Here is a 115,343-nt window from a genome sequence, read left to right as displayed (position 1 = left end):
AGATTGCAATTGCTGGAACTCCATAAAAGCTTTTTCCCGGCTTTCTTTCGGGATCCCGATGCCCGTGTCCCATACCTGAATCAACACCGAGGACTGTCGTTTTCTGGCAGAAATCAGAACGCCCCCATGCTGGGTGTAGCGCAGGCTGTTGCTGATGAGGTTTCTGAGAATTCGCTGCAACAGAGCCCGGTCAGATTCGATGGGGCAGGAAACGGCGCGCACGCGCAGACGGAGCTGTCTTTTTTCGGCTTCTTTCCGATATTCCTCCTGAAGGTCTTCAAGGCATTGGCGAATATCAAAATGACTCAGTTCGGGATGGACCACATTGGCATCCAGCCGGGACATATCAAACAGGGCGTCAAACAGCTTTCGCAGGGCCTCGATGGAGACGTCGATGCGTTTGAATATTCGCGATTGCTCGGCTGCCGGTTGTGGCTCTTTCAGGGCATCAAAGAACAGGGACAACGCGTGCAGAGGTTGTCGAAGGTCGTGGCTGGCGGCCGCCAGAACGCGGGATTTCGCGTAAACGGATTCCTCAGCCTCTTCGGTTTTAATTTTCAACTGATCTGCGAGTTCGGCGCTTTCGTGCCGCAGGATCATTTCGGAATGCACAACCGAGTTCAGTTTTTTGACAAACACCACGCAGGCCAGCAGGGCCAGAAACATCATTCCCGAAAGTGCCAGGTAGGGTAACGTCCCCACCATTGCCAGGCGCACCGTCAACGCCAACAGGATTGGAAGGCCGTAAACGTAGTACAAAGGTAGCCAATGGGTGCCTGCCGATATGGATCCTATGCCAAGGGTAACCGCGATAGTAATGGTAAACACCTGATGAGGTGGCGACGATTCGGCGAAGAAGTTCAGGATTGCAAAGGCCCAAAGCAGCCCCAGTGATAGCGAAATCATCAGCATACGCCGGCACCAGCGACCGGATTCCCGAAAGTCAGACTGCTTCTTCTCATAGGCCGTTGATGCCAGGTAACGAATCCCGATCACGGTCAGCACCAGCAGCAACCAAACCAATAAAGAAGTGCGGCCGACCTCTGGCCACAAAATCCCTGCAAACGTAATTGGAACAACGGTGGTGAGCAGTGCCGTTCGGCCCATACTCTCGATGTAAGGCTCAAGCGCGGCCTGAGCGGTTCGTTGTTCGATTTCGCTGGCGTTCATGCGAAATGCCTGTGCTCGTGTGGTCTCAAATAAGGCCCCGGGATTCGGCCATTTGCACGCACTCGGTGCGGTTCGCAACGTTGAGCTCAATAAACAATGCGCTGACGTGCGCTTTAATCGTGTGTTCGGTCAGGCACAGCGTGGCTGCAATCTGTCGGTTGGTGTAGCCCTGCGCCAGCAGCTCAAGGACCTGTAATTGGCGCCGGGTAATGTTTCCGTTCTGTGTGAAGCGTCTTGGCTTCAGTTCATTCAACTGTTGGCTGATTGCCTGGGGCACAAAAAGCTCACCCTCGAGAATCGATCTGAGTGCTGAAAGCATCGCTTCACTGCTGAACGATTTTGGAATGAATCCCAGAGCCCCAAGCTCCAGTGCCGCTTTGATGGTTCGAACGTTTTCATCACCCGACAGGATCACCAGGGGGTACCAGATGCCCTGTGCATGCAGGCGCTTGAGGATGGAAAGCCCATCCATGCCCGGAATCACGAGGTCGATAAATACCAGATCAAAGGACTCGCCGGATTCGAGAATGTCGATGGCGGAGAAGGATGTGTTTGCCTCCGTAATGACTGCATCCGGCGCCAGTCGGTTCAAAACATGGCGGATGCCATCAATAAACAGCTGGTGATCATCCACTATCAGCATTCTCATAGGGCAAGTCCGGAGGCTGCGAAAAATGCGTGAAGTTCATACTTATGACTAATGACCAGACACAAGTAATTTCGAATACTACTGATTCGAATGAATTAATAACAACTTATTAACATTAAAGCGGCATGCCCGACTCATTTCCAGGCGAAGGGATATTCCGGGCTGGCTATGTTCAGAACGAAGGAACGGGGGAACAGAGGCTATGTCAGTTCATGGAGGGATCAATTGGGTAAGTTGGCGGCACTGGACAAGTGGCGCTTCGGGAATGGTTGCAAGCATCCCACGGTTGCTGTTGTTGGCATTGTTGGCGTTGGTGCTGACGGCTTGTGGCGGTGGCGGGAGCGACAGTGTCGATGAGTCAACAGATGCCAGTGGCGCCAGTGTTAACTCCGCCGAACTCCCTGCTATCCGTAAAGTCACGGCCCTGAGCCGAAATTACATAGAGGTCCGCTTTGCGACGGACGTTGCCCCCGACATTTCAGGCAATATCTTCAACTACACCATAACACTCTCTAACGGCCATTCTGCACCAGTTGTCGCGTCGTACCCCGGCAAAGACGGTACCACCGTGTTACTGGAGATCGCTCCAGCTGAAGAAGATCTTCAACTGGTCCCCAATGGAACGCTCACTCTGGATCTGGTGAACATTGACGATCAGCCGATACTCTTCACAGGCGATGGTAGCGAAGAACCCGTCATAAAGAACGCCGTTTCCTTGAGCGACACGCAGGTTTTTCTGGAGTTCAATGAACCGGTTTCCGATTCGGCAGGAAAGATAAAAAGCTATCAACTTTCATCGGAAAGTGGACAGCCACTCAAGATTGTTGCGGCAGCCATGGGCCCCCAGGCTAATACCGTCATGCTGACCACCGAGCCGCAGTCGGATGAATACTACAATCTTGAGGTAACGGGCGTTACCGGTCTGGTGAGCGGATTGCCCCTGCTGATGTCTGCGTCTGCAAGCACCTTTCTGGGAGCATCCCTAGAATCGGCCAAGGCAGAGGCGCCATCCGTGGTCAGTGCCGCCTCCCTGGACAATACCCGCGTTCTGGTGGTGTTCAATAAGGCAATGAGCGATCAAACGGTCGCGCCATCGAACTTTTCGATTGTCCAGGAAAATGTGAATCCTGAAGCCGGTGCCTTGCTGGTGGTTTCTGCGCGTTTTGCCAGCGCCGACCGCCAGGCGGTCGAGCTCACCACACGGTCGCAGAACGAGTTGACGTACGAGGTTACGGTAACCAACGCCACCGATATGTACGGCCAGCAGTTGAAAGTCTCATCGGGCACCACGGTAACGCTGACCGCCAACACGGCAACGTTTGCTGGAACGCCTCCACGGGCGGAGGAACTGGTGGATACTGACGGTGACGGCCTTTATGACAATGAGGAACAGGCCGGTTACACGGTAATCATCGAGTTGGCGAACGGTGACATTGTCAGCCGTCAGGTTACCAGTGATCCCGATCGTGCAGATACCGACGGTGACGGCTTGAGCGATTCCGTGGAACTGCAATACGGAATGAACCCGAGGGTGACCGACACCGATGGCGATGGCCTGGGAGATAACCTGGAACTGAATACCATCTTCAGTAATCCCTTTGCCCAGGACAGCGATAGTGACGGCTTACAGGACGGCTTCGAACATTTTGATCTGAAGACTTCTCCGATTCTGGCAGACACTGATGGTGATCAGCTCAGTGATTATCAGGAACTGTTTGAACTGAATCGGGATCCGCGCGTTGCCGATTTGCCGGAGGTCAGTATCAATGTGGGGGATGTCCGGCTCCAGATCGACGAGCGTTACAGCTATACCGATGAATCGGGTCAGTTGGTCACCCAGGAGTCCAGCACCAGTTCAACACTCTCCCAGAGCGAGAATAAATCGTTCTCCCGCTCGGATAACGGAACCAGCGAATGGGCAGTCGGGCTTTCGGTGCGCACTGGGGGCGGTGGCGGCTCGTTCTTTGGAGGAGAGGATAGTTATACAGGCGGTTTTGAGGCGACAGCCTCCGGGTCGTATGCCAGCTCCAGCGGCTGGCAGACGGATCGGAGCTCGGCAAGGGAATCGCAACAGGCGTATGAGCAGTCGCTGGCCAAGGGGCAGGAGCTCAGCACCACCCAGTCGGTCACTCGCGAAGTGGTCGGTGCCAGCATCGAAGTTCCCGTTACCATCACCAATGACGGCAGCGTGCCCCTGACCCTGAGCAACCTGGAAATTACGGTACTTCAGCAAGTAGGCTCGCAGGACAAGTTTCTGCCAGTGGCAACGCTTGTGTCGAATTCGGAGCTGACGACAGGTACGCCACTGACGATCAATCTTGGGGGCAGTTTTACCGAACGCGGTCCCTTCGTGTTCAGCAGCCGCGAAGTGTTTCCCAATCTGGTTGAAGCCCTGCTTCGCAACCCGTCAGCCCTGGTCTTCCGTGTTGCCAACTACGATGTTGCGGATGAGTTGGGCCGAAACTTCAGCTTTATCAGCCAGGCGGCCCGCGACAGAACTGCCAGTATCACTCTCGACTTTGGTGACGCCGCCGCAGCGAAAAACTACCTCGTGGCGACCAATGGCATTCTGACCGAAGACAGCCAGTATCTGGGCGGTTTCAGTTCCTCTGGAAGGGCGCTGGGAGTGCCTCTGGCCTATCTGCTGGAAGCCGATCTGGGCCTGCCTCGTCATCAGACCGCTCAAGACACCGTCGCTGCCGGATACAACGGTGCATTGGAAAGTGTTGCCGCCGGTGACGACGTGCTGGATGTTGAAGCCAACGTGATTCGTGCCGGTGCCAATGGCTGGCTGGAGACAGTGCCTGCAGGCGATGACTATGTTGCAAACCCCACGGGCGTCAGTGGCATCATCGCAGGTCTGAACAAGACCGCCGACAGCATCGCCCAGGGCGATGATATTCAGTTGGTGCCATTGAACAGCAATGGCCTGAGCCTGGGTACCGTGATCATTGGCCCGGGAGAGAACGGTGTGTTGGATACCCCGGCTCAAGGGGACGACACGGTGGATTTTATCGGTGGCTACGAAACCAGTCGCACCTGTTCGGCGTTTTCCGCGAACGCCGGTGATGTTTGCCGGGTAGATGGCGACTGTCAGACCGGAACCTGCACCGGACCGCAAAAGCTGGTTCGGGTGAAATCGCTGCGCAATGGCGATTTCAATCGGGCCTGGGTCATTCTCACTACCGGCCAGGTCCCGGATGCTGCGGATTTTGATCAGGTTAACGTGGAACCTGGCAATAACTTGAGCCTGGCCTTCCTGCAGGATCTGGATGGAGATGGCCTGTTCGCACGCAATGAATTCCTGTACGGATCCACCGACAGTGATCGGGATCAGCTCGACAATGGGACGTTTGGCCCTGGCTTCGCCAGTGCCTCACAGAACTGCAATTCCGCTAAGAATTGTGATGGAAAACCGGATTCAATGGATTCCGACCAGGATGGTCTGAGTGATTTCGCCGAGGTTTTCGTTGGTTGGAAGGTCGCCGTCGATGGTGGGGCCTTGCGCCAGACGTTTTCATCACCACGTTTCCGCGACACCGACGGTGATGGTCTGGATGACATCGCCGAACAGGATTTGCGGGAGTTTTGTGCGAGCGGTGATGCTCGCTCGCAGGGCCTTTGCGCCTTTCAGAACGAAGCGCCGGTCGAGCAGGCCGACGCGATCGGGATCATCGCCGGGAAGGACAAGACGGCCAGTACCACGGCTATGGGGGATGATGAGCAACTGACACCGGTGGCAACGTCAGGTCTTGCCTTCGGAACACCGGTGGTGGGGCCTGGTCCGAATGGAATAATGGATTCAGCGCTTGCTGGCGACGATGTCTATGAAGGTGCCTCCAATATTCCGCCCGCGACCGATCCGACGGAGCCGGATACCGATCGGGACAACATTTCGGACTATGCGGAACTGAACGGTTTTGACGCTAAACTCGCCATCGTCGATGGCGGCAATGGCCTTGCTGAAAGTGCCCGGAACGGGGACGATGTCCAGCGGGTTTTCATCAACAACCCGGTCTCCGGTGCCGGTGTGATCATTCTTCCTGGAGACAATCGGATCATCGACAGCCCGGCCGGGGGGGATGATTATCTGAGACCTGCCGTGACCGTTGAAACCGACCCACTGCGCCGTGACACCGATGACGATTCGGTGGCCGATGGTAATGAGAGAATTCGCGGATCTGATCCGACAGTCGACGACGTGGCCGATTTTTCCGACATGGATCAGGATGGCCTGACGGATGCAGAAGAAAGTCTGGGGTGGCTGGTACCCGTCGTTGGCGGAACTGCGTATCCGGTCAATTCCAGTCCGTCTTTACCGGATACCGATTTCGATGGCCTGCCAGACTTCGTTGAGCGCGATCTCCGAACGGATCCGAACAAAGCGGATACCGATGGTGATGGTATCGGCGATTATGAGGAAGTTGCGGACTTGTCGAAATATCTAACCATTGCCGCGCTGTATCCGAACATGAACATCACCTCGGCCAACACGGGTGGCTATGGCACAGATCCGACCAAAGCAGACACTGACAAGGACAACCTGACAGACTATCAGGAGCTCATCGAAGGCTTTCGTCTGAGCTTGCCGGGCGACACCCTGCCGACGACGGTCTTCACCAACCCGTTGTTTGCCGACACCGATCTGGACGGGCTGGAGGATGGCGATGAACGGTCCAGAAATACCGATCCCAATAATGCCGATACGGACGGTGATGGCCGTAAAGATGGCGCAGAAATCCAGGTTGGCACGAACCCGTTGATACCTGATGTGGCCTTCCAGATCGTGCTACGCGATGTAATCACCAACGATCAGTGTACCGATGGCGGCACGAACGGGGGTGATTCGTATGCTGGGGAAGTTCTTTGGTGGGTGGTTGTCGACGATCCGCAAACGGGTGGGCGAACCTTGCTTTCTGATGCTTTGGACGCGGAGTTCTTCCAGGGAGCAGATGAAGATCTGGGAGCAATTTTCGCGCTGGACTCCGCGTTTGATTTTGATGGTGATGGTACAAAAGAAACGACGTTCAGTTTTCGTGATCGGGTGCCGGGAAGCTTCCCTCTTGGTTCGTCACCTCGGGCGTGCTATTACACCCGCCATTGGAGCCAATCTTCCTGGTTGCCGCTGAACAAACGTTCAAAGGTATACACCATGGTGCCAGGAGACTCGTTTGGCCTGCAGGCGCAGTTTGTCGAGCAGGATGGCTTTATCTCAGCCGATTGCGGCGTGGCGCCAAGTTACATCCCGACGGTCATCGACGGAAAAGAGTTGAACAAAATCGTTCGCAAGCGTTACAGCTACAGCGACCTGGTCAATTCCTCCGGGGTGATTTCCCTGGTGAGCTCGGATGCAATGGATGTCGTTAATTCTGGTACATGTACCATTGATTTTCAGATCGACATTGATGTTATCGGCGAGGCTGGACCAAAGCCGGTGGGGCTCCGGTCGCCGTGAGCGCACGGTGAGAATTGGAGTCAGTAATCCGGATGCCCGCCGTAAGGCGGGCATTTTTTGTTGAGAGTTACGCACGCAACGCATTTGAGGATAGCTCGGTGTCAGATGATCGTGCTGACAAGCATCAAGGTAATTTTCTGCGCTCCTTTGTAGGGTGATCGCAGTCCCGTAGCGGAAAAGTCACAGGCGCCTACCATCGCAAGTGGAAATAAGGTTTTGCCCATTATGATGAAACTCTCTCTTGGCCCCATCCTCTGGTTCTGGTCACGACAGTCGGTATTCGACTTCTATGCCGAGGCCGCAGAGTGGCCCGTCGATACGATCTATCTGGGTGAAGTGGTGTGCTCCCGCCGCCGTGAATTGAAACCCGACGACTGGCTGGATCTGGCCCGCGACCTGAGAGCCTGTGGCAAGCAGGTAGTTCTGTCGACACTCACCCTGATCGAATCAGAGGCCGATCTTCGGCGATTGCGCCGGTTCTGCGAACAGGATGAGTTTCTGGTAGAAGCGAATGATCAGAGCGCCCTGCAGGTGGCGATTCGCAACCGGCTGCCCTTTGTCACCGGGCCGTCCATGAACATCTACAACCTGGCCACCCTGAAGGTGCTTGCACGGCAGGGTCTGCAGGGTTGGAATCTTCCGGTGGAGCTGGGCAAGGACACATTAGGCACCCTGATCCGGGAGCTTGAGCAGGCCGGCCTGGATTTGCCTGCCGAAGTCTTCTCCTGGGGCTTCCTGCCTCTGGCCTGGTCGTCCCGATGCTTCACCGCGCGCCACTACAATCTGCCCAAGGACAACTGCGAGTTTCGCTGCCTCCAGCATCCGGATGGCCTGGCGTTGCGTTCCCGGGAATCCCAGGAGCTGTTCCGGATGAATGGGATCTCCACACTCTCGGGGTCCCGCTATGACCTGATGCGGGAGTTGCCCGATATGGATCGGATGGGCGTTGGTACCGTCCGCCTGAGTCCGGAATACCAGGGCATGGAAGCCGTGGTAAAACGGTTTGATCAGGTACGTCGTGGCGAACAACCTGAAACGGATCCCCTGCAACTGGTTGAAGTGCCACCCTGCAACGGGTACTGGTATGGTAAGCCGGGAATGGATCTCGTAGAGGTGAGCTGACCGATGGATATTCGTCTCAAACGGGCCTATGACTTACCGGCCCGTTCGGACGGGCCCCGTGTACTCGTGGATCGTATCTGGCCGCGGGGGGTGGCGAAAGCGGATGCCGACATCGCCCATTGGCTGAAAGGCCTGGCACCCTCCACCGAACTGCGCAAGTGGTTCGGTCACGATCCGGACAAATGGTCGGAGTTCCGGGAGCGGTACCTCAGGGAGCTGTCGTCCGATGCGGCCGGTCCTGATCTGCAAACAGTCAAAGGCCTGCTTGACGAGCACGTTCGCATAACCCTGGTGTTTGCGGCGAAAGACAAGCCGCACAACAACGCCGTTGCGCTCCGTGACTTTCTTCTGAACGATCGCCTCTGACGTGGGTTTGGTGGGCCTCTCTGCAGTACATCAGGTAATGAACTCTGGCTGGCGATCAGGCTCTGCCGGAATATAAAAAGATGATTCAGATCATGGAACCCGAAGCTGTTCAGGTTGATGGTAATGCGATATACCTGAGTCGAGGTGTTCTATGACAGTCAACGAAGGTCTTCGCCTGATAGCAGGCGTGTTCACGCTGATTTCCATACTGCTTGCCCACTATGTCAGTCCCTATTGGCTTTTCTTCACAGCGTTCATCGCGCTGAACCTGATCCAGTCGGCGTTTACCAGATGGTGCCCGGCCATGGCGGTTCTCCGGAAACTGGGGTTCAAGGAAGAAAAGCCGGTGACTTGAGCACAGGGAGATCCCCCGGCGTTCTCCGGGGGGATCCATAAGCGGACACTCCTACCTCTGCAGCCTTGTTCAGAACTGGAATCGCGGAAACAACACCTCCCGTTCGAGATAAATCTGTTCAGACAAGCTGACATCCAGAGTTTTCAGCTCCCGATAAAACCGCTGCCATGAACGGCATGCAGAGTCTGGAACCCGGTAGTTTCGCGTCATCCGACGGAGCTTCCGGAGTTGCTGCCTGAGATAGGAATGCTCCTCATTCATCTGCGCGATCGGGGTGTGCGGGTTGGGCGGCTGATCATGTTCCATGCGCCTGAGCACATAGGCATTCTCCCGCTCGATATGATCCGTAAGCATGTACTCCAGCTTTTTAATGGCCAATGTAATGCCTTTGGGGACGTCCGGGTTGGCCCGGTGAACAGCCTCGATTTTACGGGCGAGCCGGTGCAGCTTGGGTAGTTGCTGCAGGTGCCCGACATCGTAGCCACGCTGGATCAACTCGAGAAGTACATCGGTATCCAGGTCCTCGATGGTGGTGTCCTGACTGCTGATGACAATGTCCTGATAGTTCATTGCTGATTCTCCTTTCTTGCATTAAGATACATATTAAATACATTTTAATAGGTGTCAAGAACTGTTCTCATTTTCTGTCGGCGTCAATGGCGGAGGGTGCAGTTATCCGAAGGAGGCATAACGATGAGCAGCAACACGTCAAATCATGGTAACGATAAGATCTGGGAGCAGCATCTCCGATGGCTGGACCTGATCAGCCACGAGTGCAAGTCCAACCGGGAAAAGCGCGAGCGTGAAAGGCGCAGGATCGAGCAGCAGCGTTCGCGGTTGGGTTCCTGACATTTCGCAAAAACCGCGACATCGATTTGCTCTAAGCTGTCAGCGATTGTCCTATCATTGAAACCGGGGACGGATATTGGCGTGAGGATGTCGCGGAACGGGGCTTCCCAGGGCTTCGAGATCTTTCCATGGAGCCGTCACTTCGAAACGGGCCTTGAGGATATTGATGATCAGCATCGAGTGCTGGTCAACATTCTTAACCGTTTAGCATGGCACTTTGCCTCGGGTAGCCCGGAGGCGGACAGCACACACCTGCTCGATGAACTTCTCGGTTACGCGTCGTATCACTTCCAGTACGAGGAGGGCGTGTGGAGCAGAGCGCTGGGACAGTCAGCAATGTGCCGGAACCACCACGAGGCTCACGAGTTATTTTTTGCGCGCATTCAGGTTTTGCGTCAGAGCGAAGCGCCGGAAGAGGAGGTACTGGCCGACCTGTTTGATTATCTGACTCGATGGCTGGCGTTCAATATTCTGGAGTCAGATCGACGTATGGCTCTTACGGTGAAGGCGGTAGAGGCCGGTGCTCCGTTACCACAAGCGCTGGATCAGGTTGATACAGAACTCAGTGGGCCAATGTCCATCATGGTCACGGCCTTACTGGAAATCTATGGCAAGCTATCTGCCAGTGCAATCCAGTTGATGCATGAAAAGCTGGCCAGGCAGAGAGCCGAGAGCGAAGTGGCGCACCTGCAGAGGGAGCGATTGCACCACGCACTCGAAACCCAGGCGCAGGATCACCAGAATCAGATGGCATTTCTGGCCTATTCTGATCCTCTTACCGGACTGCTGAACCGCAACGGCATCATCCGGGCGGTTCGTGAATTTCTCGAGAATGGATCCCTCGAGGACAATTCGGCAGCCCTGGTATCGATAGACCTGGATAATTTTCATGAGATCAATGCCCGATTCGGTGAAGAAACCGCGGATCGTGTGTTGGGGCTGCTTGCCCGCCGGTGGCAGGACGCTTTGCCACCAAATGCGGCTCTTGCCCGCATTGGCGGCGATGAGTTTGCCCTGCTCATGACGGATGCCAGGCAGGTGGAATCCAGGCTGAGGGCGTTGCAGTTGACCTGCCTCCAGCCCTTCGAACTGGGTGATGCCTCGGCAGCCACCTCGTTTACCGCTGGCATCGTTTGCTTCCCCAGCAGGGAGGCGGGCATTGCATCGAAGGACGCGGATATCCTTCTTCGGCAGGCCGACCACACGCTTTTCAGGGCCAAGCAGGAGATGAAAGGCAGCTGGCTTTTCCTGGATGTGGAAGAACGGGAACGCCGCATGTCCCGCCAGCGCCTGTTGTCGGATATCAGGGCCGGATTGGATCAAAAGCAGTTCCGACTGTTTTATCAGCCGAAGGTCAACCTGAGAAGCGGCACGGTGCAATACGTTGAGGCCCTGATCCGGTGGCAGCATCCTGACAGAGGCCTGCTGTCTCCAGCGAATTTTCTGCCGGCGATCGAGCATCATCCCCTTATCGTTGAACTCGGCGAATGGGCGCTTGAAGAGGCACTGTTTCAGATGAACGCATGGGATGGCGAAGGCGTGACATTAGGAATCAGTGTCAACATTGCCCCGATCCATTTATTGTCTCCGACCTTCGTCGCCCGGTTGCAGAGCATCCTGGACCGTTTTCCCGGACAGGCGCCGGGGCGTCTCGATCTGGAAATCGTGGAGACGGCGGCTCTGGGCGAACTTGAAAAGGCCGTTCGAGTCATTCACGACTGCCAGCGCCTTGGAGTCACCTTTTCGCTCGATGATTTTGGCACGGGTTATTCGTCTCTCTCCTACCTGAAACAGTTGCCGGTCCAGACACTCAAGATCGATCGGGAATTTGTCAGCGGGGCGGATAATAAGGGGGAGAACCATCTTATCCTCAAGGGCATTGTCGGGCTCGCCCGGGTTTTTGGTCGGGAACTGGTGGCTGAAGGGGTCGAGACGGTTGAACAGGGCGAGCTTTTGCTGGAGCTGGGCTGCGAGTGGGCCCAGGGATATCTGATCTCGCCCCCGGTAGCGCCCGACAAGCTGATTCAGTGGCTGGCCCACTGGAAGCCTTTTCCCGAGTGGACCCGTTCAGACGGGACCTGACCAGTCCAGGCTGTCCAGCAGGTTCTTCAGGCCCAGCCCAAGCTCGGTGTCGCCCTCGATGACCAGCTTGCGCTGAAAGAACAACTGGTCCGGATCCTGTTCGCGCCGGGCCAGTTTTCGGAAGGCGGACAGTGAGCCCCGTATGGTGGCCTCTCCCGGGCCGTCAACCACCCGGAGCCGGCCGGCCCAGAATCCCAGGGTGATGCCGGGCTGGCCGCCAGACATTTCAAGCCGGATTCGTCGCCCCTCAAACTCGTCAAATTCTCCGTCGGCAATCGCCTCTTCGAACATCCGGTTCAAAGGGGCTTCGGCCAGGAGTTGCTTTATCGGGACGGGAACGCTGCGATCAACGGCGGCAAACAGGGGGCTGGGGGATGGCAGGTAAGCCTGTGCGACTGCGTTGGCCTGCCGGAGCAGCGGGTTGCTCAGGATGTTGTTATGGAACCTCTGAATCCTGTGAAGGCCCGGTAGGCCTGGCAAAGTTGGGATGGACGGCACGGTCAAGGTCATGGAGGGACTCCGGGCGTTGGTTGAAACGCCCAGAGTAATCGGGAATCCGCCCGATTGGTTTGATATAACTCAGGCCTTGTGCAGCCCTTCCTCCACGGCCCATACCGCCACCTCAACCCGGGAGCGCAGGTTGAGTTTCTTGAGCAGGTGCTTCACGTGAACCTTCACGGTGCCATCGCTGATGTCCAGCTTGCGGCCGATCATCTTGTTGGAGAGGCCCTCGGCAATGAGCCGGAGAATGTCTTTTTCCCGCGGTGTCAGGCTGTCGAAATCCGGACGCGTGCTGGCCTGTGGCTTGTTGGAGCGCAGTGCTTCCGCCAGAAGGGTAGTCAGGCGATCACTGATGACCATCTTGCCGACAGCCGCCTGATGCAGCTGAGCGATCATGTCCTCCGGCTCCATGTCTTTGAGCAGGTAGCCATCGGCACCGGCCCTCAGTGCGGCGACCACGTCTTCTTCCTGATCGGAAACGGTGAACATGACGATGCGGGATCCGACGTTCTGTTCCCGCAGTTTTCGCAGTGCCTCGATGCCATCCATCTCCGGCATGTTCAGGTCCATCAGGATCAGGTCGGGTTCCAGTTCGGTCGCCAGGCGAATGCCGTCGGCGGCATTGCTGGCCTCGCCGATCACTTCAATATCTTCTTCCATGTCCACCAGTTGTTTGATGCCCTGGCGCAGCAGCGGGTGGTCGTCGATCAGCAGAATACTCGCAGGTGAATCAGACATGTTTGCTCTCTTGTTGTCAGGCACTGGATGCTTCCGTGGAAATGAGATTCCGGCTCTTGGGCACAAATATTAGCGTGACTTCCACTCCGCCTTCATCCCGGTTGCGTACTTTGACCTGTCCGCCCAGCGTTCGGGCCCGGTCTTCCATGATGATCAGGCCGTAATGGTTGACCGGCTGATCGCCCCCGGGGAGGCCTTTGCCGTTGTCGAGGATCCGTACCCGGACCCGCGGTGATTCGAATAACACTTCCACCGAAATATCCGTTGCTTCCGCGTGCTTTACTGCGTTGGCCAGACCCTCGCGAACAATCTGCAGGGTATGGATTTCTTCGTTGGGGGACAACGTCTGCTGGGGCAGGTTGTAGTGAAGTTCTATCGGTTTGCCGAGGCGCTCGGAGAACTCGTCGATGGTCTTGTTAAGCGCGGTGGACAGGTCGGGAGTGTCCAGCTTGAGCCGGAAGGTTGCCAGCAATTCGCGCAGTTGACGGTAGGCGCTGTTCAGCCCGGTGCTCAGCTCATCCAGGATGGCGTCGTGGGCTTCCTTCTGCTCGCCGTCAATCTCCAGACGGCGAAGCCGCGCCACCTGCATTTTGAGATAGGACAGGGATTGCGCCAGCGAGTCGTGGAGCTCCCGGGCGATGACGGTTCGCTCTTCCGCCAGGGTCATCTGTTGTTCTTCGGTGATCTGCCGCTCCAGGAAAATCGCCGTCGCCAACTGGTCGCTCAGGGTTTCGAGCAGGCGCCGGGCGGTGTCCGAAAGCCCCTTGTCGGCGGGATACCAGATTTCCAGGGTGCCCAGCAGCATGCCCGGCGTGCGTATCGGCAAAAGCAGCCGACGCCCGTCGTTTTCTTCCACTGGCATCGTGTCGTATTGCTCGGGTGTGACCAGACACGCGTTGCAGTGGTGATCCCGGCAGTAGAAGGGACGTTCCCGGGTGGCTGTGGTAACAGCTCTGACCGGCTCGGACGATTCCCGATCATGCAGGTACAGGTGAATCGGGCCGATACCCAGGAGCTGTTCCAGCTCCTGCAGCATCGGAACGGCGCCGTTGCACAGATCGTGGTTGGCAAACAGATTGCGGCTGGACGAGTGCAGCAACTCCAGTGCGGCGTGACTTCTCTCCAGTTCCTCGGTTTTTACCATTACCCGCTGTTCCAGCTCCTGATAGGTCAATGCGAGATCGCTGGTCATCTGGTCGAATGCCTGGCCAAGGTGGGCCAGTTCGTCCGATCCCCGGAGGTCGGCTTTCTGGGAGAAGTCCTTTTCGCCCACTGCGACGGCAATCCCGACCAGCTTCCTCAGTGGTCGCAATACCCGGTTTTTCAGGTCGATGAACAGGGCGAACACGATCAGGATGGAGAACGTCAGACTGATCACCTGAATCAGGTGCAGCAAATCGATCCGGGCCTCTGTGCGCTGTTCCAGCATTTTCACCAGGGCATCCACCTGCTGAACATAATGGCTGGCCGCATCCAGCATAGCCGGGTCAATGGCGGTGCCGATCTCATGTCCGGTCAGGGCGGGTTTCAGGTTCTGCTGCCACGCGGCCAGGATGTCCTGGTATTGCTGGCTCAGGGGATGGTCGTTCTGCTTCGGTATCGCCCGGGTGAGGGCCGGATCGGATAACTGCCCGGCGTACTGGTCCAGGAGTTTACTGAATGAGGGTTCTGAGCCGTTACCGGAAGGCGTAGTGGCAGCGCGGGACAGCATATGAAATGCCCCCATCCTGAGTGCGCCGGCCAGATTGATGGCGGTGGCATTACCCTCGATGCTTTTTGAAACCGCCAGGGTCACGCCCATGCTCACCACGGCAGTCAGCACGATGGCGCCCACCACAATAGCAATTCGGTTGACCAGAGATTTTCTGGAATTCATATGCACGCTGGCCTGCAGACGTTGATTTCGGGGGATGACAGAACCCTCCCCATTATGCCGCGAGAGTGTCGCTCCTAATACCTCCTTGAGGATAGTCATTTACCCCGATAGTCGGTAACCCATAATAGTCTTTGACCATTTTTCAGGCAAAAGATGAAATTAGAAAACAAGTTTTCAGGAAAAGGCTATGAGCACCGAAGCGGATCTGGATGACGAGAGAATGACATCGCTGGCCGTCGTTCTGCCGCTGGCGCTGTTCGGTTTTGTCATAGCGGCTGGCTGCTGGACACTGTTCGCGGTGGCCGGCGTGCATTTGCGTCAGGAATTGCAGCTCAGCAGCGTCCAGTTCGGCGTGTTGCTGGCGGTGCCCATGGCGGTCAGTGCCCTGTTGGCCGTGCCGGCTGGCCTGGCTGCCAGACGCCTGGGGGCCCGGAAAGTCATGTTGTTCTGCCTTGGCGGGCTGGCACTGTGCATGCTGCTGCTCCTGACCGCCGATTCCTTCGCGGGGTATCTCCTGGTCGCCAGCGGCCTGGGCCTGGCCGGTGGTTTCTACAGTGCCGGATTGCAGTTTGTCACCCGTTACTGTGACGTCAAACGTCTGGGGCTGGTGCTTGGGGTGTTTGGCTCGGGCGTTACCGGCGCCGGATTCAATTATTATCTCGTCCCTCTTTTCCACGAGGCGTTTTCCTGGCAGGGGGTGCCGCTTGCCTATCTGATTGTGCTGCTGCTCGTTCTGATCCTGCTGATCATGTTGACCTCGCCCGAGGACTCCATCGGCGAGGAAGGGGCGGATGAGCCCCTGAGGGTGCTGTTCGGCAAGCTGAGGGAACGGCACACCTGGAGCCACTGCGTCTATTTCGGCATTGTTGCCGGCAGTTTTTTTTCCCTGGCACTGTGGATGCCGGATTATCTCTCCTCGCAGTTTCGCCTGTCGGTGGGGTCCGGCGCCCATCTTGCCCAATGGTTCGTGATCCCGGGTGCCCTGGCTCAAATCCTTGGTGGTGGTCTGTCGGACCGGTTCGGCAGCCTGACAGTCATCAGCCGGTCACTCATGATCTGTCTGCTGGCGCTGTTTGTGCTGTCGTACCCGCCCATGACGCTCTCCATCCATGGAATCGAGGCCATTATCAATGTGGAGTATGCGCTGCCCATGGTGATCGAGCGTCTGTTTGTCCTCATTCTCGGGCTTGCCCTGGGGTGTGCGATGGGCGGCCTCCAGCGTCTCGTGATCCTGGACAACCGACACGCGGCTTCCTTCATCGCCGGGTTGCTTCTGGTGGCTGCCTGCTTTGTGGCCTTTGCGCTGCCACTCATTTTCGGGGCGGTGAACCACTGGCTGGGGATTCGCAGCGCCGTGTTCATGATCCTGTTCCTGCTGCTCAGTCTATGCCTGCTCCTGTTTTCCCGGGACCGTCGTAACCGGGAGCGCATGAACCTTCTCCACCCGGGGATATAGTCAAACTACCCACTGGGTGGTAGTGCCCGGTTATGTGGTAGTAACCACGCAGATTTCGGGGTTTCTCTCTTTCACAATGGCGGTACATCGGAAACCGATCCGGAGAGAGACCATGAGTCATTTGATCGATAAACTGAACTACTTCAGGAAAACGCGCGAGCCGTTCGCCAACGGCCACGGCGAAACCCACGAAGTCAATCGCGACTGGGAAAACAGCTATCGCCAGCGTTGGCAGCACGACAAGATCGTGCGTTCCACCCACGGCGTGAATTGCACCGGCTCCTGCAGCTGGAAAATCTACGTCAAGAACGGCCTTGTCACCTGGGAAACCCAGCAGACAGACTACCCGCGCACCCGGCCGGACCTGCCCAACCATGAGCCCCGTGGCTGCCCCCGCGGTGCCAGTTACTCCTGGTACATGTACAGCGCCAACCGCCTGAAGTACCCATTGATGCGCAAGCACCTGATGAGGCTCTGGCGGGCGGCCAAGGCCCAGCACGATGACCCGGTGGAAGCCTGGGCCTCCATTGTCGAAGACTCCGGTAAGACGGCTGAATACAAGCCGCGTCGCGGCATGGGCGGTTTCGTGCGCTCCAGCTGGGACGAAGTCAACGAGCTGATTGGTGCCGCCAACGTCTACACCGCCAAGAAATACGGCCCGGACCGGGTGCTTGGTTTCTCTCCGATTCCTGCCATGTCCATGGTCTCCTACGCCGCCGGCAGCCGCTACCTGTCCATGATCGGTGGCGTCTGTATGAGTTTCTACGACTGGTACTGCGACCTGCCGCCGGCCTCCCCGCAAACCTGGGGCGAGCAGACCGACGTGCCCGAATCCGCCGACTGGTACAACTCCGGCTACATCATTGCCTGGGGCTCCAACGTGCCCCAGACCCGGACCCCGGACGCCCACTTCTTCACCGAAGTCCGTTACAAGGGCACCAAGACCGTTGCCATTACCCCGGACTACGCAGAAGTCTCCAAACTTTCCGATGAGTGGATGAATCCCAAGCAGGGCACCGATGCCGCCCTTGGTATGGCCATGGGCCACGTGATCCTGAAGGAATTCCACGTCGACAAGCCCAGCGAGTATTTCACCGACTACGTCCGACGCTACACCGACATGCCCTACCTGGTCATGCTGGAGAAACGGGATGACGGTCGTTATGTACCCGGCCGGTTCCTGCGTGCCAGTGACCTGGTGGATGGTTTGGGCGAGGAAAACAACCCCGAGTGGAAAACCATCGCCATTGATGAGACTTCCGGTGAACTGACCGCACCGAATGGCTCCATCGGCTACCGTTGGGGTGAGAAGGGCAACTGGAACCTGAAACAGACCGCGAAGGGCGCGGACGTCAGTCTGCAGTTGTCCCTGGTGGAGAAGCACGACGAAGTGGTGGATGTCGCCTTCCCGTACTTTGGTGGCATCGAACACGACCACTTCCAGCACGTTGAAATCAGCGACACCCTGACCCACAAGCTCGGCAGCCGAAAGGTCAAGCTTGCCGATGGCTCCGAAGGTCACGTGGTCACCGTTTACGACCTGATGGTCGCCAACTACGGCATCAGCCGCGGCCTGGGCGACGATGACGGCGCCACTTCCTACGACGAGATCAAACCCTACACTCCTGCCTGGCAGGAAAAGATCACCGGTGTACCTGCCGAGAAAGTGATCCGCATTGCCCGTGAGTTTGCCGACAACGCGGACAAGACCAAGGGACGTTCCATGGTCATCGTGGGTGCCGGCATGAACCACTGGTACCACATGGACATGAACTACCGTGGCCTGATCAACATGCTGATCATGTGTGGTTGTATCGGACAGAGCGGCGGTGGCTGGGCCCACTACGTCGGCCAGGAAAAACTGCGTCCGCAGACCGGCTGGCAGCCACTGGCCTTTGGCCTGGACTGGCAGCGCCCGCCCCGGCACATGAACTCCACCTCCTTCTTTTACGCCCACGCCGGTCAGTGGCGTTACGAGAAACTGGGTGTCGACGAAATCCTGTCGCCGCTGGCGGACAAGTCGAAATTCGGTGGCAGCCTGATCGACTACAACGTGCGCGCCGAGCGCATGGGCTGGCTTCCGTCCGCACCGCAGCTCAACCGGAACCCGCTCGGCATCGCAGCCGAAGCGGAAGCGGCCGGCCTGGACGTGGCGGACTATGTGGCCCAGTCCCTGAAGGACGGCTCACTGGCGTTTGCCAGCGAAGACCCGGAAGCTCCGGAAAACCATCCGCGCAACATGTTCATCTGGCGCTCGAACCTGCTGGGTTCTTCCGGTAAGGGTCACGAGTACATGCTCAAGTACCTGTTGGGCACCAAGAGCGGCCTGCAGGGCAAGGATCTGGGTCAGGAAGGTGGCGCCAAGCCGAATGAGGTCAAATGGCACGACGAAGCGCCGGAAGGCAAGCTCGACCTGTTGGTGACCCTGGACTTCCGCATGTCCACCACCTGCCTGTATTCAGACATCGTTCTGCCGACCGCCACCTGGTACGAGAAGAACGATCTCAACACCTCGGACATGCACCCGTTCATTCATCCGCTGACCGCGGCGACCGATCCCGCCTGGGAAGCCCGCAGTGACTGGGAAATCTACAAGGGCATCGCCAAATCCTTCTCCAAAGCCGCCGAGGGCCACCTGGGTGTCGAGAAAGACGTGGTGACCCTGCCATTGCTGCATGATGCGCCGGCCGAACTGGGCCAGCCGTTCGACGTGAAGGACTGGAAGAAAGGCGAATGTGACCTGATTCCGGGCAAGACTGCGCCGAACTTCATCACCGTTGAGCGGGATTATCCGAACACCTATGCCCGCTTCACCTCCCTCGGTCCGCTGATGGACAAATTGGGTAACGGTGGCAAGGGCATCAACTGGAACACCGAGAAAGAAGTGAAGTTCCTGGGTGACCTGAACTTCAAGCACATCGACGGCGCCAACGCGGGCCGGCCGAAAATTGAAAGTGCTATTGATGCTGCGGAAGTGATCCTGACGCTGGCCCCCGAGACCAATGGCCAGGTTGCTGTAAAGGCCTGGGCGGCGCTGTCCGAATTTACCGGCCTCGATCACACCCATCTGGCCACCAACAAGGAAGAGGAGAAAATCCGCTTCCGGGACATCGTGGCACAGCCCCGCAAGATCATCTCCAGCCCGACCTGGTCTGGCCTGGAAGACGAGCATGTGTCCTACAACGCCGGTTATACCAACGTGCATGAGTTGATCCCCTGGCGGACCCTGACCGGGCGTCAGCAGTTCTACCAGGATCACGAGTGGATGCGCGCGTTTGGCGAGAGCCTGCTGGTGTACCGCCCACCCATCAACACCAAAACTGTCTCGCACATGCTGAATCAGCGTAGCAACGGCAATCCGGAGAAAGCGCTGAACTGGATCACGCCGCACCAGAAATGGGGTATTCACAGCACCTACAGCGACAACCTGCTGATGCTGACCCTGTCTCGCGGCGGGCCGATTGTCTGGCTGAGTGAAGACGACGCCAGGGAACTGAGTATCGAGGACAACGACTGGATCGAGCTGTTCAACGCCAACGGTGCCATTGCGGCCCGGGCGGTGGTGAGCCAGCGGGTCATGCCGGGCATGGTGATGATGTACCACGCCCAGGAGCGGATCGTGAATATCCCGGGCTCCGAGATCACCGGTACCCGGGGCGGCATCCACAACTCGGTCACCCGGGTATGCCCCAAGCCGACCCACATGATCGGTGGTTATGCCCAATATTCCTATGGCTTCAACTACTACGGCACCGTCGGCTCGAACCGCGACGAATTCGTGGTGGTTCGCAGGATGCACAACGTTAACTGGCTTGATGGCGAAGGCAATGACACCGTTCAGGAGGCTGTAAAATGAAAATCCGTTCCCAAGTCGGCATGGTACTGAACCTGGACAAGTGCATTGGTTGCCATACCTGTTCAGTGACCTGCAAGAACGTCTGGACCAGCCGGGAAGGCATGGAATACGCCTGGTTCAACAACGTCGAAACCAAACCCGGTATCGGTTACCCGAAGGAATGGGAGAACCAGGACAAATGGAAAGGCGGCTGGATGCGCGACAGCTCGGGCAAAATCCGCCCGAAGATCGGCGGCCGCTTCCGGGTGTTGGCGAACATCTTCGCCAACCCCGACCTGCCGGAAATCGACGACTACTACGAGCCGTTTGATTTCGACTACCAGCATCTGCACACCGCTGGCGACAGCAAGCACCAGCCGATTGCCCGGCCGCGCTCGCTGATCTCCGGTCAGCGCATGCAGAAAATCGAATGGGGCCCGAACTGGGAAGAAATTCTCGGTACCGAGTTCGCCAAACGCCGCAAGGACAAGAACTTTGACCAGGTGCAGGCGGATATCTACGGCCAGTTTGAAAACACCTTCATGATGTACCTGCCGCGGTTGTGCGAGCACTGCCTGAACCCGGCCTGTGTCGCCAGCTGCCCGAGCGGTGCCATCTATAAACGGGAGGAGGACGGCATCGTCCTGATCGATCAGGACAAGTGCCGCGGATGGCGCATGTGTGTCTCCGGCTGCCCGTACAAGAAGATCTACTTCAACTGGAAAACCGGCAAGTCCGAGAAGTGCATCTTCTGCTACCCGCGCATCGAAGCGGGCATGCCGACCGTGTGCTCCGAGACCTGTGTCGGCCGGATCCGTTACCTCGGCGTCCTGCTGTACGACGCCGATCGCATCGAGGAAGTGGCCAGCGCCCCGGGTGAGCAGGAGCTCTACGAGAAGCAGCTGGAAATCTTTCTGGACCCGTTCGACCCGAAAGTGATCGAGCAGGCGAAAAAGGACGGCATCCCGATGAATGTCATCGAAGCCGCCCAGAGAAGCCCGGTCTACAAGATGGCGGTGGACTGGAAACTGGCCCTGCCGCTGCACCCGGAATACCGCACCCTGCCGATGGTCTGGTACGTGCCGCCGCTCAGCCCGATCCAGTCGGCGGCCGAAGCCGGCAAGGTGGAGTTCGACGGCGTGCTGCCGAAGATCGAAAGCCTGCGGATTCCGGTGAAGTACCTGGCCAACCTGCTGACCGCCGGTGACGAGAAACCCATCGTGCGTGCTCTCAAGCGGATCATGGCCATGCGTCTGTACAAGCGTGCTGAAACCGTGGAAGGCCGGGAAGACCTGCGGGCCCTCGAGGAAGCCGGCCTGAGCAAGGCCCAGGCGGACGAAATGTACCGCTACCTGGCGATCGCCAACTACGAGGATCGCTTTGTGATCCCCACCAGCCACCGCGAACTGGCCAAGGAAGCCTTCCCGGATGCAACTGCCTACGGCGAGCGTAACGGCTGCGGCTTCAGCTTTGGTGATGGTTGCAACGGTGACAGCAAATTCAACATGTTCGGTGGCCGCAAGCAGACCACCAGCATGGTGCAGAAGCTGTCCACCGTGAAGCAGGTTGATCCGAAACAGCTACAGGAATAAGGAGGCCACGATGCAACTCTTGAAAGTATTGGCACGGGTACTCGAGTACCCCACCGAGGAGCTACAGGCCTCCAAGGACGCCCTGGTCGCCGCCGTCCTGGAGGACGGCCGGCTGCCGCGGCAGAACAAGGAACAACTGCTGCGCGGCATCGACATGCTGTGCAGGGGTGACCTGATGGACCTGCAGGAGAACTATGTGGGCACGTTCGACAAGGGCAGGGCGACGTCCCTGCTGCTGTTCGAACACGTGCACGGTGAATCCAGGGATCGCGGCCAGGCCATGGTGGACCTGATGGAAGAATACCGCGCCAACGGTCTGGAGATCGACGCCCGGGAACTGCCGGACTACCTGCCGCTGTTCCTGGAATACCTCTCGACCCGTCCATGGGACGAGATCAAAAACTGGCTGGAGGACATTCACCACATCCTTGGCCTGCTGGGTGAGCGGTTGTATCAGCGCGAGAGCTTCTATCACGTGGTCATGGACTCGCTCCTGGAACTGTCAGGCCGCAAGGCCAACCGCCAGGAGCTGGCCCAGCTGGTGGCTTCGGAAGAGCGGGACGATACCCCGGAAGCGCTGGATAAAGTCTGGGAAGAGGAGATGGTGAAGTTTGTCGACGATCAGGGTAGCTCCTGCAGTACCGGCAGCGTGGTTGGACAACGACGCCGTGAACTGGAACAGACCCAGACCATTCACCTGAGTGATCAACTGATGACGGACGCCACACCCCGTCAGGCCGGTCGCGCCTGAGAGCGCAGGAGGAAAGAACCATGTCCTATCTCAATACACTGTTGTTCGGAATCTATCCGTACATCGCGCTGATTGTCCTGATTCTGGGCACCTGGGCGCGGTACGACCAGGGGCAGTTTACCTGGCGGGCCCAGTCCAGCCAGATGCTGCGCAAGAAAAACATGGTAATCGCCAGTGTGCTGTTCCATGTGGGCATCCTGGTGATCCTGTTCGGTCACCTGGTGGGGCTGCTGACGCCTCACTGGGCCTATGAATGGCTGATCACTGCCGGCCAGAAACAGGTGATGGCCATCGTTGTCGGTGGCATTGCCGGCGTGATGACCCTGATCGGTGGCGGCATGCTGGCGTATCGCCGCCTGACCGACCCGAGGGTTAAGGCGAGCAGCACCTTTGCCGACAACATGATCATCGTGGTGCTGGTCATCCAGGTAGCACTGGGTCTGCTGACCATCCCGCCGACACTCGGCCACCTCGACGGCGGCAACATGCTGCGCCTGGCCAGCTGGGCCCAGGGCATCTTCACCTTCCAGGGCGATGCGGCGGACAACCTCCTGGGCATGGGCTGGATCTACAAGATCCACATCCTGCTCGGGCTGACCATCTTTGTGCTGTTCCCGTTCACCCGGTTGGTGCACATGCTGAGTGTGCCGCTGGAGTACTTCGGTCGCCGTTACCAGGTCGTGCGCAAGCGCGCCTGAGTTTGGGAAAACGGGGTCAGATGAACGTTTCATCTGACCCCATGATCAGCCCCCCAACGTTACCAAGGTGAATACCATGCAACTGATCCCAACCGGCGAAGCCGACAAGCCCAGAAACCAGTTTCCACCGGTTTACGTGGGAGAAACATTGATATCGGAAGACGACATCGCCCGGGAGATGCAGCATCACCCGGCGGAAGAGCTGGCCGAAGCCTGGCACGCGGCGGCAAAAAGCCTCGCGATCCGGGAACTGCTGCTGCAACAGGCGAGCCGCCTGAACCTCGACAGCCTCGAGGATGAGGAAGACCGCATTGCCAGGGTGCTGGAACTCGAACTCGCCGTTCCGGAACTCAGCGAAGACGCCTGCGAACGCTTCTATGCTGCGAATCCGTCACGCTTTCGCAGCCCGACGCTGATGGCCGTCAGCCACATCCTGCTGGCAGCCGCGCCGGACGACGTACAGGAGCGGATCCGACAGGAAGAAGTCGGCCAGCAACTCCTGTCTGCCCTGATCGACGGCCGTTCCCGGTTCGCTGACCTGGCCAAACAGTACTCCGCCTGCGAGTCGCGGCACCAGAACGGCAGCCTGGGCCAGATCAGCAAGGGACAAACCGTGGATGAGTTTGAACGACCGGTGTTGGCGCTGAACGAGGGCCTGCATCCGGCACTGATCGAAAGTCGCTACGGCTGGCACATTGTCCGCGTCGACCAGCGCATCGACGGCGAGACACTGCCCTACGAACACGTCAAACCCCAGATCCGCCAGTACCTGAGCGAGAGCGTTACCCGTCGGGCCTTCCGCCAGTACCTTCAGGTGCTCGCGGCGGAAACCGGTGTTGAAGGCGTGGACCTGGAGATTCCGGATTCGCCGCTGATGCAGTAGCGTTCCTACACCTGAATCGGGAGGGTGGTGCCCGCTTCTTTCCAAAACTGTGCGGAGCCATGGATGGCGGAGCCCAAGCGTCACATGGATGTGCTTGAGCGTGTTTTGGAAAGAAGTGGGTGCCAGCCTGTGCACCGCAGCGCCGATGCCCCGTAAAGGTTGCAATACCACCCATTGATCCAGATCACCTACCCAGCAATAACCCCCAAACTACCCCCATCGGGGGAGCGCTTTCGCGACCGTTCCCATCTACTATTTAAATCAAGATTTTTGATGAATGTATATGCGGGAGGGAAACTCCATGGTAGCGATGCAAACCGCTGAAACCCGATACAGCAAGCCGGTACTGGTGGCCATCAACAAACCCCTGGCAGAGGAAGACGGCCTGGATGCGTTGCGCAGCCATCCGCTATTCCGACACCTCCGGTCCCGGGACCTGGAAAACCTCATCCACCAGTCCCGTCGACTGCGGCTCGGCCACCATCAGCTGCTGTACCGCCAGGACATGCCGGCGCATCATTTCTTCTTCGTGATTTCCGGTCGCCTGCGGCTTTATCGCCTGGATTCCTCGGGCATCGACCGCACCCTGGACAGTATTGCCCCCGGCGACTGCTTTGCCGAGGTCATGATCTACGCCGATCCCGCCCGCTACGCCTGCTATGCCGAAGCGCTCAAATCCAGCGAGGTCCTGATGATTCCGGTCAAGGCTTACCGTGACCTTCTGGACAAGCACCCCGAGTACGCCCAGGCGGCCCTCAGCCACTATGCCATGCGCGCCGTGTCCCGCTTCCACGACCTGGAAATCATGACGGTCCAGAGCGCCCGGGATCGACTGATTCGCTACCTGATCGACCTGCTACCAAACGGCACCGAGCAGGGTGGGGAAGTCGAATTACCACTGCCCAAATGCCTGGTGGCGTCCCGGTTGGCGATGCAGCCGGAAACCTTCTCCCGGATTCTGGCGGATCTCAAATCCAACGGCCTGGTGCGGGTCAACCGGAGCAAGCTTTTCATTTCCGATCCCCAGCGGCTGATCGCGATCAGCCAGTAATTACCCGGTGGTTATCTCCAGGTTTATTTGGAGGAGGTTGTATGACACCCCGAAAACAGCGCCCGCTGATCTACTCCTGTTCCGGCTGTTCCGATGTCGCGCAGCTGGCCAATGATGCCGCTGTGCGTCTGGATCATGCCGGGGTATTCGAGATGTCCTGTATTTCCGGTGTCGGTGGGAAAGTCCCGGCACTGGTCAAGACCGCCCGCTCGGGTCGCCCGATAACCGTTATCGATGGCTGCCCCCTGCATTGCGCCCGTGCCTGCCTCGAGAACATTGGCGTTGTCCCTGATGAGCACGTCCGGCTCTATGAGTCGGGGTTCAAGAAGCACTACGGACAAAGCTATGACGACGATGCCGTCTCCGTCGTGTGCGACGACGTCATTGAGCGCTGGAACCAGTATCTGATCGTTGCCTGCCGGGCCTGAGCCTGGCGCCCCTCTTCAAGGAATTACCCCATGATTACCAGTTACAACGACCTTATCCAGGCCTCCCGTCAGCAGGAAGAGCCCCAGCGCCTGCTGTTCGTTTTCTGCCGTGCCGAGTTGCCAGACGAAGCGTCGGCGGAGGAAAAGGCCGCCTTCGAGCGCGGCGAAGGCGGCGCGCTGACGCCGGTCATCTGCGTGGACAAGGCGCCGGAGGAAGCCCCGGATTTCCGGAGCCTCGTGGAGGAATCGCGGGAAACCGGTCAGGCCTGGGACATGGTATTTGTGGCCGCCATGTCCGGGCGTGGGGGTGTGCCGCCGTCGAGTGACGACGTCCAGCAGCCACTGACCATGATGGTTGAAAGCATCCGGCTCGGCCACGTCGGCAACTACCTGCCACTCAATTCCGAAGGCGCCGCCATCGACCTCGGCTGATACCTCATAACCTACCCCGCATGCCCGCGGGGACTATGTAATAAGAGGTATTTGATGTTCATCAAATATCGACGAAGCTTGATCCTGTTGTTGATGTCGGGGGTTCTGTGAACACACGTTTTCTTACCGTTTTGGCCATCCTTCTGGTCTTTGTCAGCGCCGTTGCCCGGGCGATGCCCGTGGACCAGTACGAGCCGGTCGCCGCGCGCCAGGTGATCCAGAAGGCTCTGCCCTCCGTGACCCGCATTGAGCCCCGGGAAGACAACCGCGCGATCCAGGAACTCTACGCCGGAGACAAACTCCTGGGCTACGCCTACCAGAGCCTGGACTTTCTCCAGACACCGGCCTATTCCGGCAAACCCCTCAACATCGTGGTGGTGCTTGATACCGAAGGGCGCATCGTCCAGTCCCACGTAATTGAGCACCACGAACCCATTCTTCTGGTGGGTATTCCCGAGAGCAAGCTGCACGACTTTACCGACCAGTACACCGGGCTGAAGGCCGACCAGCGGGTGACTGTGGGCGGAACCTCCACCGAGCACAAGGTCGCCGTGGACGGCCTGTCCGGGGCCACGGTCACCGTGATGGTGGTGAACGAGATCACCATGAAATCCGCCCACCGGGTGGCCGCGGAGCTGGGGCTTGTGCCTGCCGTGGGTAAAAACAACCGCCCGCCAATGGCGCAGGTCCAGACAGACGCCTTCCAGGAAAAGAGCTGGAAGGACCTGACCGGTGAAGGATCGGTCCGGCGGCTCAAGCTGACCCGGGGGCAGGTCGACGATGCCTTCCGGGGTACTCCCGCTGAAGGCGTGGATGCGGCGCCGGCAGACCAGCGTAGCGATCCGTTGATCGATCTCTACACCGCGTATCTGAACGTACCGACCATTGGCCGGAATCTGCTGGGCGAGAGCCAGTACCAGTGGCTGATGTCGGAACTGAAGGACGGTGAGCATGCCATCGCCGTGATGGCCAATGGCGAATACTCCTTCAAGGGGTCCGGGTATGTGCGGGGCGGCATTTTCGACCGCATTCAGATCCGCCAGTTCGGAGACACCTTCAACTTCCGGGACCTGGACTACTATCGCCTCAGCGATGTCTACGCTGCGGGCATGCCGGAGTTCAACGAGCTCGCCATTTTCATCGTGCGCCAGCAGTACAACTTTGACCCCGGCACGGAGTGGACCCTTGAGCTGACCGTCAAACGTCAGACCGGCCCGCTCGACAGTGAATTTCAGGTGTTTCCGCTGACCTACCAGCTGCCGGATCAGTACTACACTCGTCCGGAGCCCGTTTTGTCTGCCGAGGATCAGCTGGCGGACCAGCCCATGTGGGTTCAGGTCTGGTACCAGCGACAGTTCCAGATTGTGGTGCTGGCGGCGGGCATCGGTGTGCTTCTGTTCATCCTGTTCTTCCAGGACTGGCTGGTGAAGAAGCCGAAGATGATGCGCTGGATCCGCCACGCGTTCCTGGTCTACACCCTGGTATTCATCGGCTGGTACGCGCTGGGCCAGCTCTCCATCGTGAACGTGCTGACGTTCGTGGGCAGCCTGATCCACGGCTTCAGCTGGGATACCTTCCTGATCGACCCGATGCTCTTCGTGCTCTGGTCGGTGGTGGCAGCCATCGTCATTCTCTGGGGGCGGGCTGTGTACTGCGGCTGGCTGTGTCCGTTCGGGGCATTGCAGGAGCTGCTGAATGAAATTGCCCGGAAGCTCAAGGTACCCCAGTACACCGTGCCGTTTGCCTGGCATGAGCGGCTCTGGGCCATGAAGTACATCGTGTTGCTGGTGTTGTTCGGTGTGTCCCTCGACTCCATGGCAACCGCCGAACGACTGGCCGAAATTGAACCGTTCAAAACCTCCATCACCCTGCATTTCGTCCGCGACTGGCCTTTTGTGGTCTACGCGGTGGCTCTTCTGGTGGTGAATCTGTTCACCCGGAAGGTCTATTGCCGTTACCTCTGCCCGCTGGGCGCCGGTCTGGCGCTGCCATCCCGACTGCGGGTATTCGACTGGCTGAAGCGGCGCAAGGAGTGCGGCAACCCATGCCGGCTCTGTGATCACGAGTGTGAAGTCCAGGCCATTCATCCGGATGGGCACATCAACCACATGGAATGCCATTACTGCCTGGACTGCCAGATGACCTATTTCGACGACCACAAATGTCCGCCGCTGATCGTCAAGCGTCGCGGCAAACGGCGCGGTCATAACGCGCCGGGCCACCCCGAGGAGATCCCGGTGGTCCAGGTGAGCTGAGTTGTAAAACAGAAAAAAACAGAGAAGTAAAAAACGCCATAACCCTAACGGAGTTGGATGCTATGAAGAAAAAAGATGAACTGACCAAGGCTGTGCCGGAAATGCCTGAAGGGGGCCTGAGTCGCCGCCGGTTCATGGGCGCTGCCGCTATGGCCGGTGTTGCCGGCGCTGCCGGGCTGGGAACTGCCGTGATGTCGCGGGAAGCGTTTGCCGCTGCATCGGAGGAGGCCCGCAACAAATTCGTGATTCATCCGGGTGAGCTGGACGAGTACTACGGATTCTGGAGTGGTGGTCACTCCGGTGAAGTCCGGGTACTGGGTGTTCCCTCAATGCGCGAGCTGATGCGCATCCCGGTCTTCAACGTGGATTCGGCCACCGGCTGGGGCCTGACCAACGAGAGCAAGGACATTCTGGGTCGCGATAACACCTATCTGAACGGTGACTGTCACCACCCCCACATTTCCATGACCGACGGTCGTTACGATGGCAAATACCTGTTCATCAATGACAAGGCCAACAGCCGGGTGGCCCGGATCCGGCTCGACATCATGAAGACCGACAAGATCACCCACGTGCCCAACGTACAGGCGATCCACGGTCTCCGGCTGCAGAAAGTGCCCCATACCAAGTACGTGTTCTGCAACGCTGAATTCACCATCCCGCATCCCAACGATGGCAGCGATTTCAGCATGGAGCAGAGCTACACCATGTTCAACGCCATTGATGCGGAAACCATGGAAGTGGCCTGGCAGGTCATCGTCGACGGCAACCTCGACAACACCGATGCGGACTACACCGGCAAGTATGTGGCCTCAACCTGCTACAACTCGGAGAAGGCGCTGGATCTGGCCGGCACCATGCGCAACGACCGTGACTGGGCAGTAGTGTTCAACGTGCCGCGCATCGAGCAGGCGGTCAAGAACGGCAACTTCAAGACCCTCGGCGACTCGAAAGTGCCCGTGGTCGATGGCCGTCACGGCTCCGAACTGACCCGTTATATTCCGGTGCCGAAGAACCCGCACGGTCTGAACACCTCTCCGGACGGCAAGTACTTCATCGCCAACGGCAAGCTGTCGCCCACCTGTACCGTGATCGCCATCGACAAGCTGGACGACCTGTTTGCCGGCAAGCTGAATGAGGAGCGTGATGTGGTGGTCGCGGAACCCGAACTGGGACTCGGGCCCCTGCACACCACCTACGACGGTCGTGGCAACGCCTACACCACGCTGTTCATCGACAGCCAGGTGTGCAAGTGGAACGTGGCCGATGCCATCCGCCACTACAACGGAGAGAAGGTGAACTACATCCGCCAGAAGCTGGATGTTCATTACCAGCCTGGCCACAACCATGCGTCGCTGACCGAATCCCGGGATGCCGACGGCAAGTGGCTGGTGGTGCTGTCCAAGTTCTCCAAGGACCGCTTCCTGCCGGTCGGCCCGCTGCATCCGGAAAACGATCAGCTGATCGACATTTCCGGGGAAGAAATGAAGCTGGTGCACGATGGCCCGACGTTCGCAGAGCCGCATGACTGCATCCTGGTGCGTCGCGACCAGATCAAGACCCGGAAAATCTGGGATCGGGAGGACGCGTTCTTCGCGGGAGCCCGTGAGCAGGCGAAGAAGGATGGTGTCACCCTGGAGATGGACAACAAGATCATCCGGGATGGCAACAAGGTGCGGGTCTATATGACGTCGGTCGCTCCGGCCTATGGCACCACGGAGTTCAAGGTGAAGCAGGGCGACGAGGTGACGGTCTATATCACCAACCTGGATATGGTTGAGGATGTCACCCACGGCTTCTGCATGGTGAACCATGGTGTGAGCATGGAGATCAGTCCGCAGCAGACGTCATCCGTGACCTTTGTGGCGGATCAGCCGGGTGTTCACTGGTACTACTGCAACTGGTTCTGTCACGCGCTGCATATGGAGATGCGTGGCCGGATGCTGGTAGAGCCGGCCTGATTGGTGCTGCGGGCCTGGTCTCCTGCTGATGGGAGGTCAGGCCCGCATACCTGGTGCGCAATCCATCAGGAGGCCGCTTTCCAAAACCTGCTCAAGCACGTCCCTGTGGCGCTTGAGCTCCGCCATCCATGGCTCCGCACAGTTTTGGAAAGCGGCCTCCTGATGAATTGCCCGTGTTTGGGGCAGGCCGCAGACAGTTGCACATTATTGAGATAGATGGATGTATCAGTTCCTGCGTTTTGGGTTGATTTTGACGGTCCTGCTTTTCCCGCTGGCCGCCAGGGCGGATCTGCAGCAGCGCCTGGATGCGCTCGCGCCGGGGACCGCGTTTGAGCTGCCCCCAGAACAGCTTGCGCCTCTGGTCGTCCGGGTGCCGGGCGTTCGGATTGCCTGTGTCCCGGACACGGTCATTGACGCTGGCGGAAAGGGGAGCGCGGTGGAGATTCTCGCGCCGGAGGTGACATTTTCCGGCTGTTCCATCCGCCACTGGGGGCGTGACCTGAATGAGCTGGATTCCGGTATTTTTGTGGCGCGCGAGGCGAAGGGGGCGGTGATCGAACAGAATCGCCTGCAGGGCTCAGCGTTCGGGATCTGGCTGGATGGCACACCGGATGTGACCGTGCGGGGCAATCGCATTCGGGGAAACGTCGGTCTGCGCTCCCAGGATCGGGGCAACGGTATTCATCTTCATAACACGACCGGGGCGCTGATCGTCGGAAACGACATCCGGCAGACCCGCGATGCTATCTACATCGAGACCTCCAACCACAATACGATCCGTGGCAACCGGATGGCGGATCTACGCTATGGCGTCCACTACATGTATTCCATGGATAACCGGCTGGAAGATAACGTGACCCATGGCACCCGGACCGGTTATGCCCTGATGCAGAGCAAGTGTCTGACGGTGCTGAACAACCGCTCCGAGAACGACGAGAACTACGGCATTCTTATGAACTTCATTACCCAGTCCGAGTTCCGGGGCAATGTGGTGACCGGAGTGTCCCAGGGGCAGACCTCCGGGGTGGCCATTGATGGTGCCGAAGGCAAGGCGGTGTTCATCTACAACTCTCTGTACAACACGTTTGAGGGCAACCTGTTTGCCGACAGCAATATTGGCATCCACCTGACGGCCGGGTCGGAAGACAACCGGCTGTTCGGGAATGCGTTCGTCAATAACCGGCGCCAGGTGAAGTATGTGGCCACGCGGGAGCAGGAGTGGTCGCTGGATGGGCGCGGCAACTATTGGAGCGATTACCTCGGTTGGGACCGGAACCAGGACGGCGTGGGGGATGTGCCCTACGAACCCAATGATAACGTGGACCGACTGCTCTGGACCTATCCGGAGGCGCGGGTACTCATGTTCAGTCCCGCCGTGGACACCCTGCGGTGGGTGCAGAAAGCCTTTCCGGTGGTGAGATCCGCCGGTGTGACCGATTCCCACCCCTTGATGCGCATTCCTTCAGCATTGAAACCGGAGACGCCATGAGCTGTTTTCACCTTGAAAATGTGAGTTACCGATATGAGAAACGGCCGGTGTTGCAGGGTATCGATCTGCGTCTGGAACCGGGCGAAATCCTTGGTCTCTTCGGCCATAACGGTGCCGGAAAGACCACCACGATCAAGCTGATTCTCGGGTTGATGCAGCCGGATGGGGGCGCCCTGTCGGTTCTTGGCGGGCAGGCGGGAGATCCGCAGATCACCCGTCACCTCGGTTATCTGCCGGAGAACGTGATGTTCTATCCGCAGCTGACCGGCCGGGAAATCCTCAGCCATTTCGCACGCCTGAAGGGGGCGTCCGTCAGGCAGGTGCCCGCGCTGCTCGAGCGGGTGGGCCTCGGTGATGCCATGGAAGCCCGCACCAAAACCTATTCCAAAGGCATGCGGCAGCGTCTGGGGCTGGCTCAGGCGTTGCTGGGGCAGCCAAAGCTTTTGATGCTCGATGAACCGACGGTGGGGCTGGACCCGGTGGCCACCGCCGATCTCTATCGCCTGTTGCGGGATTTGCGGGATATGGGTACGGGGATTGTGCTGTGCTCCCACGTTCTGCCGGGCGTTGAGCCCTACATCGACCGTGCTGCGATTCTTACCGATGGTGCCTTGCAGGCGGTGGGCGATCTGGCGGCCTTGCGGCGTCAGGCCAACATGCCGGTGACGCTGTTTCTGGATCCGGTGCGCTCAACGGCCGCGCTGGAGGCGGTTATTGATCAAGGCGCCCGTGGCCAGGGATTGCTGACCAGAGCCGACAACGGTCGGCTGCGGGTGGAGATCAAGGCGGGGGATAAAATGGCGATGCTGGAGGCCGTGCTGGGCTCCGGCGAAGTGGCCGATATCAGCATTCACCAGCCGAGTCTGGAGGATATTTACGTGCACTTTATCGGAACGGGCGGGCTGGCGCACCGGGGAGGTTCCCAATGAACAGTGTCTGGACCATTGCCCGCAAGGAGCTCAACGACAGCCTGCGTAACCGGTGGTTGGTGGCCATCGCACTGGTGTTTGCCACCCTGGCCCTGGGCATTGCCTGGTTCGGTGCTGCGGCGTCCGGCCAGGTCGGTTATGCCTCGACACCGGCAACGATTGCCAGTCTGGCCAGCCTCGGCATTTTCCTGATTCCGTTGATTGCCCTGTTACTGGCCTATGACGCCATCGTCGGTGAGGACGAGGGCGGAACGTTGCTGCTGCTGATGACCTACCCCATCAGTCGGAGCCAACTGCTGCTTGGCAAGTTCCTCGGCCATGGACTGACCCTGGCCCTGGCCACACTGATCGGATTTGGTGTGGCCGGTTTGGCGATCGCCGCGTTGGTGGAGGATGTCGAGATTGGCAACCTGGCCATCGCCATGCTTCGTTTCATCGGTTCCACGGTTCTGCTCGGTTGGGGCTTTATCGCACTGGCTTACCTGGTCAGTGTCAGAGTGGGAGAGAAGCCGGTGGCGGCTGGTCTGGCTCTGGCGATCTGGTTTTTCTTTGTGCTGATTTTTGACCTCCTGCTGCTGGGCAGTCTCGTGGCCAGCGAGGGCAAGCTGAACGCAGACCTGCTGCCCTGGCTGCTGATGCTCAATCCCACCGACATATACCGCCTGCTCAATATCGTGGCATTCGGCAACGGGCCCCAGCTCACCGGTGTTCTCAGCCTTGGGGCAGATCTGCCGATTGGCATGGCCGGACTGTGGGCGGCGTTGGTGTTATGGGTGGCGCTGCCCCTGGCGGGCGCCCTGGTGCTGTTCCGGAATCGTCGTATCTGATGGAGAGTGTTATGACTTTGAACATACCCAGGTTTCACTGGCTTCTGATTGTCCTGAGCGCGTTCACGATCAGTGGGTGTTCCGGTGGCGAGGACACTGTCGCTGAAAAGCCTGCGCCGGTGCACATCGAGTCCGGCGACGAATGCCACGTGTGCGGCATGATCATCAGTGGTTTCCCCGGTCCCAAGGGTGAGGCGATTACCGGGGACCGTCAGCGGGTCAGGAAATTCTGTTCCACCCGGGAACTGTTCGCCTGGAAACTCCAGCCGGAAAACATTCATCAGACAGACACCCTGTACGTCCACGACATGGCACAGACCGATTGGCAAAACCCGGACGACACAGCGCTGGTGGATGCCCGTGACGCCTTCTACGTGGCCGGCTCGGACCGCAAAGGTGCAATGGGGCCGACGCTGGCATCCTTCGCCCTGGAATCCGATGCCCGGGACTTCGCGAAAACCCACGGCGGTGAGGTTCTGAAATATGCCCAGATCACCCTGGAGCATGTAAGCGGCGGCATGGCGATGGGCAATATGGCCGGCGCGGCTTCAATGGAGGATATGGCCCGCTCATCGGAGTGAGCGGGCCGCCGGGCCTGTCAGTTCACGGGCGCACTTTCCGCCACAGGGCCCGTCCGACAACCCGAACCTTATCCCGGGCCGCCATCCGGCCCAGGTTGGTTTTTACCACTCCGCGGGTGAAACGGGTGGGTTTGCTGTAATCAATCCGAACGTTCACCAGGACGGGGTTTCCGGCAGCGGCTCTTTCCAGCGCAATGTTCACCGTCTCCACAATGGCTTCATTGCCGTCGAGAGCCAGGTATTCCACCCCGAATGCCCCGGCAAACGCCTGATAGTCGATTGAGCCCAGTACCGAGCAGGTTTTCTGGTTGTAGGGAATCTGCTGGGCCTGTGAAATCTGGGACAGTTCACCGTCGTTGAAAACAAAGAGGACGACGCCGGTATTTTCACGAACCGCAGTGACCAGTTCCATGCCGGTCATCAGAAGGGCTCCGTCTCCCACGATGCCGATAACCTGACGCTTCGGGTTCGCCAGTTTGGCGCCGATGGTTCCGGGCACACAGTACCCCATGGCGTTGAAATCGCTGGGCGACAGGTAGCATCGTGGTCCCAGGATCGGCATCAGTTCAGCGGTCAGAAACGTGTGGTTGCCGTCATCCGCTACCACAATGGCATCGTCATCGAGAATCTGGCGCAACTGGCTGAAAAAACGTTCCGGATTGACCCGCTCCTGACTGTCGTGATCGCGCCACTCCTGACGATAAGCCGCCTTGTCCCTGGCGATCTGTTCGCGAATACCGGTGTTGGCCGCCTCGGCCCGGAGGGCTTTTACGGCCCGTAACAGGGCGGGCAGTATCGATTTTGCATCACCCTCCAGTGTGTGGCTGGCCGGATAGTTGGCGTTGAACACCGCCGGATTGATGTCGGTATGGATGAGGGATTGGGGCGGGTTGATGCCATAACTGCCCGTGGGTATCTCGGAGAAACGGGTGCCGATGGCCAGAAGGCAATCCACCTTGGCAAACGCATTGGTGGCTGCTGGTACGGCGTAATCGCCCATTCCCATCCCTGTATGCAGGGGATGATTCCCGGGGAATGCGCTCAGCCCCTGGAGCGTGACGGCCACCGGCGCATCCAGATGCTCCGCCAGTTCCACCAGCGATGCCTGGGCATCCACCGCACCCCAACCGGCAAAAATGCCGGGTTGACCTGCCGCCAACAGGGTCCGTGCTGCATCGTCTATCAACGCCTGATCGGGTAGTGGTGGTGCCTCCGGCGGTTGCCACTTGGGCAAGTCCTCCACATATCCCAGAAAATTACTGATGTTGTAGGGCACCTCGACAAAGACGGGCCCCGGCTCTCCGGTAATGGCGGTTGTGTAGGCCCGGTAGAGCGTGGGGATGATGTCCCGGTGTCGGGTTATCCGCCATGTTCCCTTGGTAATCGGCTTGAGCAGGGTATGCTGGTCCATCTCGTGGAGTTGGTATTTGTGTCCGCTTTCGGAATGAATGCCTCCCGAAATGATCAGCATGGGAATCCCGTCGATACCGGCCTCGCCGATGCCGCTGGCAGCATGGGTGACTCCTGCTGCCGGCACAATCAGAAGGGTGCCGACGTCTTTGCTGGTGCGGCTGACGGCGTCAGCCATGAAGGCACCGCCACATTCGTGAGCGACGAGGGTAGGGGTAATGCTATCCGAGCGGTTCAGTTCGTCGTAAATTTCGGTGGTGTGTACGCCGGGAATCCCGAACGTTCGACGAACGCCCAGTTGTTCGAGGGCAAAACGGACCAGGGCCGCGCCGGTTCTTTTCATGAGGGTGCCTTTTTCATTGTTATTGCGGTGATCTTATACCGCAGTCGGCACATTTTCTAACGGGGTGGTCCGGGTCGGAAAAGGACGAGCGGTCGTCAGCCGCCGGTCATGTTCATGAATCGAAGGATCTGCACATCGCCATCGCTGGAAAAGTGGTGACGTTCGGGCTTTAGGTCCATGGCGTTGATGATGGTTTGCCGGAGCTTTTCATCATTGACGGGGTTGCCCCTGAGGACCCGGCGCAGGTCCACCGAGTGCTCGTTCCCAAGGCACAGCAGTAACCGGCCTTCGACGGTGACCCGCACCCGGTTGCAGGTCGAGCAGAAGTTATGGGAGTGGGGTGAGATGAACCCGACACGTATCGGGCTGTCCGGCATGCGGTAATAGCGTGCCGGTCCACCGGAATCCTCGGTAGCCGGTACAAGGTCGTGGCGTTTGCGGATGATGTCCCGTACTTCGTCACTGGTGCACAGGGCCAGTCCACGGTCGTGTTCGGAGATCTCGCCCAGCGGCATTTCTTCGATAAAGCTGATGTCCACCTGCTTGCGACGGGCAAACTCGATCAGCTCCGGGATTTCCTCATCATTGCGTCCCTTCATCACAACCGTGTTCAGTTTGATGCCCCGGAAACCCGCTTCGCGGGCGGCATCAATGCCGTCGAGCACGTGGCTCAGTCGGCCGGTCCGGGTGATGGTCCGGAACTTGTCCTCGTCCAGGGAATCCAGACTGATGTTCAGGCGGTGGAGTCCGGCCTTGCGCAAGGGTTCGGCCATGTGGGACAGCTGGCTGCCGTTGGTGGTCATGGCAAAATCGCGAAGCCCGTAGGTGCCGATTTCACGGACCAGTTCCAGGATATCCTTGCGGACCATGGGCTCGCCGCCGGTGAGGCGAATCTTTTCGGTGCCAAGATCGACAAAATTGCGCGCGACCCGGGCAATTTCCTCCAGCGTCAGAACCTGCTGCCGTGGCAGGAAGGTCATGTCTTCGGCCATGCAATACACACAGCGGAAGTCACAGCGGTCCGTGACGGAAAGACGAACATAATTGACGGTGCGACCAAAACGGTCGGTCAGCTTGCTCTTCGGCATGGATCGGATCCCGGGACTCCGTGGATTGATAATGAGTATAGTCGCAGTATTGCAGATTGGATCAATGAATCCGATACCTCCCGAGGGGTAATCCCGACACCGGAAGGTGTCGGGATAGTCCGCTTTACGCCTCGGAGACCGCCTCGGCCGGCGTTGCGCCGACGGGAACCCGGTTCGGGAAGAACAGGGCCGAGACAACCTGCCAGCCGACGGCCAGCGCGCCTACAATGAAGACCACGTCTCCGAAGGTGCGGACCCAGCGCAGCGTTTGCAACAGGTCGCCCTGAAGGAAGGCTTCGCTCCGGGCGTACCAGAGACCTTCGCCCGCGCTGGCAACGAACTGGATGATGCCGATGGGCAGCAGGCTGGTGAACAGCATCAGTACCAGGCCCCCGTTCAGCCACCAGAAACCGGTTTTCATCAGCCGCTCGTTGAACACCAGGTTCGGACGCAGATACCGCAGTATCAACAGTGTGAAACCGAGGGCGAGGAAGCCGTAGACTCCGAACAGTGCCGCGTGGGCGTGGGTCGGCGTGGTGTTCAGCCCCTGGATGTAGTAAAGCGCAATCGGCGGATTGATCATGAACCCGAAGACGCCGGCACCCAGCATGTTCCAGAAGGCCACCGCCACGAAGAACATCAGCGGCCAGCGGACCTTTTCCATCCAGGGCGCGCTGGATTTCAGGCGCCAGTTCTCCCAGGCTTCGTAGCCCAGCACAACCAGCGGTACCACTTCCAGGGCGCTGAAGGTGGCGCCGACGGCCATCACCGGTGTGGTTGTGCCGGCAAAGTAGAGATGGTGGAAGGTGCCGGGAACGCCTCCGAGCATGAACAGGCTGGCGGAGGCCAGGCTCGAGCTGGTGGCAATGGTTCTTGAGACCAGGCCCATGCTGCAGAAGATGAAGGCCAGCGCGGTGGTGGCAAACACCTCAAAGAAGCCCTCGACCCAGAGATGGACAATCCACCAGCGCCAGTATTCCATGATGGAAATTGGTGTCCGCTCCCCGTAGAAGAACCCGGCGCCATAGAACAGTCCGATGGCCACCACGGAGGCGGTCAGTAGCGCCAGCAGGTTCTTGTCGCCCGGCTGTTTCAGGGCGGGAACGATGCCCCTGAGCATGAGTACCAGCCAGAAGGCGATGCCGGTGAATTTGCCGATTTGCCAGAGACGCCCCAGGTCCACGAACTCATAGCCCTGGTGTCCGAGCCAGAAGTTCAGCTCCGGTGGCATGATCTGGGCGATGGCCAGGAAATTGCCGATGAACGAACCGACGACCACCAACACCAGGGCCCAGAAGAGGATGTCGACGCCGAGTTTCTGGAATTTCGGATCCTTGCCGCCGTTGATGATGGGGGCGAGGAACAGGCCGGCCGCCAGGAATCCGGTGGCAATCCAGAACAGCGCTGCCTGGATATGCCAGGTCCGGACGAGTGAGTAGGGGAACCATTTCGACAGATCAAAGCCATAGAAGCTCTGCCCCTCGACGGTGTAGTGCGCGGTTACCCCACCCATCATCACCTGGAAGGCGAGCAGGGCCACCACCAGGAACAGGTATTTGCCCAGCGCTTTCTGGGACGCTGTCAGTTTGACCAGGGACAGGGGATCGGACGCCGGGGCTGACGGTTCTGCTTCGTCATGCTTGCGCAGGAACGACCAGGCCCAGACCAGTCCGCCGACGCCAGCAATGAGCAGCACGATGCTGACAATGGACCAGACAATGTTCTCCGCGGTGGGTTGATTGTCGATCAGCGGCTCATGGGGCCAGTTGTTGGTGTAGGTCGCTTCGCTGCCCGGGCGGTCGGTGGACGCTGCCCATGCCGTCCAGAAAAAGAACTCGGTCAGACGCTCCCGGCGTTTCACATTCGGCAGAGTGTCTTCCTTCATGGCGTAGTGTTCGCGAGTGGACCGCAGCTCCGGGGCATCGCTGAACAGGCGGCTGTAATAGTCGGCGGTTTCCCTGATCGCTTGAATGCGCCGATCCGACAGGGTCAATGTCCCGGTTTCCGGATCATAGGTGTTGGTCCGGTAGGCGGTTTTCAGTCGGTATTGCAGGTCGTTCTGTTCCGGGCCGCTGAGGTTGCTGTATCGCGTGCCATAGGTTTCCATGGCAGCGATGTTCAACCACGCAAGCAGTTCCCGGTGCAGCCAGTCGGCCGTCCAGTCCGGCGCCTGATAGGCTCCGTGCCCCCAGATGGAACCCAGCTGCATGCCACCCACGGACTGCCAGGCGGTCTGTCCGTCGAGGATGCTGTCCTCGGTCATGAGTGTCTGGCCGTCGGCATTCACTACCCGATCGGGTATCGGTGGTGCGGCGCGGTAGACCTCCGTGCCGAAGTAGCCCAACAGGGCAAAGGTGACAGCCAGTGTGGCGATCAGAATCAGCCACAGTCTTCGGTAATTAGCCATGAGATGCTCCTCCCAAACCCCCGTCTACCCGGGTGAACAGAACGTTGTTTTCCAGTTGGATGTGCGCCAGAAGATCGTCCCTGAAGGTTCCGATGCCCTCGTAGAGCGCCTGCCATGTCTTGCAGGCGCCTTCGGGGATCGAAAGGTGGCCGGTGGTCGCCAGGATATTCTCAAGGGCCTGGCCGTGGTCGTCATGTTCGTGCCGCATGACGGAGACCGGCCCGGTGGCCATGCCCTGGATTCCCCTCGCGATCATGGGGAACAGGATCTGCTCTTCCTTTGCCATGTGGGACTCCAGTTCGGTCTGCATGTCCTTCAATTGTCCGGTGAGACCCGAGGGGCAGAGGGGATGACCACCGTGTACCCGCTCCACCCGTTCTGAAAGGCGGATCAGTTCCGGGAGCTGTTCACGGTGAACGTCATGAAAGCGGTTGAGGATATGCTCGATCAGACTCTCTGTCGGCAAATCCTCGGTCGCGGCCAGGGACGATGAATGCAATGCCATATTCATAGTGTTCTCCTCCTTTAAAAGATTTACATAGAATACATCTTTAAATTTTAAAAAGTAAAGGTGGTAAATCTTTTGGGGTAGGGGTTTGTATTTAGAGCCCCTGACTGGAGTGGCTATTGCAATTAAGGAACCCTGCGCCTAGCATAAGAAATATACAAAATATATCTTTAAGAGGTGTGTTATGGAGCGTTTTCTCGCGTTGGCTAATTCCTCCCTGATTCTTTGTGTTGCCGGGCTCTGCGCAACGATTCTGATCGCCTATCCGTTGGCTGAGGCCTTTTCGATGGCCGTGCAAATTCTGGCTCACATCGGGACCTTGCTGTTTGCCGTTGGCGTCAAGGTATCGTATGTCGCCCGGCTTGCCTTCCTGAGTCGGCTCGGCAGACCTCTGCATTGATTCCGGGTATAATAGATGCAGCAAATGGCGCCGGTCGGTACGTTGAAAATTGCGCTTTATCGGAAAACCGGATGTTGGTTTTCAGCGTAAAAGAGAGTTGGCCGGCGTAGGGAACAGAGTCTGAAAGCTCCTTCCTGGCTGCAAGAATGACCATCGAATACCGGAGTACAGAATGCATATCACCCGTTATACGGATTACTCACTTCGCGTACTGATCTATCTGGCGGTACAGGGTGATGAGCTTGCGACCATCCAGGAAATTGCCGACAGCTACGACATTTCCAAGAATCATCTTATGAAAGTCGTGCATCAGCTGAACAAGAAAGGGTACATCGAGACCATTCGGGGCAAGAAAGGCGGCATGCGCCTGCATATGGCGCCCGAAGAGATCAATATTGGTATTCTGGTCCGTGAAACGGAGCAGGATCTGAGCATCGTTGAATGCTTCTCCTCGAAGAACGCCTGTCGGATAACCCCTGTGTGTGGCCTGAAATCGATGCTCGGAGAAGCATTGACCGCTTTTCTTGCGGTGCTCGACAAATACAATCTGGCCGATGTTATCCAGGATAAACACCGGCCACAGCTATTGCGCCTGCTTCAGATCGCCTGAGGCGCGTTGGCTCGCTCCAGCCGAAGCCGCATCCGGTCCGGCAGGGAGTACTGACCGATTCGCTTGAGTACCGTGCCGTACTGTTTGAAGAAGGAACCGGTGTTGTAGTGGATTCCATGCTTCCTGCAGACGGCCTGGACCCGCTCTGAAATTTCCGGATACCGGTGTGCCGGCAGGTCCGGGAATACATGGTGCTCGATCTGGTAGCTCAGGTGCCCGCTCAGGATGTGCAGCCAGCGCCCGCCGGTAAAGTTGGACGAACCGGAGAGCTGGCGGAGGTACCAGTGGCCCTTGCTTTCCCCCTCACACTCTTCCTCGGTAAAGGTTTCCGCATCCTGGGTGAAGTGCCCGCAGAAAATCACGGTGGATGACCACAGGTTGCGAATCAGGTTGGCGCTGATGTTGCCCGCCAGGACAATGGGGGCCACAGGCAGCGTCAACAGCGGGAAGAAGACATAGTCCTTGAACGCCTGGCGGCCACCTTTCCGTGCGAACTCTTTCAGGAACGGCAGTTTGTCGCGCCAGCGGATTTCACGCCGATGCAGTTTTTCGGTTTCCAGTTCGTGCAGGCCGACGCCCCACTGGAACAGCACCGTCAGCAACACATAATTGATGAACTGCAAAGCGTGCCAGGGCTTCCATTTTTCGTCATCGCTGAGGCGAAGTACGGCGTAGCCGTAGTCCCGGTCCTTGCCAATAATGTTGGTGTAGGTGTGGTGCTCATAGTTATGCGTACGGCGCCACGAATCGCCACTGCAGACAGTGTCCCATTCGTAGGTCTGGGAGTGCAGGTTCGGATCGTTCATCCAGTCGTACTGGCCATGCATCACGTTATGGCCGATTTCCATGTTCTCCAGGATTTTCGCCACGCCCAGCGAGGCAGTGGCCGCCACAAAGACCGGCGGAATGAAGCCAAAGGGCATCAGGACCCGGCCGCCGATCTCCAGTGTCCGGTGCAGTCGGACCATGCGACGGATGTATTGCGCGTCGCGCTCGCCGAGGTCTGCCAGCACGTCATCGCGGATGGCATCGAGATCCTGTTCCAGTTCCTGCAGTTGGGTTTCGTTCAGTTTTTTCATGATTAGCTCCTTGCAGCGTCGTTAAACGAAAAGGCTGCGATTACTCAATTCAATCGGGTTAAACGTCGACGGAAACCGGCCCCTGGGGTACCGAGATACACAGCTGGACGTTTTCTTCGCCCGGCCCGGATACCTCGCCGGTCAGTCGGTTGATTACGGTGCCGCTGGTCTTGCGGCAGCTGCACTGGTGGCAGATACCCATGCGGCAGCCGTATTGAGGCGTCAGGCCTGCGGCTTCGGCAATCTCCAGCAGGTTGGCATCGCCCTCGGAACTCACCTGCACGTCACTGTTGGTGAAGGTCACGTTGCCACCGGTGTCGCCTTCCAGGCGAGCCGGGGCCGGGGGCGCGAAAAAGGTACTGTGGATCTGGTCTTCGCGGATACCGCGCTCGGACAGCAGATTGTTGGCCAGGTCCATCAGCCCCTTGGGGCCGCATAAATAGACCTGTCGACCCTTGAGGCCCGGGATGCCGTCAAGATCACTGCCGGTCAGGAACCGGGGATCGGGCGTTTCGTGGGTGGCAATAATCGTCAGCGTCAGAGCCGGGTAGCGGGCTGCCAGTGCCCGGAGCTTTTCTCCGGCAATGACATCGTTTTCCGTACGCACGAAGTACAGCAAAGTGACCGGTGCGTTGTAGTCCCGGGCCGCCATGGTTTCCAGCTGGCTCAGCACCGGCGTGATGCCGCTACCACCGGCAATGTAGAGCACCGGCCGGGCAGGTTCCGGAATCAGGAAGTCGCCAAAAGCCTCGCCCAGGCCGATGACATCGCCCGTTTCGAGATGGTCGTGCATCCAGTTGGTGACCAGTCCGCCGGGCAGGCGTTTGATGGTCAGAGTGATCTCTCCCTGGGCTTTCCAGAGTCGGGGAGAGCTGGACAGGCTGAAAGTGCGGGTACGGCGGACGCCCTCCACATCGGTACAGATGTTCACATGCTGCCCCGCCTCAAAGCCCTGCCACCGTCCAGCCGGCTTCAGGACAAAGGTTTTGGTGTCTTCCGTTTCCCGGATCACCTGTTGTACGCGAGCCGGTGTGTACGCCTGTACCAACATCGGGTTGATTTCTGATAACAGTGGGTCCAGCCAGGAGGCCGGATTGTTCTGGTTGGACAGTTGTTTTCCAAGCCAGTGAAGCGCTTTGGTGCGTGTGTTGCTCGATAACATGGTCATTGTCTCCATGGGATCCGTGGTACTCATCGTGAAGCGATGTGTACACTTGTTCACTAATGTGTACGACTGTACACACGAGTTGATCCGGCAACAATCCATGTCGATGAGTTGGCGCAAAATGACAAGGTTCAAAGACTTTCTTTTTGTGAAATGTGTACACTTGTGAACCTGGTATTCCGATGGCGCACGGCAGATGACAGAACGACAACGGCGAAAGCCCGGGGAAACCCGGGAGAAACTGATGAATGCGGCGCTGGCGCTGGTCGGCAAGGGCCGGCACTTTGCCAGTCTGGGGATTCGGGAAGTTACCCGGCAGGCGGGCGTCGTGCCCACGTCCTTCTACCGGCATTTCCGGAATATGGACGATCTGGGATTACAGCTGGTGGATGAACTCGGGCTGGTATTGCGACGAATGATGCGGGAAGCCCGGGCCAACGTCCTGCAGTCCGACAAGCTGATAGAAGAGTCGGTGGGAATTTTTGTTGCCCACGCGCAGGCCAACCGGAGCTTTTTTCTGTTCATGGCCCAGGGCCTGGCAGGGGAAAGCCGTGCGGTACAGGAAGGCATCCGGAGTGAAATGCGTTTCTTCGCCAGTGAATTGGCCAACGACCTTCGTCGGCTCCGGCTGATGGAGCATCTGAGCGACGCCGACCTGGACCTGACCTGTGATCTGGTGGTGCGTACCGTGGCGTTCAGTCTGACCGACCTGCTTAGCGTCTCAACGGACGACGATTACCAGATCGGCCAGATCCGGAAGCGGACGACCCGCTTCCTTCAGATGATCTTCCTCGGTGCCGGCCACTGGCAGAGCGACAGCGCCTGAATCACTCTTCGATTATTTCGGTGTGCTGGGTTTGGTGGCTTTCCTGCGCCGGGCGGTTTTGGGTGTCGGCGGCAGGATCAGGCTTTCCAGCTCATCCAGCGCCTCGCCGGTGTAAACCGCCAGTTTCTGCATGCTTGGCAGAGTATCCCGGCAGCCGGTGTAACCGAAATTCAGTGAACCGGCGTAGCTCAGGCAGGTGATGTTCAGCGCGCCGCCGTGGGCAATCAGCGACACTGGGTACATTGCTTCCAGCCTGGCTCCCTCGTAGTAGAGCGTGTGCTCCGGTCCCGGTACGTTGGAGATGGTCACGTTGAACACAGGTCGCATGCGTCCGCCCATACCCGACATCAACTGCAGGATGTACGGTGACATCAGCAGCATGGTGTACTGGGTCAGGGCACTGCGTGGCAGCTTCTGCAGATGTTCCTTGGCCCGACGGGTCGAGGTCTTGATGTCCTGGAGTCGCGTCAGCGGATCTGCTTCGTCGGTGGCCAGCGAGGCGATCATGAAACTGATCTGGGTGCCCGTACCCTGGTCGTCCGACGGCCGGATGTTCACGGGGATCCCCGCGGTCAGCGGAATGTTCGGCAGGTTGTCCTGCTCCACCAGAAAGCGTCTCAGGGCCGTACCGCACAGGTACAGAACAATGTCATTCAGCGACCCGCCGGACGCGTGTGCCAGGGCCTTCAGGCGATCCAGCTGGTAATGCTGGGTGGCGAACCGGCGCTGGCCGGTTACCCGGTGGCTCAGGATCGACTGGGGGCCGGTAAACGGCGCGGTCAGCCCGTCTTCCGGATGGCGGACCGAATGGAACAGCCGGTTGCCGGCCTGCCACAGCCTCGGGGCCATGTCTGCCTGGAGCTTCAGCGCGTCCATGGCCTGGGAAACGGCGGCGGGAATGCTGGCTTCCGAGTCGGTTTTACTGCCCCGGCGGCGCTGGGGTTTGACGGTCCAGGGCGGTGGCATATCCCGTTTGTCCGGATCCGTTGTCAGCACCCGCTGCATCAGCCGTACACCGCTGATGCCGTCGATCATGGAATGGTGCATCTTGGTGTAGAGGGCGAAGCGGTTGTTTTCCAGCCCCTCGATCACATGGCATTCCCAGAGAGGACGGGAAAAATCCAGTGGGTTCGAATGCAGACGGCTGACCAGGATACCGAGTTCCCGCTCGCCGCCGGGACGGGGCAGGGCGGAATGGCGGACGTGGTAATCCAGGTCGATGTCCTTGTCCTTTTTCCAGTAGGGCGCGACTACCCGCCCCAGAAAGCCGGACCAGGCCAGTTTGTAACCCCAGGGCGGGGCGACATCCCCGGCTTCTTTCATGCGGGCGACCATGTCCCGCAGGAAGGTTTCGGGAGCGCCCTCCGGCAGTGAAAAAATCTGCAGCGTACCCACATGCATCGGGGTGTCTTCAGATTCCACGGCCAACCATGAGGCATCCAGTGTTCCCAGACGTTTCATTCCTTGTTTTACTCCACCTATAAGGGATTTCTATTTATAGGGTGCAAGTATACTGATATCCAACAGTGTGCACGATGAAATAGGTGCTAAAGTTCTCTGATTTTGAGTGGTTTCACGATCGGCTGGCGGAGATTGATATGCAGTTTCTCAATGGCATTACCCTGCTTCTCATCTATCAACTGGTGGGTGAAGTCACCGTGCGTTTGCTGGGGATCCCGATTCCGGGGCCGGTACTGGGTATGGTGATGCTGTTCATCACTCTCATGATTCGGGGCGCGGCGCCGGACTCTGTGGAGCAGGCCTCCGGGGCGCTGCTCAGCCACCTTTCGCTGTTGTTTGTTCCGGCGGGTGTCGGAATGATGGCCCACTTTCATCGCATCGCCGAGGAGTGGGTGCCGATTACCCTGTCGCTGTTGCTCAGCACGGTCATCACCATGGTCGCGACGGCCCTGATCATGCAGGCAACGACCCGATGGCTGGTGAAGCAACCGATGGCGGAGGAGCAGAACAATGACTGATCCCGGGCTGAAGGATATCTGGGTTTACCTGGCGGCCTCGCCACTGCTGGGATTGACCATCACCCTGGTGGCCTATGGTCTGGCCTATCGCCTCTATCTGAAAAGCCATTCCAATCCGCTGGTGAATCCGGTGGTGACGTCGGTCGCCATGCTGATCGGGCTCCTGCTGCTGACCGGCACGTCTTATGATGATTATTTCGAGGGCGGTCAGTTCGTCCACTTCCTTTTGGGGCCGGCCACCGTCGCGCTGGCGGTACCGCTGTATCAGCAGTTTTCCCGCCTGCGGCAGCTTTGGCTGCCGGTGACCATCTCCCTGCTCAGTGGTGTGGTGATTGCCGCCGGGAGCTCCATCTGGCTGGCGCGATTCTTTGGCGGCTCCACGGAAATCCAGATGTCCCTGGCCCCCAAATCCGCAACCGCGCCCGTGGCGATGGGGATCTCCGAGAAGATCGGAGGCCTGCCTTCGCTGACGGCGGTGCTGGTGGTGGTGACCGGCATCACCGGCGCCGTGCTTGGCACCAAGTTGTTTGAATTGATCCGGGTCCGGGATGATACCGCCAAGGGCATTGCCATGGGCGTCGCGGCCCATGGCATCGGCACGGCGCGGGCCTTTCAGGTGAGTTCCCAGATGGGGGCATTCTCGGGTCTGGCCATGGCGCTGTCGGCATTTGCCACCGCCGTGCTGGTACCGTGGCTCGTGGACTGGATGCAGGCGCTTTTTTAAGGCACATTCCGTAAACAACGTAAACAGACGATGACAACAACACGCAGAGGCAAGCCAACCATGCAAACGAAGTTTCTTCTAGACGAAAGCCAGATGCCGAAATACTGGTACAACCTGCAGGCCGATTTTCCGGAGCCGTTGCCTGCGGTCCTGCACCCGGGCACGCAGCAACCGGTCGGGCCCTCGGATCTGGAACCTTTGTTCCCGATGGAACTGATCCAGCAGGAAGTGACCACCGAGCGGGAGATCGAGATTCCCCAGCCGGTTCGCGACGTCTATCAGCTCTGGCGCCCGGCGCCGCTGTATCGGGCTCATCGTCTGGAGAAGGCGCTTGGCACGCCTGCGAAGATCTTCTACAAGTATGAGGGCGTCAGCCCGGCGGGCAGTCACAAGCCCAACACCGCCATCCCCCAGGCATTCTATAACCAGCAGGCGGGCATTCGGACGCTCACCACCGAAACGGGAGCAGGCCAGTGGGGGACCTCGTTGTCGTTCGCCGGTTCGCTGTTCGATATCGATGTCACGGTGTTCCAGGTGCGGGTCTCCTACGATCAGAAACCCTATCGTCGTGCGGTCATGGAGACGTACGGAGCCAAATGCGTTCCATCACCGTCGGAGCTGACCGAATTCGGCCGCAAGGTGCTGGCGGACAATCCGGACCACACTGGTAGCCTGGGGATCGCCATTTCCGAAGCCGTGGAGCTGGCGGTGCAGGACCCGAACACCAAGTACGCCCTTGGTTCGGTGCTTAACCACGTGTTGCTGCACCAGAGTGTCATCGGACTGGAAGCCATGCAGCAGATGGAAATGGCCGATTGCTGGCCAGACGTCATTGTGGGCTGTACCGGTGGCGGTTCCAACTTTGCCGGTATCGCGTTCCCGTTCATGGGGCATGCCCTGCGGGGCGGTGAGAAGTCCCGTATTGTGGCGGTGGAACCCTCCGCCTGTCCGACTCTGACACGCGGGAAATACGCCTACGATTACGGCGATACCGCACACATGACCCCGCTGACCAAGATGCATACGCTGGGTTCCGGCTTCACGCCGCCCGGCTTCCATGCCGGTGGCCTGCGCTACCACGGCATGGCGCCGATGGTGTCCCACGCCAAGGAGTTGGGCCTGTTCGATGCCGTGTCCTATACCCAGAAGGAATGTTTCGAGGCGGGCGTCCTGTTTGCCCGGAATGAGGGAATCGTGCCGGCGCCCGAGGCCAACCACGCGGTAAAGGGGGCTATTGAAGAAGCCCTGCGCTGCAAGCGCGAAGGCAAGGACGAGGTGATCCTGTTCAACCTGTGTGGCCACGGTCATTTCGACATGGCGGCCTACACGGCGTACTTTGCCGGCGAGTTGAGCGACCACGAGTACGACGATCAGGAACTGGCAATGGCCCTGTCGGGTCTGCCCTCCGTTTCTGCCTGATCCATGAGTGCAACCGGGGCCTCTTGGCCCCGGTTTCCCCACAGTCTCCTGATCCTCGGACAGCCGTCAGTGGCCGTCAATATCCTCGAAATCGGGCGGCGGGCAGTGGTATTCCTCCACTACGGTGCCCTCATCGACGCTTTCCAGATGCACATCAAACCCCCAGAGGCGGTGCACATGCCGGACCACCTCTTCGGTGTCTTCGGCCAGCGGAACCCGGTCGACCGGGATATGCCGGAGGGTCAGGGAGCGGTCGCCCCGGACGTCCACATTCCAGACCTGGATGTTGGGTTCCCGGTAGCTGAGGTTGTACTGGCGCGCCAGTTTCTCCCGCAATGGCCGGTAACCGGGATCGTCGTGGATGGCGGTGACCGTGTAGTGGTCTTCCTGATCGTCGTTCTCAATGGAGAACAGCTTCAGGTCCCGCATGACTTTCGGGGACAGGAACTGTTGGATAAAGCTCTCGTCCTTGAAGTTGTGCATCGCAAAGTGCAGCGTTTCCACCCAGTTCGAGCCGGCAATATCCGGGAACCACTCACGGTCCTCGTCGGTGGGGTGTTCGCAGATGCGGCGCAGATCCGTAAACATCGAGAAGCCGAGGGTGTACGGGTTGATGCCTGAATACCAGGGACTGTTGAAGGGCGGCTGATAGACCACGGCTGTGTGGCTCTGGAGAAACTCCAGCATGAAGCCGTCGTTGACCAGGCCCTTCTCATACAGCCGGTGCAACAGGGTGTAGTGCCAGAAGGTTGCCCAGCCTTCGTTCATGACCTGTGTCTGGCGTTGCGGGTAGAAGTACTGGCCGAGCTTGCGCACGATACGGATGATCTCGCGCTGCCAGGTTTCCAGCAGGGGCGCATTCTTCTCGATGAAGTAAAGCAGGTTCTCCTGCGGCTCCTCGGGAAAACGCCGCTGGCTTTTCACCGAATTCTCGTCGTCGTCCAGCTTGGGAATGGTACGCCACAGGTCATTGATACGACGTTGTTGATACTCTTCCCGCTCCTTCTGGCGCCGCGCTTCTTCCGAGGCCGATATGGGCGGCGGACGTTTGTACCGATCCACGCCGTAATTCATCAGGGCATGGCAGGAGTCGATGATCTGTTCCACCGCATCCAGGCCGTAGCGTTCTTCGCACTCGGCCACGTAATTCCGGGCGAATACCAGATAATCGATGATTGCGCTGGCGTCGGTCCAGGTGCGGAACAGGTAGTTGCCCTTGAAGAAGGAGTTGTGGCCGTAGCAGGCATGGGCAATGACCAGTGCCTGCATGGGCAGGGTATTCTCCTCCATCAGGTAGGCAATGCAGGGATTGGAGTTGATGACGATCTCATAGGCCAACCCCATCTGGCCCCGCTGGTAGCCTTTCGCTGTGTTCAGGAACTGCTTGCCGAACGACCAGTGATGGTAGCCCACCGGCATGCCCACCGAGCTGTAGGCGTCCATCATCTGTTCGGCACTGATGACTTCCACCTGGTTGGGGTAGGTGTCCAGTCCGAATTCCCGGGCGCACTCGGCAATGGCCTCGTCATACTCCCGAATCAGATCGAACGTCCATTCCGAGCTGGTGGAGATGGGTTTCCGGGTGTTGGAGGGAGCGTTGTCCGGAGCGTTCGGACGATCGACGATATCACTCATGCGGCTTTCCTCTCGAACAACTGGCGGAACACGGGGTAGATCTCACCTGGATCCGCAATCTGCTGCATGGCAAAGCTCTGGGGGAATCGCTCCATGATCTTTTCATACTCGTACCAGAGCATCTGGTGATCCTGGGGCGTGATTTCCACATAGGCGTAGTACTGCACCAACGGGAGGATCTGATTGGCCAGCAACTTTCCACAGACCGGGGAATCATCGTTCCAGTTGTCACCATCGGATGCCTGGGCGGCGTAGATGTTCCACTCAGACGGGGAGTAACGGGACTCGATAATCTTCTGCATCAGTTTCAGCGCACTGGACACGATGGTGCCACCGGTTTCCCGGCTGTAGAAGAACTCCTCCTCGTCCACCTCCTTGGCGCTGGTGTGGTGGCGAATAAAGACCACTTCGATCTTCTTGTAGTTCTTCTTCAGGAACAGGTACAGCAGAATGAAGAAGCGTTTGGCGATGTCCTTGTGCATCTGGGTCATCGAACCTGAGACATCCATCAGGCAGAACATGACCGCACTGGTGGCCGGCTTGGGCTGCTTCACATGTTGCCGGTAACGCAGATCGATTTCATCAATGAACGGGATGCGCCGGACGTTGGCCTTAAGGCGTGCAATTTCCTCCTCCACGGCCTTGATCTGGTCCTCATGGCTGAAGGCGGCATCGAGTTCCTCCGGGGCCGATTTCAGCTCCTCAAGCTGCTTTTCCAGGTCGCGGATCTTTTTCCGACGGGCACCGCCAAGCCCAAGGCGTCGGGCATGGGCTCCCCTGAGGGAGCGCACCACGTCGAGCTTCGCGGGAATCCCCTGATTGGTGAAACCGGCACGCACGTACTTGAAAGCTTCCGTGTCCTTGAGTTTCTTGCGGGCCAGGTTGGGAAGTTCGAGGTCGTCGAACAGAAAATCCAGGAACTCCTCCTGGGTGATCTGGAAGGCGAATTCGTCCATGCCTTCGCCGTCGGGGCTGGCCTGTCCGGGGCCGCCACCCTGGCCGCCACCGCCTTCGGGTTTGGGAATGGTGTCGCCGGCGATAAAGTCCTGGTTGCCCGGGTGCACCATTTCCCGGCGGCCCCCCTGGCCATGATGAAACACCGGCTCGTCGATGTCGCGGGTGGGAATGCTGACGCTTTCCCCCCGCTCCACGTCGGTGATCGAGCGCTTGTGCACCGCATCGGCTACCGCCTTCTTGATGTGGTGCCGGTACCGGCGCAGGAACCGTTCCCGGTTCACTGCGCTCTTGTTTTTGCCGTTCAGCCGCCGGTCGACGATGTGGGTCGTACCCATAATGCTACTCCTGTCAGTGACCGATCACTGATTCAGTGAGACTTGCGAACGCGCAGATACCATTCGGCCAGTAGCCGGACCTGCTTCTCGGTGTAGCCTCGTTCGACCATACGCTCGACGAACTGCTTGTGCTTCTTCTGATCTTCCTGACTGGCTTTGGGGTTGAAGGAAATGACCGGCAGCAGGTCCTCGGTATTGGAGAACATCTTCTTCTCGATCACGCTGCGCAGCTTCTCGTAGCTGAGCCAGGATGGATTCCGACCCTGGTTGTTGGCTCGCGCCCGGAGGACGAAGTTGACCACCTCGTTGCGGAAATCCTTCGGGTTGCTGATACCCGCCGGCTTCTCGATTTTCTCCAGTTCGTCGTTGATCGAGGCGCGGTCGAGGATTTCGCCGGTCTCCGGATCCCGGTACTCCTGATCCTGGATCCAGAAGTCGGCATAGGTGACGTAACGGTCGAACAGGTTCTGGCCGTATTCGCTGTAGCTCTCCAGGTACGCGGTCTGGATTTCCTTGCCGATGAACTGGACATAGTGCGGTGCCAGGTATTCCTTGATGAAGCGCAGGTATTTCTCCTGGATCTCGGACTGGAACTGCTCCTGTTCGATCTGCTTTTCCAGAACATAAAGCAGGTGCACCGGGTTGGCGGCGACTTCCGTGGTATCAAAGTTGAAAACCTTGGACAGGATCTTGAAGGCAAAACGGGTGGACAGTCCGTCCATCCCTTCCATCACGCCCGCGGCATCCCGGTATTCCTGGATCGATTTGGCTTTCGGATCGGTGTCCTTGATGTTCTGGCCGTCATACACCTTCATCTTGGAGAAGATGCTGGAGTTTTCCGGTTCCTTGATCCGCGACAGCACCGAGAACTGCGCCAGCATGTCCAGGGTATCCGGCGCGCAGGGCGCTCCGGCCAGGGAACTGTTGGTCAGCAGCTTCTTGTAGATCTCGATTTCTTCGGTGACCCTCAGGCAGTAGGGCACCTTGACGATATAGACCCGGTCCAGGAACGCCTCGTTGTGCTTGTTGTTCCGGAAGGTCTGCCATTCCGACTCGTTTGAGTGGGCCAGGATGACACCGTCAAACGGAACCGAACCCATGCCCTCGGTGGTGTTGTAGTTGCCTTCCTGCGTGGCGGTCAGCAACGGGTGGAGAACCTTGATCGGCGCCTTGAACATCTCCACGAATTCCAGCAGGCCCTGGTTGGCCTTGCACAGGCCACCGCTGAAGCTGTAGGCGTCCGGATCGTCCTGGGAGAAGTCTTCCAGCATCCGGATGTTGACCTTGCCCACCAGCGCCGAGATGTCCTGGTTGTTGTCATCCCCCGGTTCCGTCTTGGCGACACCGATCTGGTCCAGCACGGACGGATAACGCTTCACCACCCGGAACTGGCTGATATCACCACCGAATTCATGCAGGCGTTTCACCGCCCAGGGAGAAATGATGGAACTGAGGTAGCGCCTGGGAATGCCGTATTCCTCTTCCAGAATCTGGGCGTCCTCGGCGGGATCGAACAGCCCCAGCGGCGATTCGTTCACCGGGGACCCCTTGATGGCATAGAAGGGGACCTTCTGCATCAGGGCCTTGAGCTTTTCAGCGAGGGAGGATTTACCACCGCCCACCGGACCGAGCAGATACAGGATCTGCTTCTTCTCTTCCAGGCCCTGGGCCGCGTGGCGGAAAAACGAGACGATGTTTTCAACGGCATCTTCCATGCCGTAAAACTCGTGGAATTCCGGGTAACGCTTGATGACTTTGTTGGAAAATATGCGTGACAGTCTCGGGTCACGGGAGGTATCGACCAGCTCTGGCTCGCCGATGGCAATTAACATTCTCTCTGCGGCCGTGGCGTAGGCCGTTGGGTCCTTTTTGCAGATCTCCAGGTATTCCTCAAGGGAGTATTCTTCCTCCTGAGTCGCTTCATACCGGTCTTTGAAATGCTGCAGTATGCTCATAGATGGCCCCTCGCTCGCTGTTATTCAGCTATTCAGTACACGCAATTTCCCCGTTGCTGTTGGCACCGCCTGTCCAGGCGGTAGTTTTCTGGTTATGGGTGGAAGGAATGGATACTTTCAAGCCATCCTGGATCTTTCGATCTCTTCGGCTTGCTTAATCTGAGCTTAGTTCAGGTTCGGAGGGTTGGACAGTGAGGGAGTGGTTAAGGTTCATTAAATTGTGTTACCGCGGACGGGGCTTTCGTAGCTCTCCTGGCTTGGGGGGGTGGAGCGCACCGGGGGTTCTTTTTCGGGGCGGATTGTGAACTCGCTTCGCTCAGACATCACATTCACCCCGAAAAAGAACCCCCGATACACTCCGATCAGACTCAGCAGAAATGTCTTGCAACTCGGCCCGGAGAGCGGCGGCACCCAAGAGGTCTGCCGAGGCGGGAACGGGTGGGGGTGTCTTCCAAGAAATGATCGACTGTCTGAGCGAAGCGAGTTTATTCGAGCATTTCTTGGAAGACACCCCCACTCGTCGCCCGCCAAGACTCCCAATCCATCAGTCTGGGAGTCACAGAACTCAAAGCTTGGTCAACCGGAACACACTCTCCGAAGCGCCCTCCAGACCCCGTCGCTTGGCAAACGGATGATCCTTCGCGAGCGTGTTGGTGAGAATGTGCTCGATGTCGTAGTCGAGCCCGTACAACTCCTGTACTTCGTCGTTGCTGACGTTGAACGGCGGTCCCTTGATTTCGGTGTCGTAGTCCAGGGTGATCAGCAGAATCCGGGTTCCGTCGGGGATAATGGTCGTAAGGTGCTCCACGTATTTCTGACGCATGGAGGGAGGCAGCGCAATCAGCGCGGCGCGATCGTAAACCAGACGGACGTGCTTGAGATCGTCGGGGACCAGCTGGAAAAAGTCGCCGCACCAGATCTCCAGATCGTCATGGACAAATCGGGTAAACGGCTCTCCGGGATGCACTTTTGCCTTTTCCCCGGACTCCTCGAAGAAATCCTTGCAGGCGATCTCGCTTAACTCGACGCCCAGAACAGGGTGGCACCGGTCATGCAGCCACCAGATGTCCCTGGCCTTTCCGCACAGCGGGACGAATACCCCATCGCTGCCTTTGCCAGCCAGGTCCGGCCAGTGATCGTGCAGGTACTGGTTGACGGTTCCTTCATGGAAGCCGATTTCCTTCTTCGCCCAGCGTTCATGCCAGAATTCGTGTTCCACAGACGGTTCCTCCACGGGATTTGGACGTTTTCTCCAGTCTACCTTAATCTGTAGCCTTCTTGAGTTAGGAGAAAAGCATGAAAGCGGTATTCCTTGACGCTAGCACACTGGGTGGCGATGTCGATCTGTCCTCCATTGAAACCGCAACGGGCGGACTGAAAAAATACGACCGGACCTCACCGGATCAGGTGCTGGAGCGCATACGGGGGTTCGATACCGTGCTGGTCAACAAGGTCGTGCTGACTCGGGAGCACTTCGAAGCCTGCCCGGAACTCAAGACCATTGCAGTAGTCGCGACCGGGCTCAACAACATCGATCAGGCGGCTGCAAAAGCGCATGGCATCCGGGTTCTGAACGTAACCCACTACGGCCGCTCCACCGTCGCCCAGCACACCCTGGCACTGATGCTGGCGTTGGCAACCCGTCTTCTGGACTACGATCGGGACGTGCGAGCCGGGCGCTGGGCCAGGAGCGACATGTTCTGTTTGATGGATCATCCGATTCTTGAACTGGAAGGGCGGACACTCGGGGTGGTCGGCTATGGCGATCTGGGGCAGGGCGTCGTGGAACGTGCCAAAGCCTTTGGTATGAATATCCTGCTCGGTGCCCGCCCCGGGCAGGATGCCGGTGAGGTGGATGGCTACCCACGGATTCCGCTGGATGAGCTGCTGCCGCAGGTGGATGTGCTGTCACTCCACTGCCTGCTGACCGACGAGACGCGGAACCTGATCGGCAAGCGGGAGCTCGAAATGATGAAAAAGGATGCCCTGATCATCAACACCAGCCGCGGTGGTCTGGTGGATGAACAGGCGTTGGCGGATGCCTTGAGGGCCGGCACCATCGGTGGCGCCGGCTTCGATGTGCTGACCGAGGAGCCGCCGCGCCATGGCAATCCGCTACTGGCTGACGACATCCCCAATCTGATCGTCACCCCTCACTCAGCCTGGGCCAGCCGGGAGGCGAGGCAGCGGATTGTGGAGATTACGGCGACGAATCTGTCATCCTGAGATTCGTTGTTCAGTACCGCCAGCCCAGGCTGGCGGATACGCCAAACTGGTGCATGCTCAGTTCAATGTCCTGGCCCGGACCGAGCGGGTTTTCGCCCTTGACGGATTTTTCCGGGGAATAGAAAGCCATGCCGGACACTTCCAGACCATTGCTCAGGGTTCGGGTAAACCCGCCGGTGAAGTGCCATTCCTGAACGCCCGGTGCGAGGACGTTGAACAGAACGTTGTCTTCGGAGATCGGTTGCTCGCCGTAGCTGACACCGGCGCGCCATGCCTGAGCCGGCGTTTGCTGCCACTGCCATCCCAGCTTGACGATGGTCATGTCGTTCCAGCCGAAGCCTGGCCCCTGATCGGTACCCAGTGAACCCGGTGTCAGCGGCATCATCGGGTTGCCCACGCTGTTGATGTCGCTGTACTCGATGCGCTGGACATCCAGCACGATCCAGTGATCCTCGATGCCTGACCACGCCAGCCCGGCATTGAACATCTGGGGAATGTCGAAATCACCCTGTTCGGCGAAAAGGCCGCGGTATTTGTCGAACTCATTCATTTCGAGGATGTTGCGCCAGCTCAGGCCACCGCGCAGATGCTCGGTGATCTGCCCCTGCCAGCCGATCTGGAAGCCATAGCCCCAGGCGTCATCGGTGCCATTGTTGCTCAGGGCATCCGGATCCGACGAGAAGGGCGCAAATTTCTGAAGCCCCTTGGCTTCGAAGCGCTGGTAGGCAATGACGGGTGAAAAACCAAAAGCCTGGTTATCGGAAAACTTCCAGGTCCAGGTCGGGGCAATGAACAGCTGCTCCAGGTTCACGCCGGTGTCGCCCCCATAGAAGGGCCCGCCTTTCTCGCCGGAATAGTCGGTGTTCATGCCGCCGTTGGCGAACACGGACACGCCCACTGTGTTTCGGTCATCCAGCTGGTGATTGATGCCGAAGTGGGGAATCGCGAAAACGTTCGAGTCGCTTTTGTAGGTGCCGGGTTGAAGATAGAAGGTTCCCTGCGGCGGCTGACCGGAGGGGCCGCCCTCGACGGAGTATTCCCGGCGGGGGGAGAAGAGCTCAAGACCGCCGTCGATCCGGTCGCCGACGAACGCCATGCCCGCCGGATTGGTGGCGGCGGCGATGCTGTCCTGGGAGAGCGCGGTGCCAGCACCCGCCATACCTTTGTTGATCGTGCCATAGCCGTGACTGAAATAGCCGTTGGTCGCGAAGGCTGCTGTGGGCAGCATCACGCTGGCGGTGGCAATGGCCAGAACCGTCTTGAGGCGCATATCAAAAACCCGTGTTTGGCAAATGTTGAATGTGGGTTCGTTTTATACAGAAAGCTGGTTATAAGCGGAAGTAATTAAAGCTCATATGGTTATATTGAGCTGTTTGCGCTCGCAAACCGGCGACGATGGGCCATACTGTGTAGCGTTGATCTAGATCGCTGATAAACTGAGCAAAATCACTGGAAACGGGACCTCAAGTGGCTTCATTCCAATTAAAAGAGCGGCTGCAGGCGGCCGAAGACTGGATACTCGCGAACCCCAATCCGCCCCAGCGCTGGCCGTGGACCTGGCTGTACAAGGTCGGACGGTCGGCCTACGCATTGGTCCGCGATGTGATCAGCGGCCAGTTGACCCTGCACGCCATGAGCCTGGTGTACACCACGCTGCTCAGCATCGTGCCCCTGCTGGCTTTGAGCTTTTCCGTGCTCAAGGCGATGGGGGTTCACCAGCGCATGGAGCCTTTCCTGTTTCAGTTCTTTCAGCCAATGGGGCCGGAAGGGGTGGACCTTGCCGAGAAGATTCTGGGCTTCGTGGACAACATGAAGGTGGGGGTCCTGGGTTCCGTCGGGCTGGCCCTGCTGGTTTATACCGTGATCTCGCTGGTCCAGAAGATCGAGCGGTCTTTCAACATGATCTGGCGCGTGCCGGACATGCGCTCGCTGTCCCAGCGTTTCAGCAATTACCTCAGCGTGATCATGGTGGGGCCTCTGCTGATGGTGTCCGCCATCGGGATTACCGCGACCATTTTCTCCTCCGACATGGTCCAGACCCTGATGGCGATCGAGCCGTTCGGTTCCCTTATCCTGGCAGTCAGCCGGTTTACCCCGTTTTTCCTGGTGGTCGGTGCGTTCACCTTCGTCTATGTGTTCATTCCCAACACCCGGGTCAAACTTCGCTATGCATTCATTGCAGGTCTGGTGGCCGGCATCTCATGGCAGGCGGGAGGCATGCTGTTCGCGTCTTTTGTTGCTGGTTCTTCAAAGTACGCGGCCATCTATTCCAGTTTCGCGATCGGCATCATCCTGCTGATCTGGATCTACATGAACTGGATGGTGCTGTTGCTGGGCGCCAGTCTTGCTTTCTACTTGCAGAATCCCGGTTCGGTGGCCAAGCGTAGCCGTGTCCAGATGGCGCCGGAACTCCAGGAAAAAGTTGCGCTGGTGCTGATGTGGATGGTGGCAAAACCCTTCAGTGAGGGTCGCGCTGCGCCGCAGCAGGAAGCACTGGAGCAGGCCTTGAGGGTGCCGGGTGAGGTTACCAGGACCGTCAGTGACAAACTTATCCGCGCGGGTATCCTGACCCTGGCCGGCGGCCAGGGCGATCAGCTGGTTCCGGGGCGAGCGCTGGATCTGATCAGCGTTGGCGATATCCTGTCGGTGGTGCGCGAAGACGAGGACCGGGTTGTAGACCGGTTGCCGTCCATACTGCCGCCCGATCTGATGTCGGATGTCCGTGGCTACGATTCCGAAACCCTGGCGTCGTTGTTGAGGGACGGGATACCTCAGAAGGTCTAGCCGTTCTGAAGCATTCGGCGCAGTGCTTTACGAACCTGCCCGATCTGCTCTGCATTGAGCAGAACCAGTTTGGGCAGATCCTCTTCGGCCAGGTTTCTCTGGTGGGCGTGCCGGAGCACTTCACGACTGGCCAGCACCATGCCGTCGGTTAACGGTGTGTGGACCTGGCGCGGTGAAGGCCGCTCAGCCGACATCAGCAGCGCATGGTATTTGGGTGGCAGGGCCCATTCGTTGGCCAGTAACTGACAGGTCGTCCACTGGTAGCGGGCCGTGACCTGACGGATCAGGGCGGGCTCCGGTTCTGCGCCGGAGGCGCTGGTGCGGCAGATGCGGTTGAGCTCCCGGCGCAGGGTGAGATAGGCCAGCGACGGAAGCAGTCCGGTCATGAAATGGGCGCTGGGGTCGGCGCCCTGAAGCCGTGCAACCATTTCCGCGGCCCGTCCACAGCTCAACCCCCAACGCCAGCAGCGTTGCGCGAACAGCGCTTCGCGACTGTTTCGCGCCGCCATCATCGGCCGCATGACGGCCGCAGCGATGACGTTCCGGATGCCGTCGATGCCGAGCACAAATACCGCCTGGTCCACTGATTCGATCGCGTGTTCCCCGGGTCGGAAATACGGGCTGTTAGCAACCTGCAGAAGCTGGTCGGTCAGGGCCGGATCTTTCAGGATAATATCGGTCAGTTTCTGGCGGTCGGTGGTCTCATCCGACAGGGCCCGCATCAGCATGGGAAGGCTGAGTGGCTGACGGGGCAACTCCTCCAGCGCGCCCGATTGCAGGCGCTCGTCCAGCGTCGCCAGTTCCTGCTGACGATGGCCGATATCTGCCTTTAGTGTTTGAGGGGAAGAATCAAGCAGCCAGCAGAACAGATGTTCCTCAAGCTGGGTGGCCAGCTCCATATCGGAATGGGGTTGTTCGGCGGGATTCTCCCTGGCGGGATTGAAGAGCCGGGTTTCAGGCGCCGGTTCGCTGGTTTGTCCACTGGAAAAAAAGCCTGATATCCAGGAGAGAAAGCCTGGCATCCGTTGCCTCCGGTTCGATCAGTCGCGGTTAAGTACGTATCCCCTCGGCAGAGTATAGTGGGACGTTTCGCACTTGGACAGCGCTGGAAGCAACGGAACCTACTTATAATGAGAAAGCCGTTTCGCCGAAAACGAAGACAAGCTGGCAGACGCCCGCCGCCAGGCCGAGGAAGGCGCCTACGAGAATCAGCTTGATTTCATCTTCCTGGAAGCAGGGGCGCAGCAGATCCTGGAACTCTTCCGATGACAGGGCAATCATGCGTTCCACCATGATGGATTCGACGGCACGGGCGCGGTCCTGTTCGAACACCGGGTTATTGAAAGACGTCTGGGAGATCTGGATGGCCTTTTCGCCGACCTGGTTTTTCAGGGTAGCGAATCCGGTCGGTCCGAAGGCCATCTGGGTCAGGGCCTTGCCCATGCCGGCGGTTTCATCGACCAGCGGTTTGATGTGTTTCTTCACCATGTTCCTGGCGCGATCCCCCTTGGGCCCCTCGAGGATGGCATTGATGATGTTGCCGACGGTGAGGATTTCGTGGGTCACAATGTGGCAGAAGGACTCTGCCACGGCAGGCTGGCGTTTGAGGAACAGGCCCTGGATGCGGAAAGGCCCGACTTTCTTGGCGTGTAGCGGCCGGAAAATGACGTTCAGGGCGATCCAGTTGGTGGCCCAGCCGACGAGCAGGCCGAAGAAGGGCAGCACCCACCAGCTCGGGTAGATGTACCACACGGCCATCTGGATCAGGCCGAACAGGAAACCGAAGTAGAGGCCGGAATTGACGATGAAGCGGAATTCCACCTCGCCGCATTCGAGGAAAATGCGGTTCAGCAGCTGTTTGTCACGGGCCAGTCGCTCGATGACCATGCCTTTGATGTCGAGCAGGTCTTCGATGTTGTCGGAGATGTCTTCCACCAGGTTGTCGACCAGTTGGGGCGTGGATTTGCGAACCCGGTCGTACACCATCTTGCGGGCCGATGTCGGCAGGTTTTCCCAGAACGTCGGGTATTCCCGAAGCATGAGTTCGTCCACATATTCTTCGATCCGTGGCTCGACGGAATGGACAATGTGGGCGGCGAGCACCTTCGGGTCGATTTGCTGGAAGATTTCCTGGACGGTGCCAATCTTGGAAATGGTGGCATCAACGCTGATGGCCGCCATTTTCCGGGCTTTGGACGGAATGATGCCCTGCCAGCCGAGCAGGGGCGGTTTGCCGATGAATTCCAGCGGATAGAAGGTCATCTTGATCGCCAGCCAGTTGGTGGACCAGCCGATCAGGGCGGCGATGACGGGAATACTCAGGTATTGCCAGAATTCTTGGGACGTCAGCAGGCTTGTCATCCGGTACTCGCACTCGTTCTTTGTTTTTATGCCGGGTCGCATGCAGAGAAGCGGCGTAACCGCCCCAGAACACGCTCCTTGCGGCACATCCATGTGGCGCTTGAGCTCCGCCATCCATGGCTCCGCACAGTTCCGGGTCGGTCACGCCGCTTCTCCGCCCCGATCTGGGAAAGACCGTTCACGGCATTTTTGTCAGACAAGAATAATGTTGATGGGGCCACCGGCTGTCAATGACTGAGTCGCCGAAACGGGACGGCGGCACGGTCGTATGACCTAACCGCCGATGTCCCCCCAGAGCCACTGGCACAGGGCCATGGCGGCGACTGGGGCCGTCTCTGTGCGCAAGACCCGGGGGCCAAGTGCGACAGGCAGGAAGCCGGCATGCTCTGCCGTTTCGATTTCTTCCGCCGTTAGCCCACCCTCCGGGCCGATCATCAGGGCGACGGAGGCGGGCCTGGCCAGGGAATCGAGGCTTTTCTCCGTCCGGTGATGGAGAACCAGTTTCAGGTCGCAGGTTTCGGCTTTTGCGAACCACTGTTCCAGCGTCATGACCGGCAGGATGTCCGGTACCCGGGCGCGACCGCACTGCTCGGCGGCGCTGATGGCGACCTGCTGCCAGTGACGCAGGCGCTTGTCTTCCCGGTCGCCCTTGAGTTTGACGTCGCACCGCTCGGTGGTGAGAGGAACAATGCGCGTGACGCCCATTTCTACCGCCTTCTGGACCGCATAGTCCATCCGGTCGCCCTTCGAGAGGGTCTGGCCAAGGGTGATCTGGAGCGGCGACTCGGTTGCGTTGGGCGTGTCTCCGGTTACCTCGACGGTGACCTGTTTTTTTCCGGCTTCGACGATGGTTGCCTGATAGTCATGACCGTCGCCGTTGAACAGCTGCAGTTCCTGGCCAGGCTGCATTCTGAGAACTCGCCCTACGTGCTGGGCGGCGTTGTCGTCGAGTTGGCAGGTGTGTCCTGCCGCCAGATCCGAATCGGTGTAGATCCGCGGTATGCGCATGGAAGCTTTAGTCCCTCACTGCGATTTCGATGCCTTCGGTGGCGACCTGGGCCAGATGACGAATCTGTTCCTCGGTGATGACGTACGGCGGCATGAAGTAGACCACGTTGCCCAGCGGCCGGAGCAGTGACTCGCGGGTCAGCGCATGCTTGAAGACGCGCATGCCCCGGCGTTCCTGCCATGGGAACAGGGTCTTGCTGGCCTTGTCCTTGACCATCTCGACCGCCAGGGTCATGCCGTGCTGGCGAATGTCGCCGACGTTGGGATGGTCCGCCAGGTGTGCCACGGACTCACCCATGCAGGTGGCCAGTCGGCGGTTGTTCTCGATCACGTTGTCATCCCGGAAGATGTCCAGGGTCGCCAGGGCTACGGCGCAACCAATCGGGTTGCCGGTGTAGCTGTGGCTGTGCAGAAACGCCCGAAGCGTCTCATAGTCGTCGTAGAAAGCGTTATAAACGTCATCGGTGGTGAGTACAACCGATAGAGGCAGATACCCGGCGGTGAGTCCCTTGGACAGGCACATGAAATCCGGAGTGATGCCGGACTGTTCGCAGGCGAAAAGGGTGCCGGTGCGTCCGAAGCCGACGGCGATTTCATCAGCAATGAGGTGCACGCCATAACGGTCGCACGCTTCCCGGAGTTTGGTGTGGTAGATCGGATGGTGCATGCGCATGCCACCGGCGCACTGGATCAACGGCTCCACCACGACCGCACAGATTTCCTCGTGGTTCTCTGCGAGCAGTTTCTCCATGGCCTCGAATTGCCGCAGCGCGTAGGCCTCGTCGGTTTCACCGGGTTCTTTGTTGAAGGCATCGGGCGAGGGCGCGGTCAGCACTTCCATCAGTAGCGGCTGGTAAGTGTCCTTGTACAGGGCAACGTCACCGAGGGCGAGCGCACCGAGCGTCTCGCCGTGGTAGCTGTTGCTCAGGTTCACGAAGTTCTTCTTGCCCGGCCGGCCGTGGTTCTTCCAGTAGTGGTAGCTCATCTTCAGGGCCGCTTCGATGGCCGATGAGCCGTTGTCTGCGTAAAAGCATTTGCTCAGGCCCTCGGGTGTGACTTCAATGAGCCGTTCGGAAAGATTTACAACGGGTTCATGAGTGAACCCGGCCAGGATGACATGCTCGAGCTGTCCGATCTGTTCCTGGATGGCGGCATTGATCCGTGGGTTGGCGTGGCCGAAGAGGTTGACCCACCAGGAGCTGACGGCGTCTATGAAGCGATTGCCCTCGAAATCCTCCAGCCACACGCCTTCGCCACGTTTGATGGGCACCGGCGGGATGGATTCGTGGTCCTTCATCTGGGTACAGGGATGCCAGACAGATTTCAGGTCTCGGGCGACGAGGTCGGCGTTACGCATGCTGGGTCTCCGCTTGTTCTTTCGGCGTCTTGATGGGGCGCTGTTAACCTTCGCGGATATTACAGTTAACAGCGACGTCTGGCCACCGTGCCTTCGTCGAATGATCGCCCGGCCAATGCCGGAAAAGTGTGTGTGTCGCAAAATTCCGGGAACAACAAGAAAGGAGGTGACGAATGGAACTGGAACTGACCCACCCCTATCCGGCCGGGCTTGAAACGGTTCTGGGGAAGTTTTTCGATGAGGGGCATATCCTGGAAAAGAACGAACAGCTGGGTGCCCGGAACGTACGCGTTGCCGAGCTGGTCCGCGACGACTCGTCCGCGAAGCTGGTGGTGGAACGCGAAATGACGCCCTCTATTGAAGTGCCGGGTATGCTTGCGAGCTTCCATCGGACGTGGAATCCGGTGCGCCAGGAAGAGCACTGGTTTCAGAAGAGCGATGGCGAATGGCACTGCGAATTTCGCGTTCACATTGAAGGTGTGCCGGCCCGGATCAAGGGGATGATGCGCCTGGAGGGATCTGGCGACCAGTGCACCAATCACGTGACGCTGAATGTGCGCTGCGATGTACCGCTGCTTGGCAAGAAAATTGCGAAGTTCCTGGCAGAGGATTCCCGGATCAAGATTGACCGTGAGTATGGTGTAACCTCGCGGCTCCTGTAGACAAAAAAGCCTCACCGGACCGGTGAGGCTTTTGGGTGTGCCGATGAGCGCTGGTCGTCAGTGCGCCAGTACTCGCGACAGGAACGCCTGCGTGCGCTCGTTCTGGGGGTTGTCGAACACGTCGTCCGGCTTACCCTGTTCAACGATCTGGCCTTCGTGGATGTAGATAACGCGGTCCGCCACTTCCCGGGCGAAGCCCATCTCGTGGGTGACCACCATCATGGTCATACCTTCCTTGGCCAGTTCGCGCATGACGTCCAGTACTTCGCCGATCATTTCCGGATCCAGCGCCGATGTTGGCTCGTCGAACAGCATCAGGCGTGGCTCCATGGCCAGCGCACGGGCAATGGCCACCCGCTGTTGTTGGCCACCGGACAGATGGCTCGGATACTTGTCCGCCTGACTGCCGATCCCGACCCGGTTCAGCAGTCGCTCTGCGGTGGCGTTGGCCACGGTTTCCGGTGTGTTCTTAACCTTCATGGGCGCCAGCATGATGTTTCTCTTCACCGTCAGGTGGGGAAAGAGGTTGAACTGCTGGAATACCATGCCCACTTCCTTGCGGATCTCCGCCAGGGCTTTCTGATTGCCACCCTTGGGGGCCAGCGGGTGACCGTCTACGGTCAGCTTCCCGGATTCGTATTCTTCCAGGCCGTTGGCGCAACGAATCAGGGTGGATTTGCCGGAGCCGCTGGCGCCGATGATCACCACCACCTCGCCGGGCTCGACAGTAAGATCAATGTTCTTGAGGACATGCAGCTTGCCGAAGTACTTGTTCATGCCCTTCATTTCAACGATATGAGTCATGGGTACCTTTCCTTCAGACAGAAGCCAGTCCGCGCCGTTCGACGAAACGGAGAATCATGGACAGTGACAGGGTAATGGCCAGATACAGCAGGGCGACCACAAAATACACCTCGAAAGCCGTGAAGGTATTGGCGATATAGATCTGCCCCTGACGGACCAGTTCGCCGACGCCGATGACCGAGAACAGGGAGGTGTCCTTGATACTGACGATGGCCTGGTTGCCCAGCGGCGGAATCATCCGACGGAAGGCCTGGGGCCAGATGATGGACCAGAACGTCTGGCTGCGGGACAGCCCGAGGGAAAGCCCGGCTTCGGTCTGGCCCTTGTCGATGGACTGTACGCCACCGCGGACAACCTCGGAAATGTAGGCGCCTGAGTTCAGGGCGATCGCCGCGATCCCCGCGGTCAGCGGGTTGATGGGGGAGCCGATGAGGTCAGGCAGGCCGTAGAAAATGAACAAGACCTGAACCAGGATCGGGGTGCCCCGGAAAATCTCGATGTAGGCAGTGGCCGGCCAGCGCAGGAACCATTTTTTGTTGATGCTCAGCAGGCCGAAAAAAATGCCCAGGACGAAACCAATGAGCAGACCGCCGAACGAGATCAGCAGGGTGTAGGGAATACCCTTGAGCAGGAAAGGAATAGAATCGATGGCTGCTTGCCAATCGAACTGAAAGGAAAAATCCACGGTCAGTGTCTCCGCAGGAAGTTGGACTCGAAAGTGCCGGGGCATGGTGCCCCGGCGCGGGAATCAGACCTTGCGGCCTTTCTGCCCTTTACATGCCTTCCGGCATCGGGCCGAACCACTTCTCGTAGATGTTCTTGTAGGTGCCATCTTCCTTCATGGAGGCCAGGGCCTTGTTGACCGGCTCCACCCACTTGCTGCCGTTGACCAGGGCGATACCGTATTGCTGGCCCTCGTAGAGGGGACCGACGGTTTTCACCTTGCCTTCACCCTTGGTGCGGGCGAAGTAGCCAGCGTTTGGCGCGTCGTAGAACACCGCGTCGATCGCCTGGGACATCAGCGCCATGTACATGTCGGAGCTGCCCGGATACGGAGTAACGCCATCATCCTTGTCCAGGTTGTCCACCAGGTAATCGTAGGAGGTGCTACCGATCTTGGTGCCGATCTTCTTGCCTTCCAGGTCATCGAAAGACTTCACGCTATCGTCATTTTTACGAACCAGAATACGCAGACCGGAGTCATAGTACGGGTCCGAGAAGTCGACAATCTGCTCACGCTCGTCGGTAATGGTGATGCCGGCGATGGCGATATCCACGTTGCCGGTCTGGAGGGCAGGGATGATGCCGTTGAAGTCCATGGTTTGCAGGTTGTAGTCAAAGCCCGCACGCTTGGCGACTTCGGCGATGATCTCCATGTCGAAACCGATCATCTCACCGCTTTTCTGGTCCATCATTTCGAACGGAACGAAGCTCGGGTCGGTAACGACCTTGAGTGTTTCCGCGCTCGCTGTCCCTGCCGCCACGGTCAGTGCCAGGCTGGCGCCCAGGGTCTTCAGCCATTTCGTGCTCATGCTTTCTCCTTTTTTTCTTTCGTCAGGCTCCAATTGCCCGATAAGGCAAGCCGGAATAGCCACTGTTGATGACCGTGGTTTCCGGGGAGCGTTAATGGAACTGCATCAAGTACACTTTAGACTATTACCCGGAGAGATGCCGAAAATCAAATGCTTGGAAGCCGTACGCGGGTGTTGGCGGGGGGCGGGACCGGAAAGAAAAAAACGGGGGCGAAGCAGGCGCCTCGCCCCCTGAAGACATTTTCTGAGTTTAAAACGCGATTTTTTCCCGGTCGCTGATGCCGAGGTTTTTCCAGATGCTGAGGCTGGGCTCCGCCTGGTTCAGCGTATAGAAATGCAGGCCCGGAGCACCGGCTTTCAACAGCCGTTCACACATCTCGGTTACTACTTCTTCGCCGAATTTGCGGATGCTGTCGGTGTCGTCGCCGTAGGCTTCCAGCTGTTTCCGGATCCAGCGCGGGATTTCTGCTCCGCACATGTCGGAGAAGCGCACCAGGCTGGAGAAATTGACGATCGGCATGATGCCGGGGACCACCGGAATGGTGACGCCCATCTTTTCCAGCCGCTCAATGAAGTAGAAGTAGCTGTCCGCATTGAAGAAGTACTGGGTGATGGCGCTGTTGGCGCCGGCTTCCACCTTGCGGGCAAAGTTCTTCAGGTCTTCCTCGGCGTTGCGGGCCTGGGGATGGAATTCCGGATAGGCTGCCACCTCCAGGTTGAAGTGATCACCGCTGTGCTCCCGGATGAACGTCACCAGTTCGTTGGCATAGCGCAGCTCGCCGGAGGCGCCCATACCCGAGGGCAGGTCGCCCCGGAGGGCGACGATGCGGTTAATGCCGTTTTCCCTGTACAGGTCCAGCAGCTCACCGATTTCCTGGCGGGTACCGCCGACGCAGGACAGGTGGGGCGCCGTGGAAATGCCCTGTTTGTGCAGGGACAGCACGGTCTCGATGGTGCGGTCCCGTGTGGAACCGCCGGCACCGAAGGTGACCGAGAAGAAATCCGGGTTCACCTCGGCCAGTGTGTTGCGCACAACCTGGAGTTTTTCCTTGCCCTGATCGGTCTTGGGCGGGAAAAACTCGAAGCTGAAGCGGCGCTTGAATTGCTTCTGGGATTCCATGATCGTGTCCGATTAGTACCTGTAGCTTTCCGGCTTGTACGGGCCTTCGACCGGCACGCCGATGTATTTGGCCTGGTCCGGGGTCATCTTGGTGATCACGCCACCAAAACCTTCCACCATGGCACGGGCTACCTCTTCGTCCAGCTGCTTGGGCAGTACCTGAACATAGACGCCCTTGGCCTTGGACTCCTCCGGCAGGTCGGCGAACCTGCGCTCGAACAGGTACATCTGAGCCAGCACCTGGTTGGCGAAGGAGCCGTCCATGATGCGGGACGGATGGCCGGTGGCGTTGCCCAGGTTCACCAGGCGTCCTTCCGACAGCAGGATCAGGTGGTCGTTGGCACTCTTGTCGCGGTAGATGACATGAACCTGCGGCTTGACCTCGTCCCATTCCCAGTTCTTGCGCATGTAGGCAGTATCGATCTCGTTGTCGAAGTGACCGATATTGCACACAACGGCGCCGTTCTTCAGTGCCTTGAGCATGTTGGCGTCGCACACATTCACGTTGCCGGTGGTGGTGACCAGCAGGTCGGTGTTGGCCAGCAGCTCGGTATTGATGCTCTGCTCGGTGCCGGTGTTGATGCCATCGTTGTACGGAGAGACCACTTCGTAGCCGTCCATGCATGCCTGCATGGCACAGATCGGATCGGCTTCGGTGACCTTCACGATCATGCCTTCCTGGCGCAGGGACGCGGCCGAGCCCTTGCCCACGTCGCCGTATCCGATAACCAGGGCTTTCTTGCCGGACAACAGGTGATCGGTGGCACGCTTGATGGCGTCGTTCAGGCTGTGGCGACAGCCGTACTTGTTGTCGTTCTTCGACTTGGTGACGGAATCGTTGACGTTGATCGCCGGCACTTTCAGTGTGCCGTCACGCAGCATTTCCTGCAGGCGGTGAACGCCGGTGGTGGTTTCTTCGGTGATGCCGTGGCAGTTGTCCAGAATCTGCGGGTACTTGTCATGGAGCAGGGCGGTCAGGTCACCACCGTCGTCCAGGATCATGTTCGGTTCCCAGCCGTCGACGTCGGCACCCACGGTACGCTCCAGGCACCACTCGTACTCTTCCTCGGTCTCGCCTTTCCAGGCGAACACGGGAATGCCCTGTGCGGCAATGGCGGCTGCGGCCTGGTCCTGGGTGGAGAAGATGTTACAGGAGGACCAGCGAACGTTGGCGCCCAGCTCGACCAGTGTTTCGATCAAAACGGCGGTCTGGATGGTCATGTGGATACAGCCCATGATGTTGGCGCCTTTCAGGGGCTGCTCGGCCTTGTACTTGTTACGCAGGGCCATCAGCGCTGGCATTTCGCCTTCGGCAATCTTGATTTCCTTGCGGCCCCAGTCGGCCAGGGCGATATCGTGGACTTTGTAATCGTCAAAGCTGTTCAGTTTTTCTGCCGGAGTGCTCATTGGTGTTCTCCTGTCAGTGTCTTTCGGCATTGGAGTCTGGTTTCCGATGCCGCTAATTTGGGTGGTGTCGGAGATGGGGGATATCTGCCCCGGAACCGCTACGAGCACGTCCATGTGCGCTTGTGTCAGGCCATCCATGGCCTTCCACATTCCGGGGCAGATATCCCCCATCTCCTTTGTCAATCTATCGGCGTATGCTGTCTTGAATACGCGTTCTGTGCCTCTTCAGCCCTCTCGACATTTCTGCCGTGAACGGCTTGCTCCTGATAAACACGCACCAATTGTCTGGATGCGGTGGTGAGGTAAGGCCTTTGCGGACTGTAGAGGGCCAAGGACGGCCCGAAACAAGCGCACATGGATGTGCTTGTAGCGTGTCCGCAAAGGCCTTACCTCAGCGCCGCCACCCCACAGGATGGCGGGCTTGGCAAAGCCGAGGTCCAACTCCAGAAGTCAGACCTTAAACACCTCAGATACCAGCCGCATCCCGAAGTGCGTCAGCACGGTCGGTCTTCTCCCACGGGAACGCGGTGAAGGTCTCGCCGTTGACGGTCATCTCGAACGGATCGCGACCGAAGTGGCCGTAAGCGGCTGTCGCCCGGTACATCGGGTGCAGCAGGTCGAGCATCCGGGTGATCGCGTACGGACGCAGGTCGAAGTTCTGGCGGACCAGTTCGATGATCTTGTCGTCGCTGATCTTGCCGGTGCCGAAGGTGTTCAGGGAGATGGATGTCGGCTGCGCCACGCCGATGGCGTAGGACACCTGGATCTCGCACTTGTCGGCCAGGCCGGCGGCGACGATGTTCTTTGCCACGTAACGGCCTGCGTAGGCGGCAGACCGGTCGACCTTGGACGGATCCTTGCCGGAGAACGCGCCGCCGCCGTGACGGGCCATGCCGCCGTAGGTGTCGACGATGATCTTGCGTCCAGTCAGGCCGCAGTCACCGACCGGGCCGCCAATCACGAACTTGCCGGTCGGGTTGATGTGGAACTGGGTGTCCTTGTGCAGCAGTTCGGCAGGCAGGGTGTGCTTGACCACCAGCTCCATGACCGCTTCTTTCAGGTCTGCCTGGGTGACGTCTTCATCATGCTGGGTGGACAGGACCACCGCGTCGATGCCGACCACTTTGCCGTTTTCATAACGGCAGGTGACCTGGCTCTTGGCATCCGGGCGCAGCCACGGCAGCAGGCCGCTCTTGCGGGCCTCGGCCTGGCGCTGGACCAGACGGTGGGAAAAGTTGATCGGTGCCGGCATAAGCACGTCGGTTTCATTGCTGGCGAAACCGAACATCAGGCCCTGGTCGCCCGCGCCCTGGTCTTCCGGTTTCTGGCGGTCCACGCCCTGGGCAATGTCCACCGACTGCTTGCCGATGATGTTGATCACGCCGCAGGTGCTGCCGTCGTAGCCCACGTTGGAAGAGGTGTAGCCGATGTCGTTGATCACACCGCGAACCAGATCCTCCAGATCCACCCAGGCGCTGGTGGTGATTTCGCCACCGATGATGGCCACGCCGGTCTTGACCATGGTTTCGCAGGCCACGCGGGCGTGCTTGTCTTCGGTCAGGATTGCGTCGAGGACGGCGTCGGAAATCTGATCCGCCAGTTTGTCCGGATGGCCTTCAGAGACCGATTCGGAGGTAAAGATGTTGTAATCGGACATAGCTCTCTGCTCCTCTGTGAGCGCTTCAAATTCGTGCCGGGGCCTGAAATGACCGATTCCGGCGGCTGTGTTTGTCAGTGGTTATCAGGCATACGTAAAAACACGTACGCGTATATCAAAAATTTTTGATGTTCCCGGTTCTTTGTCCCGTCATGACATCGGCGCCGTTTTCCAGAACTCCCGAACCTGTACCTGGAAACCGTTCCTCAGCCCTATAAACAATTGCTCTCCGGCCACCAGATTGGCGTCTGCAGCCCAGCTGGTCAGTTCTTCCGGCTCGAAACCCAGCCATAGATCACCACAGTTTTCCTTGGCCCAGTCCTGATCGTGGCTGCACAGGTCGCTGACCACGAAGCAGCCGCCGTTGTTCATAAGAGCCGCCGCGTCCAGGAAAATGTCCGCGGGGCTAGGGACGTGGTGCAGAACCATGTTGGCGACCACCAGGTCAAAGGCATCTCCGCGGGCCAGCAGGGTGTCGGTCACGCCCTCCACAAGATCAACGTTGGCCAGGCGTTCGTCGATGCAGGTGTGGGTGGCCTTGGCCAGCATGTCCCGGCTGTTGTCCAGCGCCACGACCTGAGCGAACAGTTTCGACAGTACCGGAAGGAATGCGCCCTCGCCCGGACCGATCTCCAGTGCGGTGGACCAGTTCTGTCGGTGCGCCCGCTTGCGAATCAGTTCCGCGGTGGGCTCTGCGTACAGGTCAAACGCCGCGATCAGTTCCTGTTGCTCCCGGAACTGTTCCGCGTGTCGGGCGAAAAATGCCTGGGACTGATCCGCCCGCTGCGCACGGATGGCGTCTATCCGTTCCTGCAGGTGAGCGGCCAGAGGCGCCCGGTCCACGGTTTCAAAAATCTGGCGGATCGTGTGATCCGTCAGTTTGTCGCTGTCCAGGTGCAGGGGGCGCCGGTAAAAAATGGCGTTTCCCTCGCGCTGGGGTTCCAGCAATCCGGCTTTGTGCATCACTTTCAGATGGTGGCTCATGCCGGACTGGCGCATATCGAACAGCTGGCTCAGTTCCAGCACGCCAAAGGTATCCCGCCGAAGCACACGCAGGATTTCCAGGCGCAGGGGATCGCCGCTTGCCTTGAAGATCGGAGCCAGCGCGTCCACCGGGGACAGTTCGTCTGCATGTGCATTCATGGATGTCATGGTTGCGAAGTTTAGGTCGCTTCCGCTGGTCAATCAATAGGCATATCAAAAAATTTTGATATAGATTTATCGCGTTGTGAAATCAGTCCGTTTCGGCAATCCACAGGCAAACAATCGTGAAACGCCACCACGTTGATTTGCCCCGGCACACACTAATCAGCGAAAATACGCGCCTTATTTTTGATCGCCCTTTAATCACTACGAATTCTTTTCCTGCAAAACACTGGAGAAACGTCAATGCCGTCTCGTAAAGATCTCGCCAACGCCATTCGCGCGCTGAGCATGGATGCGGTTCAGAAAGCCAAATCCGGCCACCCGGGTGCGCCAATGGGTATGGCGGATATCGCCGAGGTGCTGTGGAACGATTACCTCAACCACAATCCGGCCAACCCGCACTGGGCCAATCGTGACCGGTTCGTGCTGTCCAACGGCCATGGTTCCATGCTCCAGTATTCCCTGCTGCACCTGAGCGGTTACGACGTTTCCATCGACGATCTGAAGAACTTCCGTCAACTGCATTCCAAAACGCCGGGTCACCCGGAATATGGCTATACCCCCGGCATTGAAACCACCACTGGCCCGTTGGGTCAGGGCATTGCCAACGCCGTTGGTTTTGCCATTGCCGAAAAATCCCTGGCGGCGCAGTTCAACCGTCCGGGTCACGAGATTGTTGACCATTACACCTATGCGTTCCTGGGCGACGGCTGCCTGATGGAAGGCATTTCCCACGAAGTCTGTTCGCTGGCAGGCACTTTGGGCCTGGGCAAGCTGATCTTCTTCTATGACGACAACGGCATCTCCATCGACGGCGAGGTGGACGGCTGGTTCACCGACAACACCCCGCAACGTTTCGAGTCCTACGGCTGGCAGGTGATCCCGGCGGTGGACGGACACGATGCCGACGCGATTCGCGCTGCCATCGAAGCCGGTCGCGCCAACACGGAACAGCCGACTTTGATCTGCTGCAAGACCATCATCGGCTTCGGCTCACCCAACAAGCAGGGTAAAGAAAGCTGTCACGGCGCCCCGCTGGGTGACGACGAGATCGCGCTGACCCGCGAACAGCTGGGTTGGGAATACGGTCCGTTTGAAGTTCCGGAGGACATCTACGCCGCATGGAATGCGAAAGACAAAGGCGCTGCGGCCCAGAAAGAGTGGGACGAGAAGTTCGCCGCCTACGAAAAGGCCGAGCCGGAGCTGGCGGCCGAGTTTACCCGCCGCATGGCCGGTGATCTGCCTGCCGATTTCGCCGAAAAGGCGCAGGCGTATATCCAGGAGTGCCAGGACAATGGCGAGACCATCGCTTCCCGCAAGGCTTCCCAGAATACCCTGAACGCCTATGGCCCGCTGCTGCCGGAACTGATGGGTGGCTCTGCCGACCTGGCCGGTTCCAACCTGACTATCTGGAGCGGCAGCAAGGGGCTGACCAAAGAAGACGCTTCTGGTAATTACATCTATTACGGCGTACGCGAGTTCGGCATGGCCGCGATCATGAACGGCATCGCCCTGCACGGCGGTTTCGTGCCATACGGCGCCACCTTCCTGATCTTCATGGAATACTGCCGGAACGCCGTACGCATGGCTGCATTGATGAAGCAGCGCTCCATTTTTGTGTTCACCCACGACTCCATCGGACTGGGTGAAGATGGTCCGACACACCAGCCGATCGAACAGCTGGCAAGTCTGCGCACCACTCCGAACATGAGCACCTGGCGCCCGGCCGATACCGTGGAATCTGCAGTCGCCTGGAAAGCCGCCCTCGAACGGAAAGACGGCCCGACGGCCATGGTCTTCTCGCGTCAGGGACTGCCGGCCCAGGCCCGCGATGCCCAGCAGCTGGCGGACGTGGCCAAAGGGGCCTACATCCTGTCCGACAGCAATGGCACGCCGGATCTGATCCTGATTGCCACCGGTTCCGAGGTCGCACTGGCCCAGGATGCTGCCGACAAGCTTCGGGAACAGGGCAAGGCGGTGCGTGTGGTCTCCATGCCGTCCACCGATGTCTTTGACGCCCAGCCGGCGGAGTACAAGCAGCGCGTTCTGCCCCTGGAGGTGACCAACCGCATCGCCATCGAAGCGGCCATCGCCGACTACTGGTACAAGTACGTGGGCCTCGACGGCCGGGTGATCGGCATGACCACCTTTGGCGAATCAGCACCGGCGGGTGAGCTGTTCAAGGAGTTCGGCTTTACCATCGACAACATCCTGGAAGTAGCCGACGAGCTGCTGGACGCCTGATGAGCAAACCGAAGCCGTTTCGCATTGCCATCAACGGGTACGGCCGTATCGGCCAGTGCGTGTTGCGGGCGCTGTTCGAGAATGGCTATCGCGACCACCTCCAGGTGGTCGCGATCAATGAGCTTTCGGATATCGACACCATTGCCCACCTGACCCGGTATGACTCGACCCACGGTCGATTCCGGGGTGACATTGCCGTGGACGGTGACGAGCTGGTTGTAAATGGCGACCGGATCCGGGTGCTTCGTCATCCGGACCCGGCCGACTTGCCCTGGCGCCTGCTGGACGTCGACCTGGTGCTCGAATGCTCGGGGGCCTACTCCGACCGGGCAACGGCCCAGAAGCACATTGAGGCCGGCGCAGGTAGGCTGCTGTTCTCCCAGCCAGCCGAATCGGATGTGGATCGTACCGTGGTGTTCGGCATCAATGACGGCGAACTGACCGGTGAAGACGTCATTGTGGCTGCCGGCTCCTGTACGACCAACTGCCTGGTGCCGGTGGTCAAGGTGCTGGACGAAGCGCTCGGCGTGAAGCAGGGCAGTACCACAACCATCCACGCGGCGATGAATGACCAGCCTGTCATCGATGCTTACCACCATCAGGACCTTCGCCGAACCCGAAGTGCACTCCACAATATCGTGCCGGTGGAAACGGGCCTGGCCCGCGGTATAGAGCGGCTCCTGCCGTCCATGGAAGGCAAGTTCAGCTCCGTGGCCATGCGGGTACCCACCCTGAATGTTTCCGCCATCGATATGGTTGTTAATGTGAACAGGGCAACCTCCGTAGACGCCGTTAACAAGCTGTTAGAGAGCGCCTCAAAAGGGTCTTTAAAAGGTATCCTCGGGTATACCGACGAACTGTTGGCCAGCTCTGATTTCAACCACGACTCCCACTCCGGCGTCGTCGATGGTGGCCAGACGCGTGTCACCGGCGGAACCATGGTCAAAGTACTCTGCTGGTTCGACAATGAGTGGGGGTTCGCAAACCGGATGCTGGATGTCAGCCAGTGTTGGCTGGGCAAGATTGACGAGTGAATTTCTGACCACATCAAGGGAACAAGATAATGGCCATTAAAAAGATGACTGACCTGGACCTCGCGGGAAAGCGGGTCCTGATTCGTGAAGACCTGAACGTACCGGTCAAAGACGGCAAGGTATCCAGCGACGCCCGTATCCGCGCCTCGCTGCCCACCATCAAGGCAGCCCGGGATGCCGGTGCCAAGGTCATGCTGATGTCCCACCTGGGACGTCCCGAAGAAGGCGTCTACGACGAGGCTTCCTCCATGAAGCCGGTCGCCGACCACCTGACCAGCGTCCTCGGCCAGGACGTCCGCCTGATCAAGGACTATCTGGATGGCGTGGATGTGGCCGACGGCGAGGTGGTGCTGTTCGAGAACGTCCGCTTCAACAAGGGCGAAAAGAAAGACGACGAAGCCCTGGCCAAAAAATACGCCGCCCTGTGCGACGTCTACGTGATGGACGCGTTCGGTACCGCCCACCGTGCCCAGGCCTCCACGCATGGTGTCGCCAAGTTCGCCCCGGAAGCCTGCGCCGGCCCGCTGCTGGCAGCCGAACTTGAGGCCCTGGGCAAGGCGCTGGACCACCCGGCCAAGCCGGTGGTTGCTATCGTTGGCGGGTCCAAGGTGTCCACCAAGCTGGACGTACTGAACGCACTGGAAAAGGTTTGTGACCAGATCATCGTCGGTGGCGGCATTGCCAACACCTTTCTGGCCGCCGCCGGGCACCCAGTGGGCAAATCCCTGTGCGAACACGACCTGATCGACACCGCCAGGGACATCGCCTCCCGCGTTAAAATTCCCCTGCCGGTAGATGTGGTGGTCGCGCCCGAGTTTTCCGAAAACGCCACTGCCACCACCAAGAACATCTCAGACGTCAGCGACGACGACATGATCCTCGACGTGGGCCCGGAAACCGCGGGCGAATTCGCCGAACTGCTGAAAAACGCCAGGACCATCCTCTGGAACGGCCCGGTCGGCGTCTTTGAATTCGACCAGTTCGGCAACGGCACCAAGGCACTCGCATACGCCATTGCTGAAAGCGACGCCTTCTCCCTCGCCGGTGGTGGCGACACCGTCGCGGCCGTTGACAAGTACGGCGTTGCTGACAAAATCTCGTATATCTCCACCGGTGGCGGTGCGTTCCTGGAGTTCGTAGAAGGCAAGACACTGCCGGCTGTAGCCGTACTGGAAGAACGTGGCGCGTAAAGCCAAGAACTTGGATTCTGAGTGACGCCAGCAACAAGGTCAGAATCGCAAGGAGGGTGAAACAGGCCCTTCGTGGAATCTCGAAGGCCAGGGAAGGCCTGAGAGAAGCGCACATGGACGTGCTCGTAGCGGTTCCACGAAGGGCCTGTTTCATCCTCCGCAGCAGACTCGAAAGTCTGAAGCAAAACAGAATTTAAACATCCAAAGTCCAACGAAGGAGACAACCCATGGCCCTGATTTCGATGCGGCAACTTCTGGACCACGCCGCCGAGCATGGTTACGGTGTGCCAGCCTTTAACGTTAACAACCTCGAGCAGATGCGCGCCATCATGGAAGCGGCCGACAAGACCGACTCCCCGGTAATTGTCCAGGCCTCTGCCGGTGCCCGCAAATACGCCGGCGCACCCTTCCTGCGCCACCTGATCCTGGCGGCCATCGAGGAATTCCCGCACATCCCGGTTGTCATGCACCAGGATCACGGCACCAGCCCGGCCGTTTGCCAGCGCTCCATCCAGCTCGGCTTCAGCTCCGTCATGATGGACGGTTCCCTCGGTGAAGACGGCAAGACCCCGACCGACTACGAGTACAACGTCGACGTCACCCGCCGCACCGTGGAAATGGCCCATGCCTGTGGCGTATCCGTAGAAGGCGAGCTGGGCTGCCTGGGCTCCCTGGAAACCGGCCAGGCCGGCGAAGAGGACGGCATCGGTGCCGAAGGCACACTGGACCACAGCCAGATGCTGACGGATCCGGAAGAAGCGGCGGACTTCGTCAAGAAGACCCAGGTCGATGCCCTGGCTATTGCCATCGGCACCAGCCACGGCGCCTACAAGTTCACCCGTCCGCCCACTGGCGACATCCTGGCGATTGATCGCATCAAGGAAATCCATGCCCGGATTCCCGATACCCACCTGGTCATGCACGGCTCCAGCTCCGTACCCCAGGAATGGCTGAAGATCATCAACGAATACGGTGGTGAGATTCCGGAGACCTACGGTGTCCCGGTCGAGGAAATCGTTGAAGGCATCAAGCACGGCGTGCGCAAGGTCAACATCGATACCGACCTGCGCCTGGCCAGCACCGGTGCCGTGCGTCGTTTCCTCGCGCAGAACACCGCCGAGTTCGACCCGCGCAAATACCTGAAGGAAACCATGAAGGCCATGACCGAAGTCTGCGTGGCCCGGTACGAAGCCTTCGGTACCGCCGGCAACGCCAGCAAGATCAAGCCGATCAACCTCGAGCGCATGTTCGAGCGTTACGCGGCCGGAGAACTGGATCCGAAGATCAAATAAGATCGGAGTTGCTCATCCCTGTAGCCTGAGCGTTGCGGGGGCAGATTGGGGCGGAGGCCCGGTTCAAAACACGCCCGCAAGTACGTCCCTGTAGGGCTTGGCTGTGGCCATCCTTGGCCACAGACAGTTTTGAACCGGGCCTCCGCCCCAATTTCGTCTGACTGCCTGATATATCCGGAAGTCTTGATTGAGCCGGGGTGGACCGAGCGTTCAGAAATCTGGAGCGCCAGGGATGGCGCGACGAAGCCCTACAGGGACGTATTCACGGGCGTTTTCTGAACGCTCGGTCCATCCCGGTTCTGCACCACGCCTCGCAGGCTACGTATTTAACGCTCCCGCCCTGACTCACCTCAAGTAACCAACACTCAGCCCTTGTAATTTCCCCAACCTCATCAAATATAGTGATTAGCAAACGAGCAGAAATGCTCATAACGATGAATCAGTGGTGAGGACCCTAATGGAATTCAAAGACTATTACGCCGTGCTTGGTGTGAGTGAGTCTGCCTCTCCCGAGGAGATCAAAAAGGCCTATCGGAAGCTGGCCCGGAAGTACCATCCGGATGTCAGCAAGGAAGAGAACGCCGACGAGAAATTCAAAGACGTGGGCGAAGCCTACGAAGTGCTGAAAGATCCGGAAAAGCGGGCGGAATACGATCAGTTGCGGAAATACGGTGCCCGGGGCGATGGGTCGTTCGAGCCACCACCCGGATGGCAGAGCGCTTCAGGTTTCGGGGGTGGCGGATTTACCGACGCCGATGCCCGGCAGTTCAGTGATTTCTTCGAGGAGATTTTCGGCGGTGGCCGTGGCGGCGGCTTCCGCCAGAGTGCCCGCATGCGTGGAGAGGATGTCCATGCCAAACTGGCCCTGTTCCTGGAAGAAGCCTTTCATGGGTGTGAAAAGCAGGTGAGCTTTACCGTGCAGGATGCTGACGAACACGGGCGCATCCGTCCCCGTCAGAAGACCCTCAAGGTCAAGATCCCTGCCGGTATGCGGGAAGGCCAGCACATTCGCCTGAAGGGCCAGGGCTCACCCGGGATAGGCGGTGGCGAGCCCGGCGATCTGTTTATCGAAGTCGAGTATGCACCGCACCCGCACTTCGCGGTGGAAGGTCGCGACGTACTGGTGAACGTGCCGGTCGCGCCCTGGGAAGCGGCGCTGGGTGCCACGGTCACCGTGCCGACCGTTGGCTCCAGGGTAAACGTCAAGGTGCCGAAGGGCTCCACAAGCGGCCGGAAATTGCGGCTCAAAGGCAAAGGCTTGCCGGGAAAACACCCCGGGGATCAGATTGTGATCCTTCAGATTGCCATGCCGGAAGAGCATTCTGCCGAGGCGGAAAAACTCTATGAGCAGCTGGCCGAGGCCGAGAAAGACTTCAATCCACGCAGCAAGCTTCACGTCTGAGCGAGGGTAAGGGATGAGCAAAGAGGACCAGATTCTGACCGTGGAAGTGGTGGAATCGGAGGGGGATACCTTCACCCTCCGGGAGATATGCGAGCGCGGCGATTGCCATGCGGAATTCGTCATCAAGCTGGTGGATTACGGCATCATCTCTCCGCTGGAGGAGGCGCAGGAAGCCAGGCTCTGGCAATTCGACGTGTTGGCGCTGAACCGGATGCACACGGCGTTACGCCTGCAGCGGGACCTGAAACTGAATCTGCCGGGCCTGGCCATGTCGCTGGAGTTGCTGGACGAAGTCCAGGAGTTGCGACGGGAAGTCGCCCGGCTGGATCAGCGGCTCAGGCACCTGATGGGCGAGTGATGCCAGGACCTTGAGTCTGAGGGGGAAACATAAACGCTACACAAGTTCTCCCAAAAATGGCTTGAGGTTTGCTATACATACGGACAACCGTTTGGCACAGGACGCTGGAAACAAACGTGCAGGACGCCAGGGCACTCAGTTTACGGAGTCCGTATGACCCTTCGTTATTTCAGGCAACTGGCCGGCAGCCGGTTGCTGCGACCCGTCTTTGTCATCCTCATTGTCGTCGGGGTGGTTCAGGTGCTGGTCAGCCAGTGGCTGATCACCAGTCAGGTGCAGGGCCTCGTCGATACCGCAGGTAACGCACTGGAAGAGAGCGCGAGACACGTCAGTGGCTCCTTTGGCGACACGCGCGAGGAAGTGAAAGCTCGCCTGCAGACCATGCGGGAGCAGACCACCCAGGAGCTGTCGGCCGAGCTGACCCGTCAGCAGGAGGCCCAGCAGCAGAGGATGGCCGAGAACGTCCGGAAAGCCGTGATGTCGGAAGCCCAGGGTCTCGCCAATGTGCTCGCGGCCGTTGCAGCTCCCATGATCTGGGATCGGGATATTCCCCGCCTGACCGACCTCGTAGAGCTGGCGGATGCCCGGGATTCGGTACTGTTTGCCGTTTACTACGACCAGTATGGCAAGCGTATGACGCGCTACGTCGACCGGAAGGATGACCGTGTTCGCGCCCTGATGAAACAGGGGGAGGGGCGTGGTGCAGCCAACAAGGTGCTTGATGCGGCCAGCCGGGATCCGAACGTCGTGATCATCAGCGCTGACATCAAACCTCAGGGTTCCAAGATAGGCGAGCTGAAGATGGGGCTCTCCCTGGAAGGTATCAACAGCGATCTGGCGACGCTCCAGAAAGAGTTCAGTGCCACCATCAACGGCAGTGTCACCGCCCTGAAAAACACTCTTGAGTCGGAGACCGATCAGGTCAACCAGCGCCTGCAGGGGCAGCTTGCCAGCATGGACAAGGTCACCCGGAACCGGATTACCGAAACCGTAGATGCGCTCAACACCGAAGCCAACAGCATGGCACTGAATCTCAGCTGGCTGACGGTAGCAGCGGCCCTCATTCTTATCGTGGCCGTCGCAGCGGTACTCGGTGGTGGGCTGCTGCCCAAGGTCCTGCGCCTGAATTCGGCGATCTGGGATATCGCCGATGGCGAGGCCGATCTCACCCGCCGGGTAACCCTCAAGGGCAAGGATGAATTGACCGGGATGGCGCAAGGCATGAATCAGTTCATCGCCCGCATCCAGGCTCTGGTGTCGGATGTGAAGGCCTCGGCGGAAAGCGCCGTGGATCAGGCCCGTCAGCAGGGGGAGATCAGTCAGACGGCGGTCTCGGCGGTCAGCCGCCAGCAGCAGGAAGTGGCGGACGTGTCTGACACCATGGCGACCATGTCCCGGAGTATTGCCGACGTGGCCGACAGCATCCAGGAAGTGGCCGGGTCGGTGCAGACGATCAGCTCTGAAAGTGAGGCAACGGCGGGCATTTCCAGGGACGTGCGCCATCGCCTTGACCAGGTGGTCCGAGAAGTGGAACAGGCCGTCGCAGCCGTCAACGAAATGGACAGCCAGAGCAATCAGATCGAGTCGGTGCTGTCCGTGATTGGCGAAATCGCGGAACAGACCAATCTTCTGGCGCTGAATGCTGCCATAGAGGCCGCGAGGGCTGGTGAATCCGGCCGCGGTTTTGCGGTGGTGGCCGACGAAGTGCGCACACTGGCCAGTCGTACCCAGGAATCCACGACGGAGATCCAGGGCATCATCGAGCGGCTGCAGAAGGGCAGCAAGCAGGCGGTGAACGTCATCGGTGAGGTGTCGGGCCGCGTGGCAGAGTCCTCACGGGAGTTCCGTCGGGCCGATGAGCACTTCGAGGAAATCAACAGCCTGCTTGCCCGATTGCAGGAGCACGCACTGTCCATTGCTTCTGTTGCTGAAACCGAGGGGCAGCATGCGGGCAAGGTCAGTGTCAGCGTGGAAGAGATCGCCCAGTCGTCCCGGGAAACCGTTGAGTCGATCGAACGGTCCGACCGGGCCAGTCACCAGATCGGGGAGCTGCTGACGGCATTGCAGTCAAAAGCCTCCCAGTTCCGGGTCTAGCCTGAAGGCAGTGAAAGCCTCGACCGCGCTTCCCGGTATTCGGCGGAAAGGCGCGCGACCAGATCCTGAACGGTCAGTACATCGTGGATCTGGCTCACGCCCTGGCCGGCGGACCAGACGGTTTTCCAGGCTTTCGCTTCGTCATCCACCGGCTTGAGCTTTTCGCCGTAATTGATATCTCCTGCCTCGTGGAGGCGGTCCATGGGGTACCCGGCCGCCTCCAGACTCTGGCGCATGAAATTCGCGGGCACGCCTGACACGGCTGGCGTGTGGATGATATCCGCCGAGACCGCTTCGATGATCATGTTCCGGTAGGCATCGTCCGCCCGGGATTCGGCCGTATTGATGAACCGCGTGCCCAGGTAGGCCAGATCGGCGCCCAGCGCCTGGGCCGCCAGAAGATCCTCGCCGTGGGACAGGCCGCCGGCCAGCAGGATGGTACCGTCGAACACCTCACGGATTTCATGCACGAGCACAAAGGGGTTGATGGTCCCGGCATGGCCACCCGCACCGGCAGCCACGGCAATGATGCCGTCCACACCGGCTTCGGCCGCCTTTCGGGCGTGTTTCTGGTTGGTCACATCGTGAAAGACCAGTCCACCATACCCATGCACTGCCTCGACCACCTGGCTGGCCGCTCCCAGTGAGGTGATGATCATCGGAACCTCATGTTTGACGCACAGCGCCAGATCCGCCTGCCAGCGTGGATTGCTCCGGTGCACAATCAGATTGACGGCCCAGGGCGCCACAACCGAGTCGGGATTCTCCCGCTGGTAGCTTTCCAGCTCCGTGTTCATCTGTATCAGCCACGCTTCGAACCCTTCACTGGTCCGCTGGTTCAGTGCCGGAAAGCTGCCGACAATGCCCGCCTTGCAACAGGCCAGTGCCAGCTCCGGTCCGGAAATCAGAAACATCGGGGCCGCGACCAGCGGCAGGGAGAGAGTGTTTTCAAGACGTGTTGGGAGCGGCATCAATTGTCCTTATTGTGTGAGACGGAACTTTTATCAGGTATAACGGATCCTAGCGTGCCGTAACGGTTCTGAAAACGACAACCTGAAACACCATGGACCTCGAATAACAACTCAGAAGGAGATTTCAACATGGGTGAAGCGAAACGCCGCAAGCAGACCGGTGCGCCAGCACCCCGGAAATCCGGTAACCGGCCCTTCTTCATCGCAGTGGGTGTTCTGGCTGCGATCGCGGTGCTCGCGGGCATTTACCTGCTGACGGCTCCCCCGGCACCCAGCTCGGATGAATTGCCAGTGGCAGATCCCGGCGCTGAATCCTTTCCTGCTCGACTGGACCAGTTTGGCGTCTCGATAGGCCCCGAGGATGCCCCCGTCGTAGTCCGCGAATTCGCCGACTACCAGTGCCCGGCCTGCGGCCGCTTCTTCAGCGCCACTGAACGGCTGAAAAAGGAGTATGTGGAAAGCGGCCAGGTTCGCTTCGTCTATTTCGACCTGCCCCTGCAACAACACAAGAACGCCATGCCCGCCGCCCTGGCAGCCCGATGCGCGGGCGACCAGGACGCCTATTGGCCGATGCACAACAAACTGTTCGCCTCCCAGTCCGATTGGAGTGATGCCGACGATGCCGCGGCGGTCTTCACCCGTTACGCCGGAGATCTGGGCCTTGAGGAACGCCGGTTCCAGACCTGCATGACCACGGAACTCCACCGCGAAGAAGTGGAACAGAGTCGCCGCGTGGCCATCCAGTTACGGGTGACCAGCACTCCTACCGTGATGGTGGATAACATCCGCCTGACCCGCCCCGGATGGGCTCAGATGTCTGCCGTCGTGGATAGGGAACTCAAAGGCGAAAGCAAGTAAAAATTGAGCCTCCGGGTAGGATGCCCTCCCAGAATCGTGCGGAGCCATGGATGGCGTAGCCGAGCGTACAGGGATGTATTCACAGCGTATTCTGGGAGGGCATCCTACCCGGAGGCGTGACGGTACGACCTTGTGCGGCCACCCCTGACTTGCGTCCCATCCTCAGTTGGTTAAACTTTGCGCCCTCACGGTCACGTCCGTGACAGATTCAAAACCCATGCTCCGGATTTACGATCCGGCCCGCAGGAGAAAACCATGAGCAACAACGTTGTTGTCTGCGCACTGTACAAGTTCGCAGTCCTGAACGATTACAAAGATCTGCGTCAGCCCCTTCTGGACCTGATGCTGGAAAAAGACGTCCACGGCACCCTGCTATTGGCCCGCGAAGGCATTAACGGCACGATTGCCGGCAGCCGCGCAGGAATCGATGCGGTCAAAGCCTGGATTGCCAGCGATGAGCGCTTCGATGGCATCGACTACAAAGAGTCGTTTGTGGACATCCAGCCCTTCAAACGCACCAAAGTGAAACTCAAGAAAGAGATTGTCACCATGGGCGTCGAGGGCATCGATCCTAAACGGGTGGTCGGCACCTACGTCGATCCCAAGGAATGGAACGACCTGATCTCCGATCCCGAGGTCCTGCTGATCGATACCCGCAATCAGTACGAGGTTGAGATTGGCACCTTCCAGAACGCGGTCAACCCCGCCACGGACACCTTCCGTGAATTTCCCGACTACGTGAAGGAACAACTCGATCCGTCGAAACACAAGAAGGTCGCGATGTTCTGCACCGGAGGCATTCGTTGCGAAAAATCAACGGCCTATCTGAAAGAGCAGGGCTTCGATGAGGTGTATCACCTCAAGGGAGGCATCCTGAAGTACCTGGAAGACGTACCAGAAGAACAGAGTCTCTGGCACGGCGAGTGCTTTGTGTTTGATGACCGGGTGACGGTCAACCACAACCTGGAGCGTGGTGCATATGATCAATGCCACGCCTGCCGCCGTCCGATCACGGAGGAAGACAAAAAACGTCCTGAGTATGAACAAGGCGTAAGTTGTCACCAGTGCATCGATTCACTGACAGTGGAGCAGCGCGCTCGTTTCAAGGAGCGTGAAAAACAGATGCGTCTGGCGGAAGAACGTGGCGAGGCGCATGTTGGTGGTGAGGCGGCCCGGATCATCGCCGAGCGCAAGGCGCGCAAGAAGGCGGAGCGGGAGCGTCAGGCAAGAAAGAGTCTGGAGGGCGAGCAATCTCGTAGATCTGCGGAGGCCTGAACCGGACAACAGGAGGACAGATGGGTTTCAGGCAAGCCGTTGCCATTGGGATTACCGCTTTTGTGCCACTTGCGCATGCACAGGAATCGCCGGAGTGGAAAGGAGAAGCCGAACTCGGTGTTCTGATCACCTCCGGCAATACCGACGAAACGATCCTGAACAGCCGGTTTGCGCTGGCCCATGAAACGGAGCGGTGGCGTAATAACGGCGAGCTCAGTTCCAAGTACTCCGAGTCCGATAACGAAACCACCGCCGAGCAATACAAGGCATTCGCCAAAACCGATTACAAGTTCTCGGAACGGCAGTACTGGTTTCTGAGAGGGGCCTACGAGGCAGACCGGTTCTCCGGTTATGACTTCGAGTCGTCACTGACCACGGGTTACGGTAACCGGGTTTGGCGGCAAGGAGAGCGTTCGTTTCTGGACCTCTCCGCGGGTCTCGGTTACCGGTACAACAAACTGGACGATACCAATGAGGACGGAGAGGACGCCGAAAAAGAGGCAATCGCCCGGTTGGCCGGCCAGTTTGACTATGCCCTTTCGGACAACGCGCTGTTTCGGCAGACCCTGAGTTCCGAGATCGGACTGGATGAAAACAACGTGATCACCGAGTCCGAAACCGCGCTGCAGGCTAATGTCGTTGGCAATCTCTCAATGAAGGCGGCCTATCGGGTCAAGCATCTGTCCAGTCCGCCGCCCGACTCCGAGGCAACGGACACAGAGATGTCCCTGTCACTGCTGTACGGGTTCTGAGTCCCGCTTAAACGTTATTTCTCAGGCCCAGCTCGTCCGGGTAGGGGGTGAGATATTTCTGCACGTGCAGATAGTCTACCGGCTCCCGGCGCTGGGCCATCCTGAGCAGGGTCATCGGGACTACCAGCGGCACCTCGCCGCGCCGGTAGGCCTCCATCTGTTCGATCAACACCTTCTTGTCTTCGTCCGGCATGGCGTCCTTCAGGTAGCCCATCAGGTGCTGCATGGCATTCATGTGGGACCCGCGGCTGACCCGCTGGCTCATGGCTTCCATGAACAGATGGATGTAACGATCGGCGATGTTTTCAAGCGGTTCGGATTTCAGGTCACTGAGCAGCGGACCGAGCTGGCGGTAGATCTTTTCCGAGTGGGCCAGAAGCTGGAATTTGTGGCGGGTATGGAACTCGATCAACGCCTGGGGCGTGAGCGATTCGCCCGCCACGTTCTGCATCCAGTCGTCGTAGGCAAAGACCCGTTCGATGAAGTTTTCCCGCAGCATGTCGTCGTTCAGGCGACCTTCTTCCTCAACCGGCATCAGCGGATAGGTGCGGATCAGGGCGTCGGCAAACAGGCCCCGGGCATCCCGGCGAATCACGCGGCCTTCCTCGTTGTGAACCTTGATTCGCTCCATGCCACAGCTCGGGGACTTGGCCATCAGGATGTAGCCTCGCAGGTGGGCCAGATCCGGCAGGATGCGATCGATGAAGGCGTTCATTTCGTCGGTGTGGTCGGCGGAGCCTTTGGTTTCGATCAACCGCATGCCGTCCGGATATTCACGGAGGTGAATGGCTGGCCGGGGAACCCCGAGGCCAGCCTCCAGCTCCGGACAGATGGACTGGAAGTCAAAATGCTTTGATAGTACCTGGGTACAGTAACGGGAGTGTTTGTGCCCGCCGTCGTGGCGAACTTCCTTGCCCAGCAGGCAAGTACTGATTCCTACAGGGATGCCGCTCACAGTGAGTCTCCGGTTGTGCCATCTTTGGCGGTAATACGCTCCATCAGTCTAGACCGATCTGCGGGTCCGGAAAAAGCCTCTTTCGTCAGGTCTGCTGCCGCTGGTGCCGTTTCTTGTCCACCATGGCCAGCGCACTGGCATAGATCTGTCGAATGTCCGTGGCGAACTGCTCTACCGAGTAATCCGCGGCAAATTCCAGTGCCCGGGCCGCCATGGCCTCACGCAGTTCATCGTTTTCCAGCAGGCGCCTTACCTGGGCCAGCCACTGGTCCTGGCGCTCGGGCGTCTTGAAACCATTGATGCCCTGGCGCACCACATCGTCGATGCCGCTGGATCGCACGGCCACCACCGGAAGGCCGGCGGCCATGGCTTCCAGGATCACCATGCCCTGGGTTTCCGACTTCGAGGCAAACAGGAAGGCATCGCCGAGCCGGTACCACAAGGGCATCTCGTCTGGCGGTACCGAGCCTGCCAGTGTGACATGGTCGGTCAGCCCCAGAGCCGAGATCTTGTCCTGGAGTCTGTCTTTCTGGTGGCCATCACCGATCATCAGGAAACGGAACGGCTCTTCCGTTTCCTTCCTCAGGGTATCGATGGCATCGATCATGAAGTCGATGTTCTTTTCATTGGAGAGCCGGGAGACGCTGATGAACACCTTCTCGTTGGTCAGTCCCAGTCGGCGCCGGAGTTCCTCGATCTCGGTCGTCTCTACCGACTGGAAGCGCTCGTACTCAATGCCGGTGGGCTGGGCGAAGGTCGGCGTTTTCACGCCGATCATGCGCAGGTACTCCTCGGTGGAGTAGGTGGGCACGATCACGGCATCGCACTTGTTGGCAAAGCGCTTGATCAGCTCATGGGAAATCAGGTTCCGGAACAGCATGCCAGGCAGAGGCACGAAATGGGCGTAGTGTTCCAGACGGGTGTGATAGGTGTAGATCACGGGCACATGCAGGCGGCGACCAATGAACAGACCCAGACTGCCCAGCCAGAATGGGTGATGCAGGTGGATGACATCCGGCTTGAAGGTGCGGACGGCCTTCCGGATCCGGGCAAGAAAAATGTTGGCCAGCCGAAATTCCCGGTTCTCCCCCATCGACAGCAGGGACGGCACGCGCAGGACGCGCTCCTCACTGGCCTGGTCCCGGTAGCTGGGGGCAACAACCATCACCGTGTCGCCGAGCTTTTCAAGGCCGCGTTTGAGTCGCTCGATGGAAATGGGCACGCCGCCGATGAACGGCAGGTAGTTGTTGGTGAACATTGCAACCCGTAGCGGCTTTTCCAGCCAGGGCGTTGGATCCAGGTCGTAATCCGGATAGTAGTCCTTGCCGATAAAGATCAGCTGGTAGAGCTTGATGGTGATGGCCGCAAACACCGCGACAATCAGGATGAAGTTCAGGTAGCCGGTGTAGAACAGCGAGTAGATGAAGAACCAGAGGCTCTCCAGGGTTTTCCAGACCGGATGCTGGCCCACCTCGAGGCGCACCAGCGAGTGCGTGACGGCGCCGTCCGGGCTGACCCTGACCCGGACATAGTGGTAGAAACTGGTGTCGTTGTTCAGCACGAGTCCGCCGGCACCGCCGGTGGTGATGAATTCGGTGCCGTTGCGCTCCTGTTCCGAGTAGATCGATACGTTCGAGGAAAACACCGTGTCGATATCGTGGCTGTCGATGACCTTCAGGAGCGCATCCCGGAAGGCCTTGGGTTGCAGGTAGTCGTCCTTCTGGTCGAACAGCGGGTTCTGTTCCGGTTGCAGCGGCGGGTTGGCGATGAACAGGATCCGTGCATTGCTGGTGTCCTGGTTCAGCAGGTCGCTGAGCCAGCGGATCTGCCAGCGCCAGGGCGTTTTGCCGGTACTGTCGAGGAAAATCAGCCGGACATTGCCGGTCCGGACGCTGTAGAAATGCGGCCCAAAGTGATCGTAGAACCGGAAGCTCCCGAAGTCCTCGTATTCGTGGGGACCGAAGGTGAGGAGATAGGGAATCTTCAGGTGTCCGAGGGAGCCATACAGGGCCCGGTACTTGTCTTCCCCGCCTCCGCTTACGGCGTTGCCGGCGGACACCATGAAGTCCATGTCCGAGGCGTTCAGCTCCGGAATGATGCGGTCCTCGAATATCCCGATCGAGTTGTTGATGTTCCCGACCACCGCGAAGCTGACCGGCTCGCCCGGCTTCACCCGGTCGTAGATTTTCTCGACCTCCGCGCTGTGCAGCCCGCTGAAATCCTTCATGAACAGGTTCAGATAGGTCTTGTAGCCGATCAGCAGGATGACAATCAGCAGGCACAGGTAAAACAGCAGCTTGAGCGGATTGCGAAGGATCACGTCCCTTTGTCCTTTGTCAGTTCCCGTTGCAACACAATCAGGCCGATGATCATGCCCAGGTAGATGGTCAGCAGCCGCCAGGCCACCGTGACCAGTACCAGATGGTTACCGGACAGGATACCCCTGAAGAAGCTGCCGAACACACCCTCGGAAATGCCTGACGCCCCCGGTGTGGGCGAAAAATACATGATGAAGGTGGTGACCACCAGCAGTCCAACGGTGAGCAGGTAGTCCACCTGATAACCCAGCGCATGGATCAGAAGGGCGGGAAAGCTGAAAAGGCTCAGCAGGAAGATCGCGGTGAACAGGATCGACAGCAGGACGAACCGTGGACGGCCTTTGAGGTAGTCGTTAAAGCTGAACGAGAATCGCAGCATTTCCCGCCGGCACCGGAACTGCCAGCGGTCGTGGCGTCGCTCGCTGATCAGGTGCAGTCGTCGCATCAGCGCAAACAGGCGGCTGAGAGGCGTGATCAGCCAGCGGGTGCGAAACAGCAGGATAATGAAAAAGCCGAGGTACAGCGATACGAAAACAGCCAGGGCGGTGCCCACCTGACCGGAAATGGACTGGCCCTGGAGCGGTTGCAGGGTGAACAGGAACACCGGCGTCAGGGAGAAGATAAACATCACCGCTAGCACCGTGCGAATCGTTGTGGCCGCCGTTGCCCGACCCATGGGAACGCCGTGCCGGGTCAGGTACCAGATCTGCGCGAAACCGCCGCCCGTGGCCATCGGGGTGACGTTGGAGAAAAACAGGTTGATGAACACCAGTTTGAACATGACCCGGAAGGGCAGGCGGTAGTCCAGGGCCCGAAGCGTGTAATACAGGCGGAGACCATCGGAAACGAAGTAAACCAGCAGCAGGCCGCCCAGGGCCAGCAGTGTCCTGGGGGCGATCAACCGGGCGTCGAAGGTAAAACTGCGATCGGCAAACTGGTGATAGACGGTGAACAGGCCCGCAGCGGTCAGCACCACAAACACCAGGCCGAAAACGCCGAGTTTCCGCCAGGAAGTTCTCTTCTGATAGTCGGTATCTGTGCTGTCAGTCATGGCCTGCCCGTCAGATCAAGACGGGCAGTTTACAGTGGGGGAGGCGGTGGTTGTCCAGTGGCGCTTCAGTGGCCATATACCATCATGTTGGTGTCAGTGATGGCGAAGTCCGTGAACTGGACGTTGCCGATACTGTCAGGCCCGATCTTGAAGACCGGCATGTCGATATCGGCACGAAACTCAACATCGTGGACGGACAGGCCGTCCTTGCCGGAGCGGCTGCTGGTGCCGCGTGAGAAGTTCGCCTTTGCGTACGCCATGCCAAAGTGACCGGCTGTATCATTGCCCCGGCGGTTGTGGATCTGGAGGCCCTCGATGCCAACCGCGGCAAAGTTGAAAATCAGGATCAGGTCAGAGGCATCCCAATTGAGGCTGCCATTGGTGATTTCAAAGTGGGTTTCCAGTTGCAGTTCGGAGCCGGACACGACGTCGCCGTTGGACAGGGTACGGGTGCTGGTGCCACCGTTTCGGATCACCAGGTCGGTTGGGCCAACATAGCCTTGCAGCAGGATGTCCGAGAACATCGTGGTGCTGCCGCCGGTGCCAGTGGTTTCAACGCTGTCCACGCCGAGCTCGAAATCCACGGCATGCAGAAAGTCGTCCAGGCTGGTGGGGTCGCCGTAATCGATGGCGCCCAGATGCATGACCAGATCACCACTGTTGAACGTCCGCCCATAGGAACCGTTGATCTTGTAGTTGGCCAGTGCGTCCGCTACGTCCGGATTGCTGGTGCTCAACTGCCCCGCGTCCGCACGGCGGGCAACTTCGGAGAAGCCATAGTCGAGCACTTCGCCGTCCCCGGCGATGTCGAGGGTCAGCTTCATGTTGTCCAGCGTGGTGTCGTTCTGGCCGGACAGGCGGATGCCGTTGACGTTGATGGAGCCTTCGTCGGTCCAGGTCAGCCGGTCGATGGCAAGTTTGGTTTCCAGTTCAATGGTCACGCCTGCCTGGCCGGTGACGTCCGACAGGCGGCTGTCATCCAGCGGCCGGAATTCGGCCATGGCACTCCCCGATGCTGCCAGCAGAAGCGGTGCGATCGAGAGGGTGGCGCACGTAGGACGCCGCAAAAACGCGGTGATGGTGGGTTGAGTCATGCTGATGGCCCCAAAATCCATTTATCGGTTTTCTTGTTTTCCGGGCCGTCATCGGGCACCCGGGCCGCAGGGACATCTCAACCTGGACTGCGGGTTCTGGTTTGTTACACGTTGTTACGATAAATCGGGGCAGGATCAGGTTCTGTGCGACAGGTCACAAACTGCCTTCTTCCGCGACAGGTGTCTCCGGTTCCAGCGCTTGCCGGATCAGGGATTTCTGGTGTTCCGCAAACTGTCGGATCAGGGACTGGGCCCGTTCCGAATCCCGGCTCAGGACTGCCTTGGGTAGTTCCGAGAAAAAGGACCGGGTCTGCTGCAGCCCCTGCCGGTAGCGATCGGCACTCAGATAGTAGGCCCGGCTGACCGCCGGTTTGAAGTTCGACAGCGCTTCGGTGAGGTAAGGGTTGTCGACAACGCGACAGCAGGCTTCCATCACCTCGAAGCTCGCCTCCACAACCGCCGTGATGTTGGCCGTGGGCTTGCGCATCTGCTCGGTGGCCCGGGCAACACTCTCCAGCAGAATCGGTTTGTCGGTCTCCTGCCAGCGTTCGCACAGACGCAGCGCGAGCATCATCAGCAGATGCATGTACACGTCATAGAGTTCCGAGGCGTGATTCGCGTCCAGCCGGCTTGCCGAGGCGCCCTTGCGGGGGGTGATATCCACCAGATGCCAGCGTTCAAGGGTGTAGAGGGCCTCTTTCACCGACGCCCGGCTGACGTTGAGTTCGCCGGCCAGCGTGGCCTCCTGGATCCGTTCGCCAGGGCGTATCTGCCCGGTCATGATGCGTTCCGCCAGATAGTTGGCGATCTGTTCGGCCAGGGTGTTGGGCGCCTGGAAATCCATAAACGGCCTCTGGACAGCGTTCAAGAACCGGCTGCTCGTTGTCTGGAGCAGCCCGGGGGATGCGTGTGTGGGCATGAGTTTATCACAGCCTCGGGTTTTCGATTTGATTTACGGGTTGACGACTGATGTATTGTAGGACAATAATGCAGAAACAAAAAGCTGAAAAGCGCCCAATACGGAGAGAACGCAATGAATGCCCGACAGATCACCGCTAATCGGGATGCGGTTCGCCGCCGCGTCCTGCTGACGCTGAAAAAATACAGCTACCTGATCGCCATGGTCCCCCTGGTGCTTCCACCCCTGCTGCTGGCGGCCGGACAGGCCACCGATCTGGTCAATCTATTTTCCTGGGGTGTCCCGGTGGTCGTGTTCGGTATCATCCCGGTTCTCGATTTTCTGCTGGGCAAAGACTCCCTGAATCCCGATGAGGAAGTGGATGTACCCCGCATGAACGGGGAGGCGTTCTATCGGTTCATCACCCTCGGCTGGGTTGCGGCCTTTGCCGCACTGCTGGTGTGGAGCATGCTGGAACTGGCTTCCGGCACGTTCAGTGTCGCCGGTGGCATTGGCTGGATCGTGTCGGTGGGCATTGTTGGCGGCCTGGGCATCAATGTGGCCCATGAACTGATCCACAAGGACGGCAAGCTCGAAACCCGGGCGGGCGGCCTGCTGCTCTCGCTGGTGTGCTATGCGGGCTTCAAGGTTGAGCATGTGCGGGGCCATCACGTGCACGTGTCCACGCCGGAAGATGCATCATCCTCACGCTACAACCAGTCCCTCTATGAATTCCTGCCCCAGGCCTACGTTCGTAACTTCCTCAATGCCTGGAAACTCGAAGCCCAGCGGCTCCAGCGCAAAGGCCATTCTGCGCTGAGCTGGCGCAATGAGCTGATCTGGTGGTATACCATCAGTGCGGCCGTGCTGGTCGGGTTCACCCTGGCGTTTGGCTGGCTCGGCGCCGCGTTTTTCCTGGGGCAGAGTTTCGTCGCCTTTACCCTGCTGGAAATCGTGAACTATCTGGAGCACTACGGACTGCATCGTCGCAAGCTGGAGAATGGCCGGTATGAGCGGACCACGCCGGAGCACAGCTGGAACAGCAATTACTTCCTGACCAACGTGTTCCTGTTTCACCTCCAGCGCCACAGCGATCACCACGCCTATGCCAAACGCCGGTATCAGGTCCTGCGTCACCACGAAGTGGCCCCCCAGTTACCCGCCGGTTACTCCACGATGATTGTCCTGGCGCTGTTTCCCCCGCTCTGGAAAAAAGTAATGAATCCCCGGGTGGAGGCCTATTACGACGGTGAGGAGCACCAGCTGGCCTCGTAATAAGCGGCCCCTTGAAATCCTTTTGAAAGGCACACAGGTATATCCTTTAAATCCGCAAGCAAAAAAGGGATACCGACATGCCCAAGCATTTCGAGGAAGCCCCGGGGCTCTATCACGACCCGGTGCCGGAAACCGAAGGTTACGTGTTCAACCAGACGATGATGCGCATCAAGGATCCGGAACGTTCCCTGGACTTTTACACCCGGGTCCTGGGCATGCACCTGATCCGGAAGCTGGACTTTCCGGAAATGAAGTTCACGCTGTATTTCCTGGGCTACCTGGACGATCGTCAGCTGCAGTCCGTGCCCGGTGACGACGCCCACCGGACCACGTATACCTTCGGCCGCGAAGCCATGCTGGAGCTGACCCACAACTGGGGTACCGAAAACGATGAGGACTTCGCCTACCACAACGGCAACGACGAGCCCCAGGGCTTCGGCCACATCGGGATTGCGGTACCGGACGTGTACTCGGCGTCGGATCGCTTTGAAAAACTCGGTGTCGAGTTCGTGAAAAAGCCGGACGACGGCAAGATGAAAGGCCTGTCCTTCATCAAGGACCCGGACGGCTACTGGATCGAGATCCTGCAGCCGGACATGCTTGAAAAGAACCGCAAGAAAGACTGAGCCGGTTCAGCTACCGCCGTCGGCCGCCTGGCCGGCGCGCGGTTTTCCTCCGAATCTGGACGCGACAATCACCGCCACCGTCAGAATCAGGGCGCCGGAAATCCCGATCGGCCCCAGAACCTCGCCCAGGAAAACCCAGGCCAGCAGCGCCACGAACAGCGGCTCCAGCGTGACAATGATGCTCGACAGCGTCGCGGGCGTGGACTGCATCCCCTTGAAGAAACTCACATAACCGATGCACGTCGGCACAATGCCTATGTAACCGATCATCAGCCATTCCCGGACGCCCAGGGTGTTCAGTCCCTCGAAACCGCCACTCAGCCACACCACGGGCAGCAGAATCAGTGCCGCCGTCAGAAAGCAGATGAACGCGGTGGTGAATACCGGGGTTCCGGTGGAGCTGTACCGGCTGGTCAGCGTGAACCCCGTGTACACCGCGGCGGCGAGCAATGCCATGAGGATGCCGGCCAGCCGCAGCGTGCCGCTGGTGTCCATGTCGCTGAGCACCAGCATGGCGGTGCCACCGATGGCCGCCAGCAGCGAGAGTATCGTCAGCAGTCCCGGTTTTTCCCCGAGCAGCGGGGCGGCCAGCAGGGCAACAAGCACCGGGGGCAGACACAGGGCAATCAGCGTGGCGATGCCAGCGCCGGTCAGGTCCACGGCGAGCAGGTAACTGCCCTGATAGAATGCCTGGAACAGGCCGAGGGCGGTCAGAGGCAGCAGCGCCCTGAGTGTCAGTCCGCCCGGTGACTGGTCCCCGTTCTCAGAGGCATGCCTGGCCTGGCGGAGCTGACGTTGCTCCCGACGCATCAGCAGCCAGAAAAACGGCATGGCCACCACCAGGCGCAGGAAGCCCAGGGTGATGGGGTGCAGTTCGGTGCCGGTGAACAGAAATTTGGCAACAATGCCCGTGGTTGCCCACAGCAGCGATGCCAGGGCAATTAAGAGAGCGCCTTGGATCATTCAATAACCAGTACAATCAACTCTTTGGGGCCGTGGACACCGTAGGCCAGGGTCTGCTCGATGTCCGCCGTCTTCGAGGGGCCCGAGATTAACAGCGCATTGGTGGGCATGCCAGCGGACCAGTCCTGTGCCTGCATGGCTTCGTGGAATGTCGTGTACAGCTCCGACGCCTTCAGCACGGCGATGTGCACCGGCGGCACCAGGCTCATCAGCCGGGGTTCGTCGGGCGTGGGCCACAGGATCAGCGAGCCGGTCTCGGCAATACCGCCGCGGGTGGAGGTGATGGCGGCATCCACCTCATTGAACAGGTCGGACTGCCAGTTTTCGATGGGCGCCTCGTAGGCGAGCAGTTCTGGCAGATCCGTCCGTCCGGATTGGCGAATGGCCTTGCCGATGGCATGTTCCCGGGGGACCAGCAGATTGCGGGCGCCCCGGGTGGCCAGGACTTCGGCCAGCCGTTCCTGCCAGGTGTCGTCGGTGCAGTGATGGACCTCGCCGTGAACCGACTCGATCGCCTTCTCGAATCGCTCGATACGCTCGGCGGTGCTCCAGTCGGGGCGCTTCAGTACGGAGAAATCGCACTCCGGCGTGGCAAGCTCGCCGCCGGACCGGTTGCGCAGGCGTTGCAGAATGATGTCCCGGGAACTCACTGGCCTCGCTCCTTCATCCGCTGGTGCAGGGTTTTTCCGGCCAGCTTGGGCGTGGTCCGGTATCGGGTCCAGGCGCCCACCTTGCTGGGCTGAAGCGCCCGGAATCGTGCGGCAGCACCTGTGCCCAGGCGGTAGATGCCCGGGTGTGCGTGCATCCAGGCCCAGCCCTTCCAGACCAGTGCTTCGCCGGTACTGCGTTTGGCGCCATGGCCCCGCACCTTGGCGGGATGCAGCCGGTCGCCGTCCACGGATTCCTGCCGCAGCCGGACCAGCAAATCGGGAATCGGGATCTTGACCGGGCAGACTTCCCCGCAGGCACCGCACAGGCTCGACGCCGATGGCAGGTGCCGGCCTTCGTCCAGGCCGATCAGGTGCGGCATCAGGATCTTGCCGATGGGGCCGGGATAGGTGGTGCCATAGGTATGGCCGCCCACGCGGGTATACACCGGGCAGTGGTTCATACAGGCACCGCAACGGATGCAGCGCAGGGTGTCGAGCAGTTCGTCGTCCTGATAGATGGTGGAACGGCCGTTATCCACCAGCACCAGGTGCACCTCTTCCGGACCGTCCATTTCCCCGGACTTGCGGGGCCCGGAAATCATGTTGAAGTAGGTGGTGATGTGCTGCCCGGTGGCAGACCGGGTGAGCAGGGCCAGCAACGCCGAGACATCTTCCAGGCTGGGCACCACTTTTTCGATACCGGTCACGGCAATGTGGCACGGCGGGACCGTGGTGGTCATGCGCCCGTTACCCTCGTTTTCCACCAGGCAGAGTGTGCCGGTTTCCGCCACCGCGAAATTGACGCCGGATACGCCAACGTCGGCATTCATGAACTTTTCACGCAACTGCTGCCGGGCGGCCGCGGTCAGGTATTCCACATCGTTGGACAGGTCCGTGCCGGTCTTCTCGTGCATCAGCTCCGAGATCTCGCCGGTGTTCTTGTGGATCGCCGGCATGATGATGTGGGACGGCGTCTCGTCCGCGAGCTGGACGATGTACTCGCCCAGATCCGATTCCAGAGCCTCGATGCCCTGCTCGCCGAAGTAATGGTTCAGTTCCATTTCCTCGGACACCATGGACTTGCCCTTGATCACAGTGCGGGCGTCGCGGGCCACACAGATGTCCCGGACGATCCGGCAGGCCTCGTCGCCGTCGACGGCCCAGTGTACGCGGATCCCGTTTTCGGTGAGTTTGGCTTCGAGCTGTTCCAGCAGGTCCGGCAGGTTGGACAGGGCCTTCAGGCGAATGTTGGCCCCCAGGTCCCGCAGGGTCTCCAGGTCCCAGCCTTCGAACGCGGCCGTACGCTTGGCCATCAGCCCATCCATCGCCCGCCGGAAGTTCTGGCGGATCTTGGGGTTGTGGATGGCCGCCTGAGCCCGGGGATGGAATTCCTTGACGTCGACGTGATGTGCCTGCGAGTTCATAGCCCAACTACCAATGCAGAGTGATCCCTAAAACATAGGGAGAGAAGCGGGCGATGTCCACACGACTTTCAGGGGGGAGAGTCAGCGGGGGAGAGAGAAGGATGGCGGCCGCAGCCGCCATCCTCAGGGGTCAGCCCTGAGCGGGCTCCTTGGTGCTGGATGCATCCGGTGCGGCAGCTTTGGTATCCGCAGCCTTGGCATCGGTTTTGGTCTCGGCCTTGGCCTTCGGCTTGGGCTTCGGTTTCGGCGCTTTCCAGTTCGCCGCCGTCACCCCGAGTTGATACTCGGCCAGGGCCGCCCGGTAGATGGCGTCGTCGTCCGACAGGCGGACGTTGCTCTCACCCATGGACGGCGAGTTGCCCACGAACAGGGTGGCGAGCGTGTCGTCACCCTGTTTCAGGACCACCTTGCGCCGGTAGGTGTCGTCGGCGACCTTGAACCGGGCCCGGGCATCGGGCGTCCGGGCCACCGGGAAGCTTCGCTTCAGTCCGGAGAGCTGGGCCACCAGTGCCTCTACCTTGGACTTGTTCGCCTTCACCGGCTTGTCGGCCGCCGCGGTATCCGAGCTGTCCCTGGCCTTGTCCGCCTTCTTGGGCTCGGCTTTCAGGAACCAGTTGTCGTCCTTCAGGGACAGCGTGAGCTGCCCGTCTTCCGGATCGATCAATACGATCTGGTCCGCCTTGCCCGCCTGGGGTAGCAGGGGATCGTTACTGACCACCGGACCGGAGGTCTGCATGCTCCAGACCACTCCGGTCAGGATGAGCTGCGCGACAAGCGCGATCGACAGTAGTTTGATGCTCCGGTTCATCAGGCCACCTCCGCAAGGATCTTCCGGTAACGACGTTGGTCACTGGCACGAACCTGGCGGCGCCAGAGCCAGATCAGAATCAGGCCGAGCAGGGCCAGGCCGTAGTTGGTGTACTCCCAGCCAATCCGCTCCTGACGGGTCAGCGGTGCCAGTGTCCGGGCATAGCGGGACTGGCCGCGCAGTGCCAGCAGGGAGGGATCTTCCAGTGACCAGTCCACCGCGTTCTGGATGAAGGTCACCGGCTCGTCGTACACGGTGCCCAGGCTCCGGCTGATCAGGTTCAGCATGGTGTCAGAGGCGAACGAGCCGCTGCTCACCACCACCAGCCGCGCCGATTCCGGCGATTTGCGGATCACGCTGGAGGCCGCCGGTGCGTCAGGCTTGCCGTCCTTCTTGGTGTCTGCCTTGACGGGCATCGCCTTGGCCGACTTGTCCGGCTTGTTGTCGCCCTTCTTGTCCGCCTGTGCGAGCAGCGGGGACTTGCGATCCGCGAACCAGGAGGTGAACTCGCCGGTCAGGGCCACGCCCACCAGTTGCGAATGGCGCTTGGCGGAGTCGTCGAAGCCCAGGGACGGATAGGCCTGGAAGTCCGGCAGCACCGTCGGTTTGTCCGACGTCCAGCTGCGGTTGGAGGTAGTCATCAGACGGGTGACCTTGAGCTTGCCGGTCTTGTCCTTGTCCACCGTCATCGGTGAAGGCCAGCTGACAATCATCTGCTGCAGGTTGGCCGTGACCGGGTGGTTGCCGTTGAGCTCACCGTTCCTCAGATCCGCAAAGAACGGGTAGGGCATCATCTGCACATCCCGGAAGGTCATGCCGCCGACGTTGCGGGTGCGGGGCACGGGCAGTTCAGCACTCATTGGGTCGAGCACCAGGGATGGCTTCAGGTGGATGCCGTTGTGGGCCAGCCAGTCCTTGAGGCCAGTCGCCTTTTTCGAGGCGGTGAGATTCTGCGCCAGATTGATGTCGAACGGCGACGCCGCCATGATTACACGGCCGCCACGCATCAGGAACTGGTCGATGGCAAACAGCGCCTTGTCGCTCAGTTTCCGCGGGTTCATCACCAGCAACAGATCGGTACCGGCCGGCGTGTGGCCATCGGACAGATCGGTGTGTTCCACCCGGGCGTTGGCCTCCAGGCTCTTCACCAGCTGGCTGTAATCGGAGCCGCGATAACGGTTGCCCTGCGGAGCCACCAGAGCAATGGTCTTCAGCGCACCGGGCACCAGACGCTTGAGGGCATCGTCAAAGGCCTTCTGGAGGCTGTCCTGATCCAGCGTGGCCGGCAGTGGCACCTGAACCTGATTATCGCCGCTTTGCAGCATCAGGTGGAACCAGAAGGGTTGTGGATTCACCAGGCTGGCCAGCAGTGGGCTGAAGCCGTATTCGTCGTTCAGCTTCTTGGCCAGTTCGCCATTGCCGGCATCCGGATCCTGGACGTTCACGGTCAGTTGACCATCAGAACGCTTCTGGAGCTTGTCGATGACGGCCTGCAGGTCGTCCCGGAAGGACTGCAGGTCCGGCGGCAGCCGGTCCTTGGGCGAGACCCAGGCGTCCAGCACCACCGGCTTCTTGATGGCGGCAAAGGTGTCGCCGCCGGAGCGGTAGCCGCGAACCAGCCGGTTCATCGCACGGGTGAGCTCGTATTCGGGATTCTTCAGGGCCACGTTCAGTTTACCTTCGCCCCGGGCCTTCACCTCGATCAGATCGCGGAAGCCAAGCTTCTGGTAATCGTCCCCATAGGAAATGACCACGTCGAAGTAGGAATCGACAATGGACGACTCATAGCGGCTGGCGGTCTTGAAGGGCACCGGCTTGATGCCGTAACGGCGCGCGGCCTGCTCTTCCGCTTCCTTGTTCCGGGTCGGGTCGATGAACTTGACCTCGACGTTACGTCCCCCGCGTACGCCGTATTCCTCCAGCAGACTCTTCAGCCTCGGCACCAGTGGCGCCAGCAGCGGGTGGGTTTTCTCGGAGAAGTAGGCGCGGATCTGCAGGGGCTCCTGCAGGTTGGCCAGCTGCTGGGTGGTCGCGTCGGACAGCGTATACAGGTGGTTTTCAGTCAGGTCTGCCCGAACGGAATGCAGCGGCTGCAGCCAGAGGTTGCCGGCAATCAGGTTCACGGCAGCGAGCACGGCCACGGTCTTCCAGCGCCGATGGGACACGGACGGCGGGTTGCCGGCCCAGCGCAGCTTTTCCAGGGTGTACACGTTCAGCACCAGGAACAGGCCGGTCAGCGAGACGTAGTAATAGATGTCCCGAAGGTCCAGCACGCCCCGGGTGATGGACTTGAAGCGGCTGCCGGTGCCGAGCAACTGCAGGAACTGGCCGGTCTGGTAGCCAGTCAGGTTGGTGATGAAAGTGGAGCCGATCAGGTAGAACAGCCCGCAGATCAGAACCGTCACCATCAGCGCGACGATGGGGTTGTCCGTCCGGCTGCTGGTGAACAGCCCGATGGCGATGTACGCGGCGCCGAGGAACAGGGTGGCAACGTACCCGCCGATCACCGGGCCGGGATCCATGGGGCCGAGCAGCGATACCGTAATGGGCAGCGGCAGGGTCAGGATCAGGGCAATGCACAGCAGACCCAGCGCTGCGACGAACTTGCCGAGCACCAGCTGCCAGAGACTGACCGGCGAGGTCAGCAGACTCTCCAGCGTGCCCGAGCGACGCTCCTCCGACCAGCTGCGCATGGTGAGGGCGGCAATGAGGAAAATCAGCAACAACGGCAGCCAGCTGAACAGGGGCTGCAGATCGGCCACGTTCCGGGCGAAAAAGGCTTCCCCCCAGAAGAACACGAACAGGCAGGCGGCCACGAACAGGGCCATAAACAGGTACGCCGCCGGGGACGCAAAGAAACCACGAAACTCCTTCCGGGCAACATGCATCAGATCAGCCATGCTCTACCTCCCCGTTGACTTCGGCAAACACCCGCTCCAGGTCCCGCTCATCCGGTGACAGGTTCAGGATGGGTACGTTGGCGGCCACCAGCTGGCTGGCGATTTCCGGCAGCAGGGTTTCATCGGCCAGCAGGCGATACTCGTAACGCTGGCCGGAAGACTGGCCGTGGCTGTCCCGGCCGGAGTCGGTGCGAATCGGCTCCACCACCGACAGCTTCGCCACCCGCTCCAGGGCCGGCCGTGCGTCTGCGCCCGTTACCAGCCGGATGCGATCGCTCTCCCGGAGTTCGTCCAGTCGCTTGTCGATCACCATTTTGCCCGCGCGCATGATCAGCACCCGCTCACACACCGCCTGCACTTCCTGCAGGATGTGGGTGGAGACAATGACGGTAGAGGTTTTCGAGAGTTCGCGGATCAGGTCCCGCATCTGGTGTATCTGGGTGGGGTCGAGGCCGTTGGTGGGTTCGTCCAGGATCACGATGTCCGGCTGGTGGAGGATGGCCTGGGCTACACCGACCCGCTGTCGGTAGCCGCGGGAAAGGGTCTGGATTTCATCGGTGGCCTTGGCTTTCAGGTCCGCCCGCTGGATGGCCCGGGCGATGGCCATGGTGCGTTCGTTCTCCGGGATACCGTGCAGGGACGCCTGGTAGTGGAGGAAGTCGATCACCGTCATCTCCGGCCATACCGGGCAGTTCTCCGGCAGATAACCGATGCGGGCCTGGATCTGGCGGGTATCCGGCCCCACCGTCAGGTGATCCACACGGATCGTTCCGGACGTGGGTTCGAGATAGCCGGTGAGCATTTTCATGATCGTGGTCTTGCCGGCGCCGTTGTGGCCGAGCAATCCCACGACCTCTCCGGAGCCAATGGAGAACGACACGTCATCCACTGCGGTGACCTCGCCATAGCGACGGGTCAGGTGTTCCACCTGAATCATGGGCAAACTCCGTTCTGGGTGTTGGTGTTTTTCTCGAAAAACGGGATCTCAGGCGCAGGAAGTGCGCCCGAGCCAGAACGTAGGGACAGTAAGTACCTGATTCAATTCCATTAAATAATGGAAAGCATTACGGCTGATTAAGGCTTCTGAAAGGTTCGTTTGTGCAGGAAGGACAGAATGTGCTCGCCGGACAACGGCTGTTCGTTCTTCTCGGCGTAGCCGGCAATGTTCATCAGACAGCCGCAGTCGGTGGTCACGAATTCCCGGGCGCCGGTGTCGACGAGGGTCTCCACTTTCTCACTGACCATGGCCGAGGAAATCTCCGGATGGCGGACCGCAAACGTGCCGCCAAAGCCACAGCATTCCTCCGGGCGCACCTGTTCCACCAGGTTTACATTTTTCAGCTGGCGCAGCAGGGCAGGGCCTACCTCCGCCACACCCATTTCCCGGCGGGCGGAACAGGAGGTGTGCATGGCCACCGTGACCGGCTCGCCCAGATCCTCCAGCTTGATGTGGCAGACATTCAGCAGGAAATCCGTCAGTTCCCACACCCGGCCGGCAATCTCCGCGGCCTGTGTTTCCCGAGGGGTATCGCGGAACAGCGCCGGATAATGCTGGCGCATCATGCCGCCACAGGAACCGGACGGCACCACAATCGGCCAGTCCTCCGGGAACAGGTCGAGCTGGGCATCCGCCACGGCACGGGCTTCATCATGATAACCGGATGTGTAGGCCGGCTGGCCGCAGCAGGTCTGGCCCTGGGGGAAAATCACCTCGATGCCTTCGCGCTCCAGCAGTTCCACGCCGGCAATCCCGGCATCCGGATAGAACATGTCCACCAGACAGGTGCCGAAGTAATACACCTTACGGGGTTTGGAAGGGTAAACCTTGATGGGATCCGCCATAGTGCCGCCAGTTCGGAAGTCGGTTCTTGTTCCCACCAATAATAGGGCGGCAATCGCGGCCTTGCCAGACGACTTTCTGGGAAGGCAGCAGCAGGGCGCTGCTGCCGGGAGGGCTTTATTTCACCGTCAGGCGTTCGGCGTTCTTCTCGACGGTACGCGCGCCAATGCCCTTGACCAGCGCCAGATCCTCGGCGGACGCAAACGGACCATGGGACTCGCGGTAGCTGACGATGGCCTGCGCCTTGCTGTCGCCAATGCCGTTCAGGCTCGCCAGGGTGGCCACGTCTGCGGTGTTGATGTTCACGGCTTCGCCTTCGGCCTGGGCGAAACCGCTGAACAGGCTGAAAAGCAGAACGAGGGTGGCGATGATCGGTGTACGTTTCATGAAGCTTGCTCCTGAGATTGAGTAACGTCGTTGTGATTGGGAGCAGGGACGTCAATCCAGCAGCAAGTGCACGGACCGGGACCACATTCCATGTGGCCCCGGGCTCCGTGGCTGACCCCTGCCTGGTCCTTCAGGCTGCGCATCATCCTGAGCGCGTCGTCCGTGTGGTCATCCTTGTGCCCGATCCGGTGGGCAACTCCAAATCCCTGGAGTGTTCATCCTTGAGCCAACGATCCTTGCTGGCTGTCATCCCTGACACTTCCCATTCTAGTCCTGACACCCGTCGGCAAAATCGGACATCCGCTCTGCGGAACGTGAGACATTTCTTACACCCCTGTAAGTGTCCTGAAATGCATTAACAGTGAATCAATGTTCAGTATTTCAGGCCGCCTGTGCCTGCCCACGGTGCACGCGCACCAGAAAAATCATCAAATGCCCGATGACCGTGCAACGCGGTCGGAGCATTGCGCCGCCTTGATGCCGAATATCTGCGTTAACCCACTGTTTTGAAATGGAATGTCCGGACTCTGGAACGCCGGATGCAAACGGTGAATCACTCGGGAAGGAGGCCTGATGCCCACACTTGAAGACACCACATTGCTCCGGTCCGGCGCCCACGCCTCCGGCCACCGCTTCGACGGCGAACGCCGCTGGGCGGCCGCGCTCTCCCTCGGTTTCGAAACCAGGGACGAAGGCGCCGATGCGCCGGTCACCCGGCTGGCCCGCCGTTGGCACCGGGGCCCGCTGCGGGTCCAGCGCCCCTTCTACCCGGAAGGCAAAACCGGCTGCTGCCACGTCTACCTGCTGCACCCGCCCGGCGGACTGGTCAGCGGGGACGAACTGCACATCAGCGCCTCCGTCGCCGAAGGCGGCCACGCCCTGCTAACCACCCCGGCCGCCGCGAAACTCTACAAAGCCGACAGCCACGGCGTCGCCTGGGGCCAGCACACCCGACTGCAGGTGGCCAGAAACGCCATCCTTGAATACCTGCCCCAGGAAACCATCGCCTTCGACGGCTCCCGGGGCCGACAGACCACCACCATCGAACTCGAACCCGGCGCCCGAACCCTGGGCTGGGAAGTCCTCGCCCTCGGCCGCCCGGCCAGCGACCTGCCCTTCGCCACCGGCGCCCTGGAACAACGATTTCACCTCAGCCAGAACGGCATCCCCCTGTGGCTGGAACGCCAGCTCCTGGATCCCGCTCACCGCCGCTTCACCGGGCGCTGGGGGCAGGGTGGCGCCACCGTCCAGGCCACCCTCTGGGCCGTCGGCCTCGACGACGAAACCGCCGCCATCGACGCACTGAGAGAACAACTCCCGGACAACCACCGCTGGGCCGTCACCCGCCGCCGGGGCGTACTGCTCCTGCGCTACCTGGGCAACAGCCGCAACGAAGCCTGGGCCCTGTGTGAACAGGCCTGGCACCTGTTACGCCCGCTCCTTACCGGCGTACCGGCCCACACGCCCCGAATCTGGCTTACCTGAAGCCCATTACAAATACGGAGCCATCCATGGAACTCACCCCCAGAGACAAAGACAAGCTCATGCTCTTCACCGCCGCGCTGCTCGCCGAGCGCCGCAAAGCCAAGGGCCTGAAGCTGAACTACCCGGAAGCCATTGCCCTGATCAGCGCCGAAATCATGGAAGGCGCCCGCGAAGGCCGAACCGTCGCAGAACTCATGAGCGCCGGCACCGAAATCCTCACCCGGGAAGACGTCATGGACGGCGTGGCCGACATGGTTCACGAAGTCCAGGTCGAAGCCACCTTCCCGGACGGCACCAAGCTGGTCACCGTCCATAACCCGATTGTTTGAGGAGCGAACCATGATCCCCGGCGAATACCAGATCCAGAACGGCGACATCGAACTCTGCGCGGGCCGCGAACGCATCGAACTCGACGTTTCCAACACCGGTGACCGCCCGGTCCAGATCGGCTCCCACTACCACTTCGCGGAAGCTAACCCCGCGCTGGATTTCGACCGCGCAAAGGCGAAAGGCTACCGCCTCGACGTGGCTGCCGGCACCGCGATCCGGTTCGAACCGGGCCAGACACGTTCGGTCACCCTGATTCCGTTCGCCGGTACGCGCGAAATATACGGCTTCCGCGGTGAAGTCATGGGCAAGTTGGACTCCACGAAATGATTGGCAGGGTCGGTTGGGCTCTCCCTTCCGGGAATGTGCGGAGCCATGGATGGCGGAGCTCAAGCGCCACATGGACGTGCCGCAAGGAGCGTTTCCCGGAAGGGAGAGCCCAACTGACCCCGGCTCCCAAGTTCAGAGAGGGATAGCATGAAGATAAGCAGACAAGCCTACGCCGACATGTACGGCCCCACCGTCGGCGACCGGGTCCGCCTCGGCGACACCGAACTGTGGATCCAGGTCGAACAGGACCATACCCACTACGGCGACGAAGTAAAATTCGGCGGCGGCAAAGTCATCCGCGACGGCATGGGCCAGAGCCAGCGGGCCGACGACACCGTCATGGACACCGTCATCACCAACGCATTGATCCTCGACTGGTGGGGCATCGTCAAAGCCGACATCGGCATCCAGAAGGGCAGGATCGCCGCCATCGGCAAAGCCGGCAACCCCGATACCCAGCCCGATGTCCAGATCGTCATCGGCCCCGGCACCGAAATCATCGCCGGCGAAGGCAAAATCCTCACCGCCGGCGGCATCGACCCCCACATCCACTTTATCTGCCCCCAGCAGGTCGAAGAAGCCCTCATGAGCGGCATCACCACCATGCTCGGCGGCGGCACCGGCCCGGCCACCGGCACCAACGCCACCACCTGCACCCCCGGCGCCTGGCACATTGGCAAAATGCTCCAGGCCGTCGACAGCCTGCCCATGAACATCGGCTTCCTCGGCAAAGGCAACGCCAGCCTCCCCGAAGCCCTCGAACTGCAGGTAAAAGCCGGCGCCATCGGCCTCAAACTCCACGAAGACTGGGGCACCACCCCCGCCAGCATCGACAACTGCCTCACCGTGGCCGACCAGTACGACGTGCAGGTGGCGATCCACACCGACACCCTCAACGAATCCGGCTTCGTGGAAGACACCCTCGCCGCCTTCAAAGGCCGCTGCATCCACACCTTCCACACCGAAGGCGCCGGCGGCGGCCACGCACCGGACATCATCACCGCCTGCTCGAAAGATTACGTACTGCCGTCCTCAACGAACCCGACGCGGCCCTACACCGTCAACACCATCGACGAACACCTCGACATGCTCATGGTGTGCCACCACCTGGACCCGAACATCCCCGAAGACGTCGCCTTCGCCGACTCCCGCATCCGCCGGGAAACCATCGCCGCCGAAGACATCCTGCACGACATGGGCGTGATCTCCATGATCTCCTCCGACTCCCAGGCCATGGGCCGCGTCGGCGAAGTCATCTGCCGCACCTGGCAGACCGCTCACAAAATGAAAGTCCAGCGCGGCCTGCTGCCGGAAGACGAAGACCTGGGCGCCGACAACTTCCGCGCCAAACGCTACATCGCCAAATACACCATCAACTCCGCCATCACCCATGGCATCGCGCACGACGTCGGTTCCGTGGAAGTGGGCAAACTGGCGGACCTGGTGCTCTGGAGCCCGGCCTTCTTCGGCGTCAAACCCGCCTGCATCATCAAGGGCGGCATGATCGCGGCCGCCCCCATGGGCGATCCCAACGCCTCCATCCCCACGCCCCAACCGGTGCACTACCGCCCTATGTTCGGCGCCTTCGGCAAAGCCGCCAGTGCCACCCGCCTGACCTTCGTCAGCCAGGCCGCGCTGGACGCCGGGATCGGAAAAGAACTGGGCCTCGACAGCCCGCTGTCCGCGTGCAAAGGCGTGCGGGAGGTGCGTAAGGGCGACATGAAACTCAACGACGCCTGCCCACATCTGACCGTGGACCCGCAAACCTACGAAGTACACGCCGATGGCGAACTGCTCACCTGCGAGCCCGCCACCGAACTGCCCCTGGCACAGCGCTACCATCTGTTCTGAGCCCGGACATGGAGAGACGTATGTTGGAACTGACAGAACGCATCGGCGATGCCCAAAGCACCGGCATCGACACCAGCGAAATCCACGACAACCTGATCCTGCCCTACGAACTGCGCATCCGTGGCCGCCTGCGCGCCACCACCGAAACCAAAGTGGACGTCGGCCTGTTCCTGGACCGTGGCCCCGTGCTGCGCGACGGCGACCTGCTGCAGGCCAGAACCGGCGAAATCATCCGCATCCGCGCCGCCGACGAATCGGTGGTCACCGCCCGCATCGAAAGCGGCCAACCCCTGGCGCGCCTGTGCTACCACCTGGGCAATCGCCACGTCACCCTCGCGATCGGCCGGGACGAGCAGGGCAGCTACGTACGCTTCCCGCCGGACCACGTGCTGGAAGAACTGGCCGAACGCCTCGGCGCCACCGTGGTGCACCACACCGCCCCGTTCGACCCCGAACCCGGCGCCTACGCCCAGGCCGGTCAATCCCACGGGCATTCCCACGGCGACGGACACAGCCACCACCACGAGCACAGCCATGGCCATCACCACAAACACACCCACTGAGGCAGTCGCCGCCAACACCGGCGACCTCGCCCTGCTGGGCCTGATGCAACTGGTCAGCCCCGCACTGCCCATTGGCGCCTTCGCCTGGTCCCAGGGCCTGGAAAGCGCCTTCGAACTGGGCTGGGTGAAGAACGAAGCAGAACTGGCAGACTGGGTTGAAGGCGTACTCGAAGACGGCCTAAGCCGATGCGAACTGCCCCTGCTGGCGCGTTTCCAGAAGGCCTGGGCGACCGAAGACGCGGCTGCACTCAGGGAATGGAACCACTGGCTCCAAGCCACCCGGGAGACCGCCGAACTCAGCGACGAAGACACCCGCCTCGGCGCCGCACTGGTCACCCTATTGCGCAACCTCGACCTGCTGCCAGCGGAACACCTTATACCGGACGACCCCGGCTACATCACCATGTTCGCCTGGGCCGCCCACAAACGCCTCGTGCCGATCCGCCAGACCCTGCTCGGCTTCGCCTGGGCCTGGCTCGAAAACCAGCTCGCCGTCGCCTGCAAGGCACTGCCCCTTGGGCACACCGCCGCCCAGCGGACCATTGAACGATTACGGCCACAACTGGTAGGCGCGGTGGACACGGCACTGGCGCGGAAAGACGACGAACTCGGCCCGATCCTGCCGGGCCTGGCGCTCGGAAGCGCGTTACACGAAACCCAATACTCACGACTGTTCAGAAGTTAGAAGCCAAATATCAGAAAGCAACGCCGAACATGAGAAGGCGAGTGGTAACCCCTTGCCGACCCACTCGGAGTTTGAACTCAGATAGGAGACCCAACATGACACATTGCCTGAGAGTAGGAGTAGGCGGCCCCGTCGGCTCCGGAAAAACCGCCCTGTTGCGCCAACTGTGCTCAGCCCTCCGGGACCACTACGACATCGCCGTCGTCACCAACGACATCTACACCAGGGAAGACGCCGACTTCCTCCTGCGCCACGAAGCCCTGGCCGCAGACCGCATCCTTGGCGTCGAAACCGGCGGCTGCCCCCATACAGCAATACGCGAGGATGCCTCCATGAACCTCGCCGCCATCGACGACCTCCAGCGCCGCCACCCGGACCTGGAGCTCGTCCTCGTGGAATCCGGCGGCGACAACCTCTCCGCCACCTTCAGCCCGGAACTGTCCGACCTCACCCTGTACGTGATCGACGTCTCCGCCGGCGACAAAATCCCCCGCAAAGGCGGCCCCGGCATCACCAAATCCGACCTGCTGATCATCAACAAGATCGACATCGCCGACCAGGTACACGCCTCCCTGGATGTGATGGAGCGCGACAGCAAGAAAATGCGGGGCGAACGGCCCTTCGTGTTCACCAACCTCTACGACGGGGTAGGGCTGGACACGATCATCAGCTTCATTCTTGAACGCGGCATGCTGCCCGAAAGAAGACCGGCTAAACTGGCCGAACCGGCCTGAGCCAGAAAACCAACAACGAATCAGGAACCACCAGGAGAATCACCATGAAACTCACCTCCAAACTCCTAACCGCCGCCGCCCTGCTGACCGCCTCATCCGCCGCCATGGCCCACCCCGGCCACGCGGACGGCGGCTTCACCAGCGGCCTCATGCACCCCATGCTCGGCCTGGACCACCTGCTGGCCATGGCCGCCATCGGCTTCTGGAGCGTGCGCCAGAGCAAAACCATGAAAAACGCCACACCGCTCTTCGTGATCGGCGGCATGATCCTCGGCGCCATGCTGGCCTGGAGCGGCCTGACCATGACCGGCGTGGAAACCGGCATCACCTTCTCCGTACTGGTGGCCGGCATCTTGATTGCCACACTGGCGAAACTGCCGACGGCTGTTGGTGGCACTCTGGTTGGTGCCTTCATGCTGTTCCACGGCTTTGCCCATGGGGCGGAAATGCCGGAAGGGGCGACTCTCGCCGCTTTCCTGGCTGGCTTCTCTATCGCTACGCTCGCGATCACCCTCGTTGGCCGTGGCTTGGGTAGCTTGATGCTGAAGGCGGATAGCCGGTTCAGTCGTGGTGTTGGTGGTGTTTTGGCGGTTGCAGGGGCGTATTTGGCGGCTGCTTGATGACCACGAAAAGAATGTAACCGACAGAAGCCGCTTGGGAGAACTGGCGGCTTTTTCTGTATCCAATTTACTAAATTTCACGTTTTGTGGTTAGGCAGTCTGCTTACAATTGGACTAATGTGTAGTCATAAAAAACGGATAGCTGCCGATGTTAAGGATAACGGCCGATGGACCTTTCAGTACTGTTCTACTCTCTTTCGCACACTTGGTATCTAACACGGCTCTTGCTGCGGTTAACCGTCTGCGTTCTCCCTGTTACATGGTCGAGTTGATAGAGCTTGATGTTACGGCTTCCGCTTGCAGGGAGACTAAATGCCTAAATTGGAAGGCGCTATCAATGCTTCGTAACTGTAAAAACCAAGCCGTCAACTGATTACAGAAGTCGCGAACCTAGGATTTGCAGGAATTTGATGTGAATGGAGAAACCAAAGCTCGTGCGTCGGATGATGTGGGTTTCCTAGCGGTTAGCCTTTCACGAATGGCAAAGCGCACTACTTAACCACAGCTAAGCGCATAAAGATAAAGGAAGGAGGTAGGATGACCCTGATAAAAACGGTCAACGAGGGGGGGCAATGGATCGCAATCTTAACCCTGTTGACGTTGCTTTTTTCCTTCGACTTCGACTTCTTCGATTCTGCTCCAAAGCGTGTAATTGCCCTAGAGTCGAAGCAAGAGCAGCAAGGGGCTCTTATTCAGTCCATGGAGGAAAGATTGTCCCAGGTCGAGTCTGACTTAGAGGGATTAAAAAACACCCAGAGTGCTGGCAATCTCCAAGAACAGATTAATACTCTTCGCTCAGATATAAAGAATCTTGCGTCCGTCGAAACGACGCCAAATTTTAGTCAGTCTGAAATCACACCTATCGAAGCGATCAAACCCAAGATTACAGAGAGCAAAGCAGCTCAACCATGGTATCAGCAGCGATATTTGTGGGTAGGATCTGCTTTGGTGCTTGTTGCCGTTATTCTGATTTTGATGTGGGTGGCAAAGCGCAGAAAGAAAAAGGTGCTTTCAGTGGTGCGGGGTCCATGGCACAAGAATGGCACTGCGGCTTCGAATAATCGAGACTGTGCTTAGCCAACGGTATTGCAGCGTCCGATTCTCCGCCGATTCGCGGCTCCAAACCGGCGCCGCTACCGGATGATAGGTGTTCAGTATTACCAAGATGTGAGCAATAGGCAAAAATATCGAAAGCGATCAATATGGATAAATTGAAGGCGATTGATTGGGCAAGCCTCGTAGCGGGCAAGCACTCATGGATTGACGATTATTTCAAGGTCCACTCCGTGCTTGAAGACAAGAAAACTGTCTGTCGTTTCTTTTCTTTGGACTTTTCAGGCACTCAGCAAGAGATATTCTCTCTAACAGAGTCATTGGCTGCATCAATTGAACACTATGTTTTCGATGAGAAGCAGCTAGCGAGCTTCCATAAAGAGGGAAAAGTTCCATTCCAAAAGGCAATGAAATTTTTCGGAAAGACAAATCCAGATATGGATGGGAAGTATGGCGAACTTCTCCTGTACCTTTTGACAGAAAAATTTCTCCAGACACCTCTCGTGAGCCACAAACTATCTCTTATCACAAATACGAATGATCAAGTCAAAGGCGGGGATGGTATCTTTTTCGGCGACTATAAAGACGAGTTAGCAATTTTGATTGGGGAATCCAAGATTCACCAAGGAGCTGCTGGAGCCATGGAGGACGCGCTAGAGTCACTGAATAGGTTTTACGACAACTATAGTTCGGGACAACTAGGGCATGAAATGTTCATAGCTCGGTCAAATATTTCCGAGAATTTTTCATCATTAGATGATGCCGAGAGCCTTTACCAAGCGTTCTCTCCCGGGACTGATCAGTACAAAGGCTGTGTGAAAGCACATCCTGTTCTTCTTGTTTTCGAATCAAGCAAAATAAGCACCATTGAAGAGAAGGCAAAGAATAAAGACGAAGCAGAACAGATGTTCAACGATTGGCTTACTAGCAGGTCAAAAGAGATACAAAAACTTCTCGGTGAAAAATTAAATAACTACTCAGAGCTCAGAAAGGTGTACATTGACGCGTTTCTAATTCCATTAACTAATGTATCCAAGTTCAAACATGCGCTCTATCGAGAAATTCACGGTATAGACTATGTGTCAAGTGAAAAATAAATAATATGACGCAAATATATACTCAGGCAGCACATCATGAAGACTTTGTTCGAGTGTTTGATAAGCTATTGGAAAAGCTATTTCTCGAAGACAAAGTAACAGATAACGTACAGGTTGATCTTGACAAAGAAGAGATCAAAAAAGCTACTTGGCTGGCTTCAATAGCTGCTCTTAGCGACGATGACAAAGAACGCAATATGGCAAATGCGTTTGGGGCTCTACTGCATCTGACCGATAAAGAGAATGAAATATACAAACGCGCGTGCTATATCCTGCAATCAAGAACTGGAAATTTGATTACTAGTAGCCATATACCAAAGCTGTTTCATAAAGAAAACACTCTCAGCGAATATGGAACTCTTCTAAATTTTGAGCTCGCGGCACATAGGGCGCTATTAGAGCAAGAGTTTTCTGACGATACTAAGGTATTTTTCACTGAGTTTCAGAAAAAGCTCTGGGATTCTCTTAACTCCGGAGAGAATATAGCTATCTCAGCTCCAACATCGGCAGGAAAGTCTTTCATAATTAAAAAATATATTCTGGAGATTGTAGAGGGTGGTGCAAAGAATATAGTTTTTATCGTGCCCACAAAAGCACTGATAAACCAGGTTAGCAACGTACTAAAGAGCCAGCTTCACGAAAAGGCGCATGTATATACGACATACATAACTAATGAAGAAGATGATCTGGCTACTATTTACGTGCTAACCCCAGAGAGATGTTTGAAACTTCTGCAAGATAAAAATGTTGCTTCACCAGAGCTGATATTTATGGATGAAGTGCATAACATTGAATCTGGCTCTAGAGGGGTCATATTTGAGAATATTTTATATCGAGTGACCTCTGCTTGGTCTTCTACTCAGTTGGTCGTTGCAGGGCCATTCATTAGCTCGCTCTCTGACAGCATTAAGAAAATCTGTAACATTTCTATTATTGATCACCAAACAATGTCCTCTCCAGTTTTTCAAGTTCGATCGGCACTTACCTTTTTTCCGAGCAAGAAAGTAGCCAGGTATAAAATATCGAGCCCAACTGAAAGAACTATCTCAGGTGAAATTAAGCTAAAAAAATCGCTGTACTCCAAGATAAAAACAAACAAAGGGGAGGCGCTCGAAGTTATTGCAGATATGTTTTCACCTGAGGATCATAATATTTATTATGCGCCCAAGAAAAATCTTGCAGAGAAATGGGCAAGCAAAATTGCTCCTGTTATTGCCTCAAAAAATCCTAGAATAATTGAAGCTGCCGATTCTAGAGTAAAGGATCTTATCGATTTTCTATCTGAAGAAGTTCATCCAGATTATTCACTCATACGAACTCTCAGGCTTGGAGTTGCATATCACCATGCAGGACTACCTGATATTGCAAGGCAAGAAGTAGAGGAGCTCTATTCAGAGTCGATTATCAAGAACATTATCTGCACATCTACTTTGCTGCAGGGGGTGAACTTGCCAGCAGACAGGCTCATAGTCATAAGCCCTAAAGTGAATTCGGACGATATGCCTGCCTTTGATTTTCTTAATCTTCTTGGTCGTGCGGGCAGAGCCAATACTAAACTTTATGGTGAAATATATTGTATTGATATCGTTGATGATGAATGGGGAAGCAGGAAGCTTGAGGCTGAGGTAAATAAAACCGTTGATACCTCTTCGAACCTTTTCCTTCACGAAAATGAGGAGCGATTGTCACTGATCGCAGATATGTCAGGCGCGGAGATTCGGGATTTGACGGGTGATAAGAATATTTACTCTAACCTGTCATACTTGAGGTCAATATTTAAAACCGATAGAAATCACTTCGATAGGATCCTGTCAAATTCAGGTATTAAATCTGAGAGCGTCGAACAGTTTTCTAAAAAGCTAGAGTCTCTTTACAATAATATGAGTATACCCCGAGAACTCATATCCAAAAACCCATTCATCGATCCCGTATTACAAAACAAGCTTTTCGAAGCGATTCAGTCTCAAGGGATCGGAGAATGGCTGATCAGCAAGAAGCCCCTGACTAAAGGTGGTAGTGATCTAGATTATGTGGCTTTCCAGGAAAAAAGCTATTACTTTCAGTTGTGGAGTGTTTTTGAAAGGCTTGACTCAATTTTCAATATTGAGTACGAGCTTAATAGTAATGGCTTTTCCCAAGATAATTACATTAACATTGGGAGGCTTGTAAGGGATGCTCATCGTTGGATGTCTGGAAAAAAACATAAATTTTTTATTATTGATCTTATAGGTGAAGGGAATCATGGTGAGTCAGAAGTTGATAAGGCCGCTCGGAGAATTACTGGTCATATCAGTAAAAACTTAACTTTTATCGCAGTTAAGTACCTATTGCTTTGGTCGGACATGATTTCGTATTTCCTCAGCGAAGAAGAAATCGAAAAGAATTCCTATATCCTCAACCTACCTTCGATGCTCGAAATGGGGAGCTATGACCCAGTTGTTCTAGAGCTGATGAGCTGTGGGATAAGTAGATCTGTAGCCCTCTCGATCTCTAGCAAGGTTAAGAAAATGAATACTTCTGCTGAAAAAGCACTTGCGAAAATTAACAAAGAGGCGCTTCCAAATATTTTTAGAAGGCATTTGATTAAGGCTGGGTATTAGTGAGCGAGTTTTTGCGGAAAACCGGGCCAGATTTATTGTCACAGCCTATTTAAAGGTTCAGAGTTAGTCTGATTCGCTATCATTCTTCTCTATGCTTCGGTTATATTGGTTGCCGCCCTACAGAACGGATTCTGCGGTTTAAAAGCAAGGAGGTGCTAATTCCAATACAGGCCAGGGTGATTGTGCCCGGTTTTCCCCACGATATTGTTCAACGCGGTAATAACCGAAAGCCGGTATTCGTCGAGCGTCTGGAAAATAAATCTGTCCCGGTGTTCAGATGGGGACACTCCTTTGGCAAAGTTCGTTTTTGTACAACCGTCGTTCTTCGTCGGGTCGCGGCCCGATCAATCAGGTAACAGGGAGTTCTGGCAAATGACCACACTGATCGCTGGTCTGATTCTGTTTCTCGGCGTCCATTCGCTTTCTATTGTTAATGAGCCACTGCGTGATCGCCTGAACGCAGCCATGGGGGAGTGGGTCTTCAAGGGGCTGTATTCGCTGGTCTCCCTGGCGGGACTTTTGTTGGTTATCTGGGGCTACGAAGCCGCCCGTATGGATCCCACCGTGATCTACACGTCGCCGGGCTGGCTCAGGCATCTGGCCATGCTTTTGCTGGTGCCGGTTTTCCCGTTGCTGCTCGCTACCTATTTTCCGGGCAGGATCAAGGCCAGGCTCGGGCATCCAACGCTGGTGGCGGTCAAGCTCTGGGCGGTTGCTCACCTGTTGGTGAACGGCATGCTGCAAGACCTGCTGTTGTTCGGCGCGTTCCTGGCATGGGCGGTGGTTGACAGGATTTCCATGAAGCGCAGAAGCCAGCGCCAGATTCCGACACTGCCGGCCAGCAAGGCAAACGATGCCATTGCTGTTGTGGGTGGTCTGGCTTTGTATGTCGTCATGGTGCTCTGGGCGCACCAGTGGCTCTTTGGGGTGGCCCCTATCTGATCGGGCAGCTGGGCGCATCCGCGGCTAGCTGGGAAAACCGGGACAGATCTATTTTCTCGGCTTCTCTGAGGGCCCAGCGCTATTCCTTGAGCCGGACGAGCAAACGGCCATCCTCAACCCGGATATAATCCACACCCGCTGCAAAGGATTGCCAGAATCCCGGGTTGGCGCCGAACTCGTTAACCAGGTCCACATTCTTGAGGTTACCCAGCCAGACATTCGGAATGGGTACGCCCATGAGGCTGACGCCCTTTAACTTAACCAGGGGGCGACCGTTGGCAAAGGAGAGTTCCACACCGGCATTGACTCGTAGGGTTCTGCCGCCGAGTACAGGGAAGTCCTTGTCAAGAGGCACCAGAAGGACGGCGCTCAGCAGGTCGTCTGAAAGGTCGACTGCGAGTCTCTGAGCCAGATCAGTGTTATTGGCGAGCATACCGTTGAGTTCCCGCTCGCTAAAGCGTACTTCCCGACTGGCGCCTTCCTCACTGTAGGGTACCGGCTGCAACCGGCGGCCGGATTCGCCGCCTCGGTTGTCTCACGCATTGCCAATGTCACCTGATTGCAGTTTGAATTCCGTCCTCTAGGTCCGTGGGGCGGTCGGCTCCTCTCCCACCACCGTCAAACCTTCACGGAAGGTTGTTACGCGAAACTTCGGAAAGCGCTTTTTGAATTTGTCAGACACGAAAATGTTGTCCACCTCGTAGCGAGGTAACAGTTCCGCCGCATCCCGGACTTGCTGATTCAGTAAACCGGCCAACTTCAGCTGCCAGCGCTTGAGTATCTTGTATTGGCTGTCGGTATGGAAGATCTCACTCGCTAGCTGAATAAACTGTCGGTAGGTCAGGCGCTGGTCATCGCAGGGCAGATGCCAGGTTTGTCCATAGGCGTCGGGCGTATTGCCCAACAGCGCCATGGCCCTGCTGGCGTCCGGCGTGTAGATCAGGCTTCGTAGCGTATCGTCGCGAAGAAAGACGGTAGGCTTCTTGCCGGCTTTCAGCTTGTTGAGGATCGTCGCGTTGGTGATGCTTTGGGTTTTCCCGGGGCCGTAGAACTCCGGGGCGCGGCAGATCACGGCATCGACTCGACCCTCGTCCATCGCCTGGATCAGTTCTCTGACGATCGCCTCGCGCACTTTGCCTTTATCCCCATTGGGCTGAAACGG

At 58.8% G+C, this 115,343-nt stretch carries 99 protein-coding genes (2 of these 99 only partly in view); 54 read left to right on the top strand and 45 right to left on the bottom strand.

Annotated features, from left to right (window positions below):
• Positions 1-1,170, bottom strand: the 5' portion of a protein-coding gene (locus tag MSNKSG1_RS11020) for an ATP-binding response regulator (RefSeq protein ID WP_008939349.1). Its footprint begins 579 nt before the window's first position; the window shows 1,170 of its 1,749 coding nt (coding positions 1-1,170); it begins with the start codon at positions 1,168-1,170; its stop codon lies off the left edge, out of view.
• 25 nt (positions 1,171-1,195) lie between these two features.
• Complete coding sequence (locus tag MSNKSG1_RS11015; RefSeq protein ID WP_040886762.1) at positions 1,196-1,819, bottom strand: response regulator; 624 nt, start codon at positions 1,817-1,819, stop codon at positions 1,196-1,198.
• Between the two features lie 265 nt (positions 1,820-2,084).
• On the opposite strand from MSNKSG1_RS11015, the gene MSNKSG1_RS11010 reads away from it, so the two are divergent.
• The 4 genes from MSNKSG1_RS11010 (at position 2,085) to MSNKSG1_RS10995 (ending at position 9,117) form a co-directional block, all read left to right on the top strand.
• Complete coding sequence (locus MSNKSG1_RS11010) at positions 2,085-7,274, top strand: thrombospondin type 3 repeat-containing protein (RefSeq protein ID WP_008939347.1); 5,190 nt, start codon at positions 2,085-2,087, stop codon at positions 7,272-7,274.
• Positions 7,275-7,499: 225 nt separating this feature from the next.
• Positions 7,500-8,396: a U32 family peptidase gene (locus MSNKSG1_RS11005; protein ID WP_008939346.1), complete on the top strand. Its 897-nt coding sequence runs from the start codon at positions 7,500-7,502 to the stop codon at positions 8,394-8,396.
• Between the two features lie 3 nt (positions 8,397-8,399).
• Positions 8,400-8,762 (top strand): DUF488 domain-containing protein, encoded by a 363-nt coding sequence (locus tag MSNKSG1_RS11000; protein WP_008939345.1) that lies wholly within the window; start codon positions 8,400-8,402, stop codon positions 8,760-8,762.
• Positions 8,763-8,913: 151 nt separating this feature from the next.
• Complete coding sequence (locus MSNKSG1_RS10995) at positions 8,914-9,117, top strand: YgaP family membrane protein (RefSeq protein WP_008939344.1); 204 nt, start codon at positions 8,914-8,916, stop codon at positions 9,115-9,117.
• A 69-nt stretch (positions 9,118-9,186) separates the two neighbouring features.
• Here MSNKSG1_RS10995 and MSNKSG1_RS10990 read toward each other — a convergent pair whose 3' ends face one another.
• On the bottom strand, positions 9,187-9,687 hold the full coding sequence (locus MSNKSG1_RS10990) for a hemerythrin domain-containing protein (protein ID WP_008939343.1): 501 nt from the start codon (positions 9,685-9,687) through the stop codon (positions 9,187-9,189).
• A 123-nt stretch (positions 9,688-9,810) separates the two neighbouring features.
• Between MSNKSG1_RS10990 and MSNKSG1_RS19230 the strand changes: the two genes are divergently transcribed.
• Both MSNKSG1_RS19230 and MSNKSG1_RS10985 read left to right on the top strand, forming a co-directional pair.
• Entirely contained in the window at positions 9,811-9,966 is a 156-nt protein-coding gene (locus MSNKSG1_RS19230) for a hypothetical protein (protein WP_160164273.1), read from the top strand.
• A gap of 87 nt (positions 9,967-10,053) precedes the next feature.
• Positions 10,054-12,048 carry a putative bifunctional diguanylate cyclase/phosphodiesterase gene (locus MSNKSG1_RS10985; protein WP_008939342.1) on the top strand — a complete coding sequence of 665 codons (1,995 nt, stop codon included), beginning with the start codon at positions 10,054-10,056 and terminating at the stop codon, positions 12,046-12,048.
• On the opposite strand, the gene ubiT is transcribed toward MSNKSG1_RS10985, so the two are convergent.
• The 3 genes from ubiT to MSNKSG1_RS10970 all read right to left on the bottom strand — a co-directional run bounded on the left by ubiT (position 12,034) and on the right by MSNKSG1_RS10970 (position 15,163).
• Positions 12,034-12,558 (bottom strand): ubiquinone anaerobic biosynthesis accessory factor UbiT, encoded by a 525-nt coding sequence (gene ubiT / locus MSNKSG1_RS10980; protein ID WP_008939341.1) that lies wholly within the window; start codon positions 12,556-12,558, stop codon positions 12,034-12,036. The genes MSNKSG1_RS10985 and ubiT overlap by 15 nt on opposite strands.
• Positions 12,559-12,627: 69 nt before the next feature.
• Positions 12,628-13,287 carry a two-component system response regulator NarL gene (gene narL, locus MSNKSG1_RS10975; protein WP_008939340.1) on the bottom strand — a complete coding sequence of 220 codons (660 nt, stop codon included), beginning with the start codon at positions 13,285-13,287 and terminating at the stop codon, positions 12,628-12,630.
• Between the two features lie 16 nt (positions 13,288-13,303).
• Positions 13,304-15,163, bottom strand: a complete 1,860-nt coding sequence (locus MSNKSG1_RS10970; protein WP_008939339.1) for a histidine kinase — start codon at positions 15,161-15,163, stop codon at positions 13,304-13,306.
• 187 nt (positions 15,164-15,350) lie between these two features.
• On the opposite strand from MSNKSG1_RS10970, the gene MSNKSG1_RS10965 reads away from it, so the two are divergent.
• The 15 genes from MSNKSG1_RS10965 (at position 15,351) to MSNKSG1_RS10895 (ending at position 34,331) form a co-directional block, all read left to right on the top strand.
• The gene (locus MSNKSG1_RS10965; RefSeq protein ID WP_008939338.1) at positions 15,351-16,619 is read left to right on the top strand and encodes an MFS transporter; all 1,269 of its coding nucleotides are present in this window, start codon (positions 15,351-15,353) and stop codon (positions 16,617-16,619) included.
• Between the two features lie 112 nt (positions 16,620-16,731).
• The gene (locus MSNKSG1_RS10960; RefSeq protein WP_008939337.1) at positions 16,732-20,475 is read left to right on the top strand and encodes a nitrate reductase subunit alpha; all 3,744 of its coding nucleotides are present in this window, start codon (positions 16,732-16,734) and stop codon (positions 20,473-20,475) included.
• On the top strand, positions 20,472-22,046 hold the full coding sequence (gene narH, locus MSNKSG1_RS10955; RefSeq protein WP_008939336.1) for a nitrate reductase subunit beta: 1,575 nt from the start codon (positions 20,472-20,474) through the stop codon (positions 22,044-22,046). Before MSNKSG1_RS10960 ends, narH begins: the two co-directional genes overlap by 4 nt.
• Before the next feature lie 10 nt (positions 22,047-22,056).
• The gene (gene narJ / locus MSNKSG1_RS10950; protein WP_008939335.1) at positions 22,057-22,797 is read left to right on the top strand and encodes a nitrate reductase molybdenum cofactor assembly chaperone; all 741 of its coding nucleotides are present in this window, start codon (positions 22,057-22,059) and stop codon (positions 22,795-22,797) included.
• Between the two features lie 20 nt (positions 22,798-22,817).
• The gene (narI, locus tag MSNKSG1_RS10945) at positions 22,818-23,495 is read left to right on the top strand and encodes a respiratory nitrate reductase subunit gamma (RefSeq protein WP_008939334.1); all 678 of its coding nucleotides are present in this window, start codon (positions 22,818-22,820) and stop codon (positions 23,493-23,495) included.
• Between the two features lie 76 nt (positions 23,496-23,571).
• Complete coding sequence (locus MSNKSG1_RS10940; RefSeq protein ID WP_008939333.1) at positions 23,572-24,378, top strand: peptidylprolyl isomerase; 807 nt, start codon at positions 23,572-23,574, stop codon at positions 24,376-24,378.
• 301 nt (positions 24,379-24,679) lie between these two features.
• Complete coding sequence (locus MSNKSG1_RS10935; RefSeq protein WP_008939332.1) at positions 24,680-25,429, top strand: Crp/Fnr family transcriptional regulator; 750 nt, start codon at positions 24,680-24,682, stop codon at positions 25,427-25,429.
• 41 nt (positions 25,430-25,470) lie between these two features.
• Positions 25,471-25,857 carry a putative zinc-binding protein gene (locus tag MSNKSG1_RS10930; RefSeq protein WP_008939331.1) on the top strand — a complete coding sequence of 129 codons (387 nt, stop codon included), beginning with the start codon at positions 25,471-25,473 and terminating at the stop codon, positions 25,855-25,857.
• A 30-nt stretch (positions 25,858-25,887) separates the two neighbouring features.
• The gene (locus MSNKSG1_RS10925; RefSeq protein WP_008939330.1) at positions 25,888-26,289 is read left to right on the top strand and encodes a hypothetical protein; all 402 of its coding nucleotides are present in this window, start codon (positions 25,888-25,890) and stop codon (positions 26,287-26,289) included.
• A 107-nt stretch (positions 26,290-26,396) separates the two neighbouring features.
• Entirely contained in the window at positions 26,397-28,544 is a 2,148-nt protein-coding gene (gene nosR / locus MSNKSG1_RS10920; protein WP_008939329.1) for a transcriptional regulator NosR, read from the top strand.
• A 101-nt stretch (positions 28,545-28,645) separates the two neighbouring features.
• Complete coding sequence (nosZ, locus tag MSNKSG1_RS10915) at positions 28,646-30,505, top strand: TAT-dependent nitrous-oxide reductase (RefSeq protein WP_264622970.1); 1,860 nt, start codon at positions 28,646-28,648, stop codon at positions 30,503-30,505.
• A 220-nt stretch (positions 30,506-30,725) separates the two neighbouring features.
• Positions 30,726-31,994, top strand: coding sequence for a nitrous oxide reductase family maturation protein NosD (locus tag MSNKSG1_RS10910; protein ID WP_008939327.1), 1,269 nt, complete (start codon positions 30,726-30,728; stop codon positions 31,992-31,994).
• Positions 31,991-32,923, top strand: coding sequence for an ABC transporter ATP-binding protein (locus tag MSNKSG1_RS10905; protein ID WP_008939326.1), 933 nt, complete (start codon positions 31,991-31,993; stop codon positions 32,921-32,923). Before MSNKSG1_RS10910 ends, MSNKSG1_RS10905 begins: the two co-directional genes overlap by 4 nt.
• Positions 32,920-33,750 carry an ABC transporter permease gene (locus MSNKSG1_RS10900; protein ID WP_008939325.1) on the top strand — a complete coding sequence of 277 codons (831 nt, stop codon included), beginning with the start codon at positions 32,920-32,922 and terminating at the stop codon, positions 33,748-33,750. Before MSNKSG1_RS10905 ends, MSNKSG1_RS10900 begins: the two co-directional genes overlap by 4 nt.
• Before the next feature lie 11 nt (positions 33,751-33,761).
• Positions 33,762-34,331 (top strand): nitrous oxide reductase accessory protein NosL, encoded by a 570-nt coding sequence (locus MSNKSG1_RS10895; RefSeq protein ID WP_152638750.1) that lies wholly within the window; start codon positions 33,762-33,764, stop codon positions 34,329-34,331.
• Positions 34,332-34,353: 22 nt separating this feature from the next.
• Here the strand turns inward: MSNKSG1_RS10895 and MSNKSG1_RS10890 are convergent, their stop codons facing one another.
• The 4 genes from MSNKSG1_RS10890 to MSNKSG1_RS10875 all read right to left on the bottom strand — a co-directional run bounded on the left by MSNKSG1_RS10890 (position 34,354) and on the right by MSNKSG1_RS10875 (position 40,090).
• A complete protein-coding gene (locus MSNKSG1_RS10890; protein WP_008939323.1) occupies positions 34,354-36,084 on the bottom strand; it encodes a thiamine pyrophosphate-binding protein in 1,731 nt (576 codons plus the stop codon).
• Between the two features lie 95 nt (positions 36,085-36,179).
• A complete protein-coding gene (gene moaA / locus MSNKSG1_RS10885; protein WP_008939322.1) occupies positions 36,180-37,172 on the bottom strand; it encodes a GTP 3',8-cyclase MoaA in 993 nt (330 codons plus the stop codon).
• 124 nt (positions 37,173-37,296) lie between these two features.
• Complete coding sequence (locus MSNKSG1_RS10880) at positions 37,297-39,579, bottom strand: nitric-oxide reductase large subunit (protein ID WP_008939321.1); 2,283 nt, start codon at positions 39,577-39,579, stop codon at positions 37,297-37,299.
• Positions 39,572-40,090: a hemerythrin domain-containing protein gene (locus MSNKSG1_RS10875; RefSeq protein ID WP_008939320.1), complete on the bottom strand. Its 519-nt coding sequence runs from the start codon at positions 40,088-40,090 to the stop codon at positions 39,572-39,574. The genes MSNKSG1_RS10880 and MSNKSG1_RS10875 overlap by 8 nt, the downstream gene beginning before the upstream one ends.
• 181 nt (positions 40,091-40,271) lie before the next feature.
• On the opposite strand from MSNKSG1_RS10875, the gene MSNKSG1_RS10870 reads away from it, so the two are divergent.
• Together MSNKSG1_RS10870 and MSNKSG1_RS10865 are read left to right on the top strand one after the other, a co-directional pair.
• Positions 40,272-40,487 carry a hypothetical protein gene (locus MSNKSG1_RS10870; protein ID WP_008939319.1) on the top strand — a complete coding sequence of 72 codons (216 nt, stop codon included), beginning with the start codon at positions 40,272-40,274 and terminating at the stop codon, positions 40,485-40,487.
• A gap of 172 nt (positions 40,488-40,659) precedes the next feature.
• On the top strand, positions 40,660-41,097 hold the full coding sequence (locus MSNKSG1_RS10865; protein WP_008939318.1) for an Rrf2 family transcriptional regulator: 438 nt from the start codon (positions 40,660-40,662) through the stop codon (positions 41,095-41,097).
• Here the strand turns inward: MSNKSG1_RS10865 and MSNKSG1_RS10860 are convergent.
• Together MSNKSG1_RS10860 and MSNKSG1_RS10855 are read right to left on the bottom strand one after the other, a co-directional pair.
• Positions 41,085-42,176: a fatty acid desaturase family protein gene (locus MSNKSG1_RS10860; protein WP_008939317.1), complete on the bottom strand. Its 1,092-nt coding sequence runs from the start codon at positions 42,174-42,176 to the stop codon at positions 41,085-41,087. The two genes, MSNKSG1_RS10865 and MSNKSG1_RS10860, sit on opposite strands and share 13 nt — an antisense overlap.
• A gap of 58 nt (positions 42,177-42,234) precedes the next feature.
• A complete protein-coding gene (locus MSNKSG1_RS10855; protein WP_008939316.1) occupies positions 42,235-43,344 on the bottom strand; it encodes a ferredoxin reductase in 1,110 nt (369 codons plus the stop codon).
• A 193-nt stretch (positions 43,345-43,537) separates the two neighbouring features.
• On the opposite strand from MSNKSG1_RS10855, the gene MSNKSG1_RS10850 reads away from it, so the two are divergent.
• A complete protein-coding gene (locus MSNKSG1_RS10850; RefSeq protein ID WP_040886761.1) occupies positions 43,538-44,167 on the top strand; it encodes a TetR family transcriptional regulator in 630 nt (209 codons plus the stop codon).
• A 12-nt stretch (positions 44,168-44,179) separates the two neighbouring features.
• On the opposite strand, the gene MSNKSG1_RS10845 is transcribed toward MSNKSG1_RS10850, so the two are convergent.
• Positions 44,180-45,628: a WS/DGAT/MGAT family O-acyltransferase gene (locus MSNKSG1_RS10845; RefSeq protein WP_008939314.1), complete on the bottom strand. Its 1,449-nt coding sequence runs from the start codon at positions 45,626-45,628 to the stop codon at positions 44,180-44,182.
• A gap of 137 nt (positions 45,629-45,765) precedes the next feature.
• Here MSNKSG1_RS10845 and MSNKSG1_RS10840 point away from each other — a divergent pair, with 137 nt between their 5' ends.
• Genes MSNKSG1_RS10840 through MSNKSG1_RS10830 form a run of 3 tightly spaced genes read left to right on the top strand, consistent with a single transcriptional unit; the run spans position 45,766 to position 48,289 of the window.
• On the top strand, positions 45,766-46,146 hold the full coding sequence (locus MSNKSG1_RS10840; protein ID WP_040886760.1) for a CidA/LrgA family protein: 381 nt from the start codon (positions 45,766-45,768) through the stop codon (positions 46,144-46,146).
• Positions 46,139-46,870, top strand: coding sequence for an LrgB family protein (locus MSNKSG1_RS10835; RefSeq protein WP_008939312.1), 732 nt, complete (start codon positions 46,139-46,141; stop codon positions 46,868-46,870). Before MSNKSG1_RS10840 ends, MSNKSG1_RS10835 begins: the two co-directional genes overlap by 8 nt.
• A 60-nt stretch (positions 46,871-46,930) precedes the next feature.
• The gene (locus MSNKSG1_RS10830; RefSeq protein ID WP_008939311.1) at positions 46,931-48,289 is read left to right on the top strand and encodes a TrpB-like pyridoxal phosphate-dependent enzyme; all 1,359 of its coding nucleotides are present in this window, start codon (positions 46,931-46,933) and stop codon (positions 48,287-48,289) included.
• A gap of 66 nt (positions 48,290-48,355) precedes the next feature.
• On the opposite strand, the gene MSNKSG1_RS10825 is transcribed toward MSNKSG1_RS10830, so the two are convergent.
• The 4 genes from MSNKSG1_RS10825 to tmpT all read right to left on the bottom strand — a co-directional run bounded on the left by MSNKSG1_RS10825 (position 48,356) and on the right by tmpT (position 54,390).
• Positions 48,356-49,924 (bottom strand): SpoVR family protein, encoded by a 1,569-nt coding sequence (locus MSNKSG1_RS10825; RefSeq protein WP_008939310.1) that lies wholly within the window; start codon positions 49,922-49,924, stop codon positions 48,356-48,358.
• The gene (locus MSNKSG1_RS10820) at positions 49,921-51,216 is read right to left on the bottom strand and encodes a YeaH/YhbH family protein (protein ID WP_008939309.1); all 1,296 of its coding nucleotides are present in this window, start codon (positions 51,214-51,216) and stop codon (positions 49,921-49,923) included. Before MSNKSG1_RS10820 ends, MSNKSG1_RS10825 begins: the two co-directional genes overlap by 4 nt.
• A 32-nt stretch (positions 51,217-51,248) precedes the next feature.
• Positions 51,249-53,171 carry a PrkA family serine protein kinase gene (locus MSNKSG1_RS10815; protein WP_008939308.1) on the bottom strand — a complete coding sequence of 641 codons (1,923 nt, stop codon included), beginning with the start codon at positions 53,169-53,171 and terminating at the stop codon, positions 51,249-51,251.
• 565 nt (positions 53,172-53,736) lie between these two features.
• Complete coding sequence (gene tmpT / locus MSNKSG1_RS10810) at positions 53,737-54,390, bottom strand: thiopurine S-methyltransferase (protein WP_008939307.1); 654 nt, start codon at positions 54,388-54,390, stop codon at positions 53,737-53,739.
• Positions 54,391-54,467: 77 nt separating this feature from the next.
• Here tmpT and MSNKSG1_RS10805 point away from each other — a divergent pair, with 77 nt between their 5' ends.
• Positions 54,468-55,397: a D-2-hydroxyacid dehydrogenase gene (locus MSNKSG1_RS10805; RefSeq protein ID WP_008939306.1), complete on the top strand. Its 930-nt coding sequence runs from the start codon at positions 54,468-54,470 to the stop codon at positions 55,395-55,397.
• A 10-nt stretch (positions 55,398-55,407) separates the two neighbouring features.
• Here MSNKSG1_RS10805 and MSNKSG1_RS10800 read toward each other — a convergent pair whose 3' ends face one another.
• The gene (locus MSNKSG1_RS10800) at positions 55,408-56,667 is read right to left on the bottom strand and encodes an OmpP1/FadL family transporter (protein ID WP_008939305.1); all 1,260 of its coding nucleotides are present in this window, start codon (positions 56,665-56,667) and stop codon (positions 55,408-55,410) included.
• A 197-nt stretch (positions 56,668-56,864) separates the two neighbouring features.
• Between MSNKSG1_RS10800 and MSNKSG1_RS10795 the strand changes: the two genes are divergently transcribed.
• Complete coding sequence (locus MSNKSG1_RS10795) at positions 56,865-58,181, top strand: YihY/virulence factor BrkB family protein (RefSeq protein WP_008939304.1); 1,317 nt, start codon at positions 56,865-56,867, stop codon at positions 58,179-58,181.
• Here the strand turns inward: MSNKSG1_RS10795 and MSNKSG1_RS10790 are convergent.
• The 4 genes from MSNKSG1_RS10790 to MSNKSG1_RS10775 all read right to left on the bottom strand — a co-directional run bounded on the left by MSNKSG1_RS10790 (position 58,178) and on the right by MSNKSG1_RS10775 (position 62,907).
• Positions 58,178-59,203, bottom strand: coding sequence for an HDOD domain-containing protein (locus MSNKSG1_RS10790; RefSeq protein ID WP_008939303.1), 1,026 nt, complete (start codon positions 59,201-59,203; stop codon positions 58,178-58,180). The genes MSNKSG1_RS10795 and MSNKSG1_RS10790 overlap by 4 nt on opposite strands.
• Before the next feature lie 103 nt (positions 59,204-59,306).
• Positions 59,307-60,542: a DUF445 domain-containing protein gene (locus tag MSNKSG1_RS10785; RefSeq protein WP_008939302.1), complete on the bottom strand. Its 1,236-nt coding sequence runs from the start codon at positions 60,540-60,542 to the stop codon at positions 59,307-59,309.
• 273 nt (positions 60,543-60,815) lie between these two features.
• Positions 60,816-61,550 carry a 16S rRNA (uracil(1498)-N(3))-methyltransferase gene (locus MSNKSG1_RS10780; RefSeq protein ID WP_008939301.1) on the bottom strand — a complete coding sequence of 245 codons (735 nt, stop codon included), beginning with the start codon at positions 61,548-61,550 and terminating at the stop codon, positions 60,816-60,818.
• A 7-nt stretch (positions 61,551-61,557) separates the two neighbouring features.
• A complete protein-coding gene (locus MSNKSG1_RS10775; protein WP_008939300.1) occupies positions 61,558-62,907 on the bottom strand; it encodes an adenosylmethionine--8-amino-7-oxononanoate transaminase in 1,350 nt (449 codons plus the stop codon).
• Between the two features lie 173 nt (positions 62,908-63,080).
• On the opposite strand from MSNKSG1_RS10775, the gene MSNKSG1_RS10770 reads away from it, so the two are divergent.
• Positions 63,081-63,569: a DUF2505 domain-containing protein gene (locus MSNKSG1_RS10770; RefSeq protein ID WP_008939299.1), complete on the top strand. Its 489-nt coding sequence runs from the start codon at positions 63,081-63,083 to the stop codon at positions 63,567-63,569.
• Positions 63,570-63,626: 57 nt separating this feature from the next.
• Here MSNKSG1_RS10770 and MSNKSG1_RS10765 read toward each other — a convergent pair whose 3' ends face one another.
• The 7 genes from MSNKSG1_RS10765 to MSNKSG1_RS10735 all read right to left on the bottom strand — a co-directional run bounded on the left by MSNKSG1_RS10765 (position 63,627) and on the right by MSNKSG1_RS10735 (position 71,232).
• Positions 63,627-64,373 (bottom strand): amino acid ABC transporter ATP-binding protein, encoded by a 747-nt coding sequence (locus MSNKSG1_RS10765; RefSeq protein WP_008939298.1) that lies wholly within the window; start codon positions 64,371-64,373, stop codon positions 63,627-63,629.
• Between the two features lie 13 nt (positions 64,374-64,386).
• Positions 64,387-65,058, bottom strand: a complete 672-nt coding sequence (locus tag MSNKSG1_RS10760; RefSeq protein WP_008939297.1) for an amino acid ABC transporter permease — start codon at positions 65,056-65,058, stop codon at positions 64,387-64,389.
• Positions 65,059-65,146: 88 nt separating this feature from the next.
• Positions 65,147-65,905 carry a transporter substrate-binding domain-containing protein gene (locus tag MSNKSG1_RS10755; protein ID WP_008939296.1) on the bottom strand — a complete coding sequence of 253 codons (759 nt, stop codon included), beginning with the start codon at positions 65,903-65,905 and terminating at the stop codon, positions 65,147-65,149.
• Positions 65,906-66,155: 250 nt separating this feature from the next.
• Positions 66,156-67,025 carry a methylenetetrahydrofolate reductase [NAD(P)H] gene (gene metF, locus MSNKSG1_RS10750; protein ID WP_008939295.1) on the bottom strand — a complete coding sequence of 290 codons (870 nt, stop codon included), beginning with the start codon at positions 67,023-67,025 and terminating at the stop codon, positions 66,156-66,158.
• Between the two features lie 12 nt (positions 67,026-67,037).
• Positions 67,038-68,432 carry an adenosylhomocysteinase gene (gene ahcY, locus MSNKSG1_RS10745; protein WP_008939294.1) on the bottom strand — a complete coding sequence of 465 codons (1,395 nt, stop codon included), beginning with the start codon at positions 68,430-68,432 and terminating at the stop codon, positions 67,038-67,040.
• Positions 68,433-68,898: 466 nt separating this feature from the next.
• A complete protein-coding gene (gene metK / locus MSNKSG1_RS10740) occupies positions 68,899-70,089 on the bottom strand; it encodes a methionine adenosyltransferase (protein ID WP_008939293.1) in 1,191 nt (396 codons plus the stop codon).
• 150 nt (positions 70,090-70,239) lie between these two features.
• Positions 70,240-71,232, bottom strand: a complete 993-nt coding sequence (locus MSNKSG1_RS10735; protein WP_227497993.1) for a metalloregulator ArsR/SmtB family transcription factor — start codon at positions 71,230-71,232, stop codon at positions 70,240-70,242.
• 246 nt (positions 71,233-71,478) lie between these two features.
• On the opposite strand from MSNKSG1_RS10735, the gene tkt reads away from it, so the two are divergent.
• The 7 genes from tkt (at position 71,479) to MSNKSG1_RS10700 (ending at position 80,849) form a co-directional block, all read left to right on the top strand.
• A complete protein-coding gene (gene tkt, locus MSNKSG1_RS10730; RefSeq protein WP_008939291.1) occupies positions 71,479-73,479 on the top strand; it encodes a transketolase in 2,001 nt (666 codons plus the stop codon).
• Positions 73,479-74,513 (top strand): type I glyceraldehyde-3-phosphate dehydrogenase, encoded by a 1,035-nt coding sequence (locus MSNKSG1_RS10725; protein WP_008939290.1) that lies wholly within the window; start codon positions 73,479-73,481, stop codon positions 74,511-74,513. The genes tkt and MSNKSG1_RS10725 overlap by 1 nt, the downstream gene beginning before the upstream one ends.
• 29 nt (positions 74,514-74,542) lie before the next feature.
• Entirely contained in the window at positions 74,543-75,703 is a 1,161-nt protein-coding gene (locus MSNKSG1_RS10720) for a phosphoglycerate kinase (protein ID WP_008939289.1), read from the top strand.
• 227 nt (positions 75,704-75,930) lie between these two features.
• Positions 75,931-76,995 carry a class II fructose-bisphosphate aldolase gene (fba, locus tag MSNKSG1_RS10715; protein WP_008939288.1) on the top strand — a complete coding sequence of 355 codons (1,065 nt, stop codon included), beginning with the start codon at positions 75,931-75,933 and terminating at the stop codon, positions 76,993-76,995.
• A gap of 457 nt (positions 76,996-77,452) precedes the next feature.
• Positions 77,453-78,397, top strand: a complete 945-nt coding sequence (locus MSNKSG1_RS10710) for a DnaJ C-terminal domain-containing protein (protein WP_008939287.1) — start codon at positions 77,453-77,455, stop codon at positions 78,395-78,397.
• Between the two features lie 13 nt (positions 78,398-78,410).
• A complete protein-coding gene (locus MSNKSG1_RS10705) occupies positions 78,411-78,755 on the top strand; it encodes a chaperone modulator CbpM (protein ID WP_008939286.1) in 345 nt (114 codons plus the stop codon).
• A gap of 153 nt (positions 78,756-78,908) precedes the next feature.
• Positions 78,909-80,849, top strand: coding sequence for a methyl-accepting chemotaxis protein (locus tag MSNKSG1_RS10700; protein WP_008939285.1), 1,941 nt, complete (start codon positions 78,909-78,911; stop codon positions 80,847-80,849).
• Here MSNKSG1_RS10700 and MSNKSG1_RS10695 read toward each other — a convergent pair.
• Positions 80,846-81,820, bottom strand: coding sequence for an NAD(P)H-dependent flavin oxidoreductase (locus MSNKSG1_RS10695; RefSeq protein WP_008939284.1), 975 nt, complete (start codon positions 81,818-81,820; stop codon positions 80,846-80,848). The genes MSNKSG1_RS10700 and MSNKSG1_RS10695 overlap by 4 nt on opposite strands.
• 129 nt (positions 81,821-81,949) lie before the next feature.
• Here MSNKSG1_RS10695 and MSNKSG1_RS10690 point away from each other — a divergent pair, with 129 nt between their 5' ends.
• The 3 genes from MSNKSG1_RS10690 (at position 81,950) to MSNKSG1_RS10680 (ending at position 84,705) form a co-directional block, all read left to right on the top strand.
• Positions 81,950-82,678, top strand: a complete 729-nt coding sequence (locus MSNKSG1_RS10690) for a DsbA family protein (RefSeq protein WP_008939283.1) — start codon at positions 81,950-81,952, stop codon at positions 82,676-82,678.
• A 255-nt stretch (positions 82,679-82,933) separates the two neighbouring features.
• Positions 82,934-83,953 (top strand): oxygen-dependent tRNA uridine(34) hydroxylase TrhO, encoded by a 1,020-nt coding sequence (gene trhO / locus MSNKSG1_RS10685; protein ID WP_008939282.1) that lies wholly within the window; start codon positions 82,934-82,936, stop codon positions 83,951-83,953.
• A 20-nt stretch (positions 83,954-83,973) separates the two neighbouring features.
• Positions 83,974-84,705 (top strand): DUF481 domain-containing protein, encoded by a 732-nt coding sequence (locus tag MSNKSG1_RS10680; protein ID WP_008939281.1) that lies wholly within the window; start codon positions 83,974-83,976, stop codon positions 84,703-84,705.
• Between the two features lie 7 nt (positions 84,706-84,712).
• On the opposite strand, the gene MSNKSG1_RS10675 is transcribed toward MSNKSG1_RS10680, so the two are convergent.
• The 5 genes from MSNKSG1_RS10675 to MSNKSG1_RS10655 form a co-directional block, all read right to left on the bottom strand.
• Positions 84,713-85,660, bottom strand: a complete 948-nt coding sequence (locus tag MSNKSG1_RS10675) for a YbgA family protein (protein WP_008939280.1) — start codon at positions 85,658-85,660, stop codon at positions 84,713-84,715.
• Between the two features lie 85 nt (positions 85,661-85,745).
• Positions 85,746-87,980 (bottom strand): glycosyltransferase, encoded by a 2,235-nt coding sequence (locus MSNKSG1_RS10670; RefSeq protein WP_008939279.1) that lies wholly within the window; start codon positions 87,978-87,980, stop codon positions 85,746-85,748.
• Positions 87,977-89,029 (bottom strand): lysylphosphatidylglycerol synthase transmembrane domain-containing protein, encoded by a 1,053-nt coding sequence (locus MSNKSG1_RS10665; protein ID WP_008939278.1) that lies wholly within the window; start codon positions 89,027-89,029, stop codon positions 87,977-87,979. Before MSNKSG1_RS10665 ends, MSNKSG1_RS10670 begins: the two co-directional genes overlap by 4 nt.
• A gap of 65 nt (positions 89,030-89,094) precedes the next feature.
• Positions 89,095-90,123, bottom strand: a complete 1,029-nt coding sequence (locus MSNKSG1_RS10660) for a DUF6160 family protein (protein WP_051067781.1) — start codon at positions 90,121-90,123, stop codon at positions 89,095-89,097.
• 154 nt (positions 90,124-90,277) lie between these two features.
• Positions 90,278-90,967 (bottom strand): GntR family transcriptional regulator, encoded by a 690-nt coding sequence (locus tag MSNKSG1_RS10655; RefSeq protein WP_008939276.1) that lies wholly within the window; start codon positions 90,965-90,967, stop codon positions 90,278-90,280.
• A gap of 189 nt (positions 90,968-91,156) precedes the next feature.
• On the opposite strand from MSNKSG1_RS10655, the gene MSNKSG1_RS10650 reads away from it, so the two are divergent.
• Together MSNKSG1_RS10650 and gloA are read left to right on the top strand one after the other, a co-directional pair.
• On the top strand, positions 91,157-92,296 hold the full coding sequence (locus tag MSNKSG1_RS10650; RefSeq protein ID WP_008939275.1) for an alkane 1-monooxygenase: 1,140 nt from the start codon (positions 91,157-91,159) through the stop codon (positions 92,294-92,296).
• A gap of 77 nt (positions 92,297-92,373) precedes the next feature.
• Positions 92,374-92,922, top strand: a complete 549-nt coding sequence (gene gloA, locus MSNKSG1_RS10645) for a lactoylglutathione lyase (protein ID WP_008939274.1) — start codon at positions 92,374-92,376, stop codon at positions 92,920-92,922.
• Between the two features lie 6 nt (positions 92,923-92,928).
• On the opposite strand, the gene MSNKSG1_RS10640 is transcribed toward gloA, so the two are convergent.
• From MSNKSG1_RS10640 to MSNKSG1_RS10605, 8 genes are all read right to left on the bottom strand, one after another.
• Entirely contained in the window at positions 92,929-93,885 is a 957-nt protein-coding gene (locus MSNKSG1_RS10640) for a DMT family transporter (RefSeq protein ID WP_008939273.1), read from the bottom strand.
• Complete coding sequence (locus MSNKSG1_RS10635; RefSeq protein WP_008939272.1) at positions 93,882-94,535, bottom strand: LutC/YkgG family protein; 654 nt, start codon at positions 94,533-94,535, stop codon at positions 93,882-93,884. Before MSNKSG1_RS10635 ends, MSNKSG1_RS10640 begins: the two co-directional genes overlap by 4 nt.
• Complete coding sequence (locus MSNKSG1_RS10630; protein ID WP_008939271.1) at positions 94,532-95,959, bottom strand: LutB/LldF family L-lactate oxidation iron-sulfur protein; 1,428 nt, start codon at positions 95,957-95,959, stop codon at positions 94,532-94,534. Before MSNKSG1_RS10630 ends, MSNKSG1_RS10635 begins: the two co-directional genes overlap by 4 nt.
• Positions 95,960-96,089: 130 nt before the next feature.
• The gene (locus tag MSNKSG1_RS10625) at positions 96,090-96,767 is read right to left on the bottom strand and encodes a DUF4340 domain-containing protein (protein WP_008939270.1); all 678 of its coding nucleotides are present in this window, start codon (positions 96,765-96,767) and stop codon (positions 96,090-96,092) included.
• Positions 96,767-99,667: a Gldg family protein gene (locus MSNKSG1_RS10620; RefSeq protein ID WP_008939269.1), complete on the bottom strand. Its 2,901-nt coding sequence runs from the start codon at positions 99,665-99,667 to the stop codon at positions 96,767-96,769. Before MSNKSG1_RS10620 ends, MSNKSG1_RS10625 begins: the two co-directional genes overlap by 1 nt.
• Complete coding sequence (locus tag MSNKSG1_RS10615) at positions 99,660-100,604, bottom strand: ABC transporter ATP-binding protein (RefSeq protein ID WP_008939268.1); 945 nt, start codon at positions 100,602-100,604, stop codon at positions 99,660-99,662. The genes MSNKSG1_RS10620 and MSNKSG1_RS10615 overlap by 8 nt, the downstream gene beginning before the upstream one ends.
• Before the next feature lie 137 nt (positions 100,605-100,741).
• Positions 100,742-101,509: a (Fe-S)-binding protein gene (locus MSNKSG1_RS10610; protein ID WP_008939267.1), complete on the bottom strand. Its 768-nt coding sequence runs from the start codon at positions 101,507-101,509 to the stop codon at positions 100,742-100,744.
• Between the two features lie 115 nt (positions 101,510-101,624).
• Positions 101,625-101,894, bottom strand: a complete 270-nt coding sequence (locus MSNKSG1_RS10605) for a ComEA family DNA-binding protein (protein WP_008939266.1) — start codon at positions 101,892-101,894, stop codon at positions 101,625-101,627.
• Positions 101,895-102,467: 573 nt separating this feature from the next.
• Between MSNKSG1_RS10605 and MSNKSG1_RS10600 the strand changes: the two genes are divergently transcribed.
• From MSNKSG1_RS10600 to MSNKSG1_RS10545, 12 genes are all read left to right on the top strand, one after another.
• Positions 102,468-103,379, top strand: coding sequence for an urease accessory protein UreD (locus tag MSNKSG1_RS10600; protein WP_008939265.1), 912 nt, complete (start codon positions 102,468-102,470; stop codon positions 103,377-103,379).
• 26 nt (positions 103,380-103,405) lie between these two features.
• Positions 103,406-103,708, top strand: a complete 303-nt coding sequence (gene ureA, locus MSNKSG1_RS10595; protein WP_008939264.1) for an urease subunit gamma — start codon at positions 103,406-103,408, stop codon at positions 103,706-103,708.
• 10 nt (positions 103,709-103,718) lie between these two features.
• Positions 103,719-104,036: an urease subunit beta gene (locus MSNKSG1_RS10590; RefSeq protein ID WP_008939263.1), complete on the top strand. Its 318-nt coding sequence runs from the start codon at positions 103,719-103,721 to the stop codon at positions 104,034-104,036.
• Positions 104,037-104,183: 147 nt separating this feature from the next.
• On the top strand, positions 104,184-105,887 hold the full coding sequence (ureC, locus tag MSNKSG1_RS10585; RefSeq protein WP_008939262.1) for an urease subunit alpha: 1,704 nt from the start codon (positions 104,184-104,186) through the stop codon (positions 105,885-105,887).
• A gap of 20 nt (positions 105,888-105,907) precedes the next feature.
• On the top strand, positions 105,908-106,450 hold the full coding sequence (gene ureE, locus MSNKSG1_RS10580) for an urease accessory protein UreE (protein ID WP_008939261.1): 543 nt from the start codon (positions 105,908-105,910) through the stop codon (positions 106,448-106,450).
• Entirely contained in the window at positions 106,422-107,135 is a 714-nt protein-coding gene (locus tag MSNKSG1_RS10575) for an urease accessory protein UreF (RefSeq protein ID WP_008939260.1), read from the top strand. The genes ureE and MSNKSG1_RS10575 overlap by 29 nt, the downstream gene beginning before the upstream one ends.
• Before the next feature lie 95 nt (positions 107,136-107,230).
• The gene (gene ureG, locus MSNKSG1_RS10570) at positions 107,231-107,869 is read left to right on the top strand and encodes an urease accessory protein UreG (protein ID WP_008939259.1); all 639 of its coding nucleotides are present in this window, start codon (positions 107,231-107,233) and stop codon (positions 107,867-107,869) included.
• A 44-nt stretch (positions 107,870-107,913) separates the two neighbouring features.
• Positions 107,914-108,489 carry a HupE/UreJ family protein gene (locus tag MSNKSG1_RS10565; RefSeq protein ID WP_008939258.1) on the top strand — a complete coding sequence of 192 codons (576 nt, stop codon included), beginning with the start codon at positions 107,914-107,916 and terminating at the stop codon, positions 108,487-108,489.
• Between the two features lie 537 nt (positions 108,490-109,026).
• Entirely contained in the window at positions 109,027-109,566 is a 540-nt protein-coding gene (locus MSNKSG1_RS10560; protein WP_008939257.1) for a hypothetical protein, read from the top strand.
• Between the two features lie 125 nt (positions 109,567-109,691).
• Positions 109,692-110,639 (top strand): Hachiman antiphage defense system protein HamA, encoded by a 948-nt coding sequence (locus MSNKSG1_RS10555; RefSeq protein ID WP_008939256.1) that lies wholly within the window; start codon positions 109,692-109,694, stop codon positions 110,637-110,639.
• A gap of 53 nt (positions 110,640-110,692) precedes the next feature.
• Positions 110,693-113,239 (top strand): DEAD/DEAH box helicase, encoded by a 2,547-nt coding sequence (locus MSNKSG1_RS10550; RefSeq protein ID WP_227497992.1) that lies wholly within the window; start codon positions 110,693-110,695, stop codon positions 113,237-113,239.
• Between the two features lie 372 nt (positions 113,240-113,611).
• Positions 113,612-114,181, top strand: a complete 570-nt coding sequence (locus tag MSNKSG1_RS10545; RefSeq protein WP_008939254.1) for an NnrU family protein — start codon at positions 113,612-113,614, stop codon at positions 114,179-114,181.
• A gap of 79 nt (positions 114,182-114,260) precedes the next feature.
• On the opposite strand, the gene MSNKSG1_RS10540 is transcribed toward MSNKSG1_RS10545, so the two are convergent.
• Positions 114,261-114,686 (bottom strand): hypothetical protein, encoded by a 426-nt coding sequence (locus MSNKSG1_RS10540; RefSeq protein WP_227497991.1) that lies wholly within the window; start codon positions 114,684-114,686, stop codon positions 114,261-114,263.
• A gap of 75 nt (positions 114,687-114,761) precedes the next feature.
• Positions 114,762-115,343: the 3' portion of an NAD-dependent epimerase/dehydratase family protein gene (locus tag MSNKSG1_RS10535; protein ID WP_008939252.1), read on the bottom strand. Its footprint extends 357 nt past the window's final position; 582 of the gene's 939 nt are visible here — the last part of the coding sequence; its start codon lies off the right edge, out of view — the gene reads right to left on this strand; its stop codon occupies positions 114,762-114,764.

This window comes from Marinobacter santoriniensis NKSG1 (genome assembly GCF_000347775.1).
Taxonomy (GTDB): domain Bacteria; phylum Pseudomonadota; class Gammaproteobacteria; order Pseudomonadales; family Oleiphilaceae; genus Marinobacter; species Marinobacter santoriniensis.
The sequence above is the reverse complement of the archived record's forward strand: the minus strand, read 5'-3'. Positions and strand labels throughout refer to the sequence as shown.

What these genes read in the sequence shown, in the direction of transcription:
- MSNKSG1_RS11015 (WP_040886762.1), bottom strand. Translation starts at nt 1,819, where the DNA reads ATGAGAATGCTGATAGTGGATGATCACCAGCTGTTTATTGATGGCATC.
- MSNKSG1_RS11010 (WP_008939347.1), top strand. Translation starts at nt 2,085, where the DNA reads ATGGTTGCAAGCATCCCACGGTTGCTGTTGTTGGCATTGTTGGCGTTG.
- MSNKSG1_RS11005 (WP_008939346.1), top strand. Translation starts at nt 7,500, where the DNA reads ATGATGAAACTCTCTCTTGGCCCCATCCTCTGGTTCTGGTCACGACAG.
- MSNKSG1_RS11000 (WP_008939345.1), top strand. Translation starts at nt 8,400, where the DNA reads ATGGATATTCGTCTCAAACGGGCCTATGACTTACCGGCCCGTTCGGAC.
- MSNKSG1_RS10995 (WP_008939344.1), top strand. Translation starts at nt 8,914, where the DNA reads ATGACAGTCAACGAAGGTCTTCGCCTGATAGCAGGCGTGTTCACGCTG.
- MSNKSG1_RS10990 (WP_008939343.1), bottom strand. Translation starts at nt 9,687, where the DNA reads ATGAACTATCAGGACATTGTCATCAGCAGTCAGGACACCACCATCGAG.
- MSNKSG1_RS19230 (WP_160164273.1), top strand. Translation starts at nt 9,811, where the DNA reads ATGAGCAGCAACACGTCAAATCATGGTAACGATAAGATCTGGGAGCAG.
- MSNKSG1_RS10985 (WP_008939342.1), top strand. Translation starts at nt 10,054, where the DNA reads ATGTCGCGGAACGGGGCTTCCCAGGGCTTCGAGATCTTTCCATGGAGC.
- ubiT (WP_008939341.1), bottom strand. Translation starts at nt 12,558, where the DNA reads ATGACCTTGACCGTGCCGTCCATCCCAACTTTGCCAGGCCTACCGGGC.
- narL (WP_008939340.1), bottom strand. Translation starts at nt 13,287, where the DNA reads ATGTCTGATTCACCTGCGAGTATTCTGCTGATCGACGACCACCCGCTG.
- MSNKSG1_RS10970 (WP_008939339.1), bottom strand. Translation starts at nt 15,163, where the DNA reads ATGAATTCCAGAAAATCTCTGGTCAACCGAATTGCTATTGTGGTGGGC.
- MSNKSG1_RS10965 (WP_008939338.1), top strand. Translation starts at nt 15,351, where the DNA reads ATGAGCACCGAAGCGGATCTGGATGACGAGAGAATGACATCGCTGGCC.
- MSNKSG1_RS10960 (WP_008939337.1), top strand. Translation starts at nt 16,732, where the DNA reads ATGAGTCATTTGATCGATAAACTGAACTACTTCAGGAAAACGCGCGAG.
- narH (WP_008939336.1), top strand. Translation starts at nt 20,472, where the DNA reads ATGAAAATCCGTTCCCAAGTCGGCATGGTACTGAACCTGGACAAGTGC.
- narJ (WP_008939335.1), top strand. Translation starts at nt 22,057, where the DNA reads ATGCAACTCTTGAAAGTATTGGCACGGGTACTCGAGTACCCCACCGAG.
- narI (WP_008939334.1), top strand. Translation starts at nt 22,818, where the DNA reads ATGTCCTATCTCAATACACTGTTGTTCGGAATCTATCCGTACATCGCG.
- MSNKSG1_RS10940 (WP_008939333.1), top strand. Translation starts at nt 23,572, where the DNA reads ATGCAACTGATCCCAACCGGCGAAGCCGACAAGCCCAGAAACCAGTTT.
- MSNKSG1_RS10935 (WP_008939332.1), top strand. Translation starts at nt 24,680, where the DNA reads ATGGTAGCGATGCAAACCGCTGAAACCCGATACAGCAAGCCGGTACTG.
- MSNKSG1_RS10930 (WP_008939331.1), top strand. Translation starts at nt 25,471, where the DNA reads ATGACACCCCGAAAACAGCGCCCGCTGATCTACTCCTGTTCCGGCTGT.
- MSNKSG1_RS10925 (WP_008939330.1), top strand. Translation starts at nt 25,888, where the DNA reads ATGATTACCAGTTACAACGACCTTATCCAGGCCTCCCGTCAGCAGGAA.
- nosZ (WP_264622970.1), top strand. Translation starts at nt 28,646, where the DNA reads ATGCCTGAAGGGGGCCTGAGTCGCCGCCGGTTCATGGGCGCTGCCGCT.
- MSNKSG1_RS10910 (WP_008939327.1), top strand. Translation starts at nt 30,726, where the DNA reads ATGTATCAGTTCCTGCGTTTTGGGTTGATTTTGACGGTCCTGCTTTTC.
- MSNKSG1_RS10905 (WP_008939326.1), top strand. Translation starts at nt 31,991, where the DNA reads ATGAGCTGTTTTCACCTTGAAAATGTGAGTTACCGATATGAGAAACGG.
- MSNKSG1_RS10900 (WP_008939325.1), top strand. Translation starts at nt 32,920, where the DNA reads ATGAACAGTGTCTGGACCATTGCCCGCAAGGAGCTCAACGACAGCCTG.
- MSNKSG1_RS10895 (WP_152638750.1), top strand. Translation starts at nt 33,762, where the DNA reads ATGACTTTGAACATACCCAGGTTTCACTGGCTTCTGATTGTCCTGAGC.
- MSNKSG1_RS10890 (WP_008939323.1), bottom strand. Translation starts at nt 36,084, where the DNA reads ATGAAAAGAACCGGCGCGGCCCTGGTCCGTTTTGCCCTCGAACAACTG.
- moaA (WP_008939322.1), bottom strand. Translation starts at nt 37,172, where the DNA reads ATGCCGAAGAGCAAGCTGACCGACCGTTTTGGTCGCACCGTCAATTAT.
- MSNKSG1_RS10880 (WP_008939321.1), bottom strand. Translation starts at nt 39,579, where the DNA reads ATGGCTAATTACCGAAGACTGTGGCTGATTCTGATCGCCACACTGGCT.
- MSNKSG1_RS10875 (WP_008939320.1), bottom strand. Translation starts at nt 40,090, where the DNA reads ATGAATATGGCATTGCATTCATCGTCCCTGGCCGCGACCGAGGATTTG.
- MSNKSG1_RS10870 (WP_008939319.1), top strand. Translation starts at nt 40,272, where the DNA reads ATGGAGCGTTTTCTCGCGTTGGCTAATTCCTCCCTGATTCTTTGTGTT.
- MSNKSG1_RS10865 (WP_008939318.1), top strand. Translation starts at nt 40,660, where the DNA reads ATGCATATCACCCGTTATACGGATTACTCACTTCGCGTACTGATCTAT.
- MSNKSG1_RS10860 (WP_008939317.1), bottom strand. Translation starts at nt 42,176, where the DNA reads ATGAAAAAACTGAACGAAACCCAACTGCAGGAACTGGAACAGGATCTC.
- MSNKSG1_RS10855 (WP_008939316.1), bottom strand. Translation starts at nt 43,344, where the DNA reads ATGACCATGTTATCGAGCAACACACGCACCAAAGCGCTTCACTGGCTT.
- MSNKSG1_RS10850 (WP_040886761.1), top strand. Translation starts at nt 43,538, where the DNA reads ATGACAGAACGACAACGGCGAAAGCCCGGGGAAACCCGGGAGAAACTG.
- MSNKSG1_RS10845 (WP_008939314.1), bottom strand. Translation starts at nt 45,628, where the DNA reads ATGAAACGTCTGGGAACACTGGATGCCTCATGGTTGGCCGTGGAATCT.
- MSNKSG1_RS10840 (WP_040886760.1), top strand. Translation starts at nt 45,766, where the DNA reads ATGCAGTTTCTCAATGGCATTACCCTGCTTCTCATCTATCAACTGGTG.
- MSNKSG1_RS10835 (WP_008939312.1), top strand. Translation starts at nt 46,139, where the DNA reads ATGACTGATCCCGGGCTGAAGGATATCTGGGTTTACCTGGCGGCCTCG.
- MSNKSG1_RS10830 (WP_008939311.1), top strand. Translation starts at nt 46,931, where the DNA reads ATGCAAACGAAGTTTCTTCTAGACGAAAGCCAGATGCCGAAATACTGG.
- MSNKSG1_RS10825 (WP_008939310.1), bottom strand. Translation starts at nt 49,924, where the DNA reads ATGAGTGATATCGTCGATCGTCCGAACGCTCCGGACAACGCTCCCTCC.
- MSNKSG1_RS10820 (WP_008939309.1), bottom strand. Translation starts at nt 51,216, where the DNA reads ATGGGTACGACCCACATCGTCGACCGGCGGCTGAACGGCAAAAACAAG.
- MSNKSG1_RS10815 (WP_008939308.1), bottom strand. Translation starts at nt 53,171, where the DNA reads ATGAGCATACTGCAGCATTTCAAAGACCGGTATGAAGCGACTCAGGAG.
- MSNKSG1_RS10805 (WP_008939306.1), top strand. Translation starts at nt 54,468, where the DNA reads ATGAAAGCGGTATTCCTTGACGCTAGCACACTGGGTGGCGATGTCGAT.
- MSNKSG1_RS10800 (WP_008939305.1), bottom strand. Translation starts at nt 56,667, where the DNA reads ATGCGCCTCAAGACGGTTCTGGCCATTGCCACCGCCAGCGTGATGCTG.
- MSNKSG1_RS10790 (WP_008939303.1), bottom strand. Translation starts at nt 59,203, where the DNA reads ATGCCAGGCTTTCTCTCCTGGATATCAGGCTTTTTTTCCAGTGGACAA.
- MSNKSG1_RS10785 (WP_008939302.1), bottom strand. Translation starts at nt 60,542, where the DNA reads ATGACAAGCCTGCTGACGTCCCAAGAATTCTGGCAATACCTGAGTATT.
- MSNKSG1_RS10780 (WP_008939301.1), bottom strand. Translation starts at nt 61,550, where the DNA reads ATGCGCATACCGCGGATCTACACCGATTCGGATCTGGCGGCAGGACAC.
- MSNKSG1_RS10775 (WP_008939300.1), bottom strand. Translation starts at nt 62,907, where the DNA reads ATGCGTAACGCCGACCTCGTCGCCCGAGACCTGAAATCTGTCTGGCAT.
- MSNKSG1_RS10770 (WP_008939299.1), top strand. Translation starts at nt 63,081, where the DNA reads ATGGAACTGGAACTGACCCACCCCTATCCGGCCGGGCTTGAAACGGTT.
- MSNKSG1_RS10765 (WP_008939298.1), bottom strand. Translation starts at nt 64,373, where the DNA reads ATGACTCATATCGTTGAAATGAAGGGCATGAACAAGTACTTCGGCAAG.
- MSNKSG1_RS10755 (WP_008939296.1), bottom strand. Translation starts at nt 65,905, where the DNA reads ATGAGCACGAAATGGCTGAAGACCCTGGGCGCCAGCCTGGCACTGACC.
- metF (WP_008939295.1), bottom strand. Translation starts at nt 67,025, where the DNA reads ATGGAATCCCAGAAGCAATTCAAGCGCCGCTTCAGCTTCGAGTTTTTC.
- ahcY (WP_008939294.1), bottom strand. Translation starts at nt 68,432, where the DNA reads ATGAGCACTCCGGCAGAAAAACTGAACAGCTTTGACGATTACAAAGTC.
- metK (WP_008939293.1), bottom strand. Translation starts at nt 70,089, where the DNA reads ATGTCCGATTACAACATCTTTACCTCCGAATCGGTCTCTGAAGGCCAT.
- MSNKSG1_RS10735 (WP_227497993.1), bottom strand. Translation starts at nt 71,232, where the DNA reads ATGAATGCACATGCAGACGAACTGTCCCCGGTGGACGCGCTGGCTCCG.
- tkt (WP_008939291.1), top strand. Translation starts at nt 71,479, where the DNA reads ATGCCGTCTCGTAAAGATCTCGCCAACGCCATTCGCGCGCTGAGCATG.
- MSNKSG1_RS10725 (WP_008939290.1), top strand. Translation starts at nt 73,479, where the DNA reads ATGAGCAAACCGAAGCCGTTTCGCATTGCCATCAACGGGTACGGCCGT.
- MSNKSG1_RS10720 (WP_008939289.1), top strand. Translation starts at nt 74,543, where the DNA reads ATGGCCATTAAAAAGATGACTGACCTGGACCTCGCGGGAAAGCGGGTC.
- fba (WP_008939288.1), top strand. Translation starts at nt 75,931, where the DNA reads ATGGCCCTGATTTCGATGCGGCAACTTCTGGACCACGCCGCCGAGCAT.
- MSNKSG1_RS10710 (WP_008939287.1), top strand. Translation starts at nt 77,453, where the DNA reads ATGGAATTCAAAGACTATTACGCCGTGCTTGGTGTGAGTGAGTCTGCC.
- MSNKSG1_RS10705 (WP_008939286.1), top strand. Translation starts at nt 78,411, where the DNA reads ATGAGCAAAGAGGACCAGATTCTGACCGTGGAAGTGGTGGAATCGGAG.
- MSNKSG1_RS10700 (WP_008939285.1), top strand. Translation starts at nt 78,909, where the DNA reads ATGACCCTTCGTTATTTCAGGCAACTGGCCGGCAGCCGGTTGCTGCGA.
- MSNKSG1_RS10695 (WP_008939284.1), bottom strand. Translation starts at nt 81,820, where the DNA reads ATGCCGCTCCCAACACGTCTTGAAAACACTCTCTCCCTGCCGCTGGTC.
- MSNKSG1_RS10690 (WP_008939283.1), top strand. Translation starts at nt 81,950, where the DNA reads ATGGGTGAAGCGAAACGCCGCAAGCAGACCGGTGCGCCAGCACCCCGG.
- trhO (WP_008939282.1), top strand. Translation starts at nt 82,934, where the DNA reads ATGAGCAACAACGTTGTTGTCTGCGCACTGTACAAGTTCGCAGTCCTG.
- MSNKSG1_RS10680 (WP_008939281.1), top strand. Translation starts at nt 83,974, where the DNA reads ATGGGTTTCAGGCAAGCCGTTGCCATTGGGATTACCGCTTTTGTGCCA.
- MSNKSG1_RS10665 (WP_008939278.1), bottom strand. Translation starts at nt 89,029, where the DNA reads ATGACTGACAGCACAGATACCGACTATCAGAAGAGAACTTCCTGGCGG.
- MSNKSG1_RS10660 (WP_051067781.1), bottom strand. Translation starts at nt 90,123, where the DNA reads ATGACTCAACCCACCATCACCGCGTTTTTGCGGCGTCCTACGTGCGCC.
- MSNKSG1_RS10655 (WP_008939276.1), bottom strand. Translation starts at nt 90,967, where the DNA reads ATGGATTTCCAGGCGCCCAACACCCTGGCCGAACAGATCGCCAACTAT.
- MSNKSG1_RS10650 (WP_008939275.1), top strand. Translation starts at nt 91,157, where the DNA reads ATGAATGCCCGACAGATCACCGCTAATCGGGATGCGGTTCGCCGCCGC.
- gloA (WP_008939274.1), top strand. Translation starts at nt 92,374, where the DNA reads ATGCCCAAGCATTTCGAGGAAGCCCCGGGGCTCTATCACGACCCGGTG.
- MSNKSG1_RS10640 (WP_008939273.1), bottom strand. Translation starts at nt 93,885, where the DNA reads ATGATCCAAGGCGCTCTCTTAATTGCCCTGGCATCGCTGCTGTGGGCA.
- MSNKSG1_RS10630 (WP_008939271.1), bottom strand. Translation starts at nt 95,959, where the DNA reads ATGAACTCGCAGGCACATCACGTCGACGTCAAGGAATTCCATCCCCGG.
- MSNKSG1_RS10625 (WP_008939270.1), bottom strand. Translation starts at nt 96,767, where the DNA reads ATGAACCGGAGCATCAAACTACTGTCGATCGCGCTTGTCGCGCAGCTC.
- MSNKSG1_RS10620 (WP_008939269.1), bottom strand. Translation starts at nt 99,667, where the DNA reads ATGGCTGATCTGATGCATGTTGCCCGGAAGGAGTTTCGTGGTTTCTTT.
- MSNKSG1_RS10615 (WP_008939268.1), bottom strand. Translation starts at nt 100,604, where the DNA reads ATGATTCAGGTGGAACACCTGACCCGTCGCTATGGCGAGGTCACCGCA.
- MSNKSG1_RS10610 (WP_008939267.1), bottom strand. Translation starts at nt 101,509, where the DNA reads ATGGCGGATCCCATCAAGGTTTACCCTTCCAAACCCCGTAAGGTGTAT.
- MSNKSG1_RS10605 (WP_008939266.1), bottom strand. Translation starts at nt 101,894, where the DNA reads ATGAAACGTACACCGATCATCGCCACCCTCGTTCTGCTTTTCAGCCTG.
- MSNKSG1_RS10600 (WP_008939265.1), top strand. Translation starts at nt 102,468, where the DNA reads ATGCCCACACTTGAAGACACCACATTGCTCCGGTCCGGCGCCCACGCC.
- ureA (WP_008939264.1), top strand. Translation starts at nt 103,406, where the DNA reads ATGGAACTCACCCCCAGAGACAAAGACAAGCTCATGCTCTTCACCGCC.
- MSNKSG1_RS10590 (WP_008939263.1), top strand. Translation starts at nt 103,719, where the DNA reads ATGATCCCCGGCGAATACCAGATCCAGAACGGCGACATCGAACTCTGC.
- ureC (WP_008939262.1), top strand. Translation starts at nt 104,184, where the DNA reads ATGAAGATAAGCAGACAAGCCTACGCCGACATGTACGGCCCCACCGTC.
- ureE (WP_008939261.1), top strand. Translation starts at nt 105,908, where the DNA reads ATGTTGGAACTGACAGAACGCATCGGCGATGCCCAAAGCACCGGCATC.
- MSNKSG1_RS10575 (WP_008939260.1), top strand. Translation starts at nt 106,422, where the DNA reads ATGGCCATCACCACAAACACACCCACTGAGGCAGTCGCCGCCAACACC.
- ureG (WP_008939259.1), top strand. Translation starts at nt 107,231, where the DNA reads ATGACACATTGCCTGAGAGTAGGAGTAGGCGGCCCCGTCGGCTCCGGA.
- MSNKSG1_RS10565 (WP_008939258.1), top strand. Translation starts at nt 107,914, where the DNA reads ATGAAACTCACCTCCAAACTCCTAACCGCCGCCGCCCTGCTGACCGCC.
- MSNKSG1_RS10560 (WP_008939257.1), top strand. Translation starts at nt 109,027, where the DNA reads ATGACCCTGATAAAAACGGTCAACGAGGGGGGGCAATGGATCGCAATC.
- MSNKSG1_RS10555 (WP_008939256.1), top strand. Translation starts at nt 109,692, where the DNA reads ATGGATAAATTGAAGGCGATTGATTGGGCAAGCCTCGTAGCGGGCAAG.
- MSNKSG1_RS10545 (WP_008939254.1), top strand. Translation starts at nt 113,612, where the DNA reads ATGACCACACTGATCGCTGGTCTGATTCTGTTTCTCGGCGTCCATTCG.